Origin of the sequence: Micrococcus antarcticus, assembly GCF_044872765.1 — a bacterium.
Taxonomy (GTDB): domain Bacteria; phylum Actinomycetota; class Actinomycetes; order Actinomycetales; family Micrococcaceae; genus Micrococcus.
Map to the genome: position 1 here is coordinate 227,652 of NZ_CP085253.1, position 113,850 is coordinate 341,501.

102 protein-coding genes, 6 tRNA genes, 4 pseudogenes, 1 riboswitch and 1 other annotated feature (2 of these 114 running past the window's edge) are annotated in these 113,850 nt (G+C 71.3%); of the genes and pseudogenes, 74 read left to right on the top strand and 38 right to left on the bottom strand.

Features of this window, described 5'->3' with window-relative positions; all coding sequences use genetic code 11:
• Positions 1-233, bottom strand: partial view of a peptide deformylase gene (gene def / locus LG274_RS01085; RefSeq protein ID WP_298713339.1) — the 5' end (the start) only. 403 nt of this gene lie to the left of the window's left edge; only the first 233 of its 636 coding nucleotides appear in the window; its start codon is at positions 231-233; the stop codon falls past the left edge of the window.
• Between the two features lie 120 nt (positions 234-353).
• Here def and LG274_RS01090 point away from each other — a divergent pair, with 120 nt between their 5' ends.
• Positions 354-557 (top strand): hypothetical protein, encoded by a 204-nt coding sequence (locus tag LG274_RS01090; RefSeq protein WP_298713342.1) that lies wholly within the window; start codon positions 354-356, stop codon positions 555-557.
• A gap of 576 nt (positions 558-1,133) precedes the next feature.
• Here LG274_RS01090 and LG274_RS01095 read toward each other — a convergent pair.
• From LG274_RS01095 to orn, 3 genes are all read right to left on the bottom strand, one after another.
• Entirely contained in the window at positions 1,134-1,439 is a 306-nt protein-coding gene (locus LG274_RS01095) for an antibiotic biosynthesis monooxygenase (protein ID WP_298713345.1), read from the bottom strand.
• A 141-nt stretch (positions 1,440-1,580) separates the two neighbouring features.
• A tRNA-His gene (locus LG274_RS01100) sits at positions 1,581-1,656 on the bottom strand.
• Positions 1,657-1,700: 44 nt separating this feature from the next.
• The gene (orn, locus tag LG274_RS01105) at positions 1,701-2,348 is read right to left on the bottom strand and encodes an oligoribonuclease (protein ID WP_298713348.1); all 648 of its coding nucleotides are present in this window, start codon (positions 2,346-2,348) and stop codon (positions 1,701-1,703) included.
• 90 nt (positions 2,349-2,438) lie between these two features.
• Here orn and mptB (LG274_RS01110) point away from each other — a divergent pair, with 90 nt between their 5' ends.
• The 3 genes from mptB (LG274_RS01110) to LG274_RS01120 are packed head-to-tail and all read left to right on the top strand — an operon-like array spanning position 2,439 to position 7,005.
• The gene (gene mptB, locus LG274_RS01110) at positions 2,439-4,082 is read left to right on the top strand and encodes a polyprenol phosphomannose-dependent alpha 1,6 mannosyltransferase MptB (RefSeq protein WP_404464890.1); all 1,644 of its coding nucleotides are present in this window, start codon (positions 2,439-2,441) and stop codon (positions 4,080-4,082) included.
• Positions 4,079-5,662, top strand: coding sequence for a polyprenol phosphomannose-dependent alpha 1,6 mannosyltransferase MptB (mptB, locus tag LG274_RS01115; protein WP_298713356.1), 1,584 nt, complete (start codon positions 4,079-4,081; stop codon positions 5,660-5,662). The genes mptB (LG274_RS01110) and mptB (LG274_RS01115) overlap by 4 nt, the downstream gene beginning before the upstream one ends.
• Entirely contained in the window at positions 5,659-7,005 is a 1,347-nt protein-coding gene (locus tag LG274_RS01120) for a glycosyltransferase family 87 protein (protein ID WP_298713359.1), read from the top strand. The genes mptB (LG274_RS01115) and LG274_RS01120 overlap by 4 nt, the downstream gene beginning before the upstream one ends.
• Here the strand turns inward: LG274_RS01120 and LG274_RS01125 are convergent.
• Positions 6,990-8,453, bottom strand: a complete 1,464-nt coding sequence (locus LG274_RS01125; RefSeq protein ID WP_298713362.1) for a DUF2079 domain-containing protein — start codon at positions 8,451-8,453, stop codon at positions 6,990-6,992. The genes LG274_RS01120 and LG274_RS01125 overlap by 16 nt on opposite strands.
• 79 nt (positions 8,454-8,532) lie before the next feature.
• Positions 8,533-8,606, bottom strand: a tRNA-Arg gene (locus tag LG274_RS01130).
• A gap of 194 nt (positions 8,607-8,800) precedes the next feature.
• On the opposite strand from LG274_RS01130, the gene LG274_RS01135 reads away from it, so the two are divergent.
• Both LG274_RS01135 and ettA read left to right on the top strand, forming a co-directional pair.
• The gene (locus LG274_RS01135) at positions 8,801-9,358 is read left to right on the top strand and encodes a single-stranded DNA-binding protein (RefSeq protein WP_298713365.1); all 558 of its coding nucleotides are present in this window, start codon (positions 8,801-8,803) and stop codon (positions 9,356-9,358) included.
• Positions 9,359-9,418: 60 nt separating this feature from the next.
• The gene (gene ettA / locus LG274_RS01140) at positions 9,419-11,101 is read left to right on the top strand and encodes an energy-dependent translational throttle protein EttA (protein ID WP_248114994.1); all 1,683 of its coding nucleotides are present in this window, start codon (positions 9,419-9,421) and stop codon (positions 11,099-11,101) included.
• A gap of 90 nt (positions 11,102-11,191) precedes the next feature.
• On the opposite strand, the gene LG274_RS01145 is transcribed toward ettA, so the two are convergent.
• A complete protein-coding gene (locus LG274_RS01145) occupies positions 11,192-12,184 on the bottom strand; it encodes an acyl-CoA thioesterase II (RefSeq protein ID WP_298713368.1) in 993 nt (330 codons plus the stop codon).
• A gap of 96 nt (positions 12,185-12,280) precedes the next feature.
• Here LG274_RS01145 and LG274_RS01150 point away from each other — a divergent pair, with 96 nt between their 5' ends.
• Entirely contained in the window at positions 12,281-13,018 is a 738-nt protein-coding gene (locus LG274_RS01150) for a hypothetical protein (RefSeq protein WP_298713371.1), read from the top strand.
• 5 nt (positions 13,019-13,023) lie between these two features.
• Here LG274_RS01150 and LG274_RS01155 read toward each other — a convergent pair whose 3' ends face one another.
• From LG274_RS01155 to LG274_RS01170, 4 genes and pseudogenes are all read right to left on the bottom strand, one after another.
• Complete coding sequence (locus LG274_RS01155) at positions 13,024-13,395, bottom strand: globin (RefSeq protein ID WP_248115311.1); 372 nt, start codon at positions 13,393-13,395, stop codon at positions 13,024-13,026.
• A gap of 318 nt (positions 13,396-13,713) precedes the next feature.
• Positions 13,714-14,097: pseudogene (locus LG274_RS01160) on the bottom strand (OsmC family protein); the annotation flags it as partial.
• An 82-nt stretch (positions 14,098-14,179) separates the two neighbouring features.
• Positions 14,180-16,819: an aminopeptidase N gene (gene pepN / locus LG274_RS01165; RefSeq protein WP_404464894.1), complete on the bottom strand. Its 2,640-nt coding sequence runs from the start codon at positions 16,817-16,819 to the stop codon at positions 14,180-14,182.
• A gap of 129 nt (positions 16,820-16,948) precedes the next feature.
• Entirely contained in the window at positions 16,949-17,719 is a 771-nt protein-coding gene (locus LG274_RS01170; protein ID WP_298713377.1) for an IclR family transcriptional regulator, read from the bottom strand.
• Between the two features lie 183 nt (positions 17,720-17,902).
• On the opposite strand from LG274_RS01170, the gene LG274_RS01175 reads away from it, so the two are divergent.
• The 4 genes from LG274_RS01175 to LG274_RS01190 all read left to right on the top strand — a co-directional run bounded on the left by LG274_RS01175 (position 17,903) and on the right by LG274_RS01190 (position 21,803).
• A complete protein-coding gene (locus tag LG274_RS01175) occupies positions 17,903-18,757 on the top strand; it encodes an alpha/beta fold hydrolase (RefSeq protein WP_285179551.1) in 855 nt (284 codons plus the stop codon).
• A gap of 14 nt (positions 18,758-18,771) precedes the next feature.
• Entirely contained in the window at positions 18,772-20,337 is a 1,566-nt protein-coding gene (locus tag LG274_RS01180; RefSeq protein WP_404464897.1) for a flavin-containing monooxygenase, read from the top strand.
• 86 nt (positions 20,338-20,423) lie between these two features.
• Entirely contained in the window at positions 20,424-20,897 is a 474-nt protein-coding gene (locus LG274_RS01185; protein ID WP_248114986.1) for a ribose-5-phosphate isomerase, read from the top strand.
• On the top strand, positions 20,898-21,803 hold the full coding sequence (locus LG274_RS01190) for an Fpg/Nei family DNA glycosylase (RefSeq protein ID WP_298713388.1): 906 nt from the start codon (positions 20,898-20,900) through the stop codon (positions 21,801-21,803).
• Between the two features lie 54 nt (positions 21,804-21,857).
• On the opposite strand, the gene LG274_RS01195 is transcribed toward LG274_RS01190, so the two are convergent.
• The 3 genes and pseudogenes from LG274_RS01195 to LG274_RS01205 all read right to left on the bottom strand — a co-directional run bounded on the left by LG274_RS01195 (position 21,858) and on the right by LG274_RS01205 (position 23,349).
• Positions 21,858-22,967, bottom strand: coding sequence for an alkaline phosphatase D family protein (locus LG274_RS01195; protein ID WP_404465963.1), 1,110 nt, complete (start codon positions 22,965-22,967; stop codon positions 21,858-21,860).
• A pseudogene (locus LG274_RS01200) lies at positions 22,961-23,053 on the bottom strand (hypothetical protein); the annotation flags it as partial. The pseudogene LG274_RS01200 and the gene LG274_RS01195, both read right to left, overlap by 7 nt.
• Positions 23,050-23,349, bottom strand: a complete 300-nt coding sequence (locus tag LG274_RS01205) for a hypothetical protein (protein WP_404466085.1) — start codon at positions 23,347-23,349, stop codon at positions 23,050-23,052. The pseudogene LG274_RS01200 and the gene LG274_RS01205, both read right to left, overlap by 4 nt.
• Positions 23,350-23,741: 392 nt before the next feature.
• Here LG274_RS01205 and LG274_RS01210 point away from each other — a divergent pair, with 392 nt between their 5' ends.
• Positions 23,742-24,281 carry a hypothetical protein gene (locus LG274_RS01210; protein ID WP_404464900.1) on the top strand — a complete coding sequence of 180 codons (540 nt, stop codon included), beginning with the start codon at positions 23,742-23,744 and terminating at the stop codon, positions 24,279-24,281.
• A 109-nt stretch (positions 24,282-24,390) separates the two neighbouring features.
• Here LG274_RS01210 and LG274_RS01215 read toward each other — a convergent pair whose 3' ends face one another.
• The gene (locus LG274_RS01215) at positions 24,391-25,602 is read right to left on the bottom strand and encodes a glycosyltransferase 87 family protein (RefSeq protein WP_404464902.1); all 1,212 of its coding nucleotides are present in this window, start codon (positions 25,600-25,602) and stop codon (positions 24,391-24,393) included.
• 106 nt (positions 25,603-25,708) lie between these two features.
• Positions 25,709-25,779, bottom strand: a tRNA-Gly gene (locus tag LG274_RS01220).
• Between the two features lie 54 nt (positions 25,780-25,833).
• Here LG274_RS01220 and LG274_RS01225 point away from each other — a divergent pair.
• From LG274_RS01225 to LG274_RS01255, 7 genes are all read left to right on the top strand, one after another.
• A complete protein-coding gene (locus tag LG274_RS01225) occupies positions 25,834-26,751 on the top strand; it encodes an SDR family oxidoreductase (RefSeq protein WP_404464904.1) in 918 nt (305 codons plus the stop codon).
• An 83-nt stretch (positions 26,752-26,834) separates the two neighbouring features.
• Positions 26,835-26,908: transfer RNA gene (locus tag LG274_RS01230), tRNA-Pro, on the top strand.
• 46 nt (positions 26,909-26,954) lie between these two features.
• Positions 26,955-28,424: a trigger factor gene (gene tig, locus LG274_RS01235; RefSeq protein WP_404464906.1), complete on the top strand. Its 1,470-nt coding sequence runs from the start codon at positions 26,955-26,957 to the stop codon at positions 28,422-28,424.
• A 260-nt stretch (positions 28,425-28,684) separates the two neighbouring features.
• A complete protein-coding gene (locus LG274_RS01240) occupies positions 28,685-29,278 on the top strand; it encodes a ClpP family protease (protein ID WP_248115310.1) in 594 nt (197 codons plus the stop codon).
• 47 nt (positions 29,279-29,325) lie between these two features.
• Positions 29,326-29,991, top strand: a complete 666-nt coding sequence (locus LG274_RS01245; protein WP_248114972.1) for an ATP-dependent Clp protease proteolytic subunit — start codon at positions 29,326-29,328, stop codon at positions 29,989-29,991.
• 171 nt (positions 29,992-30,162) lie between these two features.
• Positions 30,163-31,461: an ATP-dependent Clp protease ATP-binding subunit ClpX gene (gene clpX, locus LG274_RS01250; RefSeq protein ID WP_298713402.1), complete on the top strand. Its 1,299-nt coding sequence runs from the start codon at positions 30,163-30,165 to the stop codon at positions 31,459-31,461.
• Between the two features lie 58 nt (positions 31,462-31,519).
• Positions 31,520-32,137 (top strand): DsbA family protein, encoded by a 618-nt coding sequence (locus LG274_RS01255; protein WP_404464909.1) that lies wholly within the window; start codon positions 31,520-31,522, stop codon positions 32,135-32,137.
• A 93-nt stretch (positions 32,138-32,230) separates the two neighbouring features.
• Here the strand turns inward: LG274_RS01255 and LG274_RS01260 are convergent, their stop codons facing one another.
• The 3 genes from LG274_RS01260 to valS form a co-directional block, all read right to left on the bottom strand.
• Positions 32,231-32,548, bottom strand: a complete 318-nt coding sequence (locus LG274_RS01260; protein ID WP_404465966.1) for a hypothetical protein — start codon at positions 32,546-32,548, stop codon at positions 32,231-32,233.
• Positions 32,549-32,688: 140 nt separating this feature from the next.
• A complete protein-coding gene (locus tag LG274_RS01265; RefSeq protein WP_404464911.1) occupies positions 32,689-33,156 on the bottom strand; it encodes a DUF2231 domain-containing protein in 468 nt (155 codons plus the stop codon).
• Between the two features lie 165 nt (positions 33,157-33,321).
• Positions 33,322-35,991 carry a valine--tRNA ligase gene (valS, locus tag LG274_RS01270; RefSeq protein WP_404464913.1) on the bottom strand — a complete coding sequence of 890 codons (2,670 nt, stop codon included), beginning with the start codon at positions 35,989-35,991 and terminating at the stop codon, positions 33,322-33,324.
• A gap of 141 nt (positions 35,992-36,132) precedes the next feature.
• On the opposite strand from valS, the gene LG274_RS01275 reads away from it, so the two are divergent.
• The 7 genes from LG274_RS01275 (at position 36,133) to ndk (ending at position 44,374) form a co-directional block, all read left to right on the top strand.
• A complete protein-coding gene (locus LG274_RS01275; protein WP_404464915.1) occupies positions 36,133-36,951 on the top strand; it encodes an SDR family oxidoreductase in 819 nt (272 codons plus the stop codon).
• Positions 36,948-37,478 carry a hypothetical protein gene (locus LG274_RS01280; protein WP_404464917.1) on the top strand — a complete coding sequence of 177 codons (531 nt, stop codon included), beginning with the start codon at positions 36,948-36,950 and terminating at the stop codon, positions 37,476-37,478. The genes LG274_RS01275 and LG274_RS01280 overlap by 4 nt, the downstream gene beginning before the upstream one ends.
• A 10-nt stretch (positions 37,479-37,488) precedes the next feature.
• Positions 37,489-38,121, top strand: coding sequence for a TIGR03085 family metal-binding protein (locus tag LG274_RS01285; RefSeq protein ID WP_404464919.1), 633 nt, complete (start codon positions 37,489-37,491; stop codon positions 38,119-38,121).
• A gap of 297 nt (positions 38,122-38,418) precedes the next feature.
• Complete coding sequence (gene ileS / locus LG274_RS01290) at positions 38,419-41,835, top strand: isoleucine--tRNA ligase (RefSeq protein WP_404464921.1); 3,417 nt, start codon at positions 38,419-38,421, stop codon at positions 41,833-41,835.
• Positions 41,832-43,370 carry a bifunctional folylpolyglutamate synthase/dihydrofolate synthase gene (locus LG274_RS01295; protein WP_404464923.1) on the top strand — a complete coding sequence of 513 codons (1,539 nt, stop codon included), beginning with the start codon at positions 41,832-41,834 and terminating at the stop codon, positions 43,368-43,370. Before ileS ends, LG274_RS01295 begins: the two co-directional genes overlap by 4 nt.
• Positions 43,367-43,891, top strand: a complete 525-nt coding sequence (locus LG274_RS01300; protein ID WP_298713427.1) for a DUF4233 domain-containing protein — start codon at positions 43,367-43,369, stop codon at positions 43,889-43,891. Before LG274_RS01295 ends, LG274_RS01300 begins: the two co-directional genes overlap by 4 nt.
• A gap of 60 nt (positions 43,892-43,951) precedes the next feature.
• Positions 43,952-44,374: a nucleoside-diphosphate kinase gene (gene ndk, locus LG274_RS01305; RefSeq protein WP_248114957.1), complete on the top strand. Its 423-nt coding sequence runs from the start codon at positions 43,952-43,954 to the stop codon at positions 44,372-44,374.
• A 212-nt stretch (positions 44,375-44,586) separates the two neighbouring features.
• On the opposite strand, the gene LG274_RS01310 is transcribed toward ndk, so the two are convergent.
• Entirely contained in the window at positions 44,587-45,267 is a 681-nt protein-coding gene (locus LG274_RS01310) for a vitamin K epoxide reductase family protein (RefSeq protein ID WP_404464925.1), read from the bottom strand.
• A gap of 398 nt (positions 45,268-45,665) precedes the next feature.
• Here LG274_RS01310 and LG274_RS01315 point away from each other — a divergent pair, with 398 nt between their 5' ends.
• The 12 genes from LG274_RS01315 to LG274_RS01370 all read left to right on the top strand — a co-directional run bounded on the left by LG274_RS01315 (position 45,666) and on the right by LG274_RS01370 (position 56,768).
• On the top strand, positions 45,666-48,791 hold the full coding sequence (locus LG274_RS01315; RefSeq protein WP_404464927.1) for an Rne/Rng family ribonuclease: 3,126 nt from the start codon (positions 45,666-45,668) through the stop codon (positions 48,789-48,791).
• Positions 48,792-49,018: 227 nt separating this feature from the next.
• On the top strand, positions 49,019-49,324 hold the full coding sequence (rplU, locus tag LG274_RS01320) for a 50S ribosomal protein L21 (protein WP_248114951.1): 306 nt from the start codon (positions 49,019-49,021) through the stop codon (positions 49,322-49,324).
• Positions 49,325-49,375: 51 nt separating this feature from the next.
• On the top strand, positions 49,376-49,633 hold the full coding sequence (rpmA, locus tag LG274_RS01325) for a 50S ribosomal protein L27 (protein ID WP_248114948.1): 258 nt from the start codon (positions 49,376-49,378) through the stop codon (positions 49,631-49,633).
• A gap of 149 nt (positions 49,634-49,782) precedes the next feature.
• On the top strand, positions 49,783-51,342 hold the full coding sequence (obgE, locus tag LG274_RS01330) for a GTPase ObgE (RefSeq protein ID WP_404464930.1): 1,560 nt from the start codon (positions 49,783-49,785) through the stop codon (positions 51,340-51,342).
• Positions 51,343-51,345: 3 nt separating this feature from the next.
• The gene (gene proB, locus LG274_RS01335; protein WP_404464932.1) at positions 51,346-52,560 is read left to right on the top strand and encodes a glutamate 5-kinase; all 1,215 of its coding nucleotides are present in this window, start codon (positions 51,346-51,348) and stop codon (positions 52,558-52,560) included.
• Between the two features lie 51 nt (positions 52,561-52,611).
• Positions 52,612-53,931: a glutamate-5-semialdehyde dehydrogenase gene (locus tag LG274_RS01340; RefSeq protein WP_404464934.1), complete on the top strand. Its 1,320-nt coding sequence runs from the start codon at positions 52,612-52,614 to the stop codon at positions 53,929-53,931.
• Between the two features lie 78 nt (positions 53,932-54,009).
• Positions 54,010-54,237, top strand: coding sequence for a hypothetical protein (locus tag LG274_RS01345; RefSeq protein WP_248114942.1), 228 nt, complete (start codon positions 54,010-54,012; stop codon positions 54,235-54,237).
• 41 nt (positions 54,238-54,278) lie between these two features.
• Complete coding sequence (gene nadD, locus LG274_RS01350) at positions 54,279-54,854, top strand: nicotinate-nucleotide adenylyltransferase (RefSeq protein WP_404465968.1); 576 nt, start codon at positions 54,279-54,281, stop codon at positions 54,852-54,854.
• Entirely contained in the window at positions 54,851-55,276 is a 426-nt protein-coding gene (rsfS, locus tag LG274_RS01355) for a ribosome silencing factor (RefSeq protein WP_070709241.1), read from the top strand. Before nadD ends, rsfS begins: the two co-directional genes overlap by 4 nt.
• Before the next feature lie 13 nt (positions 55,277-55,289).
• The gene (locus tag LG274_RS01360; RefSeq protein WP_404464936.1) at positions 55,290-55,955 is read left to right on the top strand and encodes a histidine phosphatase family protein; all 666 of its coding nucleotides are present in this window, start codon (positions 55,290-55,292) and stop codon (positions 55,953-55,955) included.
• Positions 55,956-56,076: 121 nt separating this feature from the next.
• A tRNA-Ala gene (locus tag LG274_RS01365) sits at positions 56,077-56,149 on the top strand.
• A 133-nt stretch (positions 56,150-56,282) separates the two neighbouring features.
• Entirely contained in the window at positions 56,283-56,768 is a 486-nt protein-coding gene (locus tag LG274_RS01370) for a hypothetical protein (RefSeq protein WP_282963487.1), read from the top strand.
• Here LG274_RS01370 and LG274_RS01375 read toward each other — a convergent pair.
• A pseudogene (locus LG274_RS01375) lies at positions 56,751-56,822 on the bottom strand (hypothetical protein); the annotation flags it as partial. The gene LG274_RS01370 and the pseudogene LG274_RS01375 overlap by 18 nt on opposite strands.
• A 221-nt stretch (positions 56,823-57,043) precedes the next feature.
• Between LG274_RS01375 and LG274_RS01380 the strand changes: the two are divergent.
• The 3 genes from LG274_RS01380 (at position 57,044) to thiE (ending at position 59,496) form a co-directional block, all read left to right on the top strand.
• Positions 57,044-58,269 (top strand): IS3 family transposase gene (locus LG274_RS01380; RefSeq protein ID WP_404464938.1). Its coding sequence is split into 2 segments (ribosomal slippage): positions 57,044-57,317 and positions 57,317-58,269, totalling 1,227 coding nucleotides; the frame shifts between segments, so codons are not numbered across the junction.
• Positions 57,316-57,417 (top strand) — a sequence feature (AL1L pseudoknot). Its footprint overlaps the gene before it by 102 nt.
• Positions 58,270-58,306: 37 nt before the next feature.
• On the top strand, positions 58,307-58,861 hold the full coding sequence (locus LG274_RS01385; protein ID WP_404464940.1) for a hydroxyethylthiazole kinase: 555 nt from the start codon (positions 58,307-58,309) through the stop codon (positions 58,859-58,861).
• Positions 58,858-59,496, top strand: a complete 639-nt coding sequence (gene thiE / locus LG274_RS01390) for a thiamine phosphate synthase (RefSeq protein WP_282963495.1) — start codon at positions 58,858-58,860, stop codon at positions 59,494-59,496. Before LG274_RS01385 ends, thiE begins: the two co-directional genes overlap by 4 nt.
• A 37-nt stretch (positions 59,497-59,533) precedes the next feature.
• Here the strand turns inward: thiE and thiD are convergent, their stop codons facing one another.
• Entirely contained in the window at positions 59,534-60,415 is an 882-nt protein-coding gene (gene thiD / locus LG274_RS01395; RefSeq protein ID WP_317677005.1) for a bifunctional hydroxymethylpyrimidine kinase/phosphomethylpyrimidine kinase, read from the bottom strand.
• Complete coding sequence (locus tag LG274_RS01400) at positions 60,412-60,909, bottom strand: NUDIX hydrolase (protein ID WP_404464943.1); 498 nt, start codon at positions 60,907-60,909, stop codon at positions 60,412-60,414. Before LG274_RS01400 ends, thiD begins: the two co-directional genes overlap by 4 nt.
• Positions 60,910-60,924: 15 nt before the next feature.
• A riboswitch (TPP riboswitch) is annotated at positions 60,925-61,044 on the bottom strand.
• A gap of 402 nt (positions 61,045-61,446) precedes the next feature.
• On the opposite strand from LG274_RS01400, the gene mobF reads away from it, so the two are divergent.
• A complete protein-coding gene (mobF, locus tag LG274_RS01405) occupies positions 61,447-64,980 on the top strand; it encodes a MobF family relaxase (protein WP_404465970.1) in 3,534 nt (1,177 codons plus the stop codon).
• A gap of 75 nt (positions 64,981-65,055) precedes the next feature.
• On the opposite strand, the gene LG274_RS01410 is transcribed toward mobF, so the two are convergent.
• The 3 genes and pseudogenes from LG274_RS01410 to LG274_RS01420 all read right to left on the bottom strand — a co-directional run bounded on the left by LG274_RS01410 (position 65,056) and on the right by LG274_RS01420 (position 67,853).
• Positions 65,056-66,066: a DNA-processing protein DprA gene (locus LG274_RS01410; RefSeq protein WP_404464945.1), complete on the bottom strand. Its 1,011-nt coding sequence runs from the start codon at positions 66,064-66,066 to the stop codon at positions 65,056-65,058.
• Between the two features lie 66 nt (positions 66,067-66,132).
• Positions 66,133-66,477 (bottom strand): annotated as a pseudogene (locus tag LG274_RS01415) (sulfate permease).
• Between the two features lie 126 nt (positions 66,478-66,603).
• A protein-coding gene (locus LG274_RS01420) for an IS3 family transposase (protein ID WP_144862608.1) occupies positions 66,604-67,853 on the bottom strand; the annotation gives its coding sequence in 2 pieces (ribosomal slippage) (positions 66,604-67,544 and positions 67,544-67,853; 1,251 coding nt in all).
• A gap of 421 nt (positions 67,854-68,274) precedes the next feature.
• Here LG274_RS01420 and LG274_RS01425 point away from each other — a divergent pair.
• The 4 genes from LG274_RS01425 (at position 68,275) to LG274_RS01440 (ending at position 72,872) form a co-directional block, all read left to right on the top strand.
• Positions 68,275-69,954 carry a P-loop NTPase fold protein gene (locus tag LG274_RS01425; RefSeq protein WP_404464947.1) on the top strand — a complete coding sequence of 560 codons (1,680 nt, stop codon included), beginning with the start codon at positions 68,275-68,277 and terminating at the stop codon, positions 69,952-69,954.
• A gap of 523 nt (positions 69,955-70,477) precedes the next feature.
• Positions 70,478-70,831 (top strand): hypothetical protein, encoded by a 354-nt coding sequence (locus LG274_RS01430; RefSeq protein WP_392852959.1) that lies wholly within the window; start codon positions 70,478-70,480, stop codon positions 70,829-70,831.
• Positions 70,832-70,836: 5 nt separating this feature from the next.
• Positions 70,837-72,120 carry a queuosine biosynthesis protein queC gene (locus tag LG274_RS01435; RefSeq protein ID WP_404464949.1) on the top strand — a complete coding sequence of 428 codons (1,284 nt, stop codon included), beginning with the start codon at positions 70,837-70,839 and terminating at the stop codon, positions 72,118-72,120.
• Positions 72,117-72,872: a TatD family hydrolase gene (locus LG274_RS01440; RefSeq protein WP_404464951.1), complete on the top strand. Its 756-nt coding sequence runs from the start codon at positions 72,117-72,119 to the stop codon at positions 72,870-72,872. The genes LG274_RS01435 and LG274_RS01440 overlap by 4 nt, the downstream gene beginning before the upstream one ends.
• Positions 72,873-73,531: 659 nt before the next feature.
• Here LG274_RS01440 and LG274_RS01445 read toward each other — a convergent pair.
• A complete protein-coding gene (locus LG274_RS01445; protein ID WP_404464953.1) occupies positions 73,532-74,662 on the bottom strand; it encodes an oxidoreductase in 1,131 nt (376 codons plus the stop codon).
• A gap of 168 nt (positions 74,663-74,830) precedes the next feature.
• Between LG274_RS01445 and LG274_RS01450 the strand changes: the two genes are divergently transcribed.
• From LG274_RS01450 to LG274_RS01475, 6 genes are all read left to right on the top strand, one after another.
• A tRNA-Ala gene (locus LG274_RS01450) sits at positions 74,831-74,903 on the top strand.
• Positions 74,904-75,179: 276 nt separating this feature from the next.
• A complete protein-coding gene (locus LG274_RS01455; RefSeq protein WP_404464955.1) occupies positions 75,180-75,656 on the top strand; it encodes a hypothetical protein in 477 nt (158 codons plus the stop codon).
• Between the two features lie 42 nt (positions 75,657-75,698).
• The gene (locus LG274_RS01460; protein ID WP_404464957.1) at positions 75,699-76,259 is read left to right on the top strand and encodes a hypothetical protein; all 561 of its coding nucleotides are present in this window, start codon (positions 75,699-75,701) and stop codon (positions 76,257-76,259) included.
• A 115-nt stretch (positions 76,260-76,374) separates the two neighbouring features.
• On the top strand, positions 76,375-76,716 hold the full coding sequence (locus tag LG274_RS01465) for a hypothetical protein (protein WP_404464959.1): 342 nt from the start codon (positions 76,375-76,377) through the stop codon (positions 76,714-76,716).
• Complete coding sequence (locus LG274_RS01470) at positions 76,713-78,098, top strand: NAD-dependent succinate-semialdehyde dehydrogenase (RefSeq protein WP_404464961.1); 1,386 nt, start codon at positions 76,713-76,715, stop codon at positions 78,096-78,098. The genes LG274_RS01465 and LG274_RS01470 overlap by 4 nt, the downstream gene beginning before the upstream one ends.
• A 198-nt stretch (positions 78,099-78,296) precedes the next feature.
• Positions 78,297-78,608 (top strand): hypothetical protein, encoded by a 312-nt coding sequence (locus LG274_RS01475; protein WP_298986372.1) that lies wholly within the window; start codon positions 78,297-78,299, stop codon positions 78,606-78,608.
• Between the two features lie 81 nt (positions 78,609-78,689).
• Here the strand turns inward: LG274_RS01475 and gabT are convergent, their stop codons facing one another.
• Entirely contained in the window at positions 78,690-80,024 is a 1,335-nt protein-coding gene (gene gabT, locus LG274_RS01480) for a 4-aminobutyrate--2-oxoglutarate transaminase (RefSeq protein ID WP_404464963.1), read from the bottom strand.
• A 144-nt stretch (positions 80,025-80,168) separates the two neighbouring features.
• Here gabT and LG274_RS01485 point away from each other — a divergent pair, with 144 nt between their 5' ends.
• The 4 genes from LG274_RS01485 (at position 80,169) to LG274_RS01500 (ending at position 83,829) form a co-directional block, all read left to right on the top strand.
• Positions 80,169-81,086, top strand: a complete 918-nt coding sequence (locus tag LG274_RS01485; protein WP_298986364.1) for a LysR family transcriptional regulator — start codon at positions 80,169-80,171, stop codon at positions 81,084-81,086.
• A gap of 92 nt (positions 81,087-81,178) precedes the next feature.
• Complete coding sequence (locus tag LG274_RS01490) at positions 81,179-81,823, top strand: Ig-like domain-containing protein (RefSeq protein ID WP_404464966.1); 645 nt, start codon at positions 81,179-81,181, stop codon at positions 81,821-81,823.
• Between the two features lie 36 nt (positions 81,824-81,859).
• Positions 81,860-82,771: a class F sortase gene (locus tag LG274_RS01495; RefSeq protein ID WP_404464968.1), complete on the top strand. Its 912-nt coding sequence runs from the start codon at positions 81,860-81,862 to the stop codon at positions 82,769-82,771.
• Positions 82,772-82,875: 104 nt separating this feature from the next.
• Positions 82,876-83,829 carry a DUF305 domain-containing protein gene (locus LG274_RS01500; protein WP_404464970.1) on the top strand — a complete coding sequence of 318 codons (954 nt, stop codon included), beginning with the start codon at positions 82,876-82,878 and terminating at the stop codon, positions 83,827-83,829.
• A 104-nt stretch (positions 83,830-83,933) separates the two neighbouring features.
• Here LG274_RS01500 and LG274_RS01505 read toward each other — a convergent pair whose 3' ends face one another.
• A complete protein-coding gene (locus LG274_RS01505; RefSeq protein ID WP_298710403.1) occupies positions 83,934-84,239 on the bottom strand; it encodes a GNAT family N-acetyltransferase in 306 nt (101 codons plus the stop codon).
• A gap of 252 nt (positions 84,240-84,491) precedes the next feature.
• On the bottom strand, positions 84,492-85,193 hold the full coding sequence (locus tag LG274_RS01510) for a type 1 glutamine amidotransferase domain-containing protein (RefSeq protein WP_248118496.1): 702 nt from the start codon (positions 85,191-85,193) through the stop codon (positions 84,492-84,494).
• A gap of 565 nt (positions 85,194-85,758) precedes the next feature.
• Here LG274_RS01510 and nrdH point away from each other — a divergent pair.
• Genes nrdH through nrdE form a run of 3 tightly spaced genes read left to right on the top strand, consistent with a single transcriptional unit; the run spans position 85,759 to position 88,657 of the window.
• A complete protein-coding gene (nrdH, locus tag LG274_RS01515) occupies positions 85,759-86,004 on the top strand; it encodes a glutaredoxin-like protein NrdH (protein WP_248116842.1) in 246 nt (81 codons plus the stop codon).
• A gap of 17 nt (positions 86,005-86,021) precedes the next feature.
• Positions 86,022-86,492 (top strand): class Ib ribonucleoside-diphosphate reductase assembly flavoprotein NrdI, encoded by a 471-nt coding sequence (nrdI, locus tag LG274_RS01520; protein ID WP_298710397.1) that lies wholly within the window; start codon positions 86,022-86,024, stop codon positions 86,490-86,492.
• Complete coding sequence (gene nrdE / locus LG274_RS01525; RefSeq protein ID WP_404464973.1) at positions 86,489-88,657, top strand: class 1b ribonucleoside-diphosphate reductase subunit alpha; 2,169 nt, start codon at positions 86,489-86,491, stop codon at positions 88,655-88,657. The genes nrdI and nrdE overlap by 4 nt, the downstream gene beginning before the upstream one ends.
• Before the next feature lie 146 nt (positions 88,658-88,803).
• Here the strand turns inward: nrdE and LG274_RS01530 are convergent, their stop codons facing one another.
• The gene (locus tag LG274_RS01530; protein ID WP_404464975.1) at positions 88,804-89,274 is read right to left on the bottom strand and encodes a DUF2087 domain-containing protein; all 471 of its coding nucleotides are present in this window, start codon (positions 89,272-89,274) and stop codon (positions 88,804-88,806) included.
• A gap of 207 nt (positions 89,275-89,481) precedes the next feature.
• Here LG274_RS01530 and nrdF point away from each other — a divergent pair, with 207 nt between their 5' ends.
• The 6 genes from nrdF (at position 89,482) to LG274_RS01560 (ending at position 95,448) form a co-directional block, all read left to right on the top strand.
• Entirely contained in the window at positions 89,482-90,474 is a 993-nt protein-coding gene (gene nrdF / locus LG274_RS01535; protein WP_298986381.1) for a class 1b ribonucleoside-diphosphate reductase subunit beta, read from the top strand.
• Positions 90,475-90,968: 494 nt separating this feature from the next.
• Positions 90,969-91,883 carry a MetQ/NlpA family ABC transporter substrate-binding protein gene (locus LG274_RS01540; RefSeq protein WP_298710389.1) on the top strand — a complete coding sequence of 305 codons (915 nt, stop codon included), beginning with the start codon at positions 90,969-90,971 and terminating at the stop codon, positions 91,881-91,883.
• 4 nt (positions 91,884-91,887) lie between these two features.
• Entirely contained in the window at positions 91,888-92,997 is a 1,110-nt protein-coding gene (locus tag LG274_RS01545) for a methionine ABC transporter ATP-binding protein (RefSeq protein ID WP_298710387.1), read from the top strand.
• Positions 92,994-93,671 carry a methionine ABC transporter permease gene (locus LG274_RS01550; protein ID WP_298710385.1) on the top strand — a complete coding sequence of 226 codons (678 nt, stop codon included), beginning with the start codon at positions 92,994-92,996 and terminating at the stop codon, positions 93,669-93,671. Before LG274_RS01545 ends, LG274_RS01550 begins: the two co-directional genes overlap by 4 nt.
• Before the next feature lie 101 nt (positions 93,672-93,772).
• Entirely contained in the window at positions 93,773-94,630 is an 858-nt protein-coding gene (locus LG274_RS01555) for a thioesterase family protein (protein WP_366371811.1), read from the top strand.
• 62 nt (positions 94,631-94,692) lie between these two features.
• Complete coding sequence (locus LG274_RS01560; protein ID WP_404465972.1) at positions 94,693-95,448, top strand: biotin/lipoate A/B protein ligase family protein; 756 nt, start codon at positions 94,693-94,695, stop codon at positions 95,446-95,448.
• Positions 95,449-95,521: 73 nt separating this feature from the next.
• Here the strand turns inward: LG274_RS01560 and LG274_RS01565 are convergent, their stop codons facing one another.
• Genes LG274_RS01565 through LG274_RS01575 form a run of 3 tightly spaced genes read right to left on the bottom strand, consistent with a single transcriptional unit; the run spans position 95,522 to position 97,931 of the window.
• Positions 95,522-96,172, bottom strand: a complete 651-nt coding sequence (locus LG274_RS01565; protein ID WP_404464979.1) for a uridine kinase — start codon at positions 96,170-96,172, stop codon at positions 95,522-95,524.
• Positions 96,173-96,177: 5 nt separating this feature from the next.
• Positions 96,178-96,837 (bottom strand): MBL fold metallo-hydrolase, encoded by a 660-nt coding sequence (locus tag LG274_RS01570; RefSeq protein ID WP_298710381.1) that lies wholly within the window; start codon positions 96,835-96,837, stop codon positions 96,178-96,180.
• Positions 96,837-97,931: an S-(hydroxymethyl)mycothiol dehydrogenase gene (locus LG274_RS01575; protein ID WP_298986320.1), complete on the bottom strand. Its 1,095-nt coding sequence runs from the start codon at positions 97,929-97,931 to the stop codon at positions 96,837-96,839. Before LG274_RS01575 ends, LG274_RS01570 begins: the two co-directional genes overlap by 1 nt.
• A 114-nt stretch (positions 97,932-98,045) precedes the next feature.
• Here LG274_RS01575 and LG274_RS01580 point away from each other — a divergent pair, with 114 nt between their 5' ends.
• Positions 98,046-98,906 (top strand): SOS response-associated peptidase, encoded by an 861-nt coding sequence (locus tag LG274_RS01580; protein ID WP_404464981.1) that lies wholly within the window; start codon positions 98,046-98,048, stop codon positions 98,904-98,906.
• 44 nt (positions 98,907-98,950) lie between these two features.
• Here the strand turns inward: LG274_RS01580 and LG274_RS01585 are convergent, their stop codons facing one another.
• Positions 98,951-99,571, bottom strand: coding sequence for a PKD domain-containing protein (locus LG274_RS01585; RefSeq protein WP_404464983.1), 621 nt, complete (start codon positions 99,569-99,571; stop codon positions 98,951-98,953).
• A 383-nt stretch (positions 99,572-99,954) separates the two neighbouring features.
• Positions 99,955-100,386: a DUF6318 family protein gene (locus tag LG274_RS01590; RefSeq protein WP_404464985.1), complete on the bottom strand. Its 432-nt coding sequence runs from the start codon at positions 100,384-100,386 to the stop codon at positions 99,955-99,957.
• A 647-nt stretch (positions 100,387-101,033) separates the two neighbouring features.
• On the opposite strand from LG274_RS01590, the gene LG274_RS01595 reads away from it, so the two are divergent.
• The 7 genes from LG274_RS01595 to pgsA all read left to right on the top strand — a co-directional run bounded on the left by LG274_RS01595 (position 101,034) and on the right by pgsA (position 112,255).
• Positions 101,034-102,275, top strand: a complete 1,242-nt coding sequence (locus LG274_RS01595; protein WP_404464987.1) for a metallophosphoesterase family protein — start codon at positions 101,034-101,036, stop codon at positions 102,273-102,275.
• Between the two features lie 298 nt (positions 102,276-102,573).
• Complete coding sequence (locus LG274_RS01600; RefSeq protein ID WP_248116876.1) at positions 102,574-102,900, top strand: DUF6504 family protein; 327 nt, start codon at positions 102,574-102,576, stop codon at positions 102,898-102,900.
• A 224-nt stretch (positions 102,901-103,124) separates the two neighbouring features.
• A complete protein-coding gene (locus LG274_RS01605; protein WP_298710369.1) occupies positions 103,125-107,027 on the top strand; it encodes a DNA polymerase III subunit alpha in 3,903 nt (1,300 codons plus the stop codon).
• Between the two features lie 87 nt (positions 107,028-107,114).
• The gene (locus LG274_RS01610; RefSeq protein ID WP_404464990.1) at positions 107,115-108,878 is read left to right on the top strand and encodes a DUF222 domain-containing protein; all 1,764 of its coding nucleotides are present in this window, start codon (positions 107,115-107,117) and stop codon (positions 108,876-108,878) included.
• A gap of 67 nt (positions 108,879-108,945) precedes the next feature.
• Positions 108,946-110,964 carry a threonine--tRNA ligase gene (thrS, locus tag LG274_RS01615; protein ID WP_319074864.1) on the top strand — a complete coding sequence of 673 codons (2,019 nt, stop codon included), beginning with the start codon at positions 108,946-108,948 and terminating at the stop codon, positions 110,962-110,964.
• Entirely contained in the window at positions 110,961-111,641 is a 681-nt protein-coding gene (locus tag LG274_RS01620) for an HIT domain-containing protein (RefSeq protein ID WP_298710364.1), read from the top strand. Before thrS ends, LG274_RS01620 begins: the two co-directional genes overlap by 4 nt.
• Entirely contained in the window at positions 111,641-112,255 is a 615-nt protein-coding gene (gene pgsA / locus LG274_RS01625; protein WP_404464992.1) for a phosphatidylinositol phosphate synthase, read from the top strand. The genes LG274_RS01620 and pgsA overlap by 1 nt, the downstream gene beginning before the upstream one ends.
• 30 nt (positions 112,256-112,285) lie before the next feature.
• Here pgsA and LG274_RS01630 read toward each other — a convergent pair whose 3' ends face one another.
• Entirely contained in the window at positions 112,286-112,810 is a 525-nt protein-coding gene (locus tag LG274_RS01630; RefSeq protein ID WP_248116889.1) for an aminoacyl-tRNA deacylase, read from the bottom strand.
• Between the two features lie 19 nt (positions 112,811-112,829).
• Positions 112,830-113,285, bottom strand: a complete 456-nt coding sequence (locus LG274_RS01635) for a SufE family protein (RefSeq protein ID WP_404464995.1) — start codon at positions 113,283-113,285, stop codon at positions 112,830-112,832.
• A 73-nt stretch (positions 113,286-113,358) separates the two neighbouring features.
• Here LG274_RS01635 and LG274_RS01640 point away from each other — a divergent pair, with 73 nt between their 5' ends.
• A protein-coding gene (locus tag LG274_RS01640; protein ID WP_404464997.1) for an HAAAP family serine/threonine permease crosses the window boundary here: on the top strand, positions 113,359-113,850 show its start. 837 nt of this gene lie beyond the right edge of the window; only the first 492 of its 1,329 coding nucleotides appear in the window; it begins with the start codon at positions 113,359-113,361; its stop codon lies off the right edge, out of view.

Genomic DNA, 113,850 nt, shown 5'->3' on the forward strand with positions numbered 1-113,850 from the left:
TTGATCACGTGCCCCACGTTCGGCGCGTCGCCCGTGTCCGGGAACGTCCACGTGAAGATGCGCAGGCCCACACCCACCTGCGGGGCCGCCAGGCCCACGCCGTTGGCGACGTCCTGCGTGAGGTACATGTCCTCGATCAGGGTGCGGATGCCGTCGTCGATCACCTCGACCTCCGCCGCGCGGGTGTGCAGCACGGGCTCGCCGTAGACGGTGATGGGGCAGATGGAAGGCACGGGGGATCCTCGGGGACGGCGGCAGGTGACGACCGGGAGTCTACTCAGCCCCGCTCGCCTCCGCGTGTGCACAGGTGGGAGACAGCGGAGCGGCCCCGTCGAATCGAGACCACTGCGGTGGTGCTCTTCGCGCTGCTCCGTGGCGTCATCGCGGCGCTGGTGGGCCCGACGAGGTTCCCGGCGTGGGTGGCGACGCGCGGCCTTGACCGCTGGTGGTTCGTCGGCGCCGTGGTCACGCTGCTGAGCCGTCCGCTCGCCCCCTCGTCCTCGGGATCCTGCTGGTGGGCGTCGTGGCCCGCCGAGCACTGCCGGGTCGGGGCGTGACGGCCGTGCTGCTCGCCGTCCTGATCTTCGGCGGAGCCCAGAGCGTGCGCTTCAGCCGGGCCGCCGCCGGGTACCGGCATCTTCCCGAGCCCACCAGCATGGATGCCGCACAGGCGACCGACCGGAGGGGGACGCGAGGCGGCTGAGAGGGGTGTCGCCGACCGACAGAGGAGTTCGGCATGCCCGAGTGCCCCGAGGCCCTCGCGGTCGCCAGGTCTCCGAAGGCGCACCCCCTCCTGCGTCGGATCGACTGCCCGGGGCCGCAGGAGTGGTTCGCCGCGGGTGGGGTGCCCTGGTGGGCCGAGGCCGTGCCCCTGGCGGGGGAGACCCCCTCGACCATGGGGGCAAGCTCGCCCCCAGCACCACCTGCGCCGCCTGCTCCCCGGAGGCGCGGGGTCCGCTCCGTGAACCGGTCCTGGCACACCGGATCTCTCCCGTGATGTGGGGCACGCAGGCCCTCGGTGCGCTGTCGATGCTGTGCCCGGCCCGTCGAGAGCACCGCAGACGCCTCACCCGAGACCGGCGGCCGGGGCGCTGGGCGATCCTGACCGTGCAGGGGCGGTGCGGAGGCTCGGGTCAGCCGAGCTCGACGACCTCGAACTCGAGGAGGTCCGCGCCGGTGGCGACGGGGGCGGGGCGGCCGTCCTTCTCCGCCGAGTGGGCAGCCGGCATGCGGCCGGAGCGCCACGCCTGGAAGTCCTCCTCGGACGCCCACGTGGTCACCACGAAGTAGCGGTCCTCCCCGGCGGTGGGGCGCAGCAGCTGGAAGCCCTCGAAACCCGGCTCGGAGTCCACGGCGTGCTTGCGGGCGGCGAAGCGCTGCTCGAGCTCGCGACCGGCACCCTCGGGGACGGTGATGGCGTTGATCTTCACGACGGACACGGTGGCCTCCTGGAGACGGGACGGTGGGGCAGGGCGGGCGCCCTCCTGCCCTGCCAGGGTAGACCCCCGCCCGGCACTACCAGGAGCGCAACCACGGACACGACAACGCCCCCGGAATCCGCATGATTCCGGGGGCCTCGGTGGGGTGAGCGACGGGGATTGAACCCGCGACCTTCTGGACCACAACCAGACGCTCTGCCGACTGAGCTACGCCCACCATGCATGCTCCCGATGGGGGTGACCCGTGCGGAGCAGCGGGTACTACTGTACACGATCCTGAGGGTCGCCCGCGCCAGCGGTGATCCGGGCCGAGATCGAGCGGGCCTCGTCCGACGTCGGGCCGGGGGCCGGGAGCATGACCGCCTCGCGGTAGTAGCGCAGCTCGGTGATCGAGTCCCGGATGTCGCCGAGGGCGCGGTGGCCGCCCGTCTTCGCCGGCGCCTGGTAGTAGGCGCGCGGATACCAGCGGCGCGCGAGCTCCTTGAGCGTGGAGACGTCCACGATCCGGTAGTGCAGGTGCTCCACGACGCGCGGCATGTACCGGGACAGGAACAGCTTGTCCTGGCCCACGGAGTTGCCGGCCAGCAGGGCCCTGCCCGCGGGCACGCGCTCGGCCATGTAGGCCAGCACCCGCTCGGCAGCCTCCTCGAGGGGGAGCCCGGACTCGAACTCCTCGATCAGTCCGGACGTGGTGTGCATGTCCCGGACGAACGGGTCCATCTGGGCGAGGGCGGCCGCGGTCGGGCGGATCACGAGGTCCAGCCCCTCGTCGAGGAGCTCGAGCTCGGAGTCCGTGATGAGCACGGCTACCTCCACCAGCACGTCGACGTCCGGGTCCAGGCCGGTCATCTCGCAGTCGATCCAGACCAGCGGGGCGCGCTCCGGCGCGGGGGTGTTCGTGTCGCTCATGGAATCCAGGCTACTCGTGGTCCACGATGATAGATTCGCCGTCAGTCCCACCCCGGGTTCCGACCCGGCCCGCACGGAAGGACACGCCCCATGAGCGCGCCCACCCCGCCGCCGTCGTCCCCGTCGGGGGAGCGGCCGGCGCCCGGCGGCGCGAGCGCAGCTCCGCGGCCGCTCGGCCCGGGCGGCTCGCCGCGCGTCCCGCTCCTCGTCGGGCTCCTGGGGTCCCTCCTGGTGGTGGCGGGCTCCTACAGCGTGGGCTGGCTCGCGTCCGTCTCCCCCCTGAACCGCTGGCAGTGGCTCATCCCGTGGCGCACGGACGAGGCGGGCGTCCTCACCGGCATCACGCTCCTCACCCTCGGCTTCTGGCTCCTGTTCTGGGCCTGGATCCGTCTCGGCCAGACCGTGGACCCGCGCGGCGGCGGGACGGTGGGCACTATGACCTGGGCGTCGGCCCTGTGGAGCGCCCCCCTCCTGGTGGCGCTGCCCATCCTGAGCCGGGACATGTACGCGTACGTGGCCCAGGGGCGCATGATGGCGGCTGGGAAGAACCCCTACGAGGACAGCATCTCCGACGTCTCGAACTGGCTCCAGCTCGGTGCGGACTCCATGTGGGCCTACGACGGCACCCCCTACGGGCCCGTCTTCCTGTGGGTGGAGCAGGCGATGGTGAACGCCAGCGGGGGAGAGAACCCGGACCTGGCCATCGTGCTCTTCCGCCTCGTGGCGGTGCTCGGCGTGGTCCTCACCGCGGTCTTCGTGCCCCTGCTCGCACGCCGCACGGGGACGCCGCCCGGCTGGGCGCAGTGGCTCACCACCGCCAACCCGCTCGTCATCATCCACTTCGTCGCCTCCGGTCACAACGACGCCCTCATGGTGGGCCTGGCGCTCGCCGGCACGTGGTGCGCCCTGCGCGCCGGGCGCCCGGAGCGGCCCCAGTCAGCGCTCGCCTCGGCCGGGTGGGGCCTGGCCGGCGTGCTCCTCGTGACCCTCTCGCTCGGCGTCAAGCCCATCACCGTGGTGCTCCTGCCGTTCATCGGCCTGCTGTGGGCGGGCCCCCGAGCCGGGTGGCCCCGTCGCTTCGCCTGCTGGGCGGCGACGGCGGTGACCTCCGCCCTCATCATGCTCGCGGTGGGGCACGCCAACGGCTACGGCTTCGGCTGGGTGTCCGTCATGGCGAGCACGGGTACGGGCACGTCCCCGTGGGCGCCCATCGGCATGCTCTCCAGCGTGACCATCGGGGTCCTGGAGGCGCTCGGGAACGATGTGGACCGCAGCGGCATCGAGGGCCTCTACAAGACGGCCGGACGCCTCCTCTCGGTGCTCGTGGTGGCCGTGCTCATGTTCCGGGGCCGCCAGGACCGGATCCTGCCTCGGATGACGTGGGCGTTCACTGCACTCGTGGTGCTCTCCCCGGTGATCCACCCGTGGTACCTGCTGTGGCTGCTGCCCTTCTTCGCCGTGATCGGCATCCCGGACGACTGGCGGCTGACGTGGGTGTTCTTCACCGTGTGCTTCTTCCTCACCTACGGCGCCCAGGACCAGCTGTTCACGTGGCCGTTCCTGGAGATCGCGGGCGAGGTGAAGGTCGTCTCGCTGGCGGTCTCGGCCCTGTGCCTCGTGTGGATCCTGCTCCTGGACCCGCACACGCGGCACGTCCTGCGCGGCAGGATGCCCGGCCGTCACGAGCTCCGGACGGTCGCCCGCAGCGTGAGGCGTCGGCCGGAGGTCCGGTGAAGCACGGCGCCGAGGCGCCGGATCCCCGTGCGGCCGTGCGGGAGGGGACCGTCGCCGCCGTGCTCATCATGGTCGCCTCGTGGGGCGTGGGGTGGCTGCCGATGACCACGGACACCGTCTTCGCCGGCACGCGGCTGCTCAACCCGCTGCGCGCCAACCTCGTGGGCGTGATCGGGTGCGCGGTCCTGCTGGCGGTCGGCTGCCTGCTGCTGGCCCGCGCGTGGCTGCGGCTCGGGCGCGCCCTGCGCGGCCGCTGGGACTCCCAGGGCTCAGCGGTGACGCGCGCGGCGTGGCAGTGGTCCCTCCCGATGCTGGGCGCCTTCCCCATCTTCTCCCGGGACGTCTACTCCTACCTCCAGCAGGGGCGGGTGGTGGCGCTCGGGCTGGACCCCTACCGGGAGGGCGTCTCCCGGCTGCCCGGGTGGTTCATGCAGGGGGCGGACTCCATCTGGGCCGAGTCCCCGTCTCCGTACGGCCCGCTGTTCCTGCTCTTCGCGGAGGGGGCGTGGCGGTTCTCCGGCGGGAACATCGAGCTCGGGGTGCTGTGCTTCCGGCTCCTCGCCCTGGCCGGGATGGCCCTGTGCCTGTGGGCCGTGCGCCGTCTCGCGGACGCGGCGGGCCGCGGCGGACGCTGGGCCGCGTGGCTGTGCGTGGCGAACCCGCTGTTCCTGCTCTACATGGTGGCCGGCGCCCACAATGACGCCCTCATGAGCGGGCTCATGCTGGCCGGTCTCCTGCTGCTGGTGCGCCTTCCGCGCCGTCGCCTCCACGGACTGTGGGGCCTCGTGCTCATCTCGCTCTCGGTGGCCATCAAGCCGCTGACCGCGCTGGCCCTGCCGTTCGCCGCCCTCCTGCTGCCCGCCGGCTGGGCGCCCTTCCGCGCCGGCGGGCGGCCGCCTCGGCGCCGCGAGCGCCTCGGCCCCTGGATCACGACGGCGGCGGTCGCCCTGGCCGTCCTGACGATCCTGGGAGCGGGCACGGGGCTGTGGTTCGGGTGGGCGGCCGCCATGCTCACGAGCGGCGACGCCGCCTTCCCCTATGCGCCGGTGGGACTGGTGGGGCTCGGCCTCGGCTGGCTCGTGGACGCGGTGAGCCCCGTGCCCGCCCGGTCGGCCGCGAACGCGTTCTACACCCTGATGACGTTGGCCGCGCTGGTCTTCACCGCCTGGATGGCGCTGCGCCGCCGCCCCGTGGACCCGGTGCTCTCCTCCGCCGCCGTGCTCGTCGTGGCCGTGCTCACGGCGCCCATCATCCAGCCGTGGTATCTGCTCTGGGTGCTGCCGCTGTTCGCGTGCGCCCTCCCCGGCACGCCCCGCGGACCGCTCCACCCGCGCTGGCTGGGCTGGGTGACGGCGTTGGCCGTCCTGCTGCTCATCGGCGTCGGCGTGGTGGACCAGATCTCCGTGGCCCAGTGGATGCCGCTCGCGGCCGTGCGCGGGGCGACGGCGCTCGCCGCCCTCGTCGGCATCCTCCTGATCGCGTTCCGCGACCCGTCCACCGCCGTGCTGTTCCCCGGCCGCGGCCGTGCCCCGCTCGAGACGATCGAGCCTCGCCCCGCCATCCCCCGGGAGGGACCATGAGCGACCGTGACCGCCCCGCCTCCGGCCCTGCTTCTTGCCGGGTCGCCGTCCTCCTCGGCGCGACGGCGCTGGCCGCCGTCCTCGGCCTGCTGAGCAAGCAGTGGTGCCGCGTGCACGGCTGGGCCGCCCCGGGCGTGCACGTCCACCTGTGCTATTCGGACTTCGCGCAGCTGTTCCCCACGCGGGGCCTGGCCGACGGGCACTTCCCCTTCTCCGCGTCGCTTCCGACGGAGCAGTGGATGGAGTACCCGGCACTGCTGGCCGTCGTCGCGGGGGTCACCTCCTGGCTCGTGCCCGCCGGCGGGTCCCTGCACGAGCGCACCGTGGCCTACTTCGACGTGAACGCGGCGGGCGTGGTGCTCTGCTGGATGGTCACGGTGGTGGCGACGGCGTCCACGGCGCGCGGCCGGTCGCGGGACGCGCTCCTGGTGGCCCTCGCGCCGGGGGTCGTCCTGACCTCGATGCTCAACTGGGACCTGTGGGCGGTCATGCTCGCCGCCCTGGCCCTGTGGGCGTGGTCCGCGGACCGCCCCACGCTCTCGGGCGCGCTCCTCGGCCTGGGCGCCGCCGCGAAGCTCTACCCCCTGTTCTTCTTCGGCGCCCTCCTGGTCCTCGCGCTGCGCACGGGCCGGTGGGCGGGGTTCGGGAGGGCGCTCGCGGCGGGGACGGCGGCGTGGCTGGCCGTGAACCTCCCGTTCATGCTGACGGCGTTCGACCAGTGGGCGCGCTTCTACGCCTTCTCGGGCGAGCGTGCGGTCTCCTTCTCCTCGGTGTGGCTCGCGTTCGTCTGGACCGGATGGTCCGGGGAGACGTTCTCGCTGGTGTCGAACGGGCTGTTCGCGGTGTGCTGCGCGGGGATCGCGTGGCTGGGGCTGGCGGCCCCGGTGCGCCCTCGCCTGGCCCAGCTCTGCCTGCTGATCGTGGCGGCGTTCCTGCTCCTGGGGAAGGTGTACTCGCCGCAGTTCGTGATGTGGCTGATCCCGCTCGTCGTCCTCGCGACGCCGCGGCGCCGGATGTTCTGGGCCTGGCAGGTCGTGGAGGTCTACCACTGGGCCGGAGTCTGGATGGAGTCCGCGCGCATCACGTCCGGCGGGACGTTCGGCGGGGCCTGGGCCACCCTCTGGTACGGCTCGGGAGTGGTGCTGCACGTGGCCGCCGTCGCCTGGATCTGCGTCATCGTCATCCGTGACGTCCTCGACCCGGCGCGGGACCCGGTGCGACGCACCGCCCTCGAGCGGGGCGCGCCGTGCGTCGCCCCGGGCATCGCGGAGGACCCGAACGCGGGCCCGTTCTGGGGCGCGCCGGACGGCCCGCTGGCCGCCGCCGTTCAGCGGCGGAGGTAGTCCGAGCACGTCCGGTCCACCGCGCGCCCCGGGTGGTGGAGCACGATCACCCCGTCCTCGGACCACACCCGTTGGAAGCCGAGGGCGCGGGCGCGTTCCAGGACCTGCCCGGGTGCCAGCGGGTCCCACCCGCCGGGCTCCTCCTCCTGCAGGTCCACGATGGTCCAGGTGGCCAGCTCGTCGCCGATGTCCCCGGCGAGGCCCACGTACGTCCGCGTGGTCAGGTGGGGGATGACGTGGTCCGGGGCCTCGACGCACACGCCGTCCGGGATGAGGGAGACCGCGCGGTCAAGGCTGCGCGCGTGCGCCGTGACCGCCATGTCCCCCGTGAGGGTGCGGTGGAACGGGAAGACGAGCGGGAACACGGCCGTGCCGAGCAGCGAGACGCCCAGGGCCGCGGCGACGAGCACCGTGGGCAGCCGCCGCAGCTCCTCCCGCCGGGCCGCCAGCCGGTGCGCCGCCTCGAGCGCGGCCATCAGGAGGATGGGCGCCAGGATGGCGTCGTACTGGAAGACGGGGCTCCACACGGTGAGCCGGTCGTTGAAGAGGCGAGAGAGCAGGACGGGCATCGCCAGCAGCGTCAACGGGCTGAGGAGCGGCAGGAGCAGCAGGGGCACGAGGTGCAGGAGCAGCAGGGCGATCTTCAACGGGTGGTCCACCAGCACCCCGACGGCGGAGAGCGGCCGCGTGAGGATGAACAGGAGGGAGGAGGGAAGGTCCGGGCCGAGCGCCGTGAACTGCCAGTAGCCGAAGCTCCCCGTGGGGGAGAAGCGGGGGATGGCGACGGACGTGGCGAACCAGTAGCCGGCCACGCCCAGGACCGCGGTGACGGCGGCCTGCACCCGGTGGCCGCGGATCGCGAGCACCAGCGCCACCGCCACGAGCGTGACGCCCATGTCCTCGCGCACCGTGAGGAGGCTCGCGGCGAGCGCCGTGACGGTCCACGGGCGGCCCCCGTCCAGGGCCCAGACCAGCCACGCCATGAGGGGCACGCCCAGGGTGATCTCGTGGAAGTCCCAGTTGACCATGGCCTGGAAGGGCCAGGAGAGCAGCAGCGCCGCGGCCGCGCCCAGGGCGAGGCCGTGGCCCGATCGGCGGCGGGCGAACAGGTACACGGGCACCGCGGCCAGCGCGAGGGCCAGCGCCATGACGATCCCGAGCACGCGGGGGTCGTCCCAGATCCAGTAGGCGGGCGCCAGCAGGGCGAGGACCGGGTGGAAGTGGTCGCCCAGGAGGTGGAAGCCCACCCCCTTGACCGGCACGATCGGTGGCTTGAGGAGGGCGTACTGCCGGATCGCCTGGTCGAAGATCCCCAGGTCGTAGCCCTTCGACTCGTAGGCCCGGTGGCGCAGGAACGAATGGGTCACGGCCAGGGCCGTGAACGCGGCCAGCAGCAGCGCGAGGTGCCATCGCTCCCGCGGAGCGGGCCACGCGCGCCGGCGATCCATGGGGGGCCTCCTCATGCTCGGGCCTCCTGACGCTCGGGACGACGACGACGGTGCACGGCGGCAGGGCGCGGCACGGCGGTGCCCCAGGAGGGATTCGAACCCCCGACCGGCGGATTAGAAGGCCGCTGCTCTGTCCAGCTGAGCTACTGGGGCTGGGCCGTGCCATTCTACCGGCCGGGCTCGGCGCCGTTCCTGCACAGGCGACGTCCGCGCCCGGCGGGTCCCCAGCGCGGCGGACGTGCCGGACGCCGGCCGCTCCGGGGGCGTCTGATGGGGGTGGCGGATCGACCGATGCGCCGCAGACCCGCTCCGGGCCGGGCCCGGGGCCGCGCAGAGAAGGACCCATCATGCAGGACACCATCACCATCCGCGGCTTCGTCGCCACCGACCCCGCCGTCCGCCACACCGCCTCCGGCACCACGGTGGCGGGCTTCCGCCTGGCCACCACGGAGCGGCGCTTCGACCGGGACGCCGGCACGTGGGTGGACGCCCACACCAACTGGTACAGCGTCTCCGCGTTCGGTCAGCTCGGCTCGAACACCGCGCAGTCGATCAAGAAGGGCAACCCCGTGATCGTCACCGGCCGCCTGCGGGTGCGGGACTGGTCCACGGAGGAGCGCTCGGGGACGTCCGTGGACGTCGTGGCGGACGCCGTCGGCCTGGACCTGGGCTACGGCTCGGGGGCCTTCGTGCGCAACCAGCGCGCCTCGGCGCCGCGGGAGGAGCCGCGCGAGGAGCGGGCCGCCGGCGCCGAGCCGGCCGAGGACTTCGGGGGTCCGGCCCATGACGCCTTCGCGCCGGCCCGCGCGGACCGCCCGGCCGACGACGGCGGCGAGGAGCAGGAGGGCGACGAGCGCGTGGGGGAGGAGGCGGCGCGCACCCCGGGCGTGCTCACGGCTGCCTGAGGCGAGCGGGGCGGCCGTCGGATGAGAGGAATCCGGCGGCCACCCACTAGCCTGGGACGCATGGCGGAATTCATCTACACGATGGTCAAAGCACGGAAGAAGGTCGGCGACAAGCTGATCCTGGACGATGTGACGATGTCGTTCTATCCGGGCGCGAAGATCGGCATGGTCGGCCCCAACGGCGCCGGCAAGTCCACGATCCTGAAGATCATGGCGGGGCTCGACGAGCCCTCGAACGGCGACGCCCGGCTCTCGCCCGGGTACTCCGTCGGCATCCTCATGCAGGAGCCGAAGCTGGACGAGTCCAAGACCGTCCTGGAGAACGTCCAGGAGGGCGTGGGCGAGATCTACGGCAAGATCCAGCGTTACAACCAGATCTCCGAGGAGATGGCGAATCCGGACGCGGACTTCGACGCCCTGATGGAGGAGATGGGCTCGCTGCAGACGGACATCGACGCCGCCGACGCGTGGGACATCGACTCCCAGCTCGAGCAGGCCATGGACGCCCTTCGCACGCCCCCGGCCGACGAGCCCGTGACCAAGCTCTCCGGCGGTGAGCGCCGCCGCGTGGCCCTGTGCAAGCTCCTGCTCCAGAAGCCGGACCTGCTGCTCCTCGACGAGCCCACCAACCACCTGGACGCGGAGTCCGTGCTGTGGCTCGAGCAGCACCTGGCCGCCTACCCCGGCGCCGTCGTCGCCGTGACCCACGACCGCTACTTCCTGGACCACGTGGCCCAGTGGATCTGCGAGGTCGACCGCGGCCGCCTCTACCCCTACGAGGGCAACTACTCCACGTACCTGGAGACGAAGCGCGCGCGCCTCGAGGTGCAGGGCAAGAAGGACGCCAAGCTCGCCAAGCGCCTCGCCGAGGAGCTCGACTGGGTGCGCTCCAACTCGAAGGGCCGCCAGGCCAAGTCGAAGGCCCGCCTGGCCCGCTACGAGGAGATGGCCGCCGAGGCCGAGAAGACCCGGAAGCTGGACTTCGAGGAGATCCAGATCCCGCCGGGCCCGCGCCTGGGCAACACCGTCATCGAGGCCACGGACCTGAAGAAGGGCTTCGGGGACCGCGTGCTCATCGACGGCCTGTCCTTCTCCCTGCCGCGCAACGGCATCGTGGGCGTCATCGGCCCCAACGGCGTCGGCAAGACCACGCTGTTCAAGACCATCGTGGGGCTCGAGCCCCTCGACGGCGGAGACCTCAAGGTCGGCGAGACCGTGAAGATCTCCTACGTGGACCAGTCCCGCGCGAACATCGACCCCGAGAAGTCGCTGTGGGAGGTCGTCTCGGACGGCCTGGACTACATCAAGGTCGGCAACGTGGAGATGCCCTCCCGCGCCTACGTCTCCGCGTTCGGCTTCAAGGGCCCGGACCAGCAGAAGAAGGCCGGCGTGCTCTCCGGCGGTGAGCGCAACCGCCTCAACCTGGCGCTGACGCTCAAGGAGGGCGGCAACCTGCTGCTCCTCGACGAGCCCACCAACGACCTCGACGTCGAGACGCTGACCTCGCTCGAGAACGCGCTGCTCGAGTTCCCGGGGTGCGCCGTCGTGGTCTCGCACGACCGGTGGTTCCTCGACCGCGTGGCCACGCACATGCTCGCGTACGAGGGCACCGCCGAGGACCCTGCGAACTGGTACTGGTACGAGGGCAACTTCGAGTCCTACGAGGCGAACAAGGTGGACCGCCTCGGTCCGGACGCCGCGCGCCCGCACCGCGTGACCCACCGCAAGCTCACGCGCGACTGACCGTCCCGCCGGGACGACGACGGCCCGCCTCGGACGCCCGAGGCGGGCCGTCGTCGACTGCGCGCGAGGGCCTGGTTGACGGGGGGTGTCTCAGCGGCGCCAGCTGCGGCGCAGCAGGGTCCGCATGGTCAGGCGCTGGGCGGCGTCCTGGACCTTCGCACGGGTCGCCGCATGGCCCTGCGGCAGGCGCACCATCCCCTCCTGGGCCACGGTGGCCACCAGCTCGCCCTCGCGGGTGAAGACCGAGCCCTGGCCGAGCCCGCGCGCGCCCTGGGCGCTGGGGGAGTGCTGGACGTAGAGCAGCCACTCGTCGACGCGGGCCGCACGGTGGAACCACATCGCGTGGTCCAGCGACGCGACGGACATGCCCGGCTGCACCCAGGCTACCCCGTGCTGGCGCAGGATCGGCTCGAGCAGCGTGTAGTCGGACGCGTACGTCAGGGCGGCCAGGTGCAGGCGCGGGTCGTCGGCCAGCGGCGTGAACGTCTTCATCCACACCATGTTCGTGTTCTGGGCCCGGGCCGCGCGGTCCACGTAGATGGGGGACTGGACATGGCGGATGTCGAAGGGGCGGGACCAGGACCACTCCTGCGCCACGGGGTGGCGGATGTTGCCCAGGACGTCGGCGGTGGTGGGCAGCTCCTCCGGGGCCGGGACGTCCTCGGGCATGGCCACCTGGTGGTCCACTCCCTCGGCGGGCTCCTGGAAGGAGCACGTCAGGGCGAGGATGGCCTTCTCGTTCTGGGACGCGAGCACGCGCCGCACGGAGAAGGAGCGGCCGTCGCGGAGCGTCTCCACGGTGAAGGTGATCGGCTGCAGCGCGTCCCCGGGGCGGATGAAGTACCCGTGGATCGAGTGCGCGGGCCGGGTGCCCGCCACGGTCCGCGCGGCCGCGGCCAGCGCCTGGGCGAGCACCTGACCGCCGAAGACGCGGCCGTGCGCCTGCCGCGGCGTGGTGCCGGTGAACCGCGGCTCGCCGGTGACGGGGTCCGGGCCGGCGTCTGCCAGGTCGAGGATGCCACGCAGCAGGTCGGTGGGGTCCTTCGGCGCGGAGGCGGGGCGCTTCGGGGTGCGCGGCGTCATGGGGTGCTCCCTTTCCTGGAGTGGTCCGTGCGGCGCCCGGGCCGATTCCCGGCACGGGGCGGGTCCGGGCGGGGCCGGACCTGGGACAATGCTGTCATGAGCCAGCAGCCCCCCTCCACCGGCACCCCCCGCGACCGGGACGGCGTCCCCGTCCTGACCTTCGCCGACGAGCGCGCCGTCCGCGACCTCGAGCAGTTCGCCACGCGCGCCCGCCGCGTGGCCGACACGGGGATGCGCCTGGACGTCGTCGCGGAGGCGGGGTCCTCCCGCACGCCGATGCTCGCGCAGTGGGTCTCCGTGCTGCAGCCGCAGGGTCTCGGCGACCAGGTCCCCGTGGTCCTCGGCCTGCGCACCGTTCCGCTCGCGACGGCGGACGGGGTCGCCGGACTCGACGTCGTCGTCCCGCTCGGGGCCGTGACGGAGCGCACCGCCCGCATGCGCGGGCAGGACCCGGTGGACGTCGCGTTCCCCGTCCCGCCGACCCGCGAGCAGGTCTCCTGGACCGCGTTGACGCCGCCGCGCTCCGGCTGGACCCCGGCCGCCGAGGTGGCGGACGAGGAGCTGATCGAGGTGGCCTCCCGCGGCGTGGAGGCCGTGCGGGCGGCTCTGCCCGAGAACCCCGGCGAGGCCGTGGTGCGCCAGGTCCGTGCCCGCATGTGGGGCCCCACCCTCGGCGGGGACGCCCTCCAGTTCCCCGCGGGCATGGCGTTCGGCGCGCACGCGCTGGGCTTCCTGCTCCCGGGCAGCCACGCCCGCCTGAGCACCGCCGGCCCGTGGACCCGGCTCGACACCCCGGGTGGCTTCGTCCTGGGGAGGGCCGCCGTCGCGGTCTGAGAGAGTCAGGCGGAGTTCTGCAGCGAGTGCGCCGCCCGCTCGAGGTAGTCCCACAGTTCGGCCTCGTGCAGCGGGGACAGGTCCAGGGTGTCCAGGGCGGCACGCATGTTCCGCAGCCAGGCGTCGCGGGCGGCAGGGTCGACCTTGTAGGGCGCGTGGCGCATGCGCAGGCGGGGGTGGCCCCGCTGCTCGGAGTACGTCCTCGGACCGCCCCAGTACTGCTCGAGGAACAGGCGCAGGCGCACCTCGGCGCCGGCGAAGTCCTCCTGCGGGTACATGGGCGCGAGCAGCTCGTCCTCGCGGACGCGCGAGTAGAACTCGTGCACGAGCTTCGAGAACGTCGCGTGCCCGCCGACCGCGTCGTAGAAGCTGGTCATCCGGTCGGGCGCGGTGGGCCCCGCCGTCGCCGGGCCACTCTGCGCGTCGCGCGCGCGGACCTGGTCGACGGGCGCGGGGGCGCCGTCCTTCGTGATCGGCTCCACCTCGGTGGGCCGGTTCTCCATGCCGGTCACGGCGCTCGGCCGGTTCGCGCCGCGCGGGCGCAGCACCGCGAGCGGAGCGCCCAGGCGGGAGGACAGGTCGGGGAGCCCGGACGACGTCGCGGGCCCGCTTTCCGGGCCGTGGCCGGCGACCGGCTCCACCGTCACCGGCGCGGCGAGCGAATTCGCGATGAAGCAGAGCCGGTGCGCCTCGGCGTGCAGGGCGTCGGCCTCGCCGCGGTGGGACTCGTCGGCCAGGCGCACCTCGGGGCGCAGGGTGATCGAGGCGAAGCGCCCCGCGCCGTCGCCTTCCACCTCGATCTCGCCGGACGCCGTGCAGGCCATGCCGGTCACCACGAGTCCCGAGGTCGCGGCGGCGTGCAGGTAGGAGAGCGTGTGGCACTCGGCGAGCGCGCCGAGCAGGAGGGTCTCCGGATTCCACTTCGAGTCGTCTCCGCGGAAGGGCCGGGCCGCCGACGCGTGGATCTCGCCGACGCCGGCGTCCTGGATGACCACGGAGCGGTCGTAGTCGCGGACGCCGGACGTGCCGGTCCCGCGGTCGCCGGTCCACTCGGTGCGCAGCGTGAAGGTGTGCTTCATCCTCCCAGCCTAGTGCCGCGCCAGGACGCGCCACGGGGCCGAACCCGTCGAGGGTCCGGCCCCGTGCCGGGGAGAGGCCGCGTCAGCCCGCGGCGGACACCTCGTGCACGTTCTCCTCCGCATGCGCGCGAGCGGCGAGGGCGCGGACCATCTCGTCGCGGCCCTCGGCCACCACGCGGGACAGGCCCGCGCGGGAGCCCTTCACCCGCTCGGAGAGCTCGGTCGCCCGGTCCGCCACCTCCTGGCCCACCTGCGCCGCCGGGAACCCGAGGGTCGCCGCGGTCTCGGCCATCTCGTGCGAGCGCGAGTCCCACACCTGCTCGATGCGGGAGAAGTACTCCTCGGCGTAGGGGGCGATCAGGGAGCGGTCGTGCACCCGGCCGAAGCCGATGAGCGCCTGGCGCTGCTCCGTGTTGGACAGCTCGCCGGCCACCACCCGGCGCCACGCCTCCTGCTTGGCCTCGGCGGTGGGCACGGCGGCGCGGGCCTGCAGCGCCGCGAGCGCGCCGGTGGCGGTGGCGTCGGCCTGCGCGGCCGCCGCGATCTGCTCCTCGCCCGCGCGGCCCGCGGCCACGAGCGCGGTGAGCAGCTCCCACTTCAGGTCCGTCGTGAGGTCCAGACCGGGCAGCACGCTGCGCTCGTCCACGACGGCGTCGAGGGCGTCGAGCTGCGCGCCCGTCCGTGCGTGCAGGGCGAAGGCCTTGACGAACTGCAGCTGGTTGTCCGACCCGGCCTCGGCCTGCTCCGTCAGGGCCCACAGCCGGTCCGCCACGCGCTCGCGCGCCGGGCGGGACTGCGCCTCGGGCAGGTACTGGGACAGCGACGTCGCCAGCTGGCGCAGCAGGGTCTGCACCACGGTGGAGTCCCGCTCCTCGCCGATGTTCGCCAGGATGAGCTCGGCGAACCACGCGGCCGAGGCCTCGCCGTCGCGCACGGTGTCCCATGCGGCGCCCCACAGAAGGGTGCGCGGCAGGGAGCCGTCCACGTCCTTCAGGCGGGTGGACGCGGCCTCCCACGAGGCGTCGTCGAGGCGGATCTTGGCGTAGGCGAGGTCGTCGTCGTTGGGCAGGATCAGCGCGGGGCGACGGCGGCCCGCGGCCTCCGCCACCTCGGTCAGCTCGCCCGCCACGTCCAGCTCGAAGCGGTCGGTCCGGGTCAGGCGGCCGGTCGCCTCGTCGACGTCGTAGAAGCCGACCGCGAGGCGGTGCGGGCGCAGGATGTCGTCGCCGGGCGCGGTGGGGGAGCCGTCCGGCGCGGTCTGGCGCAGGCGCAGGGAGGCGATCGTGCCGCTCGCGTCCGTGTCCACCTCCACATGAAGGGTGTTCACGCCGGAGGTCTCGAGCCACTGGCGGGTCCACTCGGAGAGGTCCCGGCCGGAGGAGGCCTCGAGCTCCGTCATGAGGTCCGGCAGCTCGGTGTTGGACCACGCGTGCTTGGCGATGTACTCGCGCACGCCGGCCATGAAGTTCTCCTGACCCACCCACGCGACGAGCTGACGAAGCACCGAGGCCCCCTTGGCGTAGGTGATGCCGTCGAAGTTCACGAGCACGTCGTCGAGGTCGCGGATCTGCGCCGTGATCGGGTGCGTGGAGGAGAGCTGGTCCTGGCGGTACGCCCAGTTCTTCTCCATCGAGGAGAACGTGGTCCACGCGCCGGTGTACTCCGTGTTCTCGGCCGCGGCGAGCGTGGACATGAACTCGGCGAAGGACTCGTTGAGCCACAGGTCGTTCCACCAGCGCATGGTCACGAGGTCGCCGAACCACATGTGGGCGAGCTCATGCAGGATGGTGATGGCGCGGCGCTCGACGACGGCCTCCGTGACCGTGCCGCGGAAGACGTAGCTCTCGAGGAACGTCACGCAGCCGGCGTTCTCCATGGCGCCCGCGTTGAACTCCGGCACGAAGAGCTGGTCGTACTTCTCGAACGGGTAGGGGTGGCCGTACTGCGCCTCGAAGAACTCGAAGCCGCGACGGGTGAGGTCGAAGACGGCGTCCGCGTCGAGGTGCTCGAAGAGGGAGGCGCGGCAGTACACGCCGAGGGGGATGGTGCGGCCGTCCGCGCTGCTCAGCTCGGAATGCGTGGACCTGTACGGGCCGGCCACGAGGGCGGTGATGTAGGAGGAGATGCGCGGGGTGGGGGCGAACTCCCACACGGCGGCGTCCACGCCGCCGAGGCTGTCCTCGTTCTCGACGCGGCCCAGCGGGCGGCGGGACGTCTCCGGCTGGTTGGAGACGACGGCCCAGTGCGCCGGCGCCGTGACCCTGAACGCGAAGGACGCCTTCAGGTCCGGCTGCTCGAACACGGGGAACATGCGGCGGGAGTCCGGCACCTCGAACTGGGTGTAGAGGTACACCTCCTGGTCCACCGGGTCCACGAAGCGGTGCAGGCCCTCACCGGTGGTCGAGTAGTCGCCCTCGGCCTCCACCACGAGCGTGTTCTGCGCGGCCAGCGGGCCGACGGCCACGCGGGCGCCGTCGAAGTCCGCGACGTCAAGGCGTTCGCCGTTGAGCGTGACCGCGCGGGGCGCCGTCGTCGCCACCCAGTCGATCCACGTGCTCGAGCCCACCGCGTCCTCGCTCGCCGCGAAGGTGACGGTGCTCGTCACGGCGAAGCGCTCGGCGCCGCGGGTGAGGTCCAGGCTCACCTCGTAGGCGTCCACGGTCAGGGCGGCGGCGCGCTGCGCGGCCTCCTCGCGGGTGATGTTCAGGCGTGCGGAGCTCACGGAACCTCCAGGGGTAGGCAAGGGACGACGACGGCCGGTGCGGGATGTGCCCCGGCTCACTGCCCGCCATTGTGTCACCTGGCCCGGGCGTCGTGGACGGCGCACCGCAGAGCGGGCCGGCCGGTGTGCTCAGCCCCCGATCTCGGCCAGTCGGGTCGCCGCCGCACGCAGCACCTCAGCCACCTCGGGCACGCGTGCCGGCGGCATCCGCTGCTCGGCCGCCGAGGCCGTGAGGGACACCTGGGGGATGCTTCCCGTCCGCGCCGGAATGCCACAGGCGACTCCGGCCACCCCGGGCACGACCGGCACACCGCCGCACCACCCCTGCTCGTCCATCTGACGCAGCAGGGTGTCCAGCAGGTCGTGCAGGGCTCCGTCATCCGTCAGGTTCCAGCGACGGGGAGGCCGGGCGACGACCGCGTCCACCTCCGCTCGCCGGCGCTCGGGCGGCAGGGAGGCCAGGAGCGCGATGCCGGCGTACCCGGCGGCAAGCCGCTTGACCTCGCCGACCTCCACGGTGAAGACGCGCACGGGGGAGTCGCCGTCGCATCGCAGGAGGTAGGCCACTCCGCCCGCGGCCCGTGCCGCCAGGTAGACCGTGTCCCCCAGCTCGTCCGCGGCGGCCTGGACCACGGCCCGGCTGGCCTCGCGTTCGATCAGGCACCGCGGCGTCACCGGTTCGAACCCGACGGGGCCCCACCGATCGCCGAGTGCATAGGCGGCCCCACGTCGGGTCACGGCACCCTCCTCGGCCAGGTCGGCCAGCAGTCGATGGGCGGTGGGCTGGGGCAGACCCGTCCGCTGGACGAGCTGGCTCAGCCGCAGGCCGGCGGGTCCGGCCTCGTGCAGCAGGCGCATCACGAGGGCGGCACGGGGCAGGACGCCGGTGGGCGGGGTCATAGGGGTCACCGGTCCATCGTGCCGCAGCTCCGGCGTCAGAGATAGTTCCATCTAATGGACTAAATGACTGCCGCCCCTGCTTGCAATGTGAGAACTGAACGCGCCATGCTGGGAAATGTAGGGCGCGTCACATCGCAGGTGTCGGGTCCAATAGTCCACATATCGGTTTCCAGGAGGAGCCCCATGCCACTGACCGCATCGACCGTCACGCGCACCGTCAGCGTGGACGGTGCCTCCGTCACCTGCCACGACTCGGTGACACCCGGGGAGCTCGACCGGCCTCTCGTGCTGGTCCACGGCACGGGCGGGACGACCGACTCGCACTTCGGCCACCTGTTCCCGATGATGGCCACGCGGACACGCGTCATCGCCGTGGACTGGGCGCCGACGGCCGACCCCGCCGCGGACCTGACCGTCGACCTGCTGGTCGGCCAGGTGCGGGCTGCCGTCGATGATCTCCTCGGCCCCGACGCCGCCTTCGACCTGCTGGGCTACTCGCTCGGCGCCGTCGTGGCCGGGCAGCTGGCCGCCGACCTCGGTCGCCGTGTGGAGAACCTCGTGCTCGTGGCCGGCTGGGCGACGACGGATGTCCACCAGCGCCTGCGCAACGAGGTCTGGCGGCACCTGTACGCCACGAGCCCTGATGCCCTGGCCCGTTACACGGCCTTCTGCGGCCTGTCCCCGCTGGCCCTGCGCTCCCTGACCCCGGCCATGCTCGACGGGGCGCTCGCCTCCCTGACCGCGGACGAGTTCACCGCCCGGCAGATGGACCTGAACGCCCGCGTGGACGTCGCCGACCGTCTCTCCGCCGTCACCGCGCGGACACTGATCGTCTCCTGCGCCGAGGACATCATGGTCCCGCCCCATCACCAGTACGAGCTGCTCGGCATCATCGACGACGCGCGGCTGACGACCATGACGAGCGGCCACGCCTTCTTCCTCGAGCGCCCGGCAGAACTCATGCAGATCGTCGACCTGCACCTGCGCGAGCCGGACCGCCATCCGGCCGGCGCGATCATCCCCGAGACCCACGCCTGAGAGAGGGGCCAGCCATGACCACCGCCATGACCACCACCACCGACGTGCGCCCCGCACCGCGCGACGAGTCCGCCGAGATCCTCATCATCGGCTCCGGATTCGCCGGCCTCGGCATGGGCGCCCAGCTGCGGCGTCACGGCCGCGAGGACTTCCTCATCCTGGACCGCGCCCAGCAGGTCGGCGGGACCTGGAGGGACAACACCTACCCGGGTGCCGCGTGCGACGTCCCGAGCCACCTCTACAGCTTCTCCTTCGCGCCGAACCCGCAGTGGTCGGGCTTCTACACACCGGGTCCGGAGATCCAGGACTACCTCGTGCGCTTCTCCGAGGACGAGGGCCTCACCCCGCACCTGCGTCTCGGGGCGGACATGCTCGAAGCGCACTGGGACCCCGAGACGGAGCGGTGGACGGTGCGGACGCCGCGCGGGACCTACACGGGACGCTGGCTCATCATGGGCACCGGGCACCTCGCCGACCCCCGCCTGCCGGACGTCCCGGGTCTCGACGCCTTCGAGGGCGAGGTCATCCATTCCGCCCGCTGGGACCACACGGTGGACCTGAAGGGCAAGCGTGTCGCCGTCGTCGGCACCGGCGCCTCCGCGATCCAGGTCATCCCCGAGCTGGCGGCGACGGCGGCCGAGCTCTTCGTCTTCCAGCGCACCCCAGCGTGGGTCACCCCGCGCGTGGTCAAGCCGTACTCCGCGGCCGTGCGGCGCATGTTCGAGCGCGCCCCGCACACCATGCAGCGCGAGCGCGACGACATCTTCTGGTTCGCCGAGTCGAACTATGCCCAGCGCCGCGGTGTGCCGGCCGCGCTGGACCAGGTCCGGGCCCAGGCCCTCGGGCACCTGGCCGCCGCGGTCTCTGACCCCGAGCTCCGCGAGCGCCTCACGCCGCGGTACCTGCCGGGCTGCAAGCGTGTGCTCGTCTCCAACGACTACTACCCGGCCATGGCCCGGGACAACGTCACCCTGGAGGACAGCGCGCTGGACCGCGTCGAGGGGAGCCGGCTGTTCGGCGTGAGCGGTCACGGGTACGAGGTCGACGCCGTCGTCCTCTGCACCGGCTTCGAGGCGGCCCAGCCGCCGTTCGCGGACCGCGTCCACGACGGTGAGGGCCGCTCCCTGGCCGATCACTGGAGCAGCGGCATGGCGGCGTTCGACTCCACGGCCGTGGCGGGATTCCCGAATCTGTTCGCCATCAACGGGCCGAACACCTCGCTGGGGCACAACTCGATCGTCTACATCATCGAGTCGCAGATCGCGTACATCTTGGAGGCCCTGGACCGGGCGGAGCACGACGGGATCCGGACGATGGTCCCCGAGACACTCGCCCAGGAGGAGTACGTGGACCGTCTCCAGGAGCGGGCCGCCACCTCGGTGTGGCTCGTGGACGGCGGCTGCCACTCCTGGTACGTCGACCCCCGCTCGGGCAAGTTGACGCTGATCTGGCCCGACTACGCCTACGACTTCCGCGCCCGCAACGGCCACTTCACCGGGGAGGGCTTCCTCTCCTCGGCGAGCGGGGAGCCCGAGCCCATGCCGGTGCGCGAGCCCGAGCGATCGGTCGCGCTGATCTGAGCCGGCCCGCCCCGGGACAGGGGGTCGGGTGGGGCCGTCAGTAGACTGACCCCACCCGACCGTCGTCCTTCTGGAGGAGTCTGCGCATGCGCGTCCACATCGCCACCGACCACGCCGGCATGGAGCTGTCCGCCCACCTGGTGGAGCACCTCACCGCCGCCGGCTACGAGATGGTGGACCACGGACCCACCGAGTACGACGCGCAGGACGACTACCCGGGCTTCTGCATCAACGCCGCCCGCGCCGTCGTCGCCGACCGCGAGCAGGGAGTGGACTCCCTCGGCATCGTCCTCGGCGGCTCCGGCAACGGTGAGCAGATCGCCGCGAACAAGGTGCAGGGCGTCCGCGCCGCGCTGGCCTGGAACCTCAGCACCGCGAAGCTCGCCCGCGAGCACAACGACGCGAACGTCGTCGCCGTGGGCGGCCGGCAGCACAGCCTCGAGGAGGCCACCGCGATCATCGAGGCGTTCCTCGCCGAGCCCTTCAGCGAGGACGAGCGCCACGTGCGCCGCATCGGCAAGATCGCGCGCTACGAGGTGACCGGCGAGGTCGTGATGTGAGTGCCTGAGGGGCACTCCATCCACCGTCTCGCGCGGCAGTTCACCGACGTCTTCGGCGGCGAGACCCTGGGCGCCTCGAGCCCGCAGGGGCGGTTCACCGAGGGCGCGGCGCTGATCGACGGGCGCGTCCTCGAGCGCGCGTGGGCGCACGGCAAGCACTTCTTCGCCGACGTCGAGGACGGTCTGTCGCTCAACGTCCACCTCGGCATGTACGGGGCATGGACCTTCGGCGGGGACGAGACGTTCGCCGCAGCCTCGTCCATCGGCGCGCCGCGGCGCATCGGGGAGCGGGAGGTGCAGGGCGGCCCGGCCACATCCGGCCTCGCCCACGACGACGGCTGGGTCATCCCGCCGCCACCGGCCCCCACGGTGCGCTTGCGCCTGCGCTCCGCGCACGGCTGGGCGGATCTGATCGGGGCCGCGCAGTGCCGGCTGCTCACCGCCGACGAGGTGGAGCAGGTGACCGCGACGCTCGGTCCCGACCCCCTCAACGGTGACGACCCCACCCCCTTCCTGCGGCTCGCCGCCCGCACGAGGCGGCCGATCGGCGTCGTGCTCATGGACCAGTCGGCCGCGAGCGGGATCGGCAACATCTTCCGTGCCGAGGCCCTGTTCCGCGCCGGGATCGACCCGTGGAGACCCGCGAGGGACGTGGGGGAGGAGGCGCTGTGCGCCCTGTGGGACGACAACGCCGCGCTCATGCGCGAGGGCGTGCGTCTCGGACGCATCGTGACGACGCGCCCCGAGCACCGGCCCGGCGTTCCCGCCGAGGAGGCGTGGCCCGAGCATGCGACCTACGTCTACCACCGCCACGGCCGGCCGTGCCTGGTGTGCGGGCGGGATGCGATCGTGGTGGAAGAGATGGCCGCGCGGAAGCTGTACCGCTGCACCGTGTGCCAGACGTGACCGTGCCGAGGCCGACCGTCGTCCGTCCTGTGGGGCGGCGGTCGGCCCGCTCCGTCAGCGGGGCGTGTCGGCGCGCCGGCCGACCGGTCCGGCGGCCGCCCGCAGGGTGCGCTCCCCGCGGCGGGTGACGTAGGAGAACGCGTGCACCGGCTCGATGCCGCGCACGACGCGCGGATCGGGCACGGCCGCCGTCGGCAGCGGGGCCGGGTGCCAGTCGGCCTGCACGCGTTCCGGCGTGACGTCCACGCAGACCCAGCCGTGTCCGATCCCGTCCAGGTGCTTCACGTGGGGGTTCATGGCCTGGAGGGCGCCGGTGAGCTGACGGGTGCGTGTCACGCCGCCCACCGGGTCGGCCGTGCCGCCGCTGAACTCGAAGAAGCCGTCGCTGGAGACGGAGGGGCAGACGAACTCGACGCCGGTCGAGCGCTCGCCAGGGTCGGCGACCAGCTCGTTCGCCCGCGAGGAGTGGGTGTCGCCCGTGAGGACCACGGCGTCGGCACGCGCCTGGCACAGGGAGTCGACCATGTCCCGCTGCGCCGGTCGATAGCCGTCCCACTGGTCGGCGTTGACGATCGTCGCGCCTGACGCCCCGAGCGCGGCCCCGGGCCACAGCACCCGCGTCATCACGATCTGCTGGCCGATCGGGTGCCACAGCTCCGCGGCGCGGCGCACGCCGTCCTGCAGCCACCGGGTCCGGGCGGGCTCGGTGAGCACGCGGGCCGGATCCTCCATGACCGCGTCGGTCACCGGATTCCCCAGGGGCAGGAAGCCGCAGGCCCGGCGGGACCGGTTCTGGCGGGTGTCGGCGATGCTGAGCTGGGCGAGGTCGCCGAAGGGGAACCGGCGGAAGCAGCGGGTCCCCTCGTGCGGCACCGACTGGTCGGGCAGCCGCACCGGCGTCCACTCGAGGTAGGCCTGGAGCGCGGACGCCCTACGGGCCGCGTCGTCGCCCTCGCCCAGCTGGTGGTTCTGGGCGCCGTCGGCCCACGCGTCGCTCGTGATCTCGTGGTCGTCGACGATCGTGATCCAGGGAAGCGCCCGGTGCGCGGCCTGCTGGTCCGGGTCGGACTTCTGGAGGGCGTGGCGACGTCGGGGGCCGTCTGGGTGCGGCCGACCGGGCTGTGCTCGCCCCGCGCGCTGAACCGGTACCAGTAGCGCGTGCAGGGGCCCAGGCCGTCGACGTCGACCTTGACGGTGTGGTCGGAGGCGGCGCTCGTCTTGACGTGGCCGCGGCGAACCACGCGCTTCATGTCGGGGTCGCGGGCCACCTCCCTCTGCACCACGAGCGGCTTGCCCAGGCCCGAGCCGGGGGTGGCCGCCCGGCCTCCGCGGCCGGGATCGGGGGAGTGGCGCGGGTCCAGATGACCACGCGGTCCGCCAGGGGAACGCCGGAGGCCACGCCGTAGCCGAAGACGTCGGTGCGGGCGGGGGCCGTCGCCGCGGCGGCGTCGGCCTTCCGCAGGGTGATGGCGGCGGTGCCGGCGACGGCAGCGGCGCACTGGAGGAGACCGCGGCGGGAGACGGCGGAGACGAAGGAGAAGTCCATGGCGGCCGTTCTACGCGCGGGGTGCGATGACGGGGCGACCACGGCGTGAATGATGCAGGCCCACCGGGCGAACGGCGGGTGCCGCGCGCCCCTGCGGCACCGTCGTTCGCCTGGGATGGTGAACACCACCTCAAGCCACCGGTGACGTGAAGCCTGCGAAGGGGCGCGACCCCCCAGGTCAGCGGGGTATTCCTGGACGCAGAGGTGCCCAATTTGTTGTGCGGGGCTGTGCCTATACTCTTCTCGGCGTTGTCGGGAGGGCGGACCGGCTCTCAGTTGAAGCGCTGGCCCACCACCACCCGTACACCAGCAGAGGACTTCGCATGCCGCACCCGGCCACTCCTGTCTCCCGCTCTTCCGTCGTCCGCGGCCTGGCCTGGAGCGTGCCCGCCGTGGCTGCCGTCGCCGCGGCCCCGTTCGCCGCCGCGTCACCGAGCGTCGTGTACACGGTGGCGTTCGCCGCCTCCGGCGCCGGCACCGCCACCCCCGTCGCGACCACGCCGCCTGTGACGCCCGCTCCGCCCACGCTGCTCGTCGGTGTCGCGGCATCGAGCGGGGGCACCATCCGCGGTGCGGGCAGCGCCATCACGATTTCGGGCTCCACGACGGTGACCTTCACCTTCGACCGTGCGGTCACCAACATCACCTTCACCCTCTCCGGGATCAATGCCGTGCTGAACAGCGGCGCGAAGGGGTTCCAGGATGAGGTCGCGCTCACCCCGGCACCGACCAGGGCGACGCTCTCCAACGGCGCGACGGGCGCCGGCACCACCGCTTCGCCGTACACGGTCACTGCCGAGGGCGTGAACGGCACGGTGGCAGTGACCCTTGCCGGACCTATCCGCTCGTTCAGCCTGAAGCTCTCCTCGGCCCGTGGCTCGGCCACTCCCAGCATCGATCTGCTCAACATGCGGTTCAACGCGGCGGTCTGACCTGCGCGCCAAGCCGACGTCGGCTGGCCCGTCCTGAACCGGCGCACACGACGAGGGGCCCGGCACACTGTGCCGGGCCCCTCGTCGTGTGCGCCGGGCGGGGCCGCACTCAGCGCGCCGAGTGCTCCACCGGCTCTGCATGGTCCGCGCTCCGGCGCGTCAGGCTCGCGGCAAGCGTGAGCCCGAGCAGCACCAGCATGCCCAGGGGGATCACGGCGCCCGTGGCCGCGTTGACCCATCCGTCCCCGAAGGCGTTCGCCAGGTGCTTGGACGTGTACGCGAGAGCGGCCAGCGTGAGGCCGGCGACCGTCACCGCGGCGATCCGCAGCGCACGGTTCCGCGCCCCGGCCGTCACCGCGAGCACCGCGTAGAGGAACACGGGCCACCACACGAAGTGGTGCACCCAGCTGATGGGGGAGATCAGCAGCGGGACGGCACTGGTCAGGCCCAGGAGGACGATCCGGTCCTGTCCGCGCTCCCGCCGGAGCAGGACGGCCACGAGGCCGATCACCACGGCGACGCCGAGCAGCCACGGGAGCGTCTCGTGCTCCGTGAAGCGCGCGAGCATCCCGCGCACGGACGCGTTGTCGATGTAGTCGATCCCGCCCACGCGGGAGGGGTCCCGCAGGACCGAGGTCCAGAACCGCCAGGTGGGCTCCGGGGCCGCGAGGAAGCCGATGGCCTGCGTGGCCAGGAAGGCGCCTCCGGCCAGCAGGATGGTGCGGAACCGGCCCAGCATGAGGGGCAGCAGGAGGAGGGCCAGCGGGGTCAGCTTGATGCCGGCGGTCACGCCCACGGCGACGGCGAACCACGCCCACGGATGACGGCGCGAGGCGAGCGCGAGGTAGACCGAGGCCATGAGCACCACGTTGATCTGGCCATAGGTGAGCGTCTCACGGCCGGGCATGGCGAGGAGCGCCACGACGGTGAGCACCCAGGCGGGCACCCGCCACCGGGGCAGGGCCGCGCGCAGGCGTCCGGTCAGGTCGCGGCTGACCAGGTGCATCAGCACGGCGGTGAGCACCGTCAGCACGCCGAGGGAGACGGGCAGCGGGACCAGGGTCAGCGGGGTGAACAGCAGGGCCGCGAAGGTGGGGTATGTGAACGGCAGCCCCGGATCGCCCACCGGGCCCAGGATCGGGGCGTAGAGGTCCGCCTCCGGGTCCAGCAGGGCCAGGCCGCCCTCGCGGTACACGGCGAGGTCGAGCCCGCTCCCCGGCGTGAGGAGGACGGTGAGCAGGGCGGCGGCGACGGGGATCGCCCAGGCCGCGGCACGGGCGGCCGGGGAGGACGGCGCGGGGGCGGTGTGCCGGTGGGACACGATCGGGTGCTCCTTCGCTCGGATCGGCTCACGACCTGGGCGGAGGACGCCGACATGAAGAAGTCCCGGTCGCCGCCGTGGAGATGACGGCGGACCGGGACGGACGAGGGGATGACGGGAATCGAACCCGCGTAGCCAGTTTGGAAGACTGGGGCTCTACCATTGAGCTACATCCCCGGGCCATCCGCGAGGATCGCGGACCAGCGCCAGCCAGACTAGCACGGAGGCGCCATGCCGCTTCGTCCCCCCTCACCCGGTGCCGCCGCCCGCGGCCTCCGCTCCGTCGTCCCCGTCCGGCGCCGCCTGCCGCTCGCCGGTCGCACCGTGCTCGTCACCGGTGCCGGCTCCGGGATCGGCCGCCTCATGGCCCTCGGTGCGGCGGAGCGGGGCGCGGCCCGCGTGCTCGTGTGGGATCGGGACGAGGCGGCCGCGCTCGCCGTCGCGCAGGAGGCCACGTCCCGGGGCGCCCAGGGCGTCGCCGAGCGGATCGACGTCACGGACGCCCCCGCCGTCGCCGCGGCCGCCGAGCGCGCGGGCGAGGTGGACGTGGCCGTCAACAACGCGGGCGTCGTGACCGGCGCGCGCCTCGAGGACGCCACGGAGGAGGGGATCCGCCGCACCTTCGAGGTGAACGCGCTGGCTCCCTATTGGCTCACCCGCGCGGTGCTCCCCGGGATGCGGGCGCGGGGGCGCGGGGCGATCGTCACGGTGGCCTCGGCCGCCGGGCTCGTGGGCGTCGCCCGGCAGACCGACTACTCGGCCTCCAAGCACGCCGCCGTCGGCTTCGCCGAGTCGCTGGGCGCCGAGCTCCGCAAGGAGGGCAGCCCCGTCACCTCGCTCGTCGTGTGCCCGTACTACGTCAGCACCGGCATGTTCGACGGCGTCCGCACCCGCACCCCCGCGCTCCTGCCGATCCTGCGGCCGGAGGCGGTGGCCGACGCGGTGCTGGACGCGGTGGAGGCGGGCCGCCGTCGGCTCCTCCTGCCCCGGGCCGTGGGGCTCATCGCCCCCCTGCGCGCCCTGCCCGGCGGCGCCTTCGACGCCGCCATGGACGTCCTCGGCGTCAATGCCACCATGGACGCGTTCACGGGCCGGTCGGCGCCGACGGCTCCGCCCCCGGTTTTCGCCCCGGACCGCGCGGCGCGCTAGGATTCCACAGTCTGCCCTGCAGGCAGCGTCTCGGGTTCCCGGCGTGCGATCGCGTGAGCCCGACCGGCGTCATCTCCAGACGACGGGGTGTAGCTCAGCTTGGTAGAGCGCGCGCTTTGGGAGCGTGAGGCCGCAGGTTCAAATCCTGTCACCCCGACACTGTCGTCACATCCATCCGTCATCCAGTGCAACAGGAGCCATCCGTGGTCAAGTCCACCGCAGAGAACCTCAGCCCGACCCGCGTCAAGCTGACCGTCGAGGTGCCGTTCGAGGAGGTGAAGCCCGCGCTGGACAAGGCGTTCAAGGACATCGCCCAGCAGGTCCAGATCCCCGGCTTCCGTGCCGGCAAGGTCCCCGCGCGCATGATCGAGCAGCGCTTCGGACTCGAGGCCGTGGTGGACCAGGCCGTCAACGAGGGCCTGAACACGTGGTTCACGCAGGCCGTCTCGGAGGCCGAGGTCACCCCGATCTCCCGCCCCGAGGTGGACGTGACCGCCTCCCCGGACTCCGCGAACCGCGAGGCCCCGGTGGCCTTCACCGCCGAGTTCGACGTGCGCCCCACCATCGAGCTGCCCGACTACAAGGGCCTCAAGGTCACCGTGGAGCCCGCCGCCGCCTCGGAGGAGGACGAGCAGAGGGCCCTCGACGCCCTGCGAGCCCGCTTCGGCACCCTCAAGGACGTGGACCGTCCCGCGGGCAAGGACGACTTCGTCACCGTCTCGCTGACCGCCATCGTGGACGGCGAGCAGGTCGACCAGGCCGAGGGCCTCTCCTACCAGGTGGGCGCCGGCACCATGCTCGACGGCATCGACGAGGCCCTCGACGGCCTGTCCGCCGGCGAGGACGCCACCTTCGAGACCACCCTCAACGGCGGCGAGCACGACGGCCGCACCGCCACCGTGAAGGTGCAGCTCACCGCCGTGAAGGACCGCGAGCTGCCCGAGGCCGACGACGACTTCGCCCAGCTGGCCTCCGAGTTCGACACGATCGAGGAGCTGAAGGCCGACCTCAAGAAGAAGGCCGCCGAGGACGCCGTGACCCGTCAGGGCGTCGAGGCGCGCGACAAGGTCCTCGAGGAGCTGGGCAAGCTCGTCGAGGTGCCCGTGCCGGACGGCGTGATCGCAGAGCAGCTCGAGCAGCACTTCTCCGCGGGCGGCCACGAGTCCGGTGACGACCACGACACCCCGGAGCACCGCGCCGAGCTGGAGAAGAACACCCGCGAGGCGTTCGCCAACGAGGTCCTCCTCGACGAGGTCGCCGAGGCAGAGTCCGTGACCGTGGACCAGGGCGAGCTGATCGAGTACATCATCGCCACGTCCTCCGAGTACGGCATGGACCCGAACCAGTTCGCCATGATGCTCGACCAGGCTGGCCAGATCCCGATGATCATGGGCGAGGTCCGCCGCCGCAAGGCGCTGGCCGAGGTGCTCAAGCACGCCGAGGTCACCGACACCGAGGGCAACGCCGTGGACCTCACGGCGTTCGTGACCCCGGGCGGCGCCGACGCCGTGGAGGCCCCGGTGGAGGACGCCCCCGCCGAGGAGCAGCCGGCCGAGAAGCCCGCGAAGAAGGCCCCGGCCAAGAAGGCGGCCGCCAAGAAGGACGAGGCGAAGAAGGACGAGGCGAAGAAGGACGAGGCCGCGGCCGAGTCCGAGGAGCCCACCGAGGCCTGATCCTCCTGCGGGCCCGTGCCCGCCGTGCACCGGCGCCCCCGTCCCCTGTGGACGGGGGCGCCGGTGCGTCCGCCGCCGGGCGGCGTCGTCGACCTGCGCCAACAGCGAAACGCCCCCGGCACGTCCTCGCGCGGCGAGGGCGCCCGGATAGTGTCGACCTCGATCAGGGACCCGTCTCCGCGCCCGAAGCGGCGCACGGACGGGGGCCAGCGAAGCATCTCGACAGGAAGGCAGCAGTGATGACTGACATCACCCCCCGCATGACCTCGGTGGATCCCGAGCAGCGCGAGGACTACCTCTACAAGCGGCTGCTGCAGGAGCGCATCGTCTGGCTCGGTTCGGACGTGCGCGACGACAACGCGAACGCGATCTGCTCCCAGCTGCTCCTGCTCTCCGCGGAGGACCCGGAGAAGGACATCTACCTGTACATCAACTCGCCGGGCGGCTCCGTCACGGCGGGCATGGCGATCTACGACACCATGCAGTACATCCCGAACGACGTCGTGACCGTGGCCACCGGCCTCGCGGCGTCGATGGGCCAGTTCCTGCTCGCATCGGGCGCGAAGGGCAAGCGCTACGCGACCCCTCATGCCCGCATCCTCATGCACCAGCCCTCGGGCGGCATCGGCGGCACGGAGTCGGACATCCGCATCCAGGCACAGCTCATCCTGCACATGAAGCGGGTCATGGCCGAGCTCACCGCGGAGCAGACCGGCCAGTCCGTCGAGACCATCCTCGAGGACAATGCGCGTGACAAGTGGTTCACCGCCGCGGAGGCCCGGGAGTACGGCTTCATCGACCACATCGCCGAGCGGGCGTCGTCCGTGTCCGGCGGCGGCGGCGTCCAGGGCTGACTCCTTCCGCTCCCGGCCCCATCCAGACCCTCTCGAGGAGACCTTCCATGACCCCGTTCCCCGCCGGGCTCCCCACCGGGACGCCCTCCGCCACCGCTCCCAGCGCCCGCTACATCCTGCCGCAGTTCGAGGAGCGCACTCCCTACGGCTTCAAGCGCCAGGACCCCTACGCCAAGCTCTTCGAGGACCGCATCGTCTTCCTGGGCTCGCAGGTGGACGACGCGTCGGCCGACGACGTGATGGCGCAGCTGCTCGTCCTCGAGGCGATGGACTCCGAGCGTGACATCACGCTCTACATCAACTCCCCGGGCGGCTCGTTCACGGCCATGACGGCGATCTACGACACCATGCAGTTCATCCGGCCCGAGGTGCAGACCGTGTGCCTCGGCCAGGCTGCCTCCGCCGCGGCGGTGCTGCTGGCCGCCGGCGCCCCCGGCAAGCGCCTCGCGCTGCCCAACGCCCGCGTGCTGATCCACCAGCCGGCGATGCAGGGCGACCAGGGCACGGCCACGGACCTGGAGATCCACGCGCAGGAGATCAACCGCATGCGCGTCTGGATGGAGCAGACCCTGGCCTCGCTCACCAACCGGACCCCGGAGGAGGTCTCCCGGGACATCGACCGGGACAAGTTCCTCTCGGCCGACCAGGCCCTCGAGTACGGCCTGGTCGACGAGGTGCTCCCCTCCCGCAAGATCACCCGTCCGTCCGCCTGAGCCGACCGTCACGAGGGTCCGCCGCCGCATCGCGGGCGGGCCCTCGCGGCGTCCCGGGTGTCCGCCCCTTAACGCGTCCGGGTCCCCGCGTATCCTGGAGCGAGTCCGACAACGGAGTCGTCCGCCACGGGACACGACGCCGTCCATCCCGCCCATCTCGAGGAGACCACCATGGCGCGTATCGGAGAGAGCGCGGATCTGCTGAAGTGCTCGTTCTGCGGCAAGAGCCAGAAGCAGGTCCGCAAGCTCATCGCCGGCCCGGGGGTCTACATCTGCGACGAGTGCATCGAGCTCTGCAACGAGATCATCGAGGAGGAGCTGGGGGAGGCCGCCGAGTCGGACGAGCTGGTGCTCCCCACGCCGCAGGAGATCTTCGACCACCTGGAGCAGTTCGTGGTGGGTCAGGAGGCGGCCAAGCGCTCCCTCGCGGTGGCCGTCTACAACCACTACAAGCGCGTGCGCAGCCCGCAGGACCGCGGGGCGGACCTCGCGGAGCGGCTGTCGGGGCATGACGACCTGGCGGACGTGGAGATCGGCAAGTCCAACATCCTCATGGTCGGGCCCACGGGCTCCGGCAAGACCTACCTGGCCCAGACCCTCGCGCGGAAGCTGAACGTGCCCTTCGCCGTCGCGGACGCCACGAGCCTCACCGAGGCCGGCTACGTGGGCGAGGACGTGGAGAACATCCTCCTCAAGCTCATCCAGGCCGCGGATCACGACGTGAAGCGCGCCGAGCAGGGGATCATCTACATCGACGAGATCGACAAGATCTCCCGCAAGTCCGAGAACCCCTCCATCACCCGGGACGTCTCGGGCGAGGGCGTGCAGCAGGCGCTCCTGAAGATCCTCGAGGGCACGGTGGCCTCCGTGCCGCCGCAGGGCGGTCGCAAGCACCCGCACCAGGAGTTCCTGCAGATCGACACGTCCAACGTCCTGTTCATCGTCGCCGGCGCCTTCGCCGGGCTGGACGAGATCATCGGCTCCCGGGCCGGCCGCAAGGGGATCGGGTTCGGCGCGCCGCTGAACCACCTGGGGGCGGGGGAGACCTCCTACGCGGACGTCCGCCCGGAGGACCTCCTCAAGTTCGGCCTCATCCCGGAGTTCATCGGCCGCCTGCCCGTCATCACCACGGTGGAGGACCTCACGCGGGAGCAGCTCGTCCGCGTCCTCACCGAGCCGAAGAACGCCCTGCTGAAGCAGTACCGGAAGATGTTCCTCATGGACGGCGTCGAGCTGGAGTTCGAGCCGGACGCGCTCGAGGCCGTCGTCGAGCTGGCCGAGGCCCGCGGCACCGGCGCACGAGGGCTGCGCTCCATCATGGAGAACGTCCTCAAGCCCGTGATGTTCGAGCTGCCCTCCCGCACGGACGTCGGGACCGTGGTGGTCACCGGGGACGCCGTGCGCGGAGACGCCGAGCCCCTGCTCATCCCGGCCGAGGTGGAGCGCCGCCGCCGCGGCCGCAGCGCCTGACGGCACCGCCTGACCCACCGCGTCCGCACCGCAGCACCGTTACCGAGAGAGGCCCCTCATGACCGAGACCCCGCAGACCCCCGTCGTCGACTTCTACTTCGACCCCACGTGCCCGTTCGCCTGGATCACCTCCCGCTGGATGCTCGAGGTCGAGCAGGTCCGGGACGTCGAGGTGCGCTTCCACCAGATGTCCCTCTACATGCTCAACGAGGGCCGCGAGCTGGACCCGGACTACCGCCGCCACACGGACGAGGGGCTCATCCCCGGCCGCGCCACCCTGCACGTGGGCACCGAGCGCCCCGAGCTGCTCGCCGACTGGTACACGGCGCTGGGCACCCGCATCCACGAGCAGGGGAACAAGGACTACGAGGCGGTCATCGCCGAGGCCGCCGAGGAGCTCGGCTTGGACACCACCGCCGTCCTGGAGTCCACCCGCACCGACGCCGCCGACGATCACCTCCGCGAGGCGCAGCGCAGGGCCGAGGAGCTGGTGGGGAACGACGTCGGCACCCCGGTCGTGGCCCTCGAGGGGACCGCGTTCTTCGGCCCCGTGATGACCCGCATCGCGCGCGGCGAGCAGGCCGGCCGCATCTTCGACGGCGCCGTGGCGCTGGCCGAGTTCCCGTACTTCTACGAGCTCAAGCGCGCCCGCACGACGAGCCCCGAGTTCGACTGATCCTGGGGCTCCTGCCGCGGAGCACCGCAGGCCCGGCAGCTGCTCCCTCGAGCAGAGGTCGGGCCTGCGGCGTGTGCGGGGTCCTCGCGGGCCTCAGAGCGCCCGGGCGATCCGTCCCGCCGAACGGATCATCGGGATCTGCAGGGGCAGGCGGCCGAAGGCCATGGCGCGGAAGGGGGCCGAGGCGTGCCGGGCCCGCCAGGCCATCCACATGTTGCCCGGCCACACGGCCACGAACAGCGCCTGGGCGGCGCGCGCCCCCACCCTCCGCGTCCTGGGGGCGGCGAGCAGCCCGGCCACCGCCAGCTCGGCCACACCCGAGCCGAGGGTCCACGCCCGCGCGGAGCCGGGCAGAGCCGGCGGGATGAGGCCGTCGAACATCTCGGGCTTCACGAAGTGCAGCACGCCCATGCCGGCGAGCACGCCGGCGGTGCGGCGGGCGGTGCGGTGCGCGCCGGCGGACCCGCGGCGCGGATCCGGCGGCGGGGTGGCGGTGGGGCGGGGAAGGAGTCGCATGCGGCCAGTCTCCCGCATCAGACCGCCCCGGCCGCTCACGCCGCCCCGAGCCACACGAGCTGCGCCCCGGCGTGGCCCGCCTGGATCGCGACGACCACGCCCGCGAGGGCGGCCACGAGGGTGAGCACGGCCAGCACGGTGTGGACGACGGGTCGATTCTCACCGAACGCCCGCGTCGCCACGGGGGAGCGGTGCCAGAAGAGAGCCACGTGGACCGCGAGGAGCATGAGGGTGAGCAAGGCCAGGTTGCGCGTCATCTCCCCGAGCTGGGCATGCTGCTCCAGCAGCGCCGAGCTCTCGCCGAGCCGTGCCTCCAGGTCCTCCCCTGACCACGTGGCGAACCACGAGCCGAGTGCGGCCAGCAGGGCCAGGCCGAGGGTGAAGGGGGCGGACCACTGGAACCAGCGGCGCAAGACCAGGGTCGGGACCGTCAGGAGTGCGACGAGGGGGATCAGCACGACGGGCAGGTGGACGAGGAGCGGGTGCAGGGGGAGGCCGTTCATGCGGGCGACGATATGCAAGGTCCGCGTCCGTTCCGGAGGAGGGGATCCCGCCCTCACCCGGTGTGACTGTTCCTCACCCGGCCGGCCGGACGGCGCCCTGCCGGCGGTTGCCGCGGGCCCGGCACCCCGCCCCGGGTGGGACGGCGCGCCGGGCCCGTGGACGGGTCAGGCCTGCTCGGCCGGGGCCAGCTCCACATCGGTGACCTCGAGGTCGCCCTCGCCCTCGGCCTCGACGAGCACGACGTCGGCCACGTTGCCGGCCGCCTTCAGGTCGGCCAGCCCGCCGCGCAGCGCGTCGAGCTGCGCCGCGCCGGCCCGCACGGTCGCCGTGCGGACTTCGGTGCGCTGCTTGACCTTCGCCTCCGACTTCGACTTGCGGACGCCGCCGAGCACCTGCGCCACGACGGCGAGGACCCGCGGGTCGCCGCCCTCGGCCGCCGCGCGCAGCCCGCTGAGCTCCGCCTCGAGGCCGGGCCACGGGGCGCGGTGCACGGAGCCGGTGCGCCACCAGCTCCACACCTCCTCGGTCGCGAACGGCTGGAACGGGGCCAGGAGGCGCAGGAGCGCGTCCAGGGTGGTGGCGAGCGTCGCCACCACGGAGGCCTGCTCGGCCTCGCCGTGGCCGCCGTACGCGCGGTCCTTGACGAGCTCCACGTAGTCGTCCGTGAACTGCCAGAAGAACTGCTCGGTCACGTTCAGCGCCCGGGCGTAGTCGTACCCGGCGAACGCGGCGGTGGCCTGCTCGACGGTCTGGGCCAGGCGGGCCAGCAGCGCGGCGTCCAGGGCGTTGGTCACGACGGCGGCGTCGGCCTCCGAGCGCACCACGGCGTCGGAGGTGGCGCCCAGGTTGAGCACGAACTTCGCCGCGTTGAGCAGCTTGATCGCCAGTCGGCGGCCGATCTTCATCTGCGCCACCTCGTAGGCGGTGTCCGCGCCGAGGCGGGCCGAGGAGGCCCAGTAGCGCACCGCATCCGCGCCGAACTCCTCGAGGATGTCGGTGGGGACCACCACGTTGCCCTTGGACTTGGACATCTTCTTGCGGTCCGGGTCCAGGATCCACCCGGAGAGGGCGGTGTCCGTCCACGGGACGGAGCCGTTGAGGGCGTCCGCGCGCACCACGGTGGAGAACAGCCAGGTGCGGATGATGTCGTGGCCCTGCGGGCGCAGGTCGAACGGGAAGACGTTCTCGAAGAACGCGTCGTCGCGGCTCCAGCGGCCCACGATCTGCGGGGTCAGCGAGGAGGTCGCCCACGTGTCGAGCACGTCGGGGTCGCCCGTGAAGCCGCCGGGGACGTCGCGCTGGTCTTCGGTGAAGCCCGGCGCGGGCTCGGCCACGGGGTCCACCGGAAGGGCGGAGTCCTCGGGGACGATCGGCGCGTCGTAGACCGGCTCGCCGTCCTCGTCGAGGCGGTACCAGACCGGGATCGGCACGCCGAAGAAGCGCTGGCGGCTGACGAGCCAGTCGCCGTTGAGCCCGTCCACCCAGTTCTCGTAGCGGTGGCGCATGTGCTCGGGGTGCCAGGTCAGCTCGCGGCCGCGCTCGATGAGGGCGGCGCGGCGGTCAGCGTCGCGGCCTCCGTTGCGGACGTACCACTGGCGCGAGGTGACGACCTCGAGGGGCTTGTCGCCCTTCTCGTAGAAGTTCACGGCGTGCATGATCTTCTTCGGCTCGCCGTCCATGAGGCCGGCCTCGGTGAGGGCGTTCACCACGCCCTCCTTCGCGGAGAACACGGTCTTGCCGGCCACGGTCTCGGCGTAGGCGGCGCGGCCGGCCTCCGTGGTGATCCACTCAGGGGTGTCGGCGGCGAAGCGGCCGTCGCGCCCGATCAGCGTCCGGGTGGGCAGCTGCAGCTCGCGCCACCACGTGACGTCGGTCAGGTCGCCGAAGGTGCAGACCATCGCGATGCCCGAGCCCTTGTCCGGCTTGGCCAGCTCGTGGGCCTTGACCTCCACCTCGACGTCGAAGAGGGGCGAGCGCACCGTGGTGCCGAACAGCGGCTGGTACCGCTCGTCGTCGGGGTGGGCCACGAGGGCGGAGCATGAGGCGAGCAGCTCGGGGCGGGTGGTCTCGATGAAGACCTGCTCGCCGTCGGCCGTGAAGAACGGGTAGCGATGGTAGGCGCCGGCGACCTCGCGGTCCTCGAGCTCGGCCTGGGCCACGGCGGTGCGGAAGGTGACGTCCCACATCGTGGGGGCCTCGGAGAGGTAGGCGCCGCCCGCGGCGATGTTGCGCAGGAAGGCGCGCTGGGAGACGGCGCGGGAGACGTCGTCGATGGTGCGGTAGGTCATGGACCAGTCCACGGAGAGGCCGAGGCGGGTGAAGAGGTCCTCGAAGACCTTCTCGTCCTGCACGGCGAGCTCCTCGCAGAGCTCGATGAAGTTCTTGCGGGAGACGACGTCCCAGTCGCGCTGGTTCTTCGCCGGCGTCTCCGGCGGGCGGTAGCCCTCGATGGAGGGCTTCGTGGGGTCGCAGCGCACGCCGTAGTAGTTCTGCACGCGACGCTCGGTGGGCAGGCCGTTGTCGTCCCAGCCCATGGGGTAGAACACGTTCTTGCCGGTCATGCGCTGGTAGCGGGCCAGCACGTCGGTCTGCGTGTAGGAGAACACGTGGCCCACGTGCAGGGAGCCGGAGGCGGTGGGCGGCGGGGTGTCGATCGAGTAGACCTGCTCGCGCGTGGTGTCCGGGTCGAAGGCGTAGGTGCCTTCCTCGGCCCAGCGGGCGGTCAGCTTGTCCTCGAGTCCCTCGAGGGCGGGGCGGTCCGGGACCGCCACGGCGGTCGTCGGAGCGGGGGATGCGTCGGTGGGCGTGTCTGTGCCCTTCGTGTTCTCAGCCATGCCGGCCATTCTCCCACGGCCGCACGGTGGGGCTGTGAGCACGCACGACCATCCCCGCCCCTCCCGCACGGTCCGCGTGCGGCGCGCCGACGAGGCCCGCGACGGCCCTGTCCCCGTCGGCCCCGTGCCTACAGTGGACGCGTGACCGAGACCTCGCCGACCCCCGCCCCGTCCACCGTGGCCGACTCCTCGACGCCGCCCCGCACCGCCGTCGTGACCGGCGCGACCTCCGGCATCGGCCGCGCCACCGCCCTCGAGCTGGCCCGCCGCGGCTGGCGGGTGTACGCCGCCGGCCGCCGCGCCGAGCGCCTCGAGCAGCTCGCCGCGCAGGTGCGCGCCGAGGGCCTCATGGGGGAGGTCCGGCCCGCGCCCCTCGACGTGACGGACGCGGCGGCCGTCGGCGCGCTGGCCGACCGGGTGGCCGCGGAGGGCGGCGCGGACACGCTGCTCAACATCGCGGGCGGCGCGCAGGGCGTGGACGCCGTGGCCGACGGCGACCCGTCCGGCTGGGAGTGGATGTTCCGCGTCAACGTGCTCGGCACCCTGAACGCGTGCCGAGCCTTCCTGCCCCTGCTGCGCGCGCACGGGGAGGGCACCGTCCTGAACCTCACGTCGACGGCGGCGATCGTCGCCTATGAGGGAGGTGCGGGGTACAACGCGGCCAAGATGGGCGCCCACGGGCTGACGGGGGCCCTGCGCCTCGAGGAAGCCGAGCACAACGTGCGCGTGGTCGAGGTGCTGCCGGGCATGGTGCACACCGAGGAGTTCTCGAAGAACCGCCTCGGGGGAGACCAGTCGGCGGCCGACGCGGTCTACGCCGGCGTGGAGAAGCCCCTCACGGCGGAGGACGTCGCCGAGGTGTGCGTGCACGCCGTGGAGCTGCCGCACCACGTGAACCTGGACCAGATCGTGATGCGGCCCGTCGCGCAGGCCGCCCAGCACAAGGTGATCCGCCGATGACCGGGTTCGCGCAGGACATGCCCTTCACGGAGCGGGCGAGCTTCGAGCGGGAGGTGCGCCGGGCGGAGCGGACGATCCCCGATGCGCGGCTGCGGCTGGCCGCGGCCGCCGCCGCGGGCCTCGGCAGCGGAGTGGCCTCCCTGATCCCGCTGGGGCGGCTGCCGCACGTCCGGACCGCGGCGGCGTTCGGCGGCGCCGTGGCCCTCCTCATCCCGAGCGGTGCCTGGGCGGCCTCCGTCCGCGGGGGCGGCAGCGCGTCCTCGGCCGGCCCCGTCGTGGACGGCCCGCGTCAGGCGGTGGCGCTGGCGGCGGGGAGCGTCGGCATCGGGACGGTCCTGGGCGTGAGCCTGTGGCTCTCCCTGAAGGCGGACGCGTGCCTCGAGCGCCTGGCCGTCCGCCGCGGTGCGCGGCACCCGCGCCGGTGGATGGGCGTGGCCGGCGGCGTGCTCGGCGGACTCGTCGAGTTCGCAGAACGCACCCCGCCCTCGGCCCCGCACTCATCGCCGTCGCGGGTGTCCGCTCGCTAGCCTGGCGACCATGACCTTCGCCTCTGCCGAACGTGCCCGCCTGTCCGACCTCCTCCTCGAGAACGGCCCCGACGCCCCGACCCTCTGCGAGGGGTGGACCACCCGCGACATGGCCACGCACCTGTGGGTCCGCGAGAACCGCCCCGATGCCGCCGCCGGCATGATGGTCGGCCCCCTCAAGGCCCACCTGGGCAAGGTCTCGGACCAGGCCAAGTCGCGCGACTACCGCGAGCTGGTCCAGTCCTGGGCCAAGGGCCCCGGCACCCTGAACCCCATGCGCCTCGCCGACAAGCACGTGAACGCCGCCGAGCACTTCATCCACCTCGAGGACGTGCGCCGGGGCGAGGTCGCCCGCGGCGGAGAGCTCCCCGCGCCCCGCGCCTTCTCCGAGCGGGACACGGACGCGCTCTACCGCTCCCTGCGCCGCACGGCCCCGATGCTCCTGCGCTCCTCGACGGTCCCCGTCGTCCTGCAGGCCCCCGGCCGCGCGCCCGTGACGGTGGCCCGCGAGGCGGTGGCCGTCCACACCCCGGTCACCGTGTCGGGCGAGGTCGGCGAGCTGCTCCTCTGGGCCCACGGCCGCGACGCCGTGCACGTCACCGTGGCTGGAGACCTCGCCGCGGTGAAGCGCGCCAGACTCTGACGCGCACCCCCTCACGCCTGTGCCCGCCGGTCCACTACACTGGCGGGCACAGGCGTCGATCCGGCCATCACCGGTGAGCCTCCGGAAGAACGGGCGTCCGCCGCAGGCGGCGCCTCAGTAGAACCGGACGGGCAGGCCCGTCACAGCCGTCACGAAGCGGTCGGTCAGCGCACCGCCCTCGCCTCCGCGCGCGGGCAGCAGGGACCGGCAAGCAAGGTGGTACCGCGCCGCCGTCGGCCCCACGGCCCCGGTGTGCGTCCTTGCACGGAACACCTCCCCGGACCGCAAAGGACCACCGTGTACCCCCTCGCCTCCTCTGACCCGAACGGCACCACGCCCGCCTCGCCGCGCCTGCCGGAGATCGAGCGCCGCATCCTGCAGTACTGGGACGAGGACGGCACGTTCCAGGCCTCCATCGACCAGCGCCCGCCGCTCACCGAGGACGGCGCGCAGAACGAGTTCGTCTTCTACGACGGCCCGCCCTTCGCGAACGGCCTGCCTCACTACGGCCACCTCCTCACGGGCTACGTGAAGGACCTCGTGGCCCGCTACCAGACGCAGCAGGGCCGCCGCGTGGAGCGCCGCTTCGGCTGGGACACCCACGGTCTGCCCGCCGAGCTCGAGGCGATGAAGCAGCTCGGCATGACGGACAAGGCCGAGATCGAGGCCATGGGCATCGACCGGTTCAACGACGCGTGCCGCGCCTCCGTGCTCAAGTACACGGACCAGTGGCAGGAGTACGTCACCCGCCAGGCCCGCTGGGTGGACTTCGAGAACGACTACAAGACCCTCACCCCGGACTTCATGGAGTCCGTGATCTGGGCGTTCTCCCAGCTGCATGAGAAGGGGCTCACCTACCGCGGGTTCCGCGTGCTGCCCTACTGCTGGAACGACGAGACCCCGCTCTCCAACCACGAGCTGCGCATGGACGACGACGTCTACCAGATGCGCCAGGACCCCTCCGTCACCGTCTCCTTCCCGATTACGCATCTCTCTCCTGACCCGGCATATATCCCCGACGGCGGCGCCGACGCCGACCTGGCCGAGCGTCTCCTCGGCGTGCACGTCCTCGCGTGGACCACCACGCCCTGGACCCTGCCGACCAACGCGGCCCTCGCCGTCGGGCCGGAGATCGCCTACGCCGTGGTGCCCGCCGGCCCCGAGGGCGCCTCCGTGGACGCGGAGCGCTTCCTCCTCGCCCTGGACCGCGTGCCCGCCCACGCCAAGGAGCTCGGCTACGCGGACGCGGAGGCCGCGCGCGCCGCCGTCGTGGAGACCATCCCCGGCGCCCGCCTGGGCGGGCTGCGCTACGCGCCCCTGTTCACGGACGTGTTCGACGCCCACCGCGGCGAGACGTTCACCGCGAACGGCCGCGGGCTCACCCTGGACGCCGCCCACCGCATCCTCGTGGACGACTACGTCTCCACCGACGACGGCACGGGCGTGGTCCACCAGGCCCCCGCCTACGGCGAGGACGACCAGCGGGTGTGCGAGGCGAACGGCATCCCCGTGCTGCTCTCCGTGGACTCGGGCGCGAAGTTCCTCCCGCTGTTCGCCCGCGAGGACACCGGACGCGGCGACATCGACGAGATCGCCGGCGTGCAGGTCTTCGAGGCCAACCGGACGATCGTGCGCGCGCTGCGTGACCTGGGCCGCGTGGCCCGCGAGGCCTCCTACGAGCACTCCTACCCGCACTGCTGGCGCTGCCGGAAGCCGCTGATCTACCGCGCGGTGACCTCCTGGTACGTCGCGGTCACGCAGGTCAAGGAGCGCATGCTCGAGCTGAACGAGGAGATCACCTGGATCCCCGGCAACGTGAAGCACGGGCAGTTCGGCACGTGGGTGGCCAACGCCCGCGACTGGTCGATCTCCCGCAACCGCTACTGGGGCTCGCCCATCCCGGTGTGGGAGTCCGACCACCCGGACTACCCGCGCCAGGAGGTCTACGGCTCGCTCGCCGACATCGAGGAGGCCTTCGGGCGCCTGCCGCGCAACGCCGAGGGCGAGGTCGACCTGCACCGTCCGTGGATCGACGACCTCACCCGCCCGCACCCGGACCCCGAGGCCGCCGCGGCCGGGGCCGTGATGCGCCGCGTCGAGGACGTCCTGGACGTCTGGTTCGACTCCGGCTCCATGCCGTACGCGCAGGTGCACTACCCGTTCGAGCGGGCCGACTGGTTCCCCACGCACAACCCGGCGGACTTCATCGTGGAGTACATCGGCCAGACCCGCGGCTGGTTCTACACGATGCACATCCTCGCCACCGCGCTGTTCGACCGCCCCGCGTTCTCCAACGTGATCTCGCACGGCATCGTGCTCGGCTCGGACGGCCAGAAGATGTCCAAGTCGCTGCGCAACTACCCGGACGTCAACGAGGTCCTGGACCGCGACGGCTCGGACGCCATGCGCTGGTTCCTCATGGCCAGCCCCATCCTGCGCGGCGGCAACCTGATCGTCACGGAGGAGGGCATCCGCGAGGCCACCCGCCAGGTGATCCTCCCGGCGTGGAACGCGTGGCACTTCTTCTCGCTCTACGCCAACACGGCCCACGACGGCGGCGCCCGCCCCGAGGGCTACCGCGCGAGCGAGCGCCACACCTCCGAGGACCCCCTGGACCAGTACGTCCTGGCCGCCACGGGGCAGATGTTGCGCGAGGTCAAGGCGGCGCTGGACTCCTATGAGGTCTCCGACGCCACGGAGGCGCTGCGCACCTTCATGGACACGCTGACCAACTGGTACATCCGGCGCTCCCGCGAGCGGTTCTTCGCCGAGGACACCGTGGCCATGGACGTCCTGTACACCGTGCTCGAGGCGTTCACGCGCGCCGCCGCGCCGCTGCTGCCCCTCGTGGCGGAGGAGATCTGGCGCGGCCTCACCGGCGGCCGCTCGGTGCACCTGACGGACTACCCGGATGCGGACCTGTTCCCGCACGGCCCTGAGGCGGAGACGCTCGTGGCCCGCATGGACGCCGTGCGCCGCATCAGCTCCGCCGGCTCGGCGCTGCGCAAGGGCGCCAAGCGCCGCGTGCGCCTGCCGCTCGCGCGCCTGTCCGTCGTCGTGCCGGACGCCGCCGGCCTCGAGGGCACCTACGCGCGGATCGTCGCGGACGAGCTCAACCTCAAGGAGGTGGCGCTCACCGAGCTCTCGGACGAGGCCATCGCCGAGTACGGGATCGGCACGAAGCTGACCCTGAACTTCCGCGAGCTCGGCAAGGCGTTCGGCAAGCAGGTCCCGGCCGTGAAGAAGGCCGTCGATGACGGCGCGTACGCGGAGACCACCGACGGGCTGACGGTGGCCCTGGCCGACGGCGAGACCGTGACGCTGGCCCCCGAGCTCTACGAGCTGCGCACGGTGTCCACGGGCGCGCCCGCCGGCACCGCCGTCGGCGTGCTCTCCGGGGCGGCGGGCTTCCTCGTCCTCGAGACCGAGGTGAGCGCGGAGCTTGCCGCCGAGGGCGTGGCCCGCGACGTGATCCGTGCCGTCCAGGCGGCCCGCAAGGAGGCCGGCCTCGAGGTCTCCGACCGGGTGCGCTCCCGGATCGAAGGCCCGGCGGCCGTGCTCGCGGCGCTCGAGTCGCACCGCGAGCTGATCGCGGGGGAGACGCTCTCGGCGGAGCTGGAGCTCGTGGACTCCGGCGCGGAGGACACGCGCCAGGACCCGGCCGACGACGCCATGAAGGCCGTGGCCGTGACCGTGGAGAAGGTGGGCGCATGAGTGCGGATCAGAGGCCCGGCACGGTCGAGGAGGTCTACCGGGACCTGCTCGCCCGCGCCCCGGAGAACAAGATGCAGCCGCGGCTGGACCCCGTGCGTCGGGTGCTGGCCCTCCTGGGGGACCCGCAGGACGCCGCTCCCGTCATCCACCTGACCGGAACGAACGGCAAGACGTCCACGGCGCGCATGATCGAGGCCGTGCTGCGCGCCTACGGGCTGCGCACGGGCCGCTACACGTCGCCGCACCTGCAGAAGGTCACCGAGCGCATCAGCATCGACGGCGAACCGGTGTCCGACGAGACGTTCGTGCGCGTGTGGGGCGAGATCCTGCCGATCGTGCAGACCGTCGACGCCGAGCTGGAGGCCGCGGGCGAGCCGCGCCTGACGTACTTCGAGGCCGTCACCGTGCTCGGGTTCGCCGTCTTCGCGGACGAGCCCGTCGAGGTCGTCGTGCTCGAGGTGGGCCTGGGCGGCGTCACGGACGCGACCAACGTCGCCGACGGCGTCGTCTCCGTGGTCACCCCCATCTCCCTGGACCACACCGACCTGCTGGGGGACAGCGAGGCGGAGATCGCCGAGGAGAAGGCGGGGATCGTCAAGCCGGGCGGGTTCCTGGTGTCCGCGGTGCAGGAGCGCGACGCCGCCCAGGTGCTCCTGGAGGCCGCGCAGTCCGCGGGCGTGCCGTTCCGCTTCGAGGGCGTCGAGTTCGGCGTCGTTGAGCGTGCGCTCGCGGTCGGCGGGCAGCAGGTTGCGGTGCGCGGCCTGGCCGGCGAGTACCCCGACCTCTTCCTGCCCCTGCTCGGCGAGCACCAGGCCCAGAATCTGGCCCTGGCCGTCGCCGCGCTCGAGGCGTTCCTCGGCGGGGGAGAGCGTCCCCTGGACGAGGAGCTGCTGCGGGAGGGCCTCGCGCAGGTCACCTCCCCGGGCCGCCTCGAGGTGCTGCGCACCGCCCCCACGGTGATCGTGGACGCCGCCCACAATCCCGACGGTGTGCGGGCCACCGTGCGCGCCGTGCAGGAGTCGTTCGGCTTCACGCGCCTCGTGCTCGTGGTGGGGGTGCTGCAGGAGAAGGACGCCCCCGCCATGCTGGAGGCGCTGCACCGCGCGTTCGGCGACGACGTCGCGGACCTGGCACTCACCCAGTCGACGTCGCCGCGGGCCATCCCCGCGGCCGAGCTCGCGCGGATCGCCCTGGACGCCGGCTGGCCCGAGGACGACCTGTTCGCCACCGAGTCCGTGCCGGACGCGCTCGAGTGGGCCGTGGGCCGTGCCGAGGCGCTCGAGTCGAGCGCCGACGAGCTGGCCTCCGGCACAGGCGGTGGTGTGCTCGTCCTCGGGTCCATCACCCTCACGGCCGAGGTCCGTGCGCTGCTCGGCGAGCCCCGCCGCGCCGGACCGGTGACGGTGGCCGCCCGCGGCCTCGACCCGGCCGATCTGCTGGACGCCGTGGGCCTGGCCGACGAGAACGAGGACGCCCTCGATCCCGAGATCCTCGAGCTGCTGGACGACGCCGACGAGACGGAGGACCACCGATGAGCCACGCGACGCCCCACCCGGCCGAGCCGGCCGAGACGTCCGGAACCGCCGCGACCGAGGGCGAGCACTTCGGTGCCGAGGCGTGGCGCCCCGAGCGTGAGACCAAGGCCCAGCGGTCCTGGACGCCCGGTCAACGCCGCCGTCGCCGTTCCACGCGGGCCATGTTCACGTCCGTGGTGCTGACCCTCGAGTCGGTCGTGATCTTCTTCCTGGGGATGACCCTGTTCGGGCTGAACCGCGGGGAGGAGCACGCCCTGTGGTTCGCGATCGGCTTCTCCGTCCTGGCTGTCGTCGCACTGCTGACGTGCGCGCTCGTGCAGAGGCCCGTGGGCATCTGGATCGGGTGGGCCATCCAGCTCGTGCTGATCGTGTCCGGGTTCTGGGAGTACTCGATGTTCGTGATCGGCCCGCTCTTCGCGCTCACGTGGTGGTACGCCGTGACCAAGGGCCGGGAGATCGACCTCGAGAACGCCCGGCGTGACCGCCTCGAGGAGGAGTGGGCGGCGGAGCACGGGTCTTGAGGCGCGCCGCCCACTAGGGTGAGAGGAGACCGAGCTCGTCCACCCCTGAAGGAGCCGACCATGACCCATCACCCCGAAGAGACCCTCGTGCTCGTCAAGCCCGATGGCGTGCAGCGCAACCTCGTGGGCGAGATCATCGCCCGGATCGAGCGCAAGGGCTACACGATCGTGGACCTGAAGATGGTCACGGCCACCCGCGGCATGCTGGAGAAGCACTACGAGGAGCATGAGGGCAAGCCGTTCTTCGAGCCGCTCGTCGAGTTCATGGGCTCCGGGCCGGTCGTGGCGATCCGCCTCGGCGGCGACCGCGTGATCGAGGGCTTCCGCGCTCTGGCCGGCAAGACCGACCCCACGGTGGCCGCACCCGGCACCATCCGCGGCGACCTCGGCCGCGACTGGGGCGCGGGCGTGCAGAAGAACCTCGTGCACGGCTCGGACTCCACGCTCTCCGCGGAGCGCGAGCTCGCCATCTGGTTCGGCTGATCCCACAGCCCGGCCGATCGTCGGAAGCACACGAGCCCAGAAGCACAGCCCCACGGCAGCGACGGGAGCCAGGACTCACGGCGAGGCAGCCCGACTCGTCCCCGGGCGCGATCGAGGAGACCGCCGGTCCTCCCGGTTCCTGCACACGTGACGGCGCCGCACCCTCCAGTGGAGGGTGCGGCGCCGTCGCATGTGCAGGGGATGCCGGGCCCTCAGCCGATGCCGAGGACTCCCAGGCCCATCTCCAGCAGGATGGACACCGCGACGCCGAGGAGGACGAGCACGACGAACGGCCACGTGAGGTCCCGGGCGAGGGCCGCGGCGCGCGGCGAGCCGCTCCCGAGGGCGCCCGTCTGGATGGTGCGCGACGTGATCAGCCCGAGCTGGATGGTCACCATGGTCCAGACCACCATGCAGTAGAGGCAGAGGGTCCCGATGTCGTACACGGCCGAGTGCCAGAGCCACACGCAGAAGGCGAAGCCGGCCAGGATGCACGCGTTCATCAGCAGCCAGTACCAGCGCGCGAAGCGAGCGCCGGCGAACAGCGACATGGCGACGGTGATGAGCACGGAGAAGGCCACGACGCCGATGAACGTGTTGGGGAAGCCGAACGTCTGCGCCTGCCAGGACTGCATGACCTGCCCGCACGAGACCCACGGGTTCAGGTCGCAGCTCGTGCGGTGGGTCGGGTCCGCGGCCAGGATGGAGCGCTCGATGATGATGACGACGGTCGCCGCCATCGCGATGAGCGACGTGACCAGCAGCATCCACGCGGTTCCCCGGGTGCGGGCGTACCAGGGTAGGTCGAGGTCGAGGTCGAGGTCGCGGTCGGCGTGAGGGGAGGCGGACGCGGTGGGGGCGTTGAGGGCGCCGCGGGTGGAGGAACCAGGCATGTCCCGAGTCTAGTTCCGCGCCGGTGTGAGAGAATCGGCTCGGCCGTCCCGTGCCCACACCACGGGCCGTCCCGCTGTGCGCCCGACGACGGGCCGCCGCCGTCGCGTCGGCCGCGGGGAGTGTCCCCGTGCCGAGGTCGGCTCGGTCGATCCGATGCCGCCCCTGCGCCGATCGGCGAACCAGCCATCGAGCAGGCCCGGTTCGGCGCACACAGCGGTTCAGGCCCAGGACCCCTCCCGGGGCCCCGGACCCGTTCACCAGACGACTTCTCTCGGTGACCGCCTCCCGGCGCACCCCGGGCGCGCGAGCGCCCGCGGGGCAACGCGGCCGGGGCGCGGTCCGTGACACGCCGTGCCGGCGGTGCGTGTGGCGCCGACGGGCGGCGGGAGGTGCTGCCATGGCGGCCAATGAGAACCAGACCCCCGCGGACGAACGCTCCGCATCCCAGCCCGTGTCGGGCGAGACCGTCCTGTTCGATCCCCGTGACCCCTTCGCGCTCCCCGAGAACGTGATGGAGGTGCTGCGGACGCGTCCCGCGCGTCCGCAGCACGCGGCGGACGACGACGAGGACCGCGGCCACGAGGACCACGACCAGGACGACCGTGCCGAGTCCGAGGATCGCGGGGACCGCCCGGCCGTCTCCCGCCGCCGCCGCAAGCGCCGCCGCGGCGCCGTCGACATGGAGCTGGACGGCGGTGAGGACGGCGACCCGGAGCACACCGTGACCCGGGTGCGCGCCCCCCGCGCCGCCGCGGCCGAGGCCACGCGCTCGGACACCGTCCAGGGCGTCAAGGGCTCGACCCGCCTGGAGGCCAAGCGCCAGCGCCGCCGGGACTCCCGCTCGGGCGGCCGCCGCCGCACCGTGATCACCGAGGCCGAGTTCCTGGCCCGCCGCGAGTCCGTGGACCGCAAGATGCTCGTGCGCCAGCGGGACAGCCGCATCCAGATCGCCGTGCTCGAGGACGGCGTGCTCGCGGAGCACTTCGTCTCCAACACGACCCAGGACTCGATGATCGGCAACGTGTACCTCGGCAAGGTGCAGAACGTGCTGCCCTCGATGGAGGCCGCGTTCGTGGACATCGGCCGCGGCCGCAATGCCGTGCTGTATGCGGGCGAGGTCAACTGGGACGCCGCGCAGCTGGACGGCAGGCCGAAGAAGATCGAGAACGCGCTCAAGTCCGGGGACACCGTCCTGGTGCAGGTCACCAAGGACCCGGTGGGGCACAAGGGCGCCCGCCTGACGAGTCAGGTCTCCCTGCCCGGCCGCTACCTCGTGTACGTGCCCGGCGGCTCCATGACCGGCATCTCCCGCAAGCTCCCCGACGTGGAGCGCGCCCGCCTGAAGAAGATCCTCAAGGACCACCTCCCGCAGGACGCGGGCGTGATCGTGCGCACGGCCGCGGAGGGCACCTCCGAGGAGGAGCTGCAGAACGACATCAACCGCCTCCGCGCGCAGTGGGAGGGCATCGAGGGCCGGGCCTCCGCCGGCAAGGTGCTGGCGCCCGAGCTGCTGTACGCCGAGCCGGACCTGACCATCAAGACCGTCCGCGACGTCTTCAACGAGGACTTCTCGGCGATGATCGTCCAGGGCGAGCAGACCTGGGACAACATCGAGGCCTACGTGACCTACGTGGCCCCGCACCTGCTGGACCGCCTCCACCACTGGGTCCCCGAGGACCTCGAGGGCGAGGACCTGTACGCCACGCACCGCGTGGACGAGCAGCTCCACAAGGCCCTGGACCGCAAGGTCTACCTGCCCTCCGGCGGCTCGCTCGTGATCGACCGCACCGAGGCCATGACGGTGGTGGACGTCAACACCGGGAAGTTCACGGGCTCGGGCGGCAACCTCGAGGAGACCGTCACCAAGAACAACCTCGAGGCGGCCGAGGAGATCGTCCGCCAGCTGCGTCTGCGGGACATCGGCGGCATCATCGTCATCGACTTCATCGACATGGTGCTCGAGGGCAACCGGGACCTGGTCCTGCGCCGCCTCGTCGAGTGCCTCGGCCGTGACCGCACCAAGCACCAGGTGGCCGAGGTCACCTCGCTCGGCCTCGTGCAGATGACGCGCAAGCGCATGGGCACCGGCCTCGTCGAGGTGTTCTCCGAGACCTGTGAGCACTGCGCCGGCCGCGGCATCCTCATCCACGACGCGCCGGTCGAGAAGGGCCGCGTCCAGGCGGAGTCGCGCTCCGAGGGCGAGGGCCGACGACGCAAGCGCCGTCGCGGCTCCGACGTGGACGCGCCGCACGACGAGTCGACCACGGGCCAGCCCGATGAGGAGGCCTCGGACGAGGCCCGTCAGCGCCGCGAGCGGGCGGCCGCCGCCCGCGCCGCCCTCCACTCCATCGCCAAGGCGTCCGGCAAGATCGAGGAGGCCCCCGTCGAGGCCGCCTCCGACGCCGCCCCGGCCTCCGACGACCAGCGCGGGCAGGAGCCGGAGGACGAGGAGTCCGCGCCGGCCGAGTCGGACCGTGGCACCCGGCCCGAGCGCGACAGCGCCGACGCCGAGACCGAGGGCGACGAGGAGAACGGCGGCCGCCGCCGTCGGCGCCGTGGACGCCGCCGCGGCCGCGGGGGCGACGACGGCTCCCGCCCGTCCGGCGACGAGCGCACCGACTCCGGCCGGGACGCCCGCGAGGCCGCCCCGGAGCAGGAGTCCGCGACGACGGCGGACGTCCAGCCGGCCGGCGGCGTGCCCGCCCAGGCCGAGCCCGTCGAGTCGGAGCCTGCCGCAGAGCCCGTCCAGGCGGAGGCCCCGGAGGCCCCCGCCGCCGAGGAGGAGGGTGAGGGCCGTTCCGGAGGCCGCCGTCGTCGTGGCGGGCGCGGGCGTTCGCGCCGCGCGGACGCCGACCGCTCCGCCCCGGAGGCGCCGCGGGCTCTCCAGGATCCCGAGCAGACCGAGGCCGAGGCCTCGGCGGTCACGGACACCTCGGAGGAGCCGGAGATGGCTGCCCCGGCTCAGGCCGCACCGGCCCCCGACGCCCCCTCCGAGGCCGCTCGTGAGGTCTCCGGGGTCATCACGTTCGACGGCGAGGACGTCCCCGTGCCGCGTCGTCGGCGGTCCCGCCGGGCCTCGAGCGACGGTGCCGTGCGTCCCGCCGCAGAGCTGAAGAGCCTGGAGGATGCCCTCGAGCGCCGCGGCGCGGAGGCGCCCGCCTCGGTGGCCGCCCGGGCCCCGGAGCCCGTGGCCGCGGAGGCGCCCGAGCCGGTCGCCGAGCCGGCACCCGCCCAGGCGCCCGAGCCCGTCGTGCCGGCACCCGCCCAGGCGCCCGACCCCGTCGTGCCCGAGCCCGCTGCGCCCGCTGCGCCCACCGCCGAGCGTCCGGCCCGCCGTCGTTCGCGGCGTGCCGTCTCCTCGGACGGCGTCCAGGTGGAGGTGCAGGACGCCTCGGCCGCCGCCACCGGGAGCCGCTTCACCGCCTCGGCCGCCGCTGCGCCGACCGAGCGCACCGCCGCGGAGGCCCCGGCCCCGGTCATGCTGGGCGTGGGCGTGAAGGCCGCGGACCTGGCCCGACGCTGACGGGCCGCTGCTCGGCGCGTCGCCCCTCTCGGGGGCGCGACGCGCCGAGCGTGTCGCGATTGGTGCGGGTGCGGGGGACGCAGTATGATGAACAATCGGTGTTCACCGCCCGCACGCTCCTGCATGTCCCGGTGAGGGACCGTCGTACCCGGGCGCACGCTGCGGTCGAGGTACGGGTGTGAGAACACAGCCGAATCCATTGAAACGTCGAGAGAAGTGAGTCCCAAGTGGTGTACGCGATTGTCCGCGCTGGCGGCCGCCAGGAGAAGGTTTCCGTCGGAGACCTCGTTACCCTTGACCGCGTCCCCGCTGAGACCGGTGGCTCCGTCGAGCTGCCCGCTCTGATGCTGGTGGACGGGGAGAAGGTCACGGCAGGCGCCGACGCCGCCGGTGTGAAGGTGACCGCCGAGGTGGTCTCCCACTCCCGCGGCAAGAAGATCGTCATCCAGAAGTACAAGAACAAGACCGGCTACAAGAAGCGCCAGGGCCACCGCTCTGAGCTGTCCACGGTCAAGATCACCGGGATCGCCTGAGCCGTCACCGGCTTCGCGCACCCCGAGCATCCGAGAGGTTAGGCAACAGCAATGGCACATAAGAAGGCCGGCAGTTCCTCCAAGAACGGCCGCGACTCGAATCCCCAGTACCTCGGCGTCAAGCGCTACGGCGGCGAGGACGTCAACGCCGGCGAGATCATCGTCCGCCAGCGCGGCACCAAGTTCCACCCGGGCCACAACGTGGGCCGCGGCAAGGACGACACGCTCTTCGCGCTGTCGGCCGGCTCCGTGTCCTTCGGTCAGCGCCGCGGCCGCAAGGTCGTGGACGTGGTCGCCGCCGCCGAGTGATCCCACTCGCGGCCTGAGCGCGGGCCACGCCTCCCACCCGGAGGCGGTCCGCGCGGCTTGACGCCCCGGCGGGGGCGGGTCACTGTTCTCAGGACCCGCTCCCGCCGTCGTCGTCTCACCCCTTCTCTCCCACCGTCAGGATCCTCCCCATGGCAGCCTTCGTGGACCGCGTCGTCCTCCACCTCACCGCCGGCAACGGCGGGCACGGGTGCGTGTCCGTGCACCGTGAGAAGTTCAAGCCCCTCGGCGGTCCCGACGGCGGCAAGGGCGGCGACGGCGGCGACATCACCCTCGTGGTGGACTCGCAGACCACCACCCTGCTCAATTACCACCACGCCCCGCACCGCTCCGCGGAGAACGGCCAGCCCGGCATGGGCGACCACCGGGCGGGCAAGGACGGCACGTCCCTCGTGCTGCCCGTGCCGGACGGCACCGTGGTGAAGGACGAGAACGGGAACATCGTGGCGGACCTCGTGGGGGAGGGTGCCACCTACGTGGCCGCGGCGGGCGGTCAGGGCGGGCTCGGCAACGCGGCGCTGGCCTCCGTCAAGCGCAAGGCCCCGGGCTTCGCGCTCCTCGGCCTGCCGGGGGAGAGCCGCGAGCTCTCGCTCGAGATCAAGACGGTCGCGGACATCGCCCTGGTCGGGTTCCCCTCCGCGGGCAAGTCCTCGCTCATCGCGGCGATCTCGGCGGCGCGCCCCAAGATCGCGGACTACCCCTTCACCACGCTCGTGCCGAACCTCGGCGTCGTGCAGGCCGGGGAGGTCCGCTACACCGTGGCGGACGTGCCGGGCCTCATCCCCGGAGCCTCCGAGGGCCGCGGCCTCGGCCTCGAGTTCCTGCGCCACGTGGAGCGATGCGCCGCGCTCGTGCACGTGCTGGACTGCGGCACGATCGAGCCGGACCGCGACCCGATCGCCGACTTCGAGGCCATCGAGGCCGAGCTCGAGGCGTACTCCGTGGAGCCGGTCTTCTCCCAGGGCGGCGACGGCGTGGTGCCGCTCAACGAGCGCCCCCGCCTCGTGGCGCTGAACAAGACCGACCTGCCGGACGGCGCCGAGATGGCGGACATGGTCCGCGCCGAGCTCGAGGGCCGCGGCCTGCGGGTCTTCGACATCTCCGCGCTGGCCCGCGAGGGCCTGGAGGCCCTCAAGTACGCCATGGCCGACCTGGTCACGCAGGCCCGCGAGCGGGTCCCCGAGCCGGAGGCGCCCGCGCCCGTCGAGGTGCCCCGCCGCTTCCACCGCAAGGGCGAGCGCGGGGAGTTCACCGTGGTCCGCGAGGAGCGCAACCTCAAGCCCCTGTTCCGCGTGCGCGGCGAGAAGCCGGAGAAGTGGGTCGCCCAGACCGACTTCGTCAACGACGAGGCCGTGGGCTACCTCGCGGACCGGCTGCAGCGCCTCGGCGTCGAGGACGGCCTGTTCAAGGCCGGCGCGACCCCGGGCGACGCCGTGGTGATCGGCGACGACGAGTCCGGTGTGCTCTTCGACTGGGAGCCCACCCTGTCCGCCGGCGCCGAGCTCCTCGCCGGCCCGCGCGGCACCGACCTCCGCCTCGACGAGCGCAGCCGCGCCACCCGCGCGGAGAAGCGTGCCGAGCAGGACCAGCGCCGGGCCGCCCGTGCCGCCACGCGGGCTGAGATGGAGGCGGAGCGGCGCACCGGCCTCTGGACCGTGGACGAGACCGAGGACCCCGACCGAGAGGACTGACCCATGTCTGCACGCCGCACCGTCGTCACCCGCTACGCCACGCCCGCCACGGGCGGGCCGGAGGACCCCAAGGCCAACCCCGTGACCACGCGGGAGACCCTGCCGGCCGCGCGGCGCGTGGTCATCAAGATCGGCTCGTCCTCCCTCACCACGCCGACCGGCCTGAACACCGAGGCGATCGATGCGCTCGTGGACGTGGTCGCGGACCTGCGCTCCCGCGGCACGCAGGTGGTGCTGGTCTCCTCGGGCGCGATCGCGGCGGGCTTCCCGCAGCTGGGCCTCACCCGCCGCCCCAAGGACACGGCCACGCAGCAGGCGGCCGCCTCGGTGGGCCAGGGGAGCCTCATGGCCCACTACTCCCAGAGCTTCGCCCGGCACGCCACCACCGTGGGCCAGGTGCTGCTCACGGCGGAGGAGCTCATGCGCCGCGGCCAGTACATCAACGCGCACCGCTCGCTGGCCCGCCTGCTCACGATGGACGTCATGCCGATCGTCAACGAGAACGACGCGGTGGCCACCCGCGAGATCCGCTTCGGCGACAACGACCGCCTCGCCGCCCTCACCGCCAACCTCGTGAAGGCGGACCTGCTCGTCCTCCTCTCGGACGTGGACGCGCTGTACACGGGGCACCCGTCGCTGCCGGACTCGCGGCGGATCGCCACCGTCTCCTCGGACGAGGACCTCGCGGGCGTGGACGTGCGCACCCCGGGCTCCGCCGGCGTCGGCACGGGCGGCATGGTCACCAAGGTGGACGCCGCCGGCATCGCGGCCACCACGGGCATCCCCACGCTGCTGACCTCGGCGCCCAACGCCGCCGCCGCCTTCGCGGGGGAGGACGTGGGCACGTGGTTCGAGGTGGCCGGCCGGCGGCGCTCGGCCCGCGCCGCGTGGCTCGGCCTCACGGCCGAGGTCCGGGGCCGCCTCACCATCGACGACGGCGCGGTCGCCGGCGCGATCGACCGCGGGCGCTCGCTCCTGGCCGCCGGCATCACGGACGTCTCCGGGCAGTTCACGGCCGGCGACGTCGTCGAGATCGCGGATCAGGACGGCCGGGTGCGGGCCCGCGGCCTCGTCCAGTACTCCGCGTCCCAGGTGCCGCGCATGCTCGGCCGCTCCACGGCCGTCCTGAAGGAGGAGCTCGGCGCGGGCTACGACGGCGTCGTGGTCCACGCGGACGACTGGGTCCGGCTCGCCCCCTCGCACGCGGCCTACAGCTGAGCGCGAGCCGCGCCCTGCGTGCCCGCCGCCCCGTTCGCTAGGGTGGCGGGCATGGACACGGAGCAGAACGCCCAGCAGCAGCCCGCCCCCGACGTCGTGGAGGCGATCCGCAGCCGGTCCGCGTGGGCGCGGGCCGCGTGCGGCGAGCTCGCCCGCGCCGGCCGTGCCCGCAAGGACGAGACGCTCCTGGCTCTCGCCTCCGCCCTGCGCGCGAACGGCCCCGCCATCCTGGCGGCCAACGCGGAGGACGTGGAGCGCGGGAAGGCCACCGGCACGACGGCGGCCCTCCTGGACCGCCTCATCCTCGACGACGACCGCCTGGAGGGCCTCGCCGTCGCGCTGGAGGACCTCGCCGCGCTGCCCGATCCCGTGGGCGTGGTCGTGCGCGGCCGCAGCCTGCCCAACAGCGTCCGCATGCAGCAGGTGCGCGTGCCCCTCGGCGTCGTGGGCGCCGTCTACGAGGCGCGTCCCAACGTCACCGTGGACATCGCCGGCATCGCGCTGAAGTCCGGCAACGCCGTGATCCTGCGGGGCGGCTCCGCGGCGGAGCGCACGAACACCGTCCTGGTCCAGGTCCTGCGGGAGGCGGTCGGCGCCCAGGGGTTCGACCCCAACCTCATCCAGGGGATCGACGACCTGGGCCGGCCCGGCGTCGCCGCCCTCATGGAGGCACACGGCTCCGTGGACGTGCTCATCCCGCGCGGCGGCCGGGAGCTGATCCAGCGCGTGGTCCGCGAGTCGCGCGTCCCCGTCATCGAGACCGGCGAGGGCAACGTGCACCTCTACATCGACGCCTCCGCGCCCGTCGAGATGGCGGCGGACATCGCCCTGAACGCCAAGACGCACCGCACCTCCGTGTGCAACGCCGCCGAGACCCTGCTGCTGCACCAGGACGCCGAGGCGGCGGGCCGCGAGGTGCTGCGCGCCCTCACGCGTGCCGGGGTGCTGCTGCACGTGGACGCCGGGGCCCGCGCCTGGCTGCCGGACGCCGCGGACGGCGGGCCGGCGGCGCGCACGGCCGTGGACGCCACCGAGGAGGACTGGGGCCGCGAGTACCTGGACATGGAGATGGCCGTGAAGACGGTGGGCTCCCTGGACGAGGCCATGGAGCACATACGCCGCTGGTCCACGGGGCACACCGAGGCCATCGTCACCAACGACCTCGCGAACGCGGACCGCTTCGTGACGGAGATCGACGCGGCCGCCGTGATCGTCAACGCCTCCACCCGGTTCACCGACGGCGGCGAGCTCGGCCTCGGCTCGGAGGTCGGCATCTCCACGCAGAAGATGCACGCCCGCGGACCCATGGGCCTCGAGGAGCTGACCACCACCAAGTGGATCCTGCGCGGCGACGGCCAGATCCGGCGCTGACCGCCGCTAGGATGGACTGAGGCACACCCTGGCCGGGGCATGGACCCGGCCGTCGCACCCACGCACCGAGGAGCACCCATGCTGAACAGCGCACTGATCCTGGCCGCCGCGGAGGGCCACCACGTGGTCCACGAGCTGCCCATTCCCGCCATCTGGTACGGGATCATCATGTTCCTGCTGCTGATGGCCTCCCTGCTGGCCATCATGTCCATGCGGTCCGTGTCCCTGCGCCACCCGGAGCCCACCACCACGGTGCAGCGCCACGGCGGGCACGGCTCCACCGGCTCGCACGGCGCCGGCCACTGATCGTGTCCGCCGACGCCGGACGGCGTCCCCGCCTCGGCATCATGGGCGGCACCTTCGACCCGATCCACCACGGCCACCTCGTGGCGGCCAGCGAGGTGGCCGCGGAGTTCGAGCTGGACGAGGTCGTCTTCGTCCCCACGGGTCAGCCGTGGCAGAAGTCGGACCGGCAGGTCTCCCCGGCCGAGGACCGCTACCTCATGACCGTGGTGGCCACCGCCTCCAACCCCCGGTTCACCGTCTCCCGCGTGGACATCGACCGCCCCGGCGTGACCTACACCGTGGACACGCTGCGGGACCTGCGCCGCCTGCACCCGGACGCCGAGCTGTTCTTCATCACCGGCGCGGACGTCATGGGCCAGATTCTCACGTGGAAGGACGTGGACGAGCTCTGGGACCTGGCGCACTTCGTCGGTGTCACCCGTCCCGGCCACGACCTCTCGGACATGGGTCTGGGCGATGACGTGTCCCTGATGGAGATCCCCGCCATGGCGATCTCCTCCACGGACTGCCGGGAGCGCGTCCGCCGGGGCCGGCCCGTCTGGTATCTCGTCCCGGACGGCGTCGTCCAATACATCGCCAAGCACCACCTCTACGTCTCGGAAGAGGAGACCTCGTGACCGTTCCCCAGACCACCCTGGACGCCCTCACCACCGCCGCAGCCGCCGCTGCGGACAAGCTCGGCACGCACATCGTCGCGTTCGACGTGGCCGAGCGGCTCGGCCTGACCGACGCCTTCCTGATCGCCTCCGGCGCCTCGGAGCGTCAGGTCAACGCGATCGTCGACGGCGTCGAGGAGGCGCTGCTGAAGGACGAGCAGCTCAAGCCGCTGCGTCGCGAGGGCCGGTCCGACGGCCACTGGGTGCTGCTCGACTACGGGCACTTCGTGGTGCACGTCCAGCATCGCGAGGACCGCGAGTTCTATGCGCTGGACCGCCTGTGGAAGGACACCCCGGCGATCGACCTCGGCCTGCCGGAGGAGAGCACCCGCCCGGACGCGGCCGCCCAGGACGACGACGCCTCCGCCTCGCACGCCTCCTGAGCGCGTCCGCGAGATGCGCCTGATCCTGCTGCGTCACGGCGAGACCGACTGGAACGCCCTGGACCGGTACCAGGGGCACACGGACATCGAGCTGAACGCCGAGGGGGAGCGCCAGGCGCGCCGCGCCGCCGGCGGGCCCGTGGGCGATCTGCTCGAGGACGCGGAGGAGCTCGTGGCCGTGTGCTCCCCGCTGGCCCGGGCGCGGCGCACGGCCGAGATCGTCCTCCAGGCCCGGGTGGGCGCGGCGTCCGTGGCCGTCGACCCGGAGCTGATGGAGCTGGCCGGGGGAGAGTGGGAAGGCCTCGAGCTCAGTGCCATCGCGGAACGCTGGCCGGACGAGCACCGCCTCTGGCGGGCCGTGCCGGCGCTCGACGCCGGCCCCGTCGGCGGGGAGACCCTGCGCGGGGGCGGCGAGCGGGCCCTGCGCGCGCTGCGCGGCCACGTGCCCCCGCACTGGGGCGACACCCCGCGCGACGGGGGCGCCCAGACCCTGCTCGCCGTGGCCCACGGTGCGCTGATCCGCGCGGCCACGGGGCTGCTCCTGCGTCACGAGGGCGAGGCCTTCGCGGCGATGGAGCGGATCGGCAACGCCCGCGCCGCCGTGCTGCAGGGCGCGTTCACTCCGGACACCGGGGCCGAGGGCTGGGGCGACTGGGCCCTCGAGGGCTACGGCATCTGAGGGCGCCTCGGCCCGGACGCCGATTTGGTGCCCGCGCGGGGACCGTGTACGCTGGCCGAGTTGCCAGCGAGGCGAACGGGCCGGAAACGGCGCGTGAACATCGCAGGTGACGCCCACATCTGGGGGTATGGCGCAGTTGGTAGCGCGTCTGCATGGCATGCAGAAGGTCAGGGGTTCGAATCCCCTTACCTCCACGTAAGTTGAGAAATTCGAAACCTGCCCCGCCTGATGGCGGGGCAGTTTCGCGTCCGGGGCCGGTTGGGGCGTCTCGCCCCGGTGCTCCTGAGCGAGGACAGCGGCAGCCGGTTCGGCTGGTAGGAACGTGACGTGTTCGTCCTCGTCGATGATGATCCGCTTGAACAGTGCGCGGTTGAGGATGCGGCGTTCAGCAGGTTCGCACTTGCTGTAGAGGTCGCCGAGGTCGGTGAGGACACCGACGATCTGATCGAGCCCCTCCTGAGCGTTGTGGTAGGTGGTCGCGAGACTGTCCAGCCGGTTGGTGATCGCGTCCAGGCTGGTGCGGATGCGGTCCTGTTCGGTCTTGAGCAGGTCGAGCGGGATGGCGTCGGCGTAGTGGGCTTGGACGAGCTTGAGGCGTTCGGCTTCGAGCTTGTCGCGCTGTGCGGTCAGCACGGCGCGTTCATCGTCGCTGGAAGCTTCGAGCTGGTCGAATACTTGGTGCAGGACCTGGCTGACGTGCTCGGCTTCCTCACTGGTGAGCCCGTTGGTGCCGTAGTCGCGTTCGATGCGGTCCTCGATCCGTTCGGCGAGGATCGCCGAGCGGGTGCAGCCGTTCTTCTTGCGTCGCCCTGAGCAGGTGAAGTACTCGTAGCGATCACCCTGCTTGTCACGGGGCCGTTCGATCATGAGCTTGGCGCCGCACGAGCAGCGCACGGTCCCCTTGAGGTAGTGGTCGTATTTCTGAGGCCGCTCACCAACGGCGTTCTTCGCATCGAGCTGCGTCTGGACGCGCAGCCAGGTGTTCGGGTCGACCAGAGGGCTGTGGGCGCCGTCGTAGGTGACGCCGCGGAAGGTGACGGTGAAGCGCTCTGGGTTTCGTTCCGATCCAACTGAAGGAGAATCGGAACATGCCCAAGAAGTACACCCCCGAGCTGCGTGAGCGCGCTGTGCGGATGGTCCTGGAACGCCAAGCCGCTCAAGGAGGGCCTCGCTCGCACTCCATCCGAGCCATCGCCCCGCAGGTCGGAGTCGGTGAAGAGACGCTGCGCATGTGGTGCAACCGCCACGGCCACGAGATCACCCAGGCGCCGGCGGGAGAAGATCTGCAGCAGGAGAACAAGCGCCTCAAACGTGAGCTCGCTGAAGCCAGGCGTGCGAACGAGATCCTCAAAGCCGCCTCGGCTTTTTTCGCCAGGGAGCTCGACCGCCCCACGACGAGATGATCGCGTTCATCGACGAACACCGCGATCAATTCGGGGTCGAGGCCATCTGTCGCACCCTGCGTGCGACGGAATGTGGGTTCATCACCTCCCGCGGCTACCGGGCCGTGAAGAGTCGACCGGCTTCCGCTCGGGCCCTGCGCGATACGATCCTCATCGAGGAGCTCAAGCGGATCCATGCGGAGAACTACGGCGTCTACGGGGTGCGCAAGATGCACCATGCGATGCGCCGCGCCGGGTGGGAGATCGGCCGGGACCAGGTCGCCCGCCTGATGAAGCTCGCCAGCGTGGAAGGGGTTCGGCGCGGCCGCAAGCCGATCACCACGAGGCCGGCAGGCGAGCCGGATGCTCGTCCTGACCTCGTGGAGCGCTGCTTCACCGCCGAGCGGCCGAACCAGCTGTGGGTCGCTGACATCACCTACGTCAGGATCCTGGGCGGGTTCTGCTATGTCGCTTTCATCACCGACGTCTACTCCCGGCGCGTCGTGGGATGGGCGGTCTCGGGCAGCCTGCACACCGCGGGGCTGCCGTTGCTCGCCCTCGAGCACGCACTGGTCTCCACCGGCGCTACCCGCGGGCGGCAGGGCCTGATCCACCACTCGGATCGGGGAAGCCAGTACGTCAGCTTGGCGTACTCGGACGCGCTCATCACCGCCGGGGTGACGGCTTCGGTAGGCACCGTGGGCGACTCTTACGACAACGCCCTGGCCGAGACCGTGAACGGGCTCTACAAGGCCGAGCTCATCCACTCCAAGCGGATCTGGGAGTCCGTCGAGGCGGTCGAGCTGGCCACCATGGGGTGGGTGCACTGGTGGAACACGCAGCGTCTCCACGAAGCGCTCGGCTACCGCACTCCAGTGGAGGTCGAGGCGGCCTACACTCACGACCAGGATTCAGCGCCCGTTGCGTCCTGACCTCGGAACGAAACCCAGGGCGCTTCAGTTGGACCCAGTGGCGATCGGTGCGCTGCCCGTCCGCACAGACCTCGCCGTCGACCTCATCCGATTCCATCCCACCGCCGTGCGAGGAAACGCCTCCGAAATCCTTGCGCTCGCGGGCGCCAGCTCGGGAGGTCGCGGTGTGGACGCCACCGATTCCACCTACACCGCAGCCACGGCGGCGATCACCTTCGCCCGAGAACACGACAACGTGATCGCCGTCTCTGGGCCCGAAGATCTCATCACCGACGGCAAGGCCATGGTGCGCGTGGCGAACGGTGACGCGCTCCTGACCCGCATGACGGGCGGAGGATGCGCACTGGGGTCGGTCATCGCAGCCGTTCTGGCCGTGCGCGGCCAGATTTCCACGCTGGACGCTACAGCGTCCGCCCATGTGATCTACGGGATTGCTGCCGAGCGGGCCGCACGCGGTGCTGCGGGTCCAGGATCGTTCGCGGTTCGGTTCCTCGACGCGCTCGCGAGTCTGTCGCCGGAGGAGGCCGTCGAGGCCGCGCGAGTACGGGCGGAGCACGCGAGCACCCCGGAACCGAACGGGGCAGGCGCGTGAAGCTTGGGCTGTATGTGATCACGGACCGGGACATCTGCGGCGCTCGCGGAGTCGCCGAGACCGTGCGCAGAGCGGTTCGGGGTGGCGCGAGGATCGTGCAACTGCGTGACAAGAAGGCGGGTTTCGATGATCAGTTGCGCCAGGTAGAGGAACTCGCGGAAGCTATCGACGGACGCGCGCGGCTCATAGTGAACGATCGCCTCGATGTGGCGATCGCAGCCCGCGATCGCGGCATTCTCGTAGACGGCGTACACCTCGGCCAAGGAGACGCGAGGGCGCTCACCGCGCGGCAAGCACTCGGCAGGCACGCCATCGTAGGCCTCACCGCGAACACCTCCGCGCATCTGGCAGCGGTCTCGCAGCTACCCGCGGGCACGGTCGACTACCTGGGCGTCGGCGTGATTCGACCGACCACGACCAAGCCGGATCACCCGCCCGCGCTCGGCGTCGATGGTTTCGCTGAGCTTGTGGCGAATACGCAGATCCCGTGCGTGGCGATCGGCGGAATCACGCTGGCGGATGTCGCGCCGCTCAAGCGCGCCGGCGCGGCTGGAATCGCCGTCGTCTCCGCGGTGTGCGCAGCGGCAGACCCCGAAAGCGCCGCTCGCACGCTTACGCGTGAGTGGGAGCGCTAACGGTGACGATCGTATGCGTGCTCCATTCCCCCACGCGTCATCGGCTGTTCCCATGTTCGGCTGATTGCGTTGTCGTCGTTTCGCCAGTCCCAGACAGTTCGGCGAGCGAACGGGGCAGCTCTCGCCAGAGCTGATGAAAGTGATGCAGAGGCCCGTGCCCGTGCCCGACATCGAGATCTTCGCTGGCTGCCAGCGCACCGTGGAGGTAGGCCTTCGCCATCCGCGCACTATCCTCGACCGAGCAGGTGGGCAGCAACGCCGCGATCGCGGCCGATAAGGTGCAGCCGGTACCGTGATCACTTCGCGTCCGGATGCGAGGTGCCGAAAGTTCGATCGTCGTCTGCGGCCCGTGCAGCAGGTCGACGCTCTGCGCCGATCCGTGCAGGTGCCCGCCTTTGAGCAGTATCCACTCCGAGCCAAGCTGGCGCAGCTCCACCGCACTGGTGCGCATCGCATCGAGCGACCACTTGGCATCAGTGCCGAGCAGGACGTCGGCCTCGGGCAGATTCGGCGTCGTCACCGTCGCCAGCGGCACCAGAAGCTCACTGATCGCCGCGACCGCATCAGGCTCCAGAAGATGATCGCCGCTCTTCGCGACCATGACCGGATCGAGCACAATGTTCCCCGCGCGATGAGCATAAAGCCGTTGCGCGATGGTCTCGACGATGCGCGCATTGGCGACCATGCCGATCTTGACCGCATCGACCCGAACATCGTCGAACACCGCGTCGATCTGATCACCCACGAAGCTCGGATCGAGGGCAACGAACGAGCGCACACCGCGCGTGTTCTGCGCCACCACCGCGGTGATGGCCGCCATGGCGTAACCGCCCATGGCCGAGAACGCCTTAATGTCGGCATGAATACCGGCCCCGCCGGTCGGATCAGTGCCGGCGATGGAGAGGATGTTCATCGTCATCGCGCGATCCCCTCGGCTTCGGCGAGGGCGGCCGCGTGACGCGCGACGTCCGCGACGTCGAGACTCAGCGCCATTGCTGGATCATCCAGTTCCCCGAGATCAAACCACCGCACCTCAAGCGCATCATCACCCGCTACGGGTTCACCCGAGATCCATCGGCACAGCACCGCGACCAGCACGAAATGTTGCCGCAGACAGCCGCTCTCGTCGCGATCGAACGCGTCGACGGCTGTGAACACCCGGTGTGCCTCGCCCCGAACCCCCGTCTCCTCCAGAAGCTCACGAACCGCGGCCTGCTCGATCGTTTCCCCACCTTCGATCTTCCCGCCTGGAAACCCCCAGCGACCAGCATCGGGCGGATTGGCGCGCCGCACCAGCAGCACCCTGCCCTCTCGGAAGACCGCGGCGATCGTCGCCACAACCGGACGCACCGCCGACACACTGGAAGGAAAACGAGCGTTATTCAATGACGATGACACGGCGGCCTCTCTCACGAGGCCGGCAAAGGATCGAGCCGACTAGACCTGTCCCTTCGCCGGCATGATCCGGATCAGGTTCAAAGGGTCACCGTGACGCCTTACGGCCTAACGGAATCTCAGCCCCTTATCGGGACACCCCTCGGTACCCGCCACGCTAACATCGGCGGCCACAAGGAGCAACGCCCCCACCCAGCCCTCGCGGGCACCTCGACGTGAGACTCCGCGCGCGACGATGCAGCGACCCAGCAGGAACCAGAGCCATCCGGAGGTCACCCGCGCGCCGGGTCGGTGATTTTGCTCAGCGAGTTCGCGAGAAAGCGGTCACTTTCGGCGGCGTGGTTGTGCCCGGGAGAACATGTTGCGTGGCAGCGAGCCAGGACCCTCGATCACCGTGCGTTCTGCCAGTGTGTCAGCGTCACGCCCACCCGATACCGGCAGCTCAGTCGCGAACCTCGCCATGCGGTCGCGTGATGACATTCGCTGAGAGGGGTGCGCAGTCCTACCCGCTCGTCGGACGCCGATGGTGTGCACCTGGTCAGCATGACGGTGTCGATGCGGGTCATGAGCGCGGGTGACGGCTACAAGTACCTGTTGCGCTCGGTCGCCGCAGCTGATGGTGAGCGTTCGCTGTCGACTCCGTTGACGCGCTACTACGCCGAGCACGGTACCCCGCCGGGACGGTGGCTCGGCTCCGGCCTCACCGGCCTTGGCGGTGGTCGCCTCGGGAGCGGCGATCAAGTTTCGGAGGCGCAGCTTCAGCTCTTGATCGGGATGGGCCGCGACCCCGTCACCGGAGAGCCACTCGGTAGAGCGTTCCCCGCGTACGCTCCGGTCACCGAACGCATCAAGCATCGGGTCGACCGACTGCCGAGCGACTTGGGGCCAGCTGGACGGGCGGAGGCGATCGCGCAGATCGAGGCCGAAGAAGCCGCACGCGGGACCCGTCGCGCCGTGGCCGGCTTCGACTACACATTTTCCGTCCCGAAATCCGTCTCGGTGCTATGGGCTGTGGCTGACGCGGGGACTCAGGCGCTGATCGCCGAAGCCCACCACGACGCGGTCGCCGGGGTAGTGGATTTCATGGAACGTGAGGTCGCCGCCACCCGCACCGGCGTCACCGCCGGCGACGGGGCGGTCGCGCAGGTCGACGTGACCGGGCTGATCGCCACGGCGTTCGATCACTACGACTCCCGCGCCGGTGACCCGCAGTTGCACACCCATGTCGTGGTCAGCAACAAGATTCAGACCGCGTTCGATGGGAAGTGGCGGTCGTTGGACGGCCGGCCGATGCACGCCGCCGTGGTCGCCCTGTCCGAGCATTACAACGCGGTTCTCGCCGATCGACTCACCCGCACCTTTGGCGTCGGCTGGGAGGCCCGGGAACGGGGCCGGGATCGGAATCCGTCCTGGGAGATCGCGGCTGTCCCCGATGAGTTGATCGCCGCCTTCTCGACCCGCTCGCACGACATCGAGGCTGAGGCTGACCGGCTCATCGCCGAGCATGTGGCGAAGCATGGTCGACGTCCCTCTGCGGCGACGATCATGAAGCTCCGTGCCCAAGCCACCCTCGCGACCCGCCCGGACAAAGAGGTGCGATCGCTGGCTGACCTCACTGCCGAGTGGCGCAGCCGCGCCACCACCATCCTCGGAGACGACGCAACATCGTGGGCCAGCCGCTCGACGAGCAACGAGCCGCCATCAGTGCTGCGCGCCGACGACGTGCCCCTGGAACTAGTTACTGAACTCGGCGCCTCGGTCGTGACCGTAGTGGGTGAGAAGCGGTCGACGTGGCGGCGCTGGAATCTGCATGCGGAAGCCTCACGGCAGACGATGGGCTGGCGGTTCGCCAGCGCACGGGATCGTGAGGCGATCGTCGGGATGGTCACCGACGCGTCCGAGATTGCCTCGCTGCGGCTTACGCCGCCCGACCTCGCCACGTCACCGGCGGCATTCCGCCGCATCGACGGCACGAGCGTCTTCCGGCCGCGGCACTCCACGGTGTTCTCTTCTGAAGAACTGCTCGCGGCTGAGGATCGCCTGCTCGCCCGCTCCCGCACCCTCACCGGGCCGACGGTTGCGCTGGCGACGGTGGAGAGCATGACTTCCCGTCCCGGCGCTGAAGGATTGATGCTCGGTGAGGACCAGGCAGACGCCCTGACTAAGATCGCGGTGTCCGGCCGGGTCGTGGACGTGCTGGTTGGCCCGGCTGGTGCGGGCAAGACCACCGCGATGAACGCGTTGCGGCGGTCGTGGGAAGCCGAGCACGGCGCGGGCTCGGTGGTCGGCCTGGCGCCCTCGGCGGTCGCCGCCCAAGTCTTGGCCGACGACCTCGGCATCGCCACGGAGAACACCGCGAAATGGTGGACCAACCACCTCACCCGCGGTACTACCTTCGGGGCCGGTCAGCTTGTGATCGTCGATGAGGCATCCCTGGCCGGCACCCTGTCCTTGGACGGGATCACCGCCCTCGCGGTCGATGCGGGTGCGAAGGTGCTGCTCGTCGGGGACTACGCCCAACTTCAGTCCGTCGAGGCCGGCGGCGCCTTCTCCCTGCTCGTCGGTGACCGTGATGATGTGCCCGAGCTGGTCGATGTCCACCGGTTCGTGTACCAGTGGGAGAAGGCCGCCTCCCTCGCGTTACGGCATGGACGACCCGATGTGATCGACACCTATTACGACCACGATCGCATCCATAGCGGCGACGCCGAGTCAATGACTGATGCCGCTTATGCCGCCTGCCGAGCCGACCGCGACAGAGGACTGGTGGCGGTGCTGATCGCCGAGACCCGCGAGGACGTGACCGCCCTGAACACACGCGCCCGTGCCGATCTGATCCTCGACGGCACCCTCACACCGGGGCGGGAGGTCGAGCTGAACGACGGCACCACCGCCGGTGTCGGAGACACGATCATCACCCGCCGCAACGACCGTCGCCTGCGCAACAGCAAGGAGTGGGTTCGCAACGGCGACACCTGGATCATCAAAGCCGTCCGCGACGACGGCTCGATCACCATCCACCGCACCGGACGTAGGTTCGGCGGTTCCATCGTGCTGCCCGCGCGTTACGTGGCCGAGCATGTCGACCTCGGGTACGCGGTCACCGCGCACGGCGCGCAGGGCGTCACCACCGACACCGCCCACGTCATGGTCCAGCCGACCACCACGCGGGAGAACCTCTATGTGGCCATGACCCGCGGACGCCGATCCAACGGGGCGTATGTCATCCTCGACCGCCCCGACGATCACCAACATCCCCATCCCGGCGACACCCCGGACGCCACGGCCCGTAGTGTGCTGTACGGGGTGCTCCAGCACACGGGTGCGGAGCTATCCGCCCACGAAACCATCACCGTCGAACACGAGCAATGGGGCTCCATCGCACAACTCGCCGCGGAGTACGAGACCATCGCCGCCGCAGCACAACACGACCGCTGGAGCACCCTCACCCGAGCCTCCGGTCTCACCGCGGAACAGTCCGAGACGGTGATCGAGTCTGACGCGTTCGGGGCACTCACCGCTGAGCTACGGCGAGCGGAAGCGAACCATCACGACATGGGCCACTTGTTCCCGCGCCTAGTGCGAGCGCGCGAGTTCGACGACGCAGACGATATCGCTTCGGTTCTTCACCACCGCGTCGCCCGGGTCACAGCGAGGCCCGCAGGGTCGGGCCGCACCCGGAAGGCACCGCGCCTGATCGCCGGCCTCATCCCAGAGGCGCAGGGCTCGGTGACAGGCGACATGCGGCAGGCCTTGGCAGAGCGGCAGGAGCTGATCGAGGGCCGCGCGACTGCCGTCCTCGACACTGCACTCGAAGCCGAAGACGCTTGGATGAAACCACTTGGCACGCCACCCCAGGACCCGCGCCGTGCAGCGGGATGGCGGCGACAAGCCCGAATCATCGCCGCCTATCGCGATCGGTACAGCATCACCGACGACACACCCCTGGGCGTCCCCCCAGAGATGACCGCGCAGAGAATCGACCGGGCACGCGCCGAGGCCGCGCTGAGCAACCTCACCGCACTGCAACACGACACTGGCACGGACCGGCGCCCCGCGCAGAGACGGACTCATGAACTCGGCCTCTGATCACCCAGTCCGAACGCCGCGGCACAAGAAGGACGTCTCCCGCACCAACGCCCAGCCTCCAGGGCCGCGGACTCCTCACAGCGAGCGGCAGGGCGGGTCGGCGCTGTGCTCGTGCCGGTAGGTGAACTCCGACCCCAATGAGGAGCGGCGCACCTTCGCGCGGGACGCGGCATCTTGTTCGAGCAGACGAACCACGTCGGCAGAGTCGGTGACGAGCTGCGCCATGCCGTCGCGCAGGAGACGATGTGACCCAGCACTCGTGACACTGGTCACCGGTCCCGGAACCGCGCCCACGCCGCGGCCAAGGGCGCGTGCGTGAGCGGCGACGTGTAGCGAGCCGGATCGAGTGCCAGCCTCAACGACCACACTCGCGCCGGACAGCGCCGCCATGAGCCGGCCGCGCGCGAGAAACCGATGCCGAGTCGGTGCAGAACCCGGAGGCAGCTCGCTCACCAGCAGTCCGACATCGGCGATCCTTCTGAGCAGGTCGCCGTGACCTGCCGGGTAGGGGCGATCCACACCACCGGCGAGAACCGCGATCGTGTCCCCACCGGCAGCCAGACCCGCCCGATGAGCGGCGCCCTCGATGCCATATGCGCCGCCGGCCACGATGACGTGCCCACTGCTCGCCAGGTCTGCGGCGAGGTCACCGGCAACGTGCTCGCCGTAGGCGGTTGCGGCTCGGGCCCCGGTGATCGTCACTAGGTCGGTCATCGGGCGAGCGAGGAACGAGGTGGCACCTCGGGTCCACAGTACGTATGGGGCGCGCTCGCCCAGGTCGTCCAGCGCCTTGGGCCAATGCTCGTCGCCGGGGACGAGCGCCATGATGCCGCTTTGCCCGATACCGCGCATCCTCTCCGTGACGCCTTCGCGTCGACGTGGTAGCGCGAGGCGATCGCGCCACACCTGAGTGTCCACTCGATTCACGCCTGGGATCGTGCCGTCGTCCTCGACGAGTCGCAGCGTCTCGACCGCACCGACGCGCGAGAGAACACGACCAGTGACGGGGTCATCAGGCTCCGCGAGGATAGACAGCAGCATCCGAGCGCTGCGTTCATCAGGTGACAGGTCAGCGATAACCGCCATGGGAGGGCTCCTTCTGCGTCGGATGACGTCGAGAAGGTGCACAGCACCACTCACACTGATAGACAGTCACGCCACGGCGGCAACCGAACGACGGGCGATGCGCCGATCGCGCCACTCAGCCGCGCGGGCACGGAGCAGCAGGACGACGCTGACCGGGCCCATGATCGCGAACTTCATCGCGTTCCAGATGCACAAGAGCACCAGCAGGTACAGCCAACCGGGTCCGCCATCCTAGATCAGCACCATCAGGAAACTCGCAACGTACAAGTAGGGGACGGCCAGCAACATCGCAGGAAGACCCCATTTGAGCCCACGGCGTGTACGAACCGCGTCCAGCAGGAGGTTCGTGGGCATGTAGCGGCGCAGAAAGTAGCGGGTGTGAACGCTGGCGATCCAGATCAAGCGGAACATGAGCACAGTCCTCTCCTCGTCTCCGGCGACAAGGAATCAAGAAGGACCGCTCCGGCCGAGGCCGACTGGTCGTCCCACCGCGTCCAGGGGCCTTGACCCTTGATCGTGGACACGGTGTCGGTTCGGTTATGCCGCTTCCGTGAGGGTAGCTGACCTCGCGGCGTCGTAGGCGTTCTCGTAGCTATTTGGGCTCACCTGGCCGATCGTGGAGTGGCGTCGGCGGGTGTTGTAGCGGTTCGCCCATCGGAACACGGCCCGGTAGGCCGTGGCCTGATCTGGAAATGCGGCCCGGCCCTCGAGTAGCTCCCGCTTGAGCGCGGCGTTGAAACTCTCCGCGAGTGAGTTGTCGGCACTCGTGCCCACCGCACCCATGGACTGGACGACGGTGAGCTGCTCGCAGAGGGCCGCGTAGGCCTTCGAGGCGTAGACGCTGCCGTGGTCGCTGTGAAACACGGCGCCGGCGAGACTGCCGCGGTCGCGGGCCGCGGCGCGGAGTGCGTCCTCGACGAGTTCGGTGCGCATGTGGTCGGCGACCTGCCAGCCCGCGAGCTTGCGGGAGCCGAGGTCGATGCACGTCGCGAGATACAGGTTCGACCCGTCTGCGATCGGGAGGTAGGTGATATCGCCGACGTACCGGCGGTTCGGCTCCCCGATCGAGAAGTCCCGGCCGATCAGGTCGGGGAACTTCCTCCCGGACTGGTCCGGGATCGTGGTCTTCACCCGGCGTCGCAGCCGGATCCCCACCAGCTGGTGCTCACGCATCACGCGGGCGACGCGCTTGTGATTCACCCGCTCGGCGGCGGTGGTGACGCCGTCGTTGAGGTCGGCGGTGATCCGGGGTGCCCCGTAGGCGCGGTCGCCGCCCTGGGCGGGGTCCTGCAGCACCCTGATCCGTGCGGCGAGGGCTGTATCTTCGGCCGCTCTCGCCGCCCGTCCCGGAGCCGCCGCGAGCCAGGCGTAGAACGACGACCTCGCGATCTCGACGATCTCGCACAACCGCTTCACGCCGTAGGCGTCCTTGTGGTCCTCGACGAACTGGAAGCGGTTCACCAGTTCGTCTCCCCGGCGAAATACTTCGCCGCCTGACGGAGGATGTCCCGCTCCGTCTCGAGCTTCAGCTTCTCCGCCTTCGACGCCGCCAGTTCCGCCTCCAGCCGCACGATCCTCGCCGCCTGCGACTCCGACCGCCCCGACGTGGGCGGCGACATGGTGCCGGCGGTCGTCGTGCCCGAGCCGTGCTTCTCGACCCACTCCCGCAGCGCACCGCGGGAGATCCCGAGGTCCGCCGCGATGCCATTCAACGTCGCACCGGGCGTCGACTCGTACAAGTCCACCGCCCGCTGCCGGAACTCGTCCGTGTAGTTCTTCCTAGCCATCCCTCGGATTCTCGCTTCCCCATCATCGTGTTGGAATCAGCGTGTCCAAGATCAGGGGTCAAGCACCCAGCGATGGTCAAGCAGGTAGAGGCCGCCTACTACAAAGATACTCCAGCCGCGTGTCCGAGGGAAGAGCAGAGGTAACTCACCCCCCGCGTCAGCAGCCCTACCGAGCGGTGGTCGGGGAGCCGTCAACGCCCTGCGGCGCGGCCCGCCAACAAAGCGTGGCGACCGTGTCGTCGCACGCTTGACGCGTCCGGATCGGAGACAATGGTGTCCGACAGGGATCTCCTGACCACCGAGGCGACTGGCCCAGCCGAGCCATCGCCAGAGAGCGAGGCAGGCAATGGCGGCTCCGCCCCCACAGATCAGGCTCTGGGACGACAACCCCACCAGCCTGGACCTTCTAGGGTTCGACGCCGTGGTCGACCCCATCGTCGCGGCGGTCCGTGAACACAACATCCACCCCCTGACACTATCGGTGCAGAGCCCGTGGGGCGGCGGCAAGTCCACCGTGCTCAAGCTCATCGAAGCCGAGTTCAAGGACGACGAGACCTGCTTCGTCGTCGCCACCAACCCTTGGGCGTACGACGACCAGGACGACGTCAAGGGCACCCTGATCTCGGAGATTCTCCACGGCATCCAAGCCCAAGTTCCCGATCCCGGCACCAAGGACAAGGTGGCGAAGAAGGCCAGGGAACTCCTAGAACGCGTGAGCTGGAGCCGGGCCGCAGTCGCAATCGCCAAAGGCGCTCTCACTTTCCAAGTGGACCCCAAGGAGATCGCTGAGATCTTTCGACCGAAGGACCCCGGCGGCACACAGTCGATGGCAGGCTTCAACGACGCCTATAAGGAACTGCTCGCACTGATCCCGAATGTAGAGCGCGTCGTGGTGCTCGTGGACGATCTGGATCGGTGCCTCCCGGACGCCGTGACCGCCACGCTCGAAGCGATCAAGCTGTTCCTGTCCACAGAGAAGATGGTGTTCGTGCTCGCGGCCGATCAGGACATGGTTCGTGATGCCATCTCGGTCAGCCTGGACGGCGCTCGACGCGGGGACATCTTCGCCAAGCGGTACCTGGAGAAGATCGTCCAGCTCCCGATCGCGCTCCCACGCCTGTCCGGAGCGGACGCCGAGGCGTACATCGGCCTGCTGATCGCAGGACGAACGATGCACGAGACCGACCTGCACGCACTGGCCGCTCATGTTCGCACGCGTCGAAATGCCAATCAGACGCCGCTGCTGCATGACCTCGGCAAGCTGGATGCCGCGCCAACGAAGGCTGATCTGGCGCTGGCGACCCAGCTCGCGGAAGGCTTGAGCGCTGATCGTCGCTCCAACCCTCGCCAGATCAAACGATTCCTCAATGCCTTCGGCGTCCGCGAATCCATCGCCCGCGCACGCGAGGTCACCGTCGCTCCGGCCGTGATGATCAAGATGCTTCTGCTCGAAGAGCTCTACCGCACCTCCTTCAACACCCTCGCCGCGTCGCCCGCTCAGGAACGTAAGACACTCCTGGCCCGCTGGGAGGCCTGGGCGAACCCGTCGGGAGAAGAGGGCGAGGACGCCACGCTCCCCGCCGGCATCGACGAAGGCACCAAGGACTGGGCCGCTGCGCCTCCGTTCCTCAAAGGGGAGAACCTCGACCCCTACATCAGTCTCGCCGCGAGCCTCATCAACGTCAGCATGGGTGCGCAGGTCTCCGATGACGTGCTGACGCTCATCAACGACCTTCTCGGCGAGAGCGAAACCGCCCGGAATGTCGCCGCTGACACCTTGTCCGAACGAGGCCAGGACGAACAGCTTGCGGCACTGGAAGTGCTGATCAGCGCGACGAAGCGCACCGACAATGCAGAATCGGTGATCCGGGGCGCTGTCCTCTGGGGCGGGAAGAACCCGGCGCTGGAAGAAGCGACCGCTGCCGGCATCGAGGCGCACTGCTGGGGAGCGCGGCTGACCCCGGGCGCCATCGTCGAACTCGCGAACAGCGGACGACCCGCACTGGTCGCGCTCGTGCGGCGGGCCGCAACGGACGCCGCGTTGCACCCTTCGACGCAGGCTGCGGCGCAGGACGAACTGGAGCAGCTCGATGGGAACTAGCGGCGCCTACGGCGGCAGCAACTCCACCGAGTGGAACGAGTTCCGAGACGCGTGGGGCGATCTTGGCTCATCGAGCGGCAGAAACGCCCCTGACGGCGCCGACGACGGCTCTACACCCGACCCATCGTCGGACACGCTCTTCGACCCCGCACAACCAGCCTCGGACGTCGACCGCGCCGGCCAAGCACTCATCGATGCGCTGTGGCGCGACGACCCCGCTGCCAGGGGCAATACCGTGCCCCCAATTCCTCGCCCTCGCGTCCCCGGACGCCGAGGGGCTGGCGCCGGAGGAGCGGGTGGCGCCGGCGCCGGGACTTCGGGGGGACGTTCCGCAGGCACGGGCCGCTCCGGCAGCAGATCTACCCGGCAGGTCATCGGCGGGGCCTCCCGTGGCGGCGCGACGATCGGAGCCGCCTATGCGCTCAGGAACCGCGATGCCCAGAGACTGGCGGACTACGGACTCTCGCTGGACGAGTTCGACTCGCTAACGCCGCGCGCACGCATCAGCAGACTCGTAACCCTCATGATCGGCGACGACGGGCACCCCGACGACCGAGCCATCCGACAAGCAGCCACCGAGCAAGTCAAGAAAATCGTCGCCACCGACAAAGAACCGCCCACCGCTGCTGAAGCGATCAAAGGGTTCGTCAGTGCTTACATTTTCCAGCTCGGCCTCGTGGAACTTCAAGACCAGATCACCAACGGCACTCTCGATGGGAACGAGGCGGTCACACGCGAACGGATGCTGCGTGGCTGGATCGACGCGAAGGTGCGTGGCCTTGATATCGACGCCGCCCCGGCTCTATCCGCCAACAGCCTGCATCAAGCCGCCGCCGACCTCGCCCAACGAGCGATCCGCGTACTGAGGGCAAGGTAATCGACATGCCACAGACTCATTTCTACGTCTCCGGCGAGGACTCCACGAACGAGAGCGCACCCGCTCAGCAGCGTCTGCGGTGGCCCACCGCGGCAGGCCACACCAGCACGATCAAGAGCGGGCTCGGTTGGTGGCTGCCGTCGTTGGGTCCGGTCCCGGACCAAGCCATCGACCTGGTGCGCATCGCCGGTGCCGCCTACCTCGCAGATCGGCTCTCGGGAAGGCCAACCGCCTTCACTCGGCGGCTCCAACTCACGGTCGAAGCCTCCGACCCCTCACTGTGGGAAGCCGATGCCGCGGACCAGCTCGCCCAGCTGCTCTCCTGGCTGACCGGAGACACCTGGGAAATCGAGTTGGTACAGGATCCGACCACCAGATCAGATCCGCGAGCCGACCAATCGCCCGACAACGTGGCATCCGTCGCTCTGCTCAGCGGTGGACTCGACTCCTTCCTCGGCGCCCTGCACTTGCTCTCTACTTTGGACGATGCTCCGCTCTTTGTGGGCCACTACGACACTGCCACCGCGGTGCGACGTGCCCAGAACGCCATCCGCTCTTGGCTTCAAGACTCCTACGCCCCAGCGCCCTCGTACACACAGACCGAGTTCACCCAGGTTGCCGATAAGAAGGAAAGCTCCAGTCGAAGCCGTTCTCTGCTCTTCGTGGCCCTCGGAGTTGCTATCGCATCAAGCCGCCAGGCAACGACTCTCTTCGTACCCGAGAACGGCTTCACCAGCCTGAACCTGCCACTACACCCCAACCGGGCCGGCGCCCTATCAACCCGTTCCACCCACCCCGAGACCTTCTACCGCGTCAACACGCTTCTCCACACCCTCGGACTGACCGTATCGGTGACCAACCCGTTCGCCGCCCACACAAAGGGCGAGGAGATGCGCCTCGTTGCCGACCGCCAGCCACCAGCAGGCTGGGAGCACACCGCTGGCTTGACCGTCTCGTGCAGCAAACTCGATGGCGCCCGAATCAAGGGCGGCAACTCCACCCTGAACTGCGGGCTGTGCTACGCCTGCGTCACCCGCCGAGGAGCCTTCATCGCAGCCGAAACAGACGACTCGACCATCTACCTGTCCGACCACCTCACTGGAACCGCACGAAGTGAACTCCTGGAGCGGAGATACAGTGACCGCGCTGCTATCAGCTACGCAACCGCCCGAGGAATCGACGACGATGCGATCGACGCGGGGACATGGCCTCCCGATGCGGACCTCGATGAAATCAGCGACCTTGCCAAACGCGGACTCGCCGAACTCGGGAAGGTCGACCTGACGTGACCAGCGCCGACCTTCCGGCGCTGGACGCCCACGCCCACATCGCTCCCGACGTCACCCGAGACCAAATCACAGCCCTCGGCGACGCCGTCGTGTTCGCTATGACCCGAAGCCTCCACGAAGCTAGTCAGGTCAAGAACCGACGCGATCACTCGCTCATCTGGGGGCTCGGTATCCATCCGGCCGTCGCAACCGCCCGCGCCGCATGGGACCCGGAACGGTTCAAAGACCTCCTCCGCTCCTTCGCGCTAGTTGGCGAGATCGGCCTGGACCGCCGCGGAGGCGACTGGGCTCGGCAGTGCTCCATCTTCCAAGAGGTACTGACCATCGTGCGCAGCGAGCCCGTGCTGGTCTCCATTCACAGCTCCGGAGCGACAACCGAGGTCGTCCAATACCTCACCGATGCCAAGACGCGCGGAGCGATCCTGCACTGGTTCAACGGAGATGACACCGATGTCAAGCGGGCGATCGACGTCGATGCATACTTCTCGGTCAACGCCGCGATGTCCGAAGATCAGATCCGACGACTTCCGCGGAACCGGGTTCTGTGCGAGACAGACTTTCCCGCACGCAAGGTGCGTTCCCGCAGACCAGCCGACACAGGACGCATCGAGCTGCTGCTGAGTCAGGCCTGGGGTACAAGCCCACAAGAGGTTCGCGCAGCGACCTGGTGGAACCTGCGCACGCTCAGCGAGCGCTCCGGCGCCATCGAGCGCCTACCCGAACCTGTCGCGGACACGCTCTTGTACCTATAGTCGGCGGCACCACGCCGAGCGTCCCGCAACCCTGAAAGCCAGAAATAGGGTCCGCAAGTTCGGAGACCCCGCTCTGAGCACGCCGGCAACTTCGCTGGCGAAGGCGCACAGCCATGAGCAGGGTCGAGGGGACGACTCATCGCTCACGCCCTTGTGGATCGCGGAGCAGTACCCCCGCAGCGATCAAATGGTTTCGAACAGTGCCGGCCGAAAATCCGAGGCGTGCGCCCACGCGTTCGAGAGACTCGCCCTCGGCATACCGCCGAACCATTTCCTGAACCTCCGCATCCGAGGGAGCGGTGCGACGAAGACGCACACCTCGCTGGCGCAACAGTGACGCCAGCCGCTGCCGACTCACGCCGACTTCCGTGGCTATCGTGCGCAGCGTCTCACCGGCCGCGTATTGAGCCTCTGCCGAAAGGAGCACCTCACCGCTGACCCTTGCCTGCTGCCGGACGTGAGACTCCTCGCGACGGACACCATGCCGCGCACGAAGACGGATCGCGCGATGCATCAAACTCAAGCGGGCCAGCGGCGGGGCAAGTTTCGACAAGCCTCCCGCTAGGTCCACCAGTCAGAAGGCCCGGTCCATGCGGACCGGGCCTTCGTCGTCGTCGGGCTCCTGCGCGGGCCCGGGACGCGACCGCCGCCCTGCGACATCACCGCGCCGCGGCACTGCGGTGATGTCGCTCCTCCGCGGTCGGTGCGGGGGACACGCCGGGGTACGCGGCGCGCTCGACCGCCGTGAGTGCGGGTTCCACCGCACGACCCTCCCGCGCCGAGGCGACGGCGGCCTCGAGCACCGCCATCACGGCGACGGCTTGGTCGGGGGTGGCGGCGCCGCCGTTCGAGCGGCCGAGGATCGCGTCGCGCACGTCCGCGTAGGACCGCTGCTGGGCTCCGGTCGGCGTGGGGACGCGCTCGATGTTCCCCTCCCCGTCGTGCAGGAGGATCGGGTCGGGGTCGACACCCCAGCCCTCGGCGCCGGGGAGCAGACCCGCGCGCAGCTGCGCCTCCTGCTGATCCGGCAGTTCCTTCACCGCGGAGCCGCGCGTCCCGTGGACCGCGAAGCGCGGGCTGCCGCCGGCCACGAGCATCGACGCCTGCAGGACCACGCGTCGGCCCGGGTACTGCAGCACGCAGTGCGCCCAGTCCTCGACCGGGGCGCCCGGGCGCAGGGCCGCGAGGTCGGCGTCCACGCGTTCGGGGACGCCGAAGAGCAGGAGCGCCTGGTCGACCAGGTGCGGTCCGAGGTCGAACCAGATGCCGCCCCCGGGCACCGCGGCTTCCCGCCAGCGGTCCCGGACGGTGGGGCGAAAGCGGTCGATCCGGGACTCGAGGTGGACGACGTCCCCGAGCCGGCCGGAGCGGACCAGCTCGGCGATGCCCAGGAAGTCGCTGTCGAAGCGGCGGTTCTGGAACACCCGCAGCACCCGCCCCGTCTCGGCCGCGAGGTCGCGCAGCTCCCGCGCCTCGGCCAGACCCAGCGTGAAGGGCTTGTCCACCACCACGTGCCTGCCCGCCCTCAGGGCCGTGCGCGCGAGCGGCGTGTGCTGATCGTTCGGGGCCGCGATCACCACGAGGTCCACGTCGTGGCGCGCCAGGAGCGCGTCCACGTCGGGCACCACGACGACGTCCGGCAGGTCCGCGTGCACCGCGTCCGGGCGGCTCGAGACGACATGGGTGAACGCGAGTCCCTCCGTGGCGTGGAGCAGGGGGGCGTGGAACGTCTTCCCGGCGAACCCATAGCCGATCAGCGCGGTGCGGATCGGTGCGTCGGTGGGGGACATGCAGGACCTCCTGGTCTGGCGGCGGGCATGAGGCGTCTCCTGCACGCTAGGCCGTGGGGACGCGACGGTCCATCGACGCCGCCCGGCCGGTTTGCGCGGTTGCCGCGGGCCGGGTATCCTATCCAGGTGCTCCAGCCGGTCCGCCGGAAACGGAGTCACCACCCACCTGGGGGTATGGCGCAGTTGGTAGCGCGTCTGCATGGCATGCAGAAGGTCAGGGGTTCGAATCCCCTTACCTCCACCCGTCAGAAGGCCCGGTCCATACGGACCGGGCCTTCGTCGTCGTGGCGGCCGGCTCGCCGTCGTGACCACTCTGCGCTCTCCACCCGCATGGCACCCCCCACCGGTCACGGCCGGGTTGCGGTCCCGCGTCGATCGCGCATCGACGTCGCACAGCCCTTTCACGGCATGCTCTCGGCGGACAGACTCGAGGCGTCCCCACCCGTGGAGCCCGGGACACCGGTGCTGCAGAGGCGGGGCCGCCGGCCCTGTCCGGCCGACTCAGTGAGGAGCTGCCATGTCCGTCATCCGTACCCGTCGTCCCTCCCTCCGTCACCTGCCCGCCGCCGTCGCCACCGCCGGCCTCATGACCACCGTCGCGCTCGCCGGCCCCGCCGCCGCCTGGGACGACGCCCATGGCCCCCAGGCCGGCTACTTCCAGGCCGTTGACCACAAGAACGTCACCGCCGCCTTCTTCCAGACCTACGACGGCTACGACCCGAAGGACCTCACGCTCACGCTCACCCCGGTGGCCGAGGACGGCACCCGCCTGGAGGGCGGCCAGGAGGTCGAGTTCACCGCCCTGGACGTCATCGACGGCGGCGCCGTGGACGTCCTCGAGACCCGCCGCGCGCTCGGCGCGGCCGGTGAAGGCCTCGTGCGGTACGACGTGGAGGTGGACGGGCAGCTGCTGAACATGGGCATCACTCTCCAGGCGGACGCCGACCTCGCCGACGATCAGGGCGCGGCCGTCCACTCCGTCGACGGCCCGTAGACAGCCCACCTCGGGGACCGGCCCCTGGCCTGGGACTCGGCCATGCAGCTGGCACCCGGGGTGGCGGGCGCCGAGATCGTCCACCTGGTCGCCGCGCCGACGACGGAGAACACCTACGCGGCGGTCGTGGCCGAGCCGCCCCACGGTGAGGTCTTCGCGTTCCGTGACTCGGAGCACTCCGAGCTCCGTGCCTGGTACATCCCCGACGAGGGCTTCGTCGGCACGGACACCTTCACCGTCGACTTCCACAGCGACCACGTCGCCCATGTCCAGACCGTCACCGTGCATGTCGGCGAGGAGATCCCCGCCGCGTACGACGGCTTCGTCGATGCCGAGGACGGCGTCCTCAACGGGAAGCCGCTCGACCTGACCGACCCGGACACCGCCGCGGCGCTCGCCGCGTTCCGGGGCGACGCGGCCGCCCCGGCTCCGGGGGATGAGGAGGAGCAGACCGCTCCGGTCGAGGGCGACGCCGACGAGCAGCACACGACCCCGGACACCGTCGAGACGGGGCAGTCCACCGGCTGGTGGCTGGCCGGCCTCGGTGCCGCCGCCGCGGGGGTGCTGGTCGCGGCCCGCCGTTGTCTGGGTCTGACCGACTGACAGCCCGCCGCACACAGATCCGTCGACGCGCCGCCCCTCTCACGCGGAGGGGCGGCGCGTCCGTGCCGGCATGACACGCGGCCGGCAGCCCGGGCGTCAGTCGCCGAGGCACGCCATGGGCGCGGGCAGCCCGGACATCCAGGAGTCGATCTTCGCGGTGCTCCCCGGCCTCGTGCTGCTGGTGATGTTCTGCGTGACCGCGCTGGACTCCACCGACCCCGACCCCGACGACGGCTCCGGCTCCTCCGTGTTCGGTGTCGGCACCGTGTTCATCCTGGGCATGGGCGTGCTGGCGATCGGCGTGGTACTGATGATGTGGACACGGCTGCGCCACCCGGCGTACTTCCGCGGCGAGACCCTGCCGCAGACGGACTCGACCCGACCCATCCCGATCATCCGTCCGGACGACGACGGCACTGCCGTGGTCCGGGACCCGAACGAGAGGACCCACTCATGAGCACCCCCGCCGGCTATCGCGTGCAGGACCCCAGCACCGACCAGGTCGTGGAGACCTTCCCGGCCCTCGCCGACGGTGAGGTCGACCAGGTGCTGGCCGCCGCCGAGACCGCCCAGCGCGCGTGGGCCGCCCTCCCCATCGAGGAACGCGCCACCATCGTGCAGAAGGTCGCGGACCTCTTCGAGGAGCGCAAGGACGAGCTCGCGCAGATCATCGCCACCGAGATGGGCAAGCGCGTGACCGAGGGCGTCGAGGAGGCGGAGTTCAGCTCGGCCATCTTCGGCTACTTCGCGGACAAGGGTCCCACCCTCGCCGCGGACCGCCCCATCGAGACCTTCGAGGGCGGCCGCGCCATGATCCGCCACCTGCCCCTGGGCGTGCTGCTGGGGGTCATGCCGTGGAACTTCCCGTACTACCAGATCGCCCGTTTCGCCGCGCCGAACCTCATGCTCGGCAACGCGATCGTGCTCAAGCACGCCGAGATCTGCCCGCGCTCGGCCCTGGCCGTGCAACAGATCATGGACGACGCCGGCGTGCCGGCCGGCGTGTACACCAACGTCTTCGCCACGCACGACCAGATCGCCGAGTTCATCGCCGACCCGCGCGTGGCCGGCGTCTCCCTGACCGGCTCCGAGCGGGCCGGCTCCGTGATCGGCGCGCTCGCGGGCCAGCACGTCAAGAAGGCCGTCCTCGAGCTCGGCGGGTCGGACCCCTACATCGTGCTCGACGCCGAGGACCCGGCCGAGGCCGCCCGCACCGCGTGGGCGACCCGCATGTACAACATGGGCCAGGCCTGCAACTCCAACAAGCGCATGATCGTCTCGGCGGACATCCATGACGCCTTCGTGGCCGAGCTGGTGTCCCTGGCCGAGGCCATGAAGCCCGGGGAGGCCGTCGACGAGGACCCGACGGTCTTCACCCCGCTGTCCTCGCGCGGTGCCGCCGAGGGCCTGGCCGAGCAGGTGGAGCGGGCCCGTCAGCAGGGCGCGACCGTCCACGTCGGCGGGACCGTCACGGACGAGGCGGGCGCCCGCTTCGCCCCGGCCGTGATCACGGGCGTCACCTCCGGGATGGACGCCTACCGCGAGGAGCTCTTCGGCCCCGTCGCCGTCGTCTACAAGGTGGAGTCCGCGGACGATGCGCTCGCCCTCGCCAACGACTCCCAGTATGGCCTGGGCGGCGCCGTGTTCTCCCAGGACGAGGTCCAGGCCGAGAGGATCGCCCGGCAGCTCGAGGTCGGCATGGCCAACGTCAACACGCCGGCGGGCGAGGGGGCGGAGATCCCGTTCGGCGGCGTCAAGCGCTCCGGCTTCGGCCGCGAGCTCGGCCCGCTCGGCATGGACGAGTTCGTCAACAAGCAGATGTACTTCGTCCAGGACTGACACCCCACGACGACGACGGGCCCGCCTCCGGTGACCGGAGGCGGGCCCGTCCGCGTCCCGCCGGCGTGGCGGGAGCGATGGGTCAGCGACGCGCATGTCGCACAGCGGGGTCTGGGCTGGCGCGCCCTTGTCCCTTCATCCGGGGCGCGGCCATCATGGATCGGATCCCCGTCGAGAACTGCAGAATCGAGATGTCTGATGTACCCCACCCCGATGACCTTCGACGTGGCGCGCGCCGGCCGCGCTCTCGCACAGGTCAGTGTCCGCACACTGGCCACCGCGGCCGGCCTCGAGAAGGAGCAGCTGCGCCGCTTCGAGAAGGGGCTGGCCGACCTGCGGGTGGACGAGCGTCTGCGTCTGGAGAAGGCCCTGCGGAAGTACGGCGTCGGGCTGGTCCCGGAGGACGAGTTCGGCGGCACGGGGGTCCGCCGGATCTTCACCGCCGATAAGTCCCGGCGCCTCGAGGCCATGGAGAACGAAGGCAGCCCCGCGTACGAGGACGACATCTGAGTCCTCTGCCGACAGGCGGACGGCCCCGCATCCCGGGCAGGGATGCGGGGCCGTCGTCGTCGGTCCGCCGGTGGCGGGGGCTCAGGCGGACCGCAGCGCCTTCGTGACCTCGCTCAGGCCCTCCTTGAGGAGCGCCTCGCCGATGGTCAGCGGCGGCAGGAAGCGGACCACGTTGCCGTAGGTGCCGCACGTGAGCAGGATGACGCCGGCGGCGCGCACGGCGGCCGCCACGGCGTTGGTGAGCTTCGCGTCGGGCTCGCCGGTGGCGGGGTCCACGAACTCGACGGCCATCATGGCGCCGCGGCCGCGGATCTCCCCGATGCGGGGGTCCGGGTTCTGCTCGAAGTGCTCGCGGATGATCGTCTCGATCTTCTGCGCCTCCGCGAGCAGTCCGTCCTCCTCGATGGCCTCGATGACGGCGAGTGCGGCGGCCGTGGCCACCGGGTTGCCGCCGTAGGTGCCGCCCAGGCCGCCCGGGTGCACGGTGTCCATGATCTCGGCGCGCCCGGTCACGGCGGAGAGCGGCATGCCGCCGGCGATGCCCTTGGCGGTGGTCATCAGGTCCGGCTCGATGCCCTCGAACTCGGAGGCGAACCACTGGCCGGTGCGCGCGTAGCCGGACTGCACCTCATCGGCGATGAACAGCACGCCGTTGTCCTTGCACCACTGCACCACGGCCTTCAGGAAGCCCTCGGCCGGGACGATGAAGCCGCCCTCGCCCTGGATGGGCTCCATGATGACGGCGGCCAGGTTGTCCGCGCCGATCTGCTTCTCGAGGGCGCTGATGGCATGCTTCGCCGCCGTGGCGCCGTCCAGCCCGTCCCGGAACGGGTACGACCCCGGCACGCGGTAGACCTCGGGGGCGAACGGGCCGAAGTGCTGCTTGTACGGCATGTTCTTGGCGGTCAGCGCCATCGTGAGGGTGGTGCGGCCGTGGTAGGCGTGGTCGAACGCGGCCACCGCCTGCTTGCCGGTGAAGGAGCGGGCCACCTTGACGGCGTTCTCCACGGCCTCGGCGCCGGAGTTGAACAGGGCCGTGCGGGTCTCCCCGGAGATCGGCGCGATGCGCCCGAGGGCCTCTGCCACGGCGATGTAGCCCTCGTAGGGCGTGATCATGAACGAGGTGTGCGTGAACTGAGCCACCTGCTCCTGCACGGCCTTCACGACGCGCGGGTGGGCAGCGCCCACGGAGGTCACGGCGATGCCCGAGGCGAGGTCGATGAAGCGGTTGCCGTCCACGTCCTCGACGATGCCGCCGGCGGCACGGGCGGCGTACACGGGCATGGTGGTCGCGACGCCGGCGGGCACGGAGGCCGCCTGGCGCTCCGCGAGCGCCTGGGACCTGGGGCCGGGCACGGGGGTGGCCAGGAGACGGGACTGCTCGACGCCCTCGGCTGAGAGGGGGGACTGGGTCATGGGTGGCACCTCGCCTGTGAGGCTCCGCGCGAGGGGAGCTGGGGATGGGGGCGCGCCCCGTGCGGGGGCGCGTGGCTCCATGATCCGGCGCACCCAGGCATGTCGTCCAATGAGCAGCGGGGATGAAATCTATGCTCATCTGTCATGGACGCCCGCCTCCTCGCCACCTTCGTCGCCGTCGCTGAGTCCGGCACGGTGACCGCTGCCGCCGAGCGGAGGGGCCTGGTGCAGTCCGCCGTGAGCCGTCAGCTGCAGCGTCTCCAGCGCGAGGTGCGCCTGGACGTCGTGGCCCGTGCCGGCACGGGGATCGTCCTCACTCCCGCGGGAGAGGCGTTCCTCCCCGTCGCCCGGCGCGTCCTCGCCGAGCACGCGGCTGCCGAGCAGGCCGCGCGGACCATCGCCGCCGGGCGCCTCATGGACGTGCGCATCGCCGCGCCCGGCACCACGCTGATCGACGTCGTCATCCCGTTCGTGGCCACCCTCGGGGCGGGTCAGCCGCGGGCGAAGGTGGCCGAGACGCCTCTCGACGTGTTCCTGGAGGAGGCGGTGACGAACCACGACCTCGTCGTGATGCCCTCGAGCCCGCGGCCCACGATCGCCTCGACGGCCCTGGTCGACCTGCCCCTGTGGGCGTACGTGGCGCCCGGCCACCCGTGGGCCGCGCGGCGGTCCGTCGCCCTCGAGGAGCTGGCCGCGGAGCCGCTCGTGGCGCCCTCGCGCAGCTTCATGTCCCGGCGGGTGCTCGACGGCGCCCTCGACGTCGCAGGCCTCACGGCACCGGACCTGACCGAGGCGAACTCGGGCCGCGTCGCGCAGGCACTCGTGGCCACGGGCAGCGGGGTGGCGGTGGTGACCGACGACCCAGCGTTCGACCTCGTGCCCCTGCGGGTGGTGGCCCAGGGACGCGACCTCCTCGTTCGACTGCACGCCGCGTGGCAGCGGGACCACTACTCGGCCGAGACCCTCGAAGACCTGGCCGGCCGACTGCGCTCGTTCGCGCGCTCGCGGTATCCGGACCGGCCCGCCCCTGGCCCGCATCTCGCACCGTCGAGCATCAGGTGAGCGTGTGTCCCACCTCGCGGAACGGGGCCCAGACGCGTCCGATGCACCGCAGCCTCCATGTCGTGCACATCACCAGCCTCCGGAGGGGACCCATGAAGGTCACCGCCACCGGCGTCCTCACGGTGGAGACCATCGCGGAGGCCCTGGGCGACGAGCTGACCGCCGGGTTCGAGCTCTCCGTCTACGGCGACGGCCAGCTGGCCTTCAGGGGTGCGTTCGACGACGAGGTCAACTTCACCGACATCGAGGCGGATGAGCTCATCCCCTTCGAGGCGTGGGCGACCGTGGGCACCTGGTCCGTGACCACCGACCAGAACGCCGCGGTGGAGGAGCCGCTGACCGTCGATGACGCGGGTGTGCCGGTCGCGATCGACGCGACGCTCATCAAGAGGCCGGAGCACGGCACCGTCGTGATCCGCGCGTCCAGCGACGGCTACACCCCGGACGAGGACTTCCTGGGACGCGACACCGTCACCGTGCAGATGACCTCCGGCGACGCCACCCGCACGGTCGAGTTCACGGTGGACGTGCTGGACCTCCCCGGCGATTCCACGCCGACCCCGATCGAGCCTGCCGATCCGGCCGATCCTGCCGAGCCGGCCGTCGAGGGCGACGGTCACACCGTCCCCGAGAGGGTGGAGACGGGCGACGCCGCGCGTTCCCTGCTCGGCGGGTCGCGTCACGGTGTCGTGACGCTGCCGGCGGGACGCGGCGTCGGTGGCCCGGGCCTGACATGATCGACGCCGACACCACCACGCATGAGGGAGCGGTCGATGAGCACGAACGTCAAGCGGGGCCTCTGGGCCGTCCTGCTGCTGGCCTGCATCGCGGCCGTCTGGTTCGCGGTGCGCGGGGGCCTGGCCCTCGGCGACACCCCGATCAGCGCTCCGCCGAGTGCCGCATCCACCTCGGCCTCGTCGAGAGACACCGCCTCGGCCGGCCCGACGCCGACCGAACGATCGTCGTCCGCCTCTGCCACGGCATCGTCGGCGTCCGTCACGACGTCGTCGAGCGCCCCGGCCTCCACCGCGTCCACGGGCAACGCGGTGGCCTCGGCCCCCACGGCCGCCACGAGCGCCCCGGCCCCCACGACCGCCCCGGCCACACCGACCCCGTCTGAGGCCCCGTCCTCCTCCACGGCCTCCGCGTCGGGGCTGCTGACCGGTCTCGCCGCCCCCTGGGAGGACATCGCCGCCGCCCCCGTGCACGTGGCGGTGTACCGCGGGCCGGATCGCAGCGCCGAGCAGATCGTGGGCGCCTCGATCGAGCTCACCCAGATGCGGGACGACGGCGAGATCAACCCCACTCCGCAGACCGTCGGCTGGTACGGGCCCCCGCAGTGGTCCACGACGCCGGGCGAGCGGTCGGGCTACCCCGGCGTGCTCGCCGGCCACATCATCCACTCCGGCTCCAAGGACGTCTTCTACCGGCTCCAGGAGGCGCGCGCGGGAGACGCCGTCGTGATCTCCTACGACGACGGCACCCAGGCGGCCTTCCGCATCCAGGACGACGCGGTCTCCGCGGACAAGACGGCCTTCACCCAGGACGAGGAATGGGTGTGGGCGTGGAAGCTGGACGTGCCCGGGAACGCGGTCACGCTGATCACATGCGAGCTGGTGGAGGGGTCCGGGATGACCGGATACTCGCTGAACAACTGGGTGGTGCAGGCGGACCGGGTCGCGTGAGAGCCGGGATCTGCGGGGGTACCCTGTGAGGGCCGGAGCGGGCTCCACCGCGCCGGAACGCCCGTGACTCCTGCGGGCGCCGCCCGCCGAGAGGACCGCCAGCCATGCACCGTGCCCCCCACGCCTCCGCCCCCGCACGACGGCGGCGCTGGACCGCGGCGGTCGCCGGCGCCGGCCTGGCCGTGGCGCTGGCCGGCTGCACGGCGAGCGAGGAGGTGCCCGCCGCGTCCGGCTCGGCCAACACCTACCTCGACGGCGTGCTCTCCACGCCCACCCACACGAGCCTGAACCCCCTGCAGGGGGACATCGACTTCGCCACCATGACGGTGCGCAACCACCGCCAGGCGGTCCGGTTGTCCGAGGCCTACCTCGCCAAGGAGGACGTGGACCAGGAGGTGCGTGACATCGCCGAGGGAGTGCGGGACCAGCACGCCGCGCGCATCGATGAGCTGAGCCGCCTGCTCGAGGGCTGGGGCGCGGCCGTGCCCGAGGAGGAGCCGGAGCCGTCCGCCGAGGAGTCCTCGACCCTGTCCCCGGGGGAGGAGGAGGCCCAGCTGTCCGCTCAGGACACCGCGGACATGCGGGCCGGCCTGCTGACCGCCTCGGACAGGGCTGCACTGGAGAGCGTCGGGGGAGAGGACGCGGACCGCACCTACCTCCTTCAGCTGCACCGCCTGCTCCAGGGGGCCGTGACGATCGCGGGCAACGAGCTGCAGTCCGGCACGGATGACTCGGGCAAGAAGGCGGCCCAGGGCATCCTGGACCAGAACCGCACGGCCATGCAGCGTCTGGTGGAGCTCCTCGCCCAGAAGGGCGCCATCGGCGCGGACGGCACGCCCACCGCGCGCCCGTCCGGATTCACCGGTCCCATCAAGATCGAGGGGGGCGGCGCCGACGGAGGGAACGTGGACCGCACGCCCTCGCTGCTGCAGTCCATCCAGGCGGAGCAGTCCGCCTACGCCCGGACCAAGCCGTCGCCGTCCCCCACGCCCAGCCCCGCGGACACCGCCCGGCCCACGCCCGGCCCGTCGCCGTCCCCGTCGGCCTCGGACGGCTGACCGCGCGCCCCGCCCCAGTGGCGGGGCACCTTTCCTTCCCGGTCGACGACCACACCGCCGCCGCCGGGCGTGCGCGGCTCGCGCGGCGCGGTGAAGGGTGCAGGTCAGCGCGGCGCGAGCAGGTGGGACTGCTCGGGGTGCTCATCGAACCACTGCGCCACGTACCAGCACAGCGGCACGACGCGTCGGCCGCCTGCGGCGCCCCCGCGCTCGGCGATGTCGGCCACAGCGCCTGCGGTGAGCGTGGCCGCGTGGCCCTGGCCGCGGAAGGTGGGGACCGTGAACGCACGGGTGAGGGCGACGTCCGTCCCGTTGTCGCGGTAGTCGAGGACCGCCAGGAGCGTGGTGCCGTCATGCAGCTCGTAGCGGGAGGCGTCGTCGTCGCGGGTGATGGTGGGGGAGGTGGTCATGGTCCGTGCAACACGCCGCTCCACGAGGCGTATTCCATGCCGGGATTCATGGGTGAGTGGCAGGGCATGCAGCCCCAGGCCTGGCGATCCGTACGCCCGCGGGGTCGATGATGACCGCCAGGCCGAGACCGTCGACCGGGTGCCCACGCCACGCCGGTGAAGGTGCAGACCGGCGACGTCGCCGTGGGGTGGCTGGCCGGTGCTGGCGCACCCTCACAGCACGACGGCGGCCGGGGTGAGCCGGGCGGGCCGTCAGCGGGTCAGGTCCGCGAGGATCCGCTCGGCGAGGGGCTCCGAGGACTGGGGGTTCTGCCCCGTGTAGAGGTTGCGGTCCACCACCACGTGGGGGCGGTAGGGGATGGTCGTCGTGGAGACGTCGGCGCCGCGGCGCTCCAGCTCGTCCTGGAGCAGCCACGGGGCCTTGTCCGCGAGGCCGGCGATCTTCTCCTCGGCGTTGGAGAAGCCGGTCATGGCGTAGCCGTGGAACGGCCAGTCCGCCCCCTCACCGGGGGCGGCGAGCATGGCGGCGGGGGAGTGGCACAGCAACGCGGTCGTGCGGCCGGCGGCCATGCGGGCCCGGAGCAGCTCCCCGGACACCGGGTCCTTCGCGAGGTCTTCGAGGGGGCCGTGGCCGCCCGGGTAGAAGACGACGTCGTACGCCGCCTCGTCCACGTCCGCGAGCGCCTGCGGGTGCTCCAGGAGGGGCGCGAGGCGCTCGAGGTCCTTCTTCAGCTGCGCGGTCTTCCAGGGCAGTCCGCCCATCACGCCGAGGCTGGTCCTGTCCACGGTGGGGGTGACGCCTCCGGGGGTGGCCAGGGTGATGTCCCACCCGGCCTCCGCGAAGACGTCGTGGGGAGCCACGAACTCCTCGGCCCAGAAGCCGGTGTCGTGGCGGGTGCCGTCCTTCAGGGTCCAGTGGTCGGAGGCGGAGAGGACGAAGAGCACGGAGGGCATGGCTGTTCCTTTCGGGTCGTGAGGTCAGTGCGTCCACCGTAGGTGCTCCGCGGGGCGGGGAGGCAGGTCCTGACCGCGCTGCCGGGGTCTGAGGTTCCGGCAGGCCGCGTCCCCGTCGAGCCCGATCCGAGGCCGCACCGGCCCGCTCAGGCACCAGCCCCCTGGGGGGGCGGAGATGTCCGTCCGCACCGCCTCTCTCCGACCCCGCCCACATCTTGTGCCCTCCGGACCCCCGACACGCCGGGCCCGGATGTGGTGGACCAGACCTTCGGGCTGTGCGTTTCCCGGGCCGCTGAACCCACCGCCTGTGGACATCTCGCACAGCCTCTCGGCGTGTCCCGCATGCCCGCGCGGATCGCCGCCGGGCGCCCGCTGTGGACAGCTCTGGGGACAGTCCCACCCGTGGAATTACATCCGTGTCACTACTACATCTAGGGATGCGCAGGCTCCGGCATCACTAGATGTAGTATCGATCGGGACCGGACAGAACACCTCCCGTTCACCCGGGAGACGTCATTTCGGGCCCCTCACGGGCCCACGAGGATCGAAGGAACAGGGAAGCCGCATGACCGTCACCGTGTACACCAAGCCCGCCTGCGTGCAGTGCAACGCCACCTACCGTGCGCTGGACAAGAAGGGCATCGCCTACGAGGTCGTGGACATGTCCCAGGACCCGGCCGCCCTCGAGCGCGTGCGCGCCGCCGGCTTCATGCAGGCCCCCGTCGTGATGACGGAGACCGACTCCTGGTCCGGCTTCCGCCCGGACAAGATCGACGAGCTGGCCACCTCCGTGGCCGCCTCGGTGGCCTGATCCCCACAGACCGCGCCATGAGCCCCACCCCTGCGGACCAGACCCACATCCGGTCCGCACAGGCGCAGGGCCTCACCCCCACGGACGCGCAGCTGATCTACTTCTCGTCGACGTCCGAGTACACGCACCGCTTCGTGCGCAAGCTGGACCTTCCCACCGGCCGAGCGGCACGACTTCCCCTCCGGACCCCGGAGCCCACCCTGGGGGCCACCGCGCCGTTCGTCCTGCTCACCCCCACCTACGGCGGGGGAGACGGCGACGGCGCGGTGCCCAAGCAGGTGATCAAATTCCTGAACGTCCCGGGCAACCGAGCGCTCCTGCGCGGGGTGGTCGCCTCCGGGAACACCAACTTCCACGAGGGGTACTGCCTCGCGGGCTACATCATCGCCCGCAAGTGCCAGGTCCCCCTGATGTACAAGTTCGAACTCATGGGCACCCCCGACGACGTCACCGCCGTCCGGGAGGGCCTGAAAGGACTCCAGCCATGACCGTCACCGAACAGGACCTGATCCAGCAGGCCAAGACCATGCCCCCCGAGTGGCAGAACCTCGGCTATCACGAGCTGAACGCCATGCTGAACTTGTACGGGGCGGACGGGCGCATCCAGTTCGAGGCCGACCACGCCGCCGCGCGCCAGTACTTCCTGCAGCACGTGAACACCAACACGGTGTTCTTCCACGACCTCGAGGAGAAGCTCGAGTACCTGCAGAAGAACGACTACTACGAGACCGAGACCTTCGAGCAGTACCCGTTCGAGTTCGTCAAGGACCTCTTCGGCCGCGCCTACAAGGCGAAGTTCCGCTTCCCGACCTTCCTCGGCGCGTTCAAGTTCTACACCTCGTACGCGCTGAAGACCTTCGACGGCAAGCGCTACCTGGAGCGCTACGAGGACCGGGTGTCCGTCGTCGCCCTCCACCTGGCGCGCGGCGACCAGGAGCTGGCCACCCACCTCGTGGACGAGATGATCTCCGGCCGCTTCCAGCCGGCCACCCCCACGTTTCTGAACGCGGGCAAGAAGCAGCGCGGCGAGCTCGTCTCCTGCTTCCTGCTGCGCATCGAGGACAACATGGAGTCGATCGCCCGCGGCATCAACTCCGCCCTGCAGCTGTCCAAGCGCGGCGGCGGCGTGGCCCTCTCGCTGACCAACATCCGCGAGCACGGCGCGCCCATCAAGCAGATCGAGAACCAGTCCTCCGGCGTCATCCCCGTGATGAAGCTCCTCGAGGACTCCTTCTCCTACGCGAACCAGCTCGGCGCGCGCCAGGGCGCCGGCGCCGTGTACCTGCACGCGCACCACCCGGACATCCACCGCTTCCTGGACACCAAGCGCGAGAACGCGGACGAGAAGATCCGCATCAAGACCCTCTCGCTCGGCGTCGTGATCCCGGACATCACGTTCGAGCTGGCCAAGCGCAACGAGGACATGTACCTGTTCTCGCCGTACGACGTCGAGCGCGTCTACGGTGTTCCCTTCTCCGAGATCTCCGTGACGGAGAAGTACGACGAGATGGTCGACGACGCCCGCATCAAGAAGACCAAGATCAACGCGCGCGAGTTCTTCCAGACGATCGCGGAGATCCAGTTCGAGTCGGGCTACCCGTACGTGGTGTTCGAGGACACCGTGAACCGCGCGAACCCCATCAAGGGCCGCATCACGATGTCCAACCTGTGCTCCGAGATCCTCCAGGTCTCCGAGGCCTCCGAGTACAACGAGGACCTCACCTACGAGCACATCGGCCAGGACATCTCCTGCAACCTGGGCTCCATGAACATCGCCAAGACCATGGACTCCCCGGACTTCGGGCTCTCCGTGGAGACGGCGATCCGCGCGCTGACCGCCGTGTCCGTGATGAGCGACATCCAGTCGGTGCCGTCCATCGCCAAGGGCAACGCCGCCTCCCACGCGATCGGCCTGGGGCAGATGAACCTCCACGGCTACCTCGCCCGCGAGCGCGTGCACTACGGCTCCGAGGAGGGCATCGACTTCACGAACATCTACTTCTACTCGGTGCTCTTCCACGCCCTGCGGGCCTCCAACCGGATCGCGATCGAGACCGGCCAGCGGTTCGGCGGGTTCGAGGACTCGAAGTACGCCTCCGGGGAGTTCTTCGACACGTACACGGACACCGAGTGGAAGCCGGCCACCGCCCGGGTGGCACAGCTCTTCGCCGACGCCGGCATCACGCTGCCCACGCAGGACGACTGGCGTGCGCTGAAGGCCTCCGTCATGGAGCACGGCATCTTCAACCGCAACCTGCAGGCGGTTCCGCCCACGGGCTCCATCTCCTACATCAACAACTCGACGTCGTCGATCCACCCGGTGGCCTCGAAGATCGAGATCCGCAAGGAGGGCAAGCTCGGGCGCGTGTACTACCCGGCACCGTTCCTCTCCAACGACAACCTCGAGTACTACGAGGACGCGTACGAGATCGGCTACGAGAAGATCATCGACACGTACGCCGCCGCCACGCAGCACGTGGACCAGGGCCTCTCGTTGACGCTGTTCTTCAAGGACACCGCCTCCACGCGTGACCTGAACCGCGCGCAGATCTACGCGTGGAAGAAGGGCATCAAGACGATCTACTACATCCGTCTGCGCCAGCTCGCGCTGGAGGGCACCGAGGTCGAGGGCTGCGTGTCCTGCATGCTCTGATGCGCTGAGCGCCCCGCGGGGTCAGGTCTTCCTCCATCCCTGCGGGCCCCGTGCAGAAAGTGGCGAGGACATACGGCCATTCCGACCCTTCGGGGCCGGGAGGCCGTATGTCCTCGCCACTTCTTCGTCAGGGGCGACGCCGGCCCTCACGCCCGCCAGTACGCCGAGCCGTCCGCCTCCCGGGCCAGCACCCCCAGGTCGCACGCGTGGCGGCGGAAGAACGCCACGTCGACGACGAACAGGGCCAGTCGGTCGTTCAGCGTCGCCTCGCTGACGCGGTCACCGGGGGAGAGGACCCGCTCGGCCACGGCGCGAACGGTCCCGTCCACCGCGTCGAGAGGGAGGTCGGGCACGGCGATGCGCGCGCCGTCGAGCACGGCCAGCGGGCTCACCGCCCGGTCCAGCGCGGCGGCCGCGTCCGCGAGGAACGCCTCCTCGAGGACGGGCGCGCCGTCGTCGCCAGAACGGGCCAGGCCCACGGACTCGGCGCCCTTCAGCGGGCCGTGGTGTTCGCTCCCGACGTCGGCCCCGGAGAGCAGGGCGGCGACGGCCCGGCGGATCTTCGGGTTGCGCAGCATGGCGACGAAGGAGCGGGTGGGACACAGGGACTGGTGCATGCGGCTCAGGCTAGTCTCGGCCCTTCCCTCCGGGTGGGCGAGGACACTCCGGACGCCGCTCCGCGCGGCTCGCCGCCGACGGGGTGGGCGTCCTAGACTGTCAGTTCCGAATGGCTGCGCGTCGAGCCCCCTCGAGGGCGCTCCGTGCTTCCATCATCGGCGTTTGCTCAACAACCCATGTGAAGGACGTGTCCTGCCGTGACCGCTATCCAGGAACCGACGACCGACCACGGTCCCTCGGTCAAGAACCATCTCGTCGAGGCCGTCAACTGGAACCGGATCCAGGACGAGAAGGACGTGGAGGTCTGGAACCGCCTCGTCAACAACTTCTGGCTGCCGGAGAAGGTGCCGCTGTCCAACGACGTTCAGTCCTGGGCCCACCTGACCGACGACGAGCGCCTGCTCTCCATGCGCGTGTTCACCGGCCTGACTCTCCTGGACACCATCCAGGGCACCGTCGGTGCCGTGTCCCTCATCCCGGACGCGCTGACGCAGCACGAGGAGGCCGTCCTGACGAACATCGCGTTCATGGAGTCCGTGCACGCGAAGTCCTACTCCTCGATCTTCTCCACGCTCTCCTCCACGAAGGAGATCGACGAGGCCTTCCGCTGGTCCCGCGAGAACGAGAACCTGCAGCGCAAGGCGCAGATCGTCGTCGACCGCTACGACGGCGAGGACCCGTTCAAGAAGAAGATCGCCTCGACCCTGCTGGAGTCCTTCCTCTTCTACTCGGGCTTCTACTGGCCCATGTACCTCTCCTCCCGGGCGCGCCTGACCAACACGGCGGACCTGATCCGCCTGATCATCCGGGACGAGGCCGTGCACGGCTACTACATCGGCTACAAGTACCAGCGCGGCATCGAGGCGCTGCCCGCCGAGCGCCGCGAGGAGCTGAAGAACTTCACCTTCGAGCTGCTCTTCGAGCTGTACGAGAACGAGGTCGAGTACACCCACGACCTCTACGACGCCGTGGGCCTGGCCGAGGACGTGAAGAAGTTCCTCAACTACAACGCCAACAAGGCCCTGATGAACCTGGGCTACGAGCCGATGTTCCCGGCCGAGGTCACCAACGTGAACCCGGCCATCCTCTCGGCGCTCTCCCCGAACTCGGACGAGAACCACGACTTCTTCTCCGGCTCCGGCTCCTCCTACGTGATCGGCAAGGCCGAGAACACCGAGGACGAGGACTGGGACTTCTGATCCCGCGCTGACCCGCGGCGTCTCTCCGCACGGACCCACGACGCCGGCCGTCCGCCTCCTTCACGGAGGCGGGTGGCCGGCGTCGTCTGTGTCTCCGGTGGGCCGTCCGTGACGTTCTGCGACATCAGGTGAGCACCTGCCGGAAAGGCCGGGCCATCCTGCGATAGGATCGGCGTCAGCTTCAGGAGAAGCGGCTTTCGGCCCCGCCCCACCGGCGGGACCACGTGGTCCCACGACGAGCCGCTCGCCAACCCCATGTTCACGGGTGGCATCGGACCGAGAAGCGGCCCCCCTCCGCCGCACGGAGGCCCCTGACGGGGCACAGTGCGGTGGCTGGAGGACGGGCAAGAGCATCGTCGAAAGGAACCCCGGCCATCGGCCCGGGGCGAGCCACGCCCCCCTGCGCCACGCGCGCCGGCCCCTCTGGCCCGCCCTGCCGCGCCCACAGCCGTCCCACCGCCCCCAGCGGGCGCCACCTCATCGAGGAGAACCCCATGACGCAGAACATCACCCGCCGCTCCTTCGCCGGCCTCTCCCTGGCCGCCGTCGGCGCCCTCGCTCTCACCGCGTGCAACTCCCAGTCCGAGAACAAGGGCTCCTCCGCCTCGGGCTCGGGCGACGCGAAGAAGGTGCGCATCGGCGTCGTCTCGGAGAACGAGACCCACCGCCTCCTGGCCAAGATCGCCAAGGAGGAGCACGGCATCGACGTCGAGATCCGCAACTTCACCGAGTACACGCAGCCCAACCCCGCGCTGGACAACGGCGACGTGGACATGAACTGGTTCCAGCACATCGCCTACCTGGCCGACTACAACCAGGCCTCCGGCAAGGACCTCACCCTCATCGGCACCACGGAGATCATCCCGCTGCCGCTCTACTCCAAGAAGTACAAGGACCTCAAGGAGTTCCAGAAGGGCGACGCCGTCGCGATCCCGAACGACACCGTCAACCAGGCGCGCGCGATCAACGTCCTGGTGGCAGCGGGCCTGCTGAAGCTCAAGAACGACACGATCCGCCCCGAGGTCCGTGACATCGACGAGGCCGCCTCCCTCGTGAAGGTCCAGCCCGTGGCGGCGCAGCAGACCGTCAACGCGCTCGAGTCGGTGGCCGGCTCGATCATCAACAACACCTTCTCCGCGGACGCGGGCATCGACACGACCACCGCCCTGTTCAAGGACGACCCGCAGGCCGACTCTGCCAAGCCCTTCGTCAACGGCTTCGCGGTGCGCCGCGCGGACCGCGAGAACGAGACCTACAAGACCGTCGCGGACCTGTACCACGACGAGCGCGTGCTCGCCGAGTCCGCCAAGCTCTCCTCGGACACCTCGGTGCCGGTGAAGCTGGACGAGGGGCAGATCGACGAGACCCTGAAGCAGTACCAGGATGCCATCGCGAAGCAGGGTGCCTGAGCCGGTGACCGGTTCGCACACCCCTGAGCACCCGGCGGCCGTCACGGCCGCCGGTACCCCGAGGCGCGCCACGCAGGGCGCCCCGGGGGAGGACATCATCGTCTTCGACCACGTCAGTCGCGTGTTCGCCACCGGCGGCCGCGAGGTCACGGCGGTGGACGACGTCTCCCTGTCCGTCCGCCGCGGTGAGGTCTTCGGCGTCATCGGGTTCTCCGGAGCCGGCAAGTCCACCCTGATCCGCATGATCAACGGGCTGGAGAAGCCGACGTCGGGCACGGTCACCGTGCTCGGCGAGCAGGTCTCGCACCTCTCCGAGGCGCGCCTGCGACCCCTGCGCACACGGATCGGCATGGTGTTCCAGCAGTTCAACCTGCTCACCTCCCGCACCGTGGCGGGGAACGTGGAGTACGCCCTCGCCACGGCCGGGTGGCCGCGGGGCGACCGCAAGGCCCGCGTCGCGGAGCTCCTCGAGTTCGTGGGGCTGGCCGACAAGGCGCGGCACTACCCCGAGCAGCTCTCGGGCGGGCAGAAGCAGCGCGTGGGCATCGCCCGCGCGCTCGCCGCCGAGCCGGAGATCCTCCTGGCCGACGAGGCCACGAGCGCCCTCGACCCCTCCACCACCCAGGAGGTCCTCACCGTGCTGCGGCGCGTCAACGAGGAGCTCGGCGTGACGATCGTGGCCATCACCCACGAGATGGAGGTCATCCGCTCGATCGCCGACCGCGTGGCCGTGATGGACACCGGCCGTGTGGTGGAGTCGGGGAAGGTCTACGACCTCTTCTCCCGTCCGGCCCACTCGGCCGACGCCGCGTCCTTCGTGGCCACCGCCCTGAAGGACCGCCCCACGGCGGAGGAGGTCGCCCGCATCCGCGAGCGCACCGCCGGCCGCCTGGTGATGGTGTCCCTCAAGGACGCCGCCGCCGTGTCCGGGGTGCTCGGCACCGCCGCACAGCGCGGGGTGGGATTCGAGATCGTCCACGGCGGCATGTCCGCCACCAAGGACTCGGCCTACGGCCTGCTCACCGTGGCGCTCACGGGTGAGCCGGCCGCCGTCGAGGCGTTCGTCGCGGACCTGGCGGGCGCCGGGGACGTGCAGGAGGTGCAGCACCCGTGATCCAGGACATCCAGAACCTCGACTGGGACTACTACGGCCCCGAGCTGCTCTCCGCGATCGGCGACACCCTCTACATGGTGGGGTGGGCCTTCCTGCTCGGCGGCATCCTCGGCATGCTCGTCGGCATGGTGCTGTACACCACGCGGCCGGGCGGCATCTACGCCAACCGGGTGGCCTACGCCGCGATGAACTTCGTGGTCAACCTCATCCGGCCGATCCCGTTCGTCATCCTCATCGCCGCCCTGCAGCCGCTCACCATCCAGGTGGTCGGCACCGGCATCGGCAACACGGCGGTCGTGTTCTGCATGATCTGGGCCTCCACGTTCGGCATCGCCCGCATCGTGGAGCAGAACCTCGTCTCGCTGGACCCCGGCGTGATCGAGGCGGCCCGGGCCATGGGCGCCTCCCGGATGCGGATCATCCGCACCGTGGTGCTCCCCGAGGCCCTCGGCCCGCTGATCCTCGGCTTCACGTTCGTGATCATCTCCCTCGTGGACATGTCCGCCATGGCCGGCATCATCGGTGGCGGCGGCATCGGCAACTTCGCCATCGTCGAGGGGTACAACCGGTTCCGCCCCGAGATCACGTGGCTCGCCGTCGCGGTCGTCATCGTGCTCGTCCAGGCGCTGCAGCTGGCAGGCAACGGGATCGCCCGCCGGGTCATGCGCCGCTGAGCGGAGGCTCGTCGCGCTGTCCTGCCGCGCCCCACTCGACGCCGGCCGGTCGTCTCCCCACGGAGGCGACCGGCCGGCGTCGTTCTGGCAGACTGCCGGGCATGACCACTGATGCCCACGACGGCGGCGCCGAGACCGGCGCTGAGCCCCGCGCGTACTACGTCCGCACCGCCGATCCCCGCACCACCGAGGAGGGTGTGCGCATCGCCGACGTCCGCTCCACCGTGCACGCTCAGGGCGCGTGGCGGCCCGAGGAGATGCACATGGCGGCCGTGTCCGCGCTGCTCGTCCATGAGATCCAGGCGGAGTTCGGCAAGGACGGCCTGCGGATCGCTCGCCTGAGCTTCGAGATCCTCGGCACCCTCTGGTCCGGCGACCTGCACGTGGAGACCCGTGTGATCCGCCCGGGAAAGACGATCGAGCTCGTGGAGTCCGTGCTCACCGCCCGCGAGCGGGCCGTTCTGACCTGCCGCGCGTGGCTGCTCACGACGACGGACACGTCCGCCGCCCTGAACATCCCCGACGAGCTGCTCACCCCGCGCGAGGAGTGCGCCGGCGAGGGAGCCCTGTCCGGGTGGGGCGGCGGCTTCATCGCGAGCCTCGACGGACTCGAGGCCCCCGGCCACGAGCCCGGCCACGGCCGCGTCTGGCTGACCTCGGACGTCGCGATGGTGGACGGGGAGACCACCTCGGACCTCGTGCGCCTGATCGGACTGGCGGACGCGGCGAACGGCATCGCGCCGGTGCTGCCGCCCAAGCCGGGCGGCTGGTTCTTCCCGAACGTGGATCTGCAGATCCACCTGTACCGCCAGCCGACGGGCTCCTGGCTGGGCATCGCCAACCAGGTCACCGTGGGCCCGGACGGCGTGGGCCTCACCTCCTCCGTGCTCCACGACGACGGCGGCCCCTTCGCCCACGCCGAGCAGACCCTGACCGTGCGCCCGTGGCCAGAGGCGTGAGCGGGTCCGGACCGACGGACGGATCGAGGGACGAGGCGTCGGACGCCGCGGACGGTGGTCGCCTGAAGCAGCCCGGGGAGGGCGCGGCGCCCCAGGGGGTCCGCTGGTTCGTGCAGGGTGAGTCGTTGGGCGCGACCGAGGACCTCGACTGGGCCATGGACGCGCTCGGCCAGTTCCGGGCGGCCGCGGCGGCGGGCACGCCGATGGCCGACCTGATCCGGGTCTACGTGCCGGAGCCCACCGTGGCCTTCGGCCAGCGCGACACCCGGCTGACTGGGCACGCGTCCGCCGTCGACGCGTGCCGTGCCCATGGCTTCGCGCCAGTGACGCGCCGGGCCGGGGGACGGGCGGCGGCCTACCACCACGGCTGCGTGGTGGTGGACCACCTCGCCCTCGAGGAGGACGCCGGGGTGCGCCAGCAGGCACGGTTCTCCGAGTTCGCGGACCTGTTCGTGCGGGCGTTCGCGCGGATGGGGGTCGAGTCATCCGTGGGGGAGATCCCGGGGGAGTACTGCCCGGGCGAATTCTCCGTGCAGGGGCCGGCACCCGGGCATCCGGTGAAGCTGGCCGGCTCGGCGCAGCGCGTGGTCAAGGGGGCGTGGCTGTTCTCCACCCACGTGGTGGTCGCCGACGCCTCCCCGCTGCGCGCCGTGCTCACTGACGTCTACCGCTCGCTCGGGCTCGAGATGGACCCGCGGACCGTCGGCGGGGCGGACGACGTGCGACCCGGGGCCGCGGTGCCGGCGTTCACGGTCGCCCTGCGTGACGAGTACGCGGCGTGGGCGCAGGGGCAGGGGCGCGGCGTCGTGGACGTCTGAGCGCCGTCGACGCCCGCGAGGCGCGCCACGAGGGCGGTGTCGGCGGCGATCACGGTGGAGACGTGGCGGCTGCTCACGCGGAGCCCCCCACCCCGCCCACTGCGCCCGTCGTGGCCAGCGCCGCGAGGTCGCGCTTCAGCCGTGCCTTTGACCGCGGCGCGAAACCGGCCGCGAGCGCATGCGCCCGGCGCTCCGCGTCCGTGCGGTACAGCGCCCAGCCCCGCTGCACCAGGAACGGGACCGGCTTGCGCCGTTCGGCGACGTCGCGGCCGAACCGGCGCACCGCCGTCGTCCCCCGCCACTGGTCGATGTACCAGGCCTCGAACGGGACGCCCGCGCGGGTGAGCGCCGCCGGCATCTCCTCCGCGAAGATGCCCTCGGCCACGATCACGCCGTCCGGTTCCAGCGAGACGGCGGTGTGCCCGAGCACGGAGGACGTGGAGATGTCGTAGTCGGGGACGCGGGAGACGCCCTCCTCGAGGAGCTCGACGACGGCGTCCACCGCGGCCTGCTCGTTCCACGTCCCGGGGTGGTCCCAGTCGATCTCCCCGTAGGGGGTGCGCGGGAAGACGGGGCCGGAGCCGCCGCCGTCGTCGGACTGCTGGAAGTAGAACGCGTCCAGCGGGAGGTGGGGGCGCCCGTAGCGCCGGGCGAGGTAGGACTTGCCCGAGCCGGAGGCACCTCCGAGGAGGACGACGCGCGCGGCGTCCGTCAGGGTGTCCACGGGGCTCAGTGACCCCGCTCGATCCACTCCTGCAGGTGCGGCTTCTCGTCCCCGATGCGGGTCGAGCCGCCGTGGCCCGTGTGGACCACCGTGGACTCCGGCAGCGTGAGCAGGCGCTCGCGGATCGATTCGATGATCGTGTCGAAGTCCGAGTACGAACGGCCCGTGGCGCCGGGCCCGCCCTGGAAGAGCGTGTCGCCGGAGAACAGCACGCCGGTGGGGGTGCCGTCGTCGTCCTGCTCGCCGAGGTCCGGGGCGTGGAGGCACACGGAGCCGGGGGAGTGCCCGGGCGTGTGGAGCACGCGCAGCTCGACGCCGGCCACACGCATCACGTCGCCGTCGGTCAGGTCGCCGTCGGGGGCGTCGTCGGGGAAGACGGCGTCCCACAGCATGCGGTCGGCCGGGTGCATCAGCACGGGGGCGTCCACCATCTGGCGGAACTCCTGGACCTGGCGGATGTGGTCGTCGTGGCCGTGGGTGAGGAGGATGGCCAGCACCTGGCGGCCGGCCACCTTCCTCCACACGGCGGAGGCATCATGCGCCGGGTCGATGACGACGCACTCCTCCGCGCCGCCGACGACCCACACGTTGTTGTCCACCTGGTGCGTCTCGCCGTCGAGGGAGAACGTGCCGGAGGTGACGGCGTGGTCGATGCGCGCGGCCATCAGAGCACCACCACCGAGCGCAGGACGTCGCCGGACTTCATGGTCTCGAAGGCCTCGTCGACCTGGTCGAGGGCGACGGTCTCGGTGACGAACTCGTCCAGGGGCAGGCGGCCCAGGCGGTACTGCTCCACCAGCATGGGGAAGTCGCGCTCGGGCAGGCAGTCGCCGTACCACGAGGACTTCAGGGCGCCGCCGCGGCCGAACATCTCGAGCAGCGGCAGGGTGAGCTGCATGTCCGGGGTGGGCACGCCCACCAGCACCACGCGGCCGGCGAGGTCGCGCGCGTAGAACGCCTGCTCGTAGGTCTCGGGGCGGCCCACGGCCTCGATGACGACGTCGGCGCCGAAGCCGCCCGTCGCGGCGCGGATGGCCTCCACCGGGTCCTGCTCCTTGGAGTTCACCGTGTGGGTGGCGCCCAGCTCGGTGGCCTTGGCAAGCTTCTTGTCGTCGATGTCCACCGCGATGATCGTGGTGGCCCCGGCGAGCTTCGCGCCCGCGATCGAGGCGACGCCCACGCCGCCGCAGCCGATGACGGCCACGGACTCGCCGCGCTTGACCGCGCCGGTGTTCATGGCGGCGCCGATGCCGGCCATGACGCCGCAGCCCAGCAGGCCCACGGCGGCCTGCTCCTCGACGCCGTCCACGCCGTCCACCGTGGTGCACTGCTTGGCGTGGACGAGGGTCTTGTCGGCGAAGGCGCCGATGCCGAGGGCGGGGGAGAGCTCCGTGCCGTCCTCGAGGGTCATCTTCTGGGCGGCGTTGTGCGTGGCGAAGCAGTACTCGAGCTGGCCCTTCTTGCACGCGCGGCACTCGCCGCACACGGCGCGCCAGTTGAGGATCACGGTGTCGCCGACGGCCACGTGGGTGACGCCCTCGCCGATCGCCGAGACCACGCCGGTCGCCTCGTGGCCGAGCAGATACGGGTACTCGTCGCCGATGCCACCCTGCACGTAGTGCAGGTCCGTGTGGCACACGCCGCACGTCTTGACGTCGACGACGGCCTCTCCCGGTCCCGGGTCGGGGATGATGATGGTCTCGATGCTGACGGGGGCGTCCTTCGCCATGGCGACGACGCCGCGGACCTTCTGTGGCACGCTGACTCCTTGTGCAGTGGGGGTGGCTCGGTGTCCATCCCACCACACGCGAGGCCGGGGTGGCATCCGGTGGGGACCGGCGGCGACCCCGTTGTGGTGGGGCACACTGGGGGCATGTGCGGACGGTATGTGATGGCCCGGGCGGCCGGTGACCTCGTCAGGCTGGGCGGCGGCATGCTGCCCGATGAGACGCTCGAACTGCGGCCCAACTGGAACGTGGCCCCGACGGCGGACGTGCCGATCCTGCTGGAGCGGGCGATGGACGGGGACGGCGCGGGGGCGTCTGGCGGGGGCGAGGCGCCCGACGGGGAGGTGCGGCGCGAGCTGCACGTGGCGCGGTGGGGACTCGTTCCGCCGTGGGCGAAGGAGCTGTCCGTGGGGTCGCGGGCGTTCAACGCCCGGTCCGAGACGGTGGCACAGAAGCCGACGTTCCGGGCGGCCGTGCGTTCGCGCCGTTGCGCGGTGCCGGTGGAGGGGTACTACGAGTGGAAGAAGCCGGAGCCCGGGGCGAAGGGAGCCGACGGGAAGGCCGCCGAGAAGCAGCCCTTCTACGTGCACCCGGCCGGCGCCGGTGACGGCGAGGGGCCCGTGATCTGGTTCGCTGGGCTCTACGAGTGGTGGCAGGACCCGGAAGCGAAAGCCGCGGGAGAGGACGCGTGGGTGCTCTCGACGTCGATCCTGACGATGGCGGCGCCGAACATGGAGGCGGAGGATCCGCTGCTGGCGGAGCTGGGGGAGCTGCACGACCGGCTGCCCGTGCCCTTGGGAGCCGAGGCGATGGCCCGCTGGCTGGAGCCCGGGAAGCTCGGGTCGGCAGAGGAGGCCGAACTGCTCGTGGACGAGGTGTGCGCGCAGGCGTACGGCGTGGCGTCGGGGTGGCGCCTGCGCCCGGTGGGCTCGGCCGTGGGGAACGTGCGGAACAACGGCCCGGAGCTGATCGAGGAGCCCGGCGAGGTGCAGGAGCGACTCCTCTGAGGTGGGCCGGGTGGGGCGCCCGGAGGTGAGCCGAGGAGCGGCCTTCAGCCGCCGTCCGGGGCGTCGATGGGCCCGGTGCAGCCCCACGCGGAGGCGTCGGCGCCGCAGTCGTCGGCGACGTTGCGCGTGACTGTGCGCCAGATGTCCGCGGTGACCGGGGCGGCGTCCAGGGTGATGGTGCCGGGGATCAGCTGCCACTCGCCGCCGGCCACCCGGTACTCGCCGACGTACACCGTGGTCAGCCCGACCGTGTAGGACCCCGTGTCCTCGTAGACGTGGCTCGTGGGGGTGGGCACGTTGAACTCGGGCTGCGCGTGGCCTCCGTCGTGGGTGGTCACGGTGCCGGTGCCGTCACCGTAGGTCCAGTGGAAGGTGACGGGCGTGGCGCGGAGTTCGATGTCCTGGCCGGCGATGGTCGTGGTCAGGAAGACCGGCTGCGCGAGGGTGTAGAAGTTGGTCTCCGCGTTGCGGACGCCGCGGCCGGCGTTGTCCGACTCGATCGTCGGCTCCAGGACCAGGAGGGTGCGGACTTCGTCGATGGTGACCGGGGGAGCGGCGTCGCCTGCGGCGCCGATGGGAGCCGGGCCGGTGCCGGTGCCCGTGCAGATGGGGGTGGAGTAGGTGACCTGTGGTGTACCTGTACTGATGTCAGTTGTCTCCGTCATAACCCACTCGCCACCGTCAGGACAGAACTTTTCCTTCTGCTCTTGACAGGTTTTGAAGTCTGGGTTGCCCACCTGGTTCGGGTCGCAGGCGTTCATTGTGACGTTTGTCTTGAGTGAGGGCTCTGGTGCGGACGCCTCTTCTATGTCCCGCGGAGGCGCTTCTGGGTCAACGTCCTTGACGATCCCCGTTCTTTTAGAAACTCCGCTCTGGTGGCACTTCTTTGAGACAGCGATGGACGAAGCGGAGAGTGCGTAGATTGCTTTATTGGTGGTACATTCCTCGGAGATTTGCTGGCCGCGAGCCGGGGTGACGCCAATGATTGCCAGCGTGAGGATCAACAGGGCCATATTCTTGATTGATCTGGTGGTTTTGAATTTCATCGTCATCTATCCCCGCGTCCCTGGAAGGTCATTGATTCTACAAACCAACTCTTCAAGTCATCATCATAGATGAGATCAGCTACCCAAGGGGCGCCCTTTGATTCCGGTACGTTTCCCCCCTCGGGCGTAGAGCCATCGCGCATGTATCCCGTACCGCTGGAGAAATTCATGATAAGCGTCGCGTTATATCCACTAGAAGATGGCCTGAGGCGAGCGGAACTCACATTGGACTGGGTGCCTGTGAACCATCCTTCATTCGAGTAGATGGCCTCCATCGAGCTAATTATGTGACTGCAGAAGGCGCAAGCCTCCCAAGATGCGGTGCGTGTGGGACCCGCATCCCCCGTCTGCTGCATGTAGTAGACCGTCTCCCAGAAGTACTTCACCGCCGCCTCGGCGCCCTCCTGGGTCTCTTCCTTCATGACCTCGGGCATCACCGGCTTCGGCACGTTCTGGGCGGGGCCTTCGGCGGAGGCGGGGACGTACGGACCGCTCGCCGTTGCGCTCGCGGGTCCGCTCCCGCTCCCGCTCCCGCTCGATGGCGCCGTGCCGCCGTCGGGGGTGGAGGGAGATGCGCCGGCCGTAGCCGTAGCCGTAGCCGTGGGGGTGTCAGCGGCCTGCGTGGACGAGACGGGCGCCGTCGTCGTGGTCTCGGTCGGTGCCGGGTCTCCGCCGCCGCAGGCCGTGAGGGCCAGTGCGAGGGCGGCTGCCAGCGATGCGGCCTGGGCGGGGCGTCGGCGGGGCAGGGCGCGTGGGGGTGCGGTGATGGACAAGGTCCCCTCCTCAGAAGACATCCGTTCCGTCCGCCGCCACGGCTCTGATCCCGTGAAGACCACCGCGTGAGCGGCGTGTGAGTGGCGACACTGGCGAGTGTACGCATGCCTCCGCGACACGCGAGGGGTTCTCCACAGGGCGGACCGTGAACATCGTCAGACGCGCAGGTGTCGTGTTCCCGACCGTTCATCTGCTCGTTCCGTGGGCGTTCCGCGCCGGGCATCCCCGGGGTCATCTCAGCCTCCTAACGTCAAGGTCAGCGACGCTTCCGCGACGTCATCGACCGCCGCTTCAGCAGGAGAGAGCCATGACCGATCGCATCCCCGAGTCCCCGTCCGTCGACCGCCGCGGCATCTTCGCCGGAGGCGGAGCCTTCGCCGCGGCCGGCGTGCTGGCCGCAGCCCCCGTCGCCCAGGCCGCGCCTCCGGCCCACGCCCCTGCCCATGGACGTCGCCGTGACGCCGGCGCCCAGTCCATGCCGCTGGCGTTCGGCAAGAGCCGCCGCTTCAAGATCGTGCAGTTCAACGACACCCAGGGCGGCCACGCCGCGGACCGTCGCACCCTCGAGTTCATGGGCAAGGTCCTGGACCGGGAGAAGCCGGACTTCGCGCTCATCAACGGTGACGTCATCGACGGCTCGCCCACCACGGACCTGCAGGTGATGCAGGGGATCAACAACTTCGTCATGCCGATGGAGTCCCGCGGCGTGAAGTGGGCCATCACCTTCGGCAACCATGACGAGGACTCGGTCACGGAGCACGGCACCTCGATGACGGAATCCCGGATCGTGGACTTCGTGCGCCAGTACAAGCACAACCTCAACCCGGCCGTGGACCCGTCCAAGCCGGGCCACTCCGACGCCCAGCTGCTTCTGCGGGGGTCCCGCGGCGCCGCCCCCTCCTTCGCCATCTGGCTGCTCGACTCGGGCCGCTACGCGACCGCCCAGGACGCCGCCGGGCAGTCCACCGAGGGCGTCATGGACTACGACTGGATCCGTCCGCAGCAGATCCGCTGGTACGAGGAGGCCTCGGAGGCCACCGCGGAGCGCTTCGGCAAGGGCGTCCCCGGCCTCATGTTCTTCCACATCCCCACGTTCGAGCACTCCTACATGTGGTACGCCTCCCAGGGCGAGAAGGACGAGGCCCGCCACGCGGAGGCCGTGCGCCGTCACGCTATCGAGGGTGTGAAGCACGAGGACGTCTACCACGGTCTGATCAACTCGGGCATCTACGCCTCCGTGAAGGAGCGCGGCGAGGTCAAGGGCATCTACTGCGGCCACGACCACATCAACACCTACAAGGGGAACTACTACGGCGTCGAGCTCGGCTACGCGCCCGGCACCGGCTTCGACACCTACGGCCTCAACGACGGCACGTGGGATCAGCACACCCTCCGCGGCGCCCGCGTGTTCGAGCTCGACGAGCGCACCGAGGCCGTCTACACCGGCGACACCCGCATCGTCTGGGCCCGTGACCTCGGGATCGACATGAACCCGGAGGGCAAGCCGGTGGCCGCGCCTGCCGCCTTCCCGCGGTACGTGAAGGCCTGAGCGCGGCCCCGCCCCGCCCGGGGGCGTGAGCACGGCGACGTCGGCACCCGCGCGGGTGCCGACGTCGCCTTTTCCCTGGGCCCCCTTAACGTGTCCGCTGCCATCCGTAGTGTCCCTCCCATTGGATTCGAACACATGTTCGAGTACGATCGAGAGTGCGACCTCCGGTCCTCGGTCCCATCGCGGGCCGAGGCTTCCCGACTCTTCCCCTGCCCGCCGTCGCGGGTGGGTCGCGCTCCCGCCGTCCGTCGGCGCCCGCCGGCGGATCCGTCCGCAGCGCACACAGGGAGAGAGCAGCATGGGAGTCTTCACGCAGTCCGTGGCGGTGGAGCGCGCCCCGGACGGCGCGCCGCAGGGCCTGCATTGGAACGGGCGGGACTACGTCATCGCCGAGCGGCCGATGCGCTGGTTCGAGCGTCGCCGCTGGTGGGCCGAGGAGGTGCGGGCCGAGAAGGGCCGCGGGCCGGGCCTGGTGGACCATGAGATCTGGCGCCTGCAGGTGCGCCTCGCCCGGGCCGGCTCCGCCCCCGTGCAGACCCTGGACGTCGCCCACCACCTCGACTCCGGGCGTTGGCGCCTCATTCGCGTCCACGAGGTCGCTCATGACCTGCGGAGGACGGCGTGAGGTCCCGCCCGCCCCTCCGGGGCCTGCCCCCCCGCTTCCGTCATTCGAACATGTGTTCTATTGTGGGTGAGTGGCCGCCTCGGCGGCCACAGGCTGCCCCGACCGCCTCCTTCCCCTGGCTCGGACCCCCGCATGCTTCCCGGCTCGTGCACCCGTCGCGCTTCCCGCGCCGCCCCCGTCGGAGACCCCGGCGGGGTGGTCCAGCACGTCCAGGAGAGCTCCCCATGAGTGACCGCACGCCCCCGCCCGTCCCGTTCCCCCATCTGCACGTGGCCTCGGCCTTCAGCGCCCACTACGGGGTGAGCTGGCCCGAGGACCTCGCCGCGGCCGCCGCCGCGGCGGGCATGGACCTGCTCGCGTGCACCGATCGCGACGGCCTCTACGGCATGGCCAAGCACGTGGGTGCGTGCCTGCAGCACGGCATCGCGCCCGTGGTCGGGGTGGACCTCGCCCTGCGCTGGTCGGAGGAGGACGGCGACGCCGGCCGGGCCGTCATCCTCGCCCGGGGCGGCTCCCACGGGTCCGGCTACCGCGCCCTGTGCCAGGTGATCTCCGCGGCCCATGCCCGTACCACCGGGGGAGCGGGCGGAGGCAGCCCCTGGGCCGCCGTCGCCGAGCTGGCGGAGGCCGCCGGGGGGCGCGTGCCCACCGCCGCCAACCCCGCGAACCCGCCGAGCCCGGAACTGTTCGTGCTCCTCGGGCCGGACTCGGACCTCGGACGCCACCTCGCCCGCCGCCGCTACGCCGCGGGAGTGGGCGCCCTGCGCCGGTGGCGCTCGGCCCTGCCCGCCGGATCTGTGCACGTCGACGTCGTCACGCACCTCTCCGCGCCCGGCCGACGGCTGGACACGGGCCACGCCGTGAAGATGCTGCGCGCCGCCCGGGACACCCGCACGCCCGCCGTGCTGACCAACGCCGTGCGGTACGCCGCCCCGGACGGCGCGGCCACCGCGGACGTCCTCGACGCCGCCCGGGCGCTGAGCTCCCTCGACGCCCTGCACGACCTGCAGCCCAACGGACAGGGCTGGCTCAAGCCCACCGAGCACATGCACCGGCTCGCCCGTGAGGTGTGCGAGGCCGCGGACGAGCCTGCCGCGCCCCTCCTGGAGTCCACCCGCCGCCTGGCCGAGGCCTGCGCCCTCGACCCCGAGAGCGATCTCGGCTGGGGCCGGCCCCGGGTGCCCGAGGCCTCCGTCATCGGGGTGGACGGGCCGCCCGACCGCGTGCTGCACGAGCGGACCCTCGCCGGCCTGGCCGCCCGCTACCCGCGTCTGCACACCGGCTCCGGGTTCGGCACCAGTCAGGAGGCGCGCGACCTGCAGGACCGGGTGGAGCACGAGCTCGGGATCATCTCGCGCCTCGGGTTCGCGAGTTACTTCCTCACGGTGTCCTCCGTGGTGGACCTGATCGAGGGGATGGGCGTGCGGGTCTCCGCGCGCGGCTCCGGGGCGTCGTCGCTGGTGAACCACGCGCTGCGGATCTCCAACGTGGACCCCATGGCCAACGGCCTGATCATGGAGCGCTTCCTCTCGGACGCGCGCTCCACCCTGCCGGACATCGACATCGACGTGGAGTCCGCGCGCCGCCACGAGATCTACCGTGCCGTGTTCGAGCGCTTCGGGGCCGAGCGGACCACGCTCATGAGCATGCAGAACGCCTACCGGGCCCGCGGCGCCGTCCGGGACGCGGGGATGGCCCTGGGCCTGCCGGACGAGGACGTGGACGTCATCGCCAAGCAGCTGTGGCGCTTCTCCGCCTCCAGCTTCCGCGAGGCGCTGCAGCGCATGCCCGAGTTGGGGGAGCTCTCCCGCCGCGTGGAGTCCGGCCGCCGGGCGGGGCGGCATCAGCTGGACCTGCTGGTGGACATCACGGAGCGTCTCGATCGCCTGCCCCGGCACATCTCCATGCACCCGTGCGGCGTCATCCTCGGCGACGCCACCCTCCTGCACCGCACGCCCGTGCAGCCCTCGGGCATGGGCCTGCCGATGAGCCAGTTCGACAAGCACGACATGGACCCCATGGGCTTCCTCAAGCTGGACATCCTCGGCGTGCGCATGCAGTCGGCGATCGCCTACACGCTGGCGGAGGTGGAGCGCATCACGGGGGAGAGGCCGGACCTCGAGCGGGTCCCCCTCGACGACGAGGCGACCTTCAAGATGATCCGCACCACCCACACCCTCGGCTGCTTCCAGATCGAGTCGCCGGGCCAGCGGGAGCTGATCGGCAAGCTCGCCCCCCGCGAGTTCAACGACCTCACGGTGGACATCTCCCTCTTCCGTCCCGGCCCCATGCAGTCGGACATGGTGCGGCCCTTCCTGGAGCAGCGGCACGGCTGGGCGGCGGCCCGCTGCCCGCACCCGCACCTCGAGCCCGTGCTCGCCGAGACCCACGGCGTCACCGTGTTCCACGAGCAGGTGCTGCGCACCATGGACGTCATGACCGGCTGTGGCCTGGCCCGCGCGGACGAGTTCCGCCGGCTCCTCGGCGGGCCCGCCGAGCGCACGGTGGAGGAGTACTTCCGCTCCCACGCGCTGGAGAAGGGGTACGACCTCGACGTGATCGACGAGGTCTGGGGCACCCTCCACGCCTTCGGCTCGTTCGGCTTCTGCAAGGCCCACGGCGCCGCGTTCGCCGTGCCCACCTACCAGTCCGCCTGGCTCAAGACGCACCACCCCGAGGCCTTCATGGCCGCCATCCTCGAGCATGACCCCGGCATGTACCCGGCCCGCCTCATGGTGGCCGAGGCCCGCCGCATGGGCATCCCCGTGCTCCCGGTGGACGTCAACGCCTCCACTCGGCACGTGCGCGTCGAGTGGGTGCCCTCGCACCCGGAGGTGGACGGCCACGGCCTCCACGGGGAGGGCGCCCACGACGACGGCGCGCGTCACCCCGCGGACGGTGGATGCGTGGACGACGACGGCGCGCCCGGTCCTTCCAGGCCCAGCACACCCGGCCCTTCGACGCCCGGCCCACCCGCACCCGGCAGCTCCGCGACCGCCAGCTCCGCGACCGGTCCCGACGGCCGCGCTCGCGGTCGCTGGGGGATCCGCCTGCCCTTGACGAGCCTGTCCGGGTTGAGCGAGGCGGAGGTCGAGCGCCTCGACGCGGGCCGCCCCTACCACTCCCTCGCCGACGTCCGGGACCGTGCCCGGCCCACCAGCCGCAACCTGGAGCGGCTCGCCCAGCTCGGCGCCCTCGACTGCCTGCTGCCGCCCGGCGGGGCGTCTCGCACCGACCTCGTGCACCACCTCGAGCTGCAGCACTCCAGCACGCGGGGCACCGGCCCGGGACGCGGGGCCACCCGTTCGCGGCCCCCGCGGACCCGCCAGGTGGACGGTCAGCTGGCCCTGGACCTGCCGGACACCGAGCTCAGCGCCCTCACCCCGATGTTCCCGTCCCCGCCCACGGCCGCGCAGGTGCGCACCGAGCTGGACCTCACCGCTCTGGACGTGACAGCCCATCTCATGGACTCCCACGCGCCGTACCTCGACGCCCTCGGGATCACCCGCGCGAAGGACCTGCTGCGACTGCGCTCGCAGTCGCGCGTGCTCGTGGCGGGGGTGCGCGTGGCCACGCAGACCCCGCCCATGCGCAGCGGCAAGCGGGTGGTGTTCCTCTCCGTGGACGACGGGACGGGCTGCGTCGACGCGTCCTTCTTCACCGAGGCCCAGCACGCCTCGGGGGAGATGCTCTTCTCGGCGCGCCTCCTGCTGATCGAGGGGACCACGCGACGCACCGGCCCGCAGGCCGTCTCGGTGCAGGCCGTCCGCGCATGGGACCTGCACCGCTCCGAGACCCTGCCCGACCCCGACTACCTCGACGCCACCCGGGAGCAGTGGCGGCGCTGGCTGGCCGCCGACCGGAAGGCGGCCGCGGTCCGGCGTCGCGGCGGCACGCCGGGCGGGCCCGGCGGCGGGGCGTCCCTGCCGGACATCCCGCACCACGGCACCGGCGGCTGGCCGGTCAAGGTGCGCCCCGAGGCGCTCGTCGCCCAGGACGCCGAGCGCGTGGAGGCTGGGGCGAGCGCCGGGACGCCGCAGGCCACGGCCGAGGCCCCGGGGTGCAGCACGCCCATACCGGTGCCCCACCCGGACACGTGGGAGCTGCTGCCCACGCCGGAGCGGTGAGCCGTCCGGCACGGATGAGGGGCTGCTTAACGTGTCCGGGCCCCGTGATGGACTGCATGAGGAAAGGGGGGGGGAAGAGACATGGACGTGATCGGTGAGACCAGGCGCGTGATGAACCCGTCGGCGCGCCTCGGCAACGCCGCTGACGGCGCCGGCAGCGGCAGTGCAGACCGGAGTTCCGGCGAAGGCCTCGGCGAGGGTCCACGCTCGCCTCTCGGCGCGCCGGTCGCGGACCTGCTCGGGGCCGCGCAGTCGGACGTCCTGGCTCTGCTCGAACGGCTCGGGGACCCGGAGTGGCACCCGGAGGCCGAGGACCTGCGGCTCCCGGCCCTGCTCCAGGAGGTGGAGCGGCTCGCGCGCACCGTCGCCGCGGTGCAGACCTCCCTCGCCGGGCACCTCGCCCAGGTCTACGGGCACGAGGCGGATCGTCATGAGCTCCTGGGCATCCCGCCGGGCAAGAGCCCCCACCGGGACGAGGCCGACTGCCTGCGCTCCCTCCTCCACATCGACCGCCGGGACGCCCAGCGCCGACTCCGCCGAGCCGAGGCCACCCGACCCCAGCGCGCCTTCGCCACGGCGCCGGTCGCGGAGCCGCAGCTGCCCGCCATCGCCCGTGTGGTGGCGGCCGGTGCCGCCGAGCCGGGGGCCTGCGACGTCGTGATCGAGACGCTGATGCGTGCACGCACCGACGCCCTGATCGCCGGCGTGCCTCGGGACGAGGTCGAGGACCTGGTCGACGCGGGAGAGGCCATCCTGGCGGACCAGCTCCAGCGGATCGAGCCGGACGGCATCCGTCGGCTCTGCGCCCGGTGGCGTCAGAACCTCGACGCCCTCGTCATGCCGGACACCGCCGCGCCCACGGAAGCGGAGCTGAACGCCGCCCAGGGACTGTTCCACCGGGGCCAGCGCCGTGGGCTGCACCGGTGGGACCTCCACCTCACCGACGCCCAGCATGAGGTCCTGCAGACCGTGGCATCCGCCGCGACGAACCCCCGCGCCGTTGCCGGCGTGCAGGACGCCGGCTCGGCCCCGGACCCCCGGACGCGCGGGCAGCGGCAGGCGGACACGCTGGTGAGCGCCCTCCAGGCGGCCCTCGCGCATGCCGGTGCGGAGGCATTGCCCTCCACCGGCGGGAACCGTCCGCAGGTGCTCGTCACGATCGACCATCGGACGCTCCTCGGGGAGCTGCGCGCCGCCGCCGACGGACGCATGGGGTCCGCCGTGTCCACGGCCGACCTCACTGGACCGATCGACCCCCGCGAGATCCGGCGCATCGCCTGCGACGCGGACATCATCCCCGCCGTCCTGGGCGGCGAGGGGGAGATCCTCGACCTCGGCCGGGCGCGTCGTCTCTTCACCCGTGCCCAGCGGCGGGCCGTGACGGCGCGGGACGGCGGATGCGCCGCACCCGGCTGCGCGCTGCCCGCCAGCTGGTGCGAGGTCCATCACATCGGCCACTGGGAGCACGGCGGGCCCACGGACGTGGCCAACGGCGTGCTGCTCTGCTCGCACCATCACCAGGCCGTGCACGCCGGGTGGTGGGAGGTGTCGGTCATCGAGGGCGTCCCGTGGTTCGTCCCGGCCCGCCACCTCGACCCGGACCGCACGCCGCGCCGGAACCAGCATCACCGGACACGCCCGGGCCCACCCGTGGCGGCTCCTGCTCCGGCGAGGCGGGAACCACTCCCTCCGCCGGAGCGACCAGCCCTCCCCGAGCCCTGGACCCGGCTTCAACCGCCCCTGCGGATCGGTCGCGCCCAACGGAGCCCCGGCGGGTGGGAGGAGTCCGCCGCGTCGACGCGGGTCGGCGCCCTCCTGCGTCGTCGCCGCCCTGTTCCCGCCCGCCCCTAGAATGGGGGCGGCTGGCGGTGGCCTCCGTATGCCACACGCCCAGAAGCCTGACCCGAGAAGGAGCACCGTGTCCGAGCCGAAGAACATCCTGCTGACCGTGGACGGCCAGATGCGGGAGGTGACGCACGGCATCACCGGCCTGGAGCTCTTCCGGGAGCAGCCCACCACGGTGGTCATGCGCGTGGACGGCCACCTGTGGGACCTCGCCCGCGCAATCCCGGCCGGCGCCAGCGTCGAGGCCGTGGACATCACCGAGCCCGAGGGCCTGAACGTGCTGCGCCACTCGACCGCCCACGTGATGGCCCAGGCGGTGCAGCAGCTGCGCCCCGACGCCAAGCTCGGCATCGGCCCGTACATCACGGACGGCTTCTACTTCGACTTCGACGTCGCCGAGCCCTTCACCCCGGAGGACCTCAAGCAGCTCGAGAAGATGATGCTGAAGATCGTCAACGCGAACCAGCAGTTCCGCCGCCGCGTGGTCACCGAGGACGAGGCCCGCGCCGAGATGGCGGAGGAGCCGTACAAGCTCGAGCTCCTGGGCAAGAAGAACGAGGCCGACACCGCGGGCGAGGGCGCCTCCGTGGAGGTCGGCGCCGGCGAGATCACGGTCTACGACAACGTGGACCGCAAGTCCGGCGACGCCGTGTGGTGCGACCTGTGCCGCGGCCCGCACCTGCCGAACACGAAGCTCATCTCCAACGCCTTCGCGCTGACCCGCTCCGCGGCCGCCTACTGGCTGGGCAACGAGAAGAACAAGCAGCTGCAGCGCATCTACGGCACCGCCTGGCCCACCAAGGCCGACCTGAAGGCCTATCAGGAGCGGCTTGCCGAGGCCGAGCGACGCGACCACCGCAAGCTGGGCGCGGAGATGGACCTCTTCTCCTTCCCGGACGAGCTCGGCTCGGGCCTGCCCGTGTTCCACCCGCGCGGCGGCATCATCCGCAAGACGATGGAGGACTACTCGCGCCGCCGCCATGAGGAGGCCGGCTACGAGTTCGTCTACACGCCGCACATCACGAAGCAGCACCTCTACGAGGTCTCCGGGCACCTGGACTGGTACGCGGACGGCATGTTCCCGCCCATGCAGATCGACGAGCAGCGCGACCCGGAGACCGGCGAGGTCACCCGGCAGGGGCAGAACTACTACCTCAAGCCGATGAACTGCCCCATGCACAACCTCGTGTTCCGCTCCCGCGGCCGCTCGTACCGCGAGCTGCCGCTGCGCCTCTTCGAGTTCGGCTCCGTGTACCGCTACGAGAAGTCCGGCGTGGTCCACGGCCTGACCCGCGTGCGCGGCATGACCCAGGACGACGCCCACATCTACTGCACGCGCGACCAGATGAAGGACGAGCTCACCACGACGCTCACCTTCGTCCTCGACCTGCTCAAGGACTACGGCCTGGACGACTTCTACCTCGAGCTGTCCACGCGTGACCCGGAGAAGTCGGTCGGCTCGGACGACATCTGGGAGGAGGCCACCCGCACCCTCGCCGAGGTCGCCGAGGGCTCCGGCCTCCAGCTCGTCCCGGATCCGGGCGGCGCCGCGTTCTACGGGCCGAAGATCTCCGTGCAGGCCAAGGACGCGATCGGCCGCACCTGGCAGATGTCCACCATCCAGCTGGACTTCAACCTGCCCGAGCGGTTCGACCTCGAGTACCAGGCCGCCGACGGCACGCGTCAGCGCCCCGTGATGATCCACCGCGCCCTCTTCGGCTCGATCGAGCGCTTCCTCGGCGTGCTCACCGAGCACTACGCGGGCGCCTTCCCGGCGTGGCTCGCCCCCGAGCAGGTCGTGGCCATCCCCGTGGCCGAGGCGTTCAACGACTACCTGGCCGACGTCGTCGCGAAGCTGCGCGCCGAGGGGATCCGGGCCCGCCTGGACGACTCCTCGGACCGCTTCCCGAAGAAGATCCGCACGGCCTCCAAGGAGAAGGTGCCGTTCGTGCTCATCGCGGGCGGCGAGGACGCCGAGGCCGGCGCGGTCAGCTTCCGCTTCCGCGACGGGTCGCAGGACAACGGCGTTCCCGTGGACGAGGCCATCGCCCGCATCGTGAAGGCGGTCCGGGAGCGCGAGGTCACGGCGTGAGCACCCCCGACGGCGACGCCGCGGCGACGGACGGCTTCGGGCTGCCCGGCGTCCCGGACGCCTTCGATCGGCTCTGGAACCCGCACCGCATGGCGTACATCAACGCCGGACCGGACCAGGTGAAGGACGAGCACACGTGCCCGTTCTGCGCGGCGCCGCATCGCACGGACGAGGAGTCGCTGATCGTGCACCGCGGGCGCACGGCCTTCGTGATCCTCAACCTGTTCCCGTACAACCCGGGGCACCTGCTGATCTGCCCGTACCGCCACGTGCCCATGTACACGGACATCACGGCGGAGGAGACGGCGGAGATGGCGGAGCTGGCCCAGACGGCCATGCTCGCCCTCGAGGGGGCCAGTCGCCCCAAGGGCTTCAACCTGGGCATGAACCAGGGCGTGGCCGGGGGAGCGGGCATCGCGGCACACCTGCACCAGCACGTGGTGCCGCGGTGGACCGGCGACGGCAACTTCCTGCCGATCATCGCGCACACCAAGAACATGTCCCAGACCCTGGGCCAGACCCGCGACCTCCTCGTGGCAGCCTGGCCCGCAGCGGCCGCCGAGCTCACCGCCCGCAGGAGGCGCGACGCTGGGGCAGAGCCCGACGACGCTCCCGACGCTCCGGACGCTCCCGGCGACGCGACGCCCGCCGCGGCACCGCAGGGGGACGTGCGCTGATGCTGGACCGGCATGCCCGCGGGGTGACCACGCGCGTCTTCCTGCCCGTGGCCCGCGGGCTGCTGCGCGCCGGCGTCAGCCCGGACGCCGTGACGGTGACGGGCACCGTGGGCGTGAGCCTCGGCGCGCTCGTGTTCTACCCGCTCGGCGAGCTGTTCTGGGGGACGATCGTCATCACCCTGTTCGTGTTCTCGGACCTCGTGGACGGCATCATGGCCCGCGAGGCCGGGACCACGGGCCGCTGGGGATCCTTCCTGGACTCGACCCTGGACCGCGTGCAGGACGCCGCGGTGTTCCTCGGCGTGCTGTGGTGGGGCTTCGGCGTCGGGGACAACCCGACCGTGGGCGTCCTCGCCGCCTCCTGCATGGCGCTCGGCATGCTCGTGTCCTACGCCCGGGCCAAGGCCGAGTCGCTCGGGTTCACCGCCAACGTGGGCATCGCCGAGCGCGCCGAGCGGCTCGTGGCCACGCTGGTGGCGGTGGGCCTCACGGGCCTGGGGCTGCCGCCCGTCCTGCTCACCGTGGTCCTCGCGCTGCTCGCGCTCGCCTCCGTGGTGACCGTGCTGCAGCGGGTCGCCGCGGTGCGTCGCCAGGCCCGCGCGTCCGCGGCCTGAAGCACCCTGCCGCCTCAGCCAGCAGTCACCTCAGTCGGCAGCGATCGCCGCCACGACGGCGCCGCTCACCGCGACGAGGTCGGCGGGGGCCAGCTCGACGTCGAGCCCACGCTGCCCGCCCGAGAGGTACATCACCTCTCCTGTGAGGGCGGACGCGTCCACCACCACGGGGTGCCGGTTCCGCTGTCCCAGCGGGGAGATGCCGCCCCGCACGTAGCCGGTGCGCCGCTCGGCCACCGCGAGGTCGGCCATCACCGCCTTCTTCACCCCCAGCGCTGCCGCGGCGGCGCGCAGGTCCAGCTTCCCGGACACGGGCACGACGCACGCGGCCAGCGAGCCGTCCGGCAGGGCCACCATCAGGGTCTTGAACAGACGCTCCGGGGGGACCTCCAGCGCGTGGGCCACCTGCGCGCCGAAGCTCTCGCCGCCGCCGTCGAGGGCCACCTCGAACGTGTGGAGCACGTGCGGCACCCCGGCCGCCACGAGCGCCGCGACGGCGGGGGTCGCCGTGTGCTTCAGCGCGCCCCGATCCGTGCCGCCCCGCCTCCGTGCCATGCCGGCCGTCCTCGCCGGCTCAGAGGCCGGCCTGCTCGCGCACGTTGCGCTTGATCCGCCCGAGCATGGCGGACATGCCGCGCAGCCGCAGCGGGGTCAGCGCCTTCTGCAGGCCCAGCTTCGCCGGGATGTCCTCGGGGACGTCCAGGACCTCGCGCGCCGTGGACCCGTCGAGCCCCTGGGAGAGGACGGAGGCGAATCCGCGCGTCGTGGGTGCCTCCCGCGGCGCCGTGATGTACAGGCGCACCACCGCGTCCGGGCCCGGCTCGCCCTCCAGCTCGACCGCGAGGAACAGGGGCGACTGGCACTCGACCACCTGCTCCATCTCGGCCTCGTGGCCGTGGAAGCGGGCGGGCAGCTCCGCCAGCTCGTCGGAGAACTCCAGCAGCAGCTCGAGCTTCTGCGGATCGGGCACCCCCGCGAAGTCGTCGATGATCTCGGACAGGGCGGCGGGGGACGCGGTCGACTCGGTCATGGTCACCCAGTCTAGTGACGGCCGCCCGCACGGCGGTCAACGGTCCCGCCTGCCCCTTCCTAGACTGGAGCCCATGTCATCCGTCTCACACCAGTTCCACGACGCAGGGGATTCGTCAGCGCCCGCCGTCGCCATCGACCCCGACGCCGACCCCACACCGGACCGCCGTGTCGAGCGGGGGTGGGTCGTCTCGCTCTTCGGCACGGCCGTCGGCGCGGGAGTCCTGTTCCTGCCGATCAAGGCGGGCCTGGGCGGCGTGTGGCCGCTCATCATCGCCACCCTCCTGATCGCCCCCATGACGTACTTCTCCCACCGGGCGCTCTCCCGGTTCGTGTGCGCGTCCCCCAACCCGGGCGACGACATCACCGCCGTGGCCCGCAGCACGTTCGGACCCGGGGTCGGCGGGCTCATCTCCGTCCTGTACTTCCTGGCGATCTACCCGATCGTGCTGATCTACGGCGTCTCCATCACCAACACGGTGGACTCGTTCATGGTGAACCAGCTGGGCCTGGCCTCCCTGCCCCGCCCGCTGCTCTCGTTCGTGCTGATCGCCCTCATGATGGCC

Bases quoted from the DNA above. Each gene is read 5' to 3' on its own strand.
- LG274_RS01635 (WP_404464995.1), bottom strand. From the start codon at position 113,285: ATGACCGAGTCGACCGCGTCCCCCGCCGCCCTGTCCGAGATCATCGAC.
- LG274_RS01500 (WP_404464970.1), top strand. From the start codon at position 82,876: ATGCACCGTGCCCCCCACGCCTCCGCCCCCGCACGACGGCGGCGCTGG.
- LG274_RS01175 (WP_285179551.1), top strand. From the start codon at position 17,903: ATGCCACTGACCGCATCGACCGTCACGCGCACCGTCAGCGTGGACGGT.
- ndk (WP_248114957.1), top strand. From the start codon at position 43,952: ATGACCCATCACCCCGAAGAGACCCTCGTGCTCGTCAAGCCCGATGGC.
- LG274_RS01265 (WP_404464911.1), bottom strand. From the start codon at position 33,156: ATGAACGGCCTCCCCCTGCACCCGCTCCTCGTCCACCTGCCCGTCGTG.
- nadD (WP_404465968.1), top strand. From the start codon at position 54,279: ATGGGCGGCACCTTCGACCCGATCCACCACGGCCACCTCGTGGCGGCC.
- gabT (WP_404464963.1), bottom strand. From the start codon at position 80,024: ATGACCCAGTCCCCCCTCTCAGCCGAGGGCGTCGAGCAGTCCCGTCTC.
- LG274_RS01340 (WP_404464934.1), top strand. From the start codon at position 52,612: ATGGACACGGAGCAGAACGCCCAGCAGCAGCCCGCCCCCGACGTCGTG.
- LG274_RS01285 (WP_404464919.1), top strand. From the start codon at position 37,489: ATGACCTTCGCCTCTGCCGAACGTGCCCGCCTGTCCGACCTCCTCCTC.
- LG274_RS01605 (WP_298710369.1), top strand. From the start codon at position 103,125: ATGAGTGACCGCACGCCCCCGCCCGTCCCGTTCCCCCATCTGCACGTG.
- LG274_RS01155 (WP_248115311.1), bottom strand. From the start codon at position 13,395: ATGACCAGCTTCTACGACGCGGTCGGCGGGCACGCGACGTTCTCGAAG.
- LG274_RS01595 (WP_404464987.1), top strand. From the start codon at position 101,034: ATGACCGATCGCATCCCCGAGTCCCCGTCCGTCGACCGCCGCGGCATC.
- LG274_RS01345 (WP_248114942.1), top strand. From the start codon at position 54,010: ATGCTGAACAGCGCACTGATCCTGGCCGCCGCGGAGGGCCACCACGTG.
- LG274_RS01310 (WP_404464925.1), bottom strand. From the start codon at position 45,267: ATGCCTGGTTCCTCCACCCGCGGCGCCCTCAACGCCCCCACCGCGTCC.
- LG274_RS01505 (WP_298710403.1), bottom strand. From the start codon at position 84,239: ATGACCACCTCCCCCACCATCACCCGCGACGACGACGCCTCCCGCTAC.
- LG274_RS01240 (WP_248115310.1), top strand. From the start codon at position 28,685: ATGACCTCGGTGGATCCCGAGCAGCGCGAGGACTACCTCTACAAGCGG.
- LG274_RS01410 (WP_404464945.1), bottom strand. From the start codon at position 66,066: ATGGCGGTTATCGCTGACCTGTCACCTGATGAACGCAGCGCTCGGATG.
- LG274_RS01540 (WP_298710389.1), top strand. From the start codon at position 90,969: ATGACGCAGAACATCACCCGCCGCTCCTTCGCCGGCCTCTCCCTGGCC.
- LG274_RS01510 (WP_248118496.1), bottom strand. From the start codon at position 85,193: ATGCCCTCCGTGCTCTTCGTCCTCTCCGCCTCCGACCACTGGACCCTG.
- LG274_RS01145 (WP_298713368.1), bottom strand. From the start codon at position 12,184: ATGACGCCGCGCACCCCGAAGCGCCCCGCCTCCGCGCCGAAGGACCCC.
- pgsA (WP_404464992.1), top strand. From the start codon at position 111,641: ATGCTGGACCGGCATGCCCGCGGGGTGACCACGCGCGTCTTCCTGCCC.
- mptB (WP_404464890.1), top strand. From the start codon at position 2,439: ATGAGCGCGCCCACCCCGCCGCCGTCGTCCCCGTCGGGGGAGCGGCCG.
- LG274_RS01445 (WP_404464953.1), bottom strand. From the start codon at position 74,662: ATGTCCCCCACCGACGCACCGATCCGCACCGCGCTGATCGGCTATGGG.
- thiD (WP_317677005.1), bottom strand. From the start codon at position 60,415: ATGACGATGAACATCCTCTCCATCGCCGGCACTGATCCGACCGGCGGG.
- LG274_RS01135 (WP_298713365.1), top strand. From the start codon at position 8,801: ATGCAGGACACCATCACCATCCGCGGCTTCGTCGCCACCGACCCCGCC.
- valS (WP_404464913.1), bottom strand. From the start codon at position 35,991: ATGGCTGAGAACACGAAGGGCACAGACACGCCCACCGACGCATCCCCC.
- nrdE (WP_404464973.1), top strand. From the start codon at position 86,489: ATGACCGTCACCGAACAGGACCTGATCCAGCAGGCCAAGACCATGCCC.
- LG274_RS01455 (WP_404464955.1), top strand. From the start codon at position 75,180: ATGTCCGTCATCCGTACCCGTCGTCCCTCCCTCCGTCACCTGCCCGCC.
- obgE (WP_404464930.1), top strand. From the start codon at position 49,783: ATGGCAGCCTTCGTGGACCGCGTCGTCCTCCACCTCACCGCCGGCAAC.
- LG274_RS01280 (WP_404464917.1), top strand. From the start codon at position 36,948: ATGACCGGGTTCGCGCAGGACATGCCCTTCACGGAGCGGGCGAGCTTC.
- LG274_RS01150 (WP_298713371.1), top strand. From the start codon at position 12,281: ATGAGCCAGCAGCCCCCCTCCACCGGCACCCCCCGCGACCGGGACGGC.
- LG274_RS01360 (WP_404464936.1), top strand. From the start codon at position 55,290: ATGCGCCTGATCCTGCTGCGTCACGGCGAGACCGACTGGAACGCCCTG.
- LG274_RS01485 (WP_298986364.1), top strand. From the start codon at position 80,169: ATGGACGCCCGCCTCCTCGCCACCTTCGTCGCCGTCGCTGAGTCCGGC.
- LG274_RS01495 (WP_404464968.1), top strand. From the start codon at position 81,860: ATGAGCACGAACGTCAAGCGGGGCCTCTGGGCCGTCCTGCTGCTGGCC.
- LG274_RS01585 (WP_404464983.1), bottom strand. From the start codon at position 99,571: ATGACGGAGACAACTGACATCAGTACAGGTACACCACAGGTCACCTAC.
- LG274_RS01170 (WP_298713377.1), bottom strand. From the start codon at position 17,719: ATGACCCCGCCCACCGGCGTCCTGCCCCGTGCCGCCCTCGTGATGCGC.
- nrdI (WP_298710397.1), top strand. From the start codon at position 86,022: ATGAGCCCCACCCCTGCGGACCAGACCCACATCCGGTCCGCACAGGCG.
- nrdH (WP_248116842.1), top strand. From the start codon at position 85,759: ATGACCGTCACCGTGTACACCAAGCCCGCCTGCGTGCAGTGCAACGCC.
- LG274_RS01590 (WP_404464985.1), bottom strand. From the start codon at position 100,386: ATGCCCGAGGTCATGAAGGAAGAGACCCAGGAGGGCGCCGAGGCGGCG.
- LG274_RS01125 (WP_298713362.1), bottom strand. From the start codon at position 8,453: ATGGATCGCCGGCGCGCGTGGCCCGCTCCGCGGGAGCGATGGCACCTC.
- LG274_RS01245 (WP_248114972.1), top strand. From the start codon at position 29,326: ATGACCCCGTTCCCCGCCGGGCTCCCCACCGGGACGCCCTCCGCCACC.
- LG274_RS01295 (WP_404464923.1), top strand. From the start codon at position 41,832: ATGAGTGCGGATCAGAGGCCCGGCACGGTCGAGGAGGTCTACCGGGAC.
- LG274_RS01570 (WP_298710381.1), bottom strand. From the start codon at position 96,837: ATGGCCGCGCGCATCGACCACGCCGTCACCTCCGGCACGTTCTCCCTC.
- LG274_RS01260 (WP_404465966.1), bottom strand. From the start codon at position 32,548: ATGGGCGTGCTGCACTTCGTGAAGCCCGAGATGTTCGACGGCCTCATC.
- orn (WP_298713348.1), bottom strand. From the start codon at position 2,348: ATGAGCGACACGAACACCCCCGCGCCGGAGCGCGCCCCGCTGGTCTGG.
- LG274_RS01225 (WP_404464904.1), top strand. From the start codon at position 25,834: ATGCCGCTTCGTCCCCCCTCACCCGGTGCCGCCGCCCGCGGCCTCCGC.
- LG274_RS01630 (WP_248116889.1), bottom strand. From the start codon at position 112,810: ATGGCACGGAGGCGGGGCGGCACGGATCGGGGCGCGCTGAAGCACACG.
- LG274_RS01180 (WP_404464897.1), top strand. From the start codon at position 18,772: ATGACCACCGCCATGACCACCACCACCGACGTGCGCCCCGCACCGCGC.
- LG274_RS01120 (WP_298713359.1), top strand. From the start codon at position 5,659: ATGAGCGACCGTGACCGCCCCGCCTCCGGCCCTGCTTCTTGCCGGGTC.
- rpmA (WP_248114948.1), top strand. From the start codon at position 49,376: ATGGCACATAAGAAGGCCGGCAGTTCCTCCAAGAACGGCCGCGACTCG.
- clpX (WP_298713402.1), top strand. From the start codon at position 30,163: ATGGCGCGTATCGGAGAGAGCGCGGATCTGCTGAAGTGCTCGTTCTGC.
- LG274_RS01435 (WP_404464949.1), top strand. From the start codon at position 70,837: ATGCCACAGACTCATTTCTACGTCTCCGGCGAGGACTCCACGAACGAG.
- LG274_RS01475 (WP_298986372.1), top strand. From the start codon at position 78,297: ATGTACCCCACCCCGATGACCTTCGACGTGGCGCGCGCCGGCCGCGCT.
- LG274_RS01430 (WP_392852959.1), top strand. From the start codon at position 70,478: ATGATCGGCGACGACGGGCACCCCGACGACCGAGCCATCCGACAAGCA.
- ettA (WP_248114994.1), top strand. From the start codon at position 9,419: ATGGCGGAATTCATCTACACGATGGTCAAAGCACGGAAGAAGGTCGGC.
- LG274_RS01300 (WP_298713427.1), top strand. From the start codon at position 43,367: ATGAGCCACGCGACGCCCCACCCGGCCGAGCCGGCCGAGACGTCCGGA.
- LG274_RS01600 (WP_248116876.1), top strand. From the start codon at position 102,574: ATGGGAGTCTTCACGCAGTCCGTGGCGGTGGAGCGCGCCCCGGACGGC.
- LG274_RS01185 (WP_248114986.1), top strand. From the start codon at position 20,424: ATGCGCGTCCACATCGCCACCGACCACGCCGGCATGGAGCTGTCCGCC.
- LG274_RS01315 (WP_404464927.1), top strand. From the start codon at position 45,666: ATGGCGGCCAATGAGAACCAGACCCCCGCGGACGAACGCTCCGCATCC.
- proB (WP_404464932.1), top strand. From the start codon at position 51,346: ATGTCTGCACGCCGCACCGTCGTCACCCGCTACGCCACGCCCGCCACG.
- LG274_RS01205 (WP_404466085.1), bottom strand. From the start codon at position 23,349: ATGGACTTCTCCTTCGTCTCCGCCGTCTCCCGCCGCGGTCTCCTCCAG.
- LG274_RS01580 (WP_404464981.1), top strand. From the start codon at position 98,046: ATGTGCGGACGGTATGTGATGGCCCGGGCGGCCGGTGACCTCGTCAGG.
- mobF (WP_404465970.1), top strand. From the start codon at position 61,447: ATGCGGGTCATGAGCGCGGGTGACGGCTACAAGTACCTGTTGCGCTCG.
- LG274_RS01490 (WP_404464966.1), top strand. From the start codon at position 81,179: ATGAAGGTCACCGCCACCGGCGTCCTCACGGTGGAGACCATCGCGGAG.
- LG274_RS01530 (WP_404464975.1), bottom strand. From the start codon at position 89,274: ATGCACCAGTCCCTGTGTCCCACCCGCTCCTTCGTCGCCATGCTGCGC.
- LG274_RS01465 (WP_404464959.1), top strand. From the start codon at position 76,375: ATGGGCGCGGGCAGCCCGGACATCCAGGAGTCGATCTTCGCGGTGCTC.
- LG274_RS01255 (WP_404464909.1), top strand. From the start codon at position 31,520: ATGACCGAGACCCCGCAGACCCCCGTCGTCGACTTCTACTTCGACCCC.
- LG274_RS01555 (WP_366371811.1), top strand. From the start codon at position 93,773: ATGACCACTGATGCCCACGACGGCGGCGCCGAGACCGGCGCTGAGCCC.
- LG274_RS01460 (WP_404464957.1), top strand. From the start codon at position 75,699: ATGCAGCTGGCACCCGGGGTGGCGGGCGCCGAGATCGTCCACCTGGTC.
- LG274_RS01470 (WP_404464961.1), top strand. From the start codon at position 76,713: ATGAGCACCCCCGCCGGCTATCGCGTGCAGGACCCCAGCACCGACCAG.